Source organism: Lonepinella koalarum, assembly GCF_004565475.1.
Lineage (GTDB): Bacteria > Pseudomonadota > Gammaproteobacteria > Enterobacterales > Pasteurellaceae > Lonepinella > Lonepinella koalarum.
Genome location: NZ_SRHX01000003.1, coordinates 230686 through 315704 on the forward strand (window position 1 = coordinate 230686; position 85019 = coordinate 315704).

The following is an 85019-nucleotide window of genomic DNA, read 5'->3' on the forward strand; positions in this document are numbered from 1 at the left end:
ACGTTGAAATTCTAATTTGGCTAACTGCTGTTCTAATTCATCAAGTTCTGCAACAGCTTCATTAAAGGTTTGTTCATCTTCGCCCTCAATGGCTAATTCTAACAATCCGTCCACGTCTTCCAAACCTTGATCGAGTTTTTTAATGGTATTGACCACTAATTCAAGGGCAGAGCGTTCTTTGCCTAAGGCTTGGGCTTTTTCAGGTTGATGCCAGACTTCAGGTTGTTCTAATTCGGCGTTGACTTCTTCTAATCGTTCGACTTTGGCTTCAAAGTCAAAGATACCCCCGAAGTACATTGGTACGTTCAGAAAGTGCGGTAATTTTATTTTTTACTGGGTTAATTTCAAACATAACATGATTTCTTAAATTCTGTGAGCCGTGAATTATAGTCTATTTACCAGCAGTTGTGTAGTGTTTGGCAAAATCGATTATCAGTTAAATAGTTAAATTCAACGGAAAATTGTGGTAAACTGATCGCATTTATTTGGAATGATGATTATGGAAAATAAAATGTACAAAATTTTCACCGCAGTTTTTCTCTCGTTCTTAGCTTTTCATGCCATAGCGGATGATAAAGCCATTATTGCCAAATTAACTAAGATGGGGTTGCAGCAAGTTGAAGTTAACGATTCACCGATTCAGGGATTAAAAACAGTCAATACGGAAGAAGGGATTTTATATGCCAGTGATGATGCGAAATATATTTTGCACGGTAAATTATATGAATTAACCGATAAAGGGCCTGTTGATGTATCGGCAAAATCCTTAATGGCAAGGTTAGAGAGTTATAAAAATGATATGATCATTTATCCGGCTAAACATGAAAAGCACGTGGTGACTGTGTTTATGGATATTAGTTGTTATTATTGCCATAAATTACACGAGCAAATGAAAGAATATAATGCGCAAGGTATTACGGTGCGTTATTTAGCCTTTCCACGTCGCGGGGTAGCAAGCAATGATCAAACCGCTCAACAGATGGAAGCGATTTTTACTGCTCAAGATCCTATGCAAGCCTTAAATGATGCAGAACAAGGTAATCTACCAAAACAATTAAAAACGCCAAATGTTGTCGTTAAACATTATAAGTTGGGTATTGCTTTCGGAGTACAAGGTACACCAGCTATTGTGACTGAAAATGGCGAAGTGATTGGTGGTTATTTGGAACCGAAAGCCTTACTTGCTGAATTAACTAATAACTAACAATTAGGGGCAGATTAGATAATGTGCCCTATGATGATTAATTAATAATAACAATAATTCCTGTGCATAAAATCATTCAACGAAGATCCGTACCGGCAGGTTCACCTGTTTGTGATAACCCTTTATTAGATCGTTTATATCGTTCTCGTCATATTCAAAATTCACAACAATTAGACCGCACTTTGTCGTCCATGTTATCACCGTATTTATTATCAGGTATGCAAACTGCGGTGCAATTATTGGCAGATTCTCGAGAGAAAAAAATTGTGATTGTCGGGGATTTTGATGCAGATGGTGCAACCAGTACAGCTTTAGCAGTAATGGCATTACGTCAGTTAGGCTTTACCGATGTGAATTATTTGATCCCAAACCGTTTTGAACAGGGTTATGGATTAAGTGTCGCAGTGGCAGAAACCGCATTGGCACAAGGTGTTGATGTTCTGATGACGGTGGATAATGGGGTGTCGTCTTTAGATGGTGTGGATTATTTAAAGCAACATGATGTGAGCGTCATTATTACCGATCACCATTTGCCAGCAGAACAGTTGCCGAACGCAGATGCTATGGTAAATCCGAATTTAGCTGGCTGTGATTTTCCATCAAAATCTTTAGCCGGCGTCGGTGTGACTTTTTATGTCATGTTGGCATTGCGCGCTAAGTTGCGTGAAATGGGCGTATTTGATAGTCAAACTCAACCAAATTTTACCGATTTATTGGATTTGGTCGCTTTGGGAACCATTGCGGATGTGGTGCCGTTAGATCAAAATAATCGAATTTTGGCTTATCAAGGATTATTACGTATTCGTGCCGAGCATTGTTGTTGTGGTATTCGAGCCTTAGTGGAAGTGGCGAATAAAAATATTCATCAATTAACTGCCAGTGATTTAGGCTTTTCCATTGCACCAAGGTTAAACGCAGCTGGGAGATTGGATAATATGTCCATCGGGGTTGAATTGTTATTAACTGACAGCATGGCGCAGGCTCGAGCTTTAGCCTTAGAATTAGATGAATTAAATCAAACACGTAAAGAAATTGAACAGGGTATGAAATTGGAGGCATTAGAAATTTGTCGAAAATTAACCGCAGTTAATCGCGAACAGCAATTACCTTTAGGTGTCGCCTTGTATCAAGCGGATTGGCACCAAGGTGTGTTGGGAATTGTGGCATCTCGCATTAAAGATCAATTTCATCGCCCTACTGTCGCTTTTGCGCAAGATGGTGATAAGGTATTAAAAGGATCAGCTCGTTCGGTGGAAGGGTTGCATATGCGAGATTTATTGGCACGTGTACACCAACGTCATCCAGAAATGATTTTAAAATTCGGTGGTCATGCGATGGCGGCAGGATTAAGTATTCGAGCAGATATGTTTGAACAATTTCAACACAGTTTTAATGATGTAGTCACGGAATCACTAGGGGATGATGAATTGCAAGGCACTCTATGGACAGATGGCGAATTGGCATCGTCCTTATTAACTGTTCAAACCGCCGAAACATTAAAACAGTCAGGACCTTGGGGACAGGCCTTTCCTGAGCCTGTTTTTGACGGTGAATTTAAAATCTTGCAGCAACGTGTAGTCGGAGAACGTCATTTGAAAATGTTGCTAGAACCGAAACAGGGCGGACAACTGATTGATGCCATTGCTTTTAATATTGATACTCGCTATTATCCTGATATGTCTATTAAACAAGCAAGATTGGTGTATAAATTAGATATTAATGAATTTCGTGGTCATCGGAATATTCAATTATTAGTGGATTATATTGAGCCAGTCATGTTAGTGTAAGCTATGAAATATTTATCGATATTATTTTTGTTATTATGTAGTAGTATGGCTTGGGCGGATAATAATGCGCTACAAAAAAACACAGCAGAATTAGCCAGTACGGAAAATGAAAAAACGTTTCAAGATGGGAGGGATTATTTTTCCTATACTACACCGATCAATATGCAGTTAGAAAAAGGGCGAGTGCAGATTCAATCTTTTTTTGATTACGATTGCCGGACTTGTGTTAATGTGCAAGATATTTTGGTGTTATATCAAGAATTAAATTCAGATCGCGTAAGCTATGAAGAATATCCGATTGCTACTGCAAATGCGCATTATTCAGCCCAAGTGTTTTATAGTTTACATCAGATGAAACGTGATGATGTTTCTGATTTATTGTTATTTGAAACAACAGAAGTGTCACGTTATATTGAGTTAGCTAAATTAGAAAATTTGTCAGTCTGGTTGCAACAACATCAAGTGGATGAAAAACGATTTAATAACATTTTTTATGCAAATTCAACCATAAAATTGGTGAATTCAGCCATTGCAAGAACGGAAAAATATGGCGTATTTACCTATCCTTTTGTGGTAATAAATGGTAAATATGTATTAACCATTAGCACGCTGTATAATGATGATTATACTTTCGCGGTGTTAGATTATTTAGTCAATAAAGTAATTCTGGAACAACAAGATAAATGAAAATTGGTATTGTCGGTGCAATGGCACAGGAAGTGGACATTCTGTTAGGGTTAATGACCGAAAAAACAGAAATTAAAGTGGCAAGTGCGGTGATTTTTGACGGAAAAATTGCAGGTAAATCGGTGGTGTTAGTGCAATCGGGGATCGGTAAAGTTGCTGCGGCTATTGCTACAACCGCATTATTACAATTGGCCAAACCAGATGTGGTCATTAATACTGGATCCGCTGGTGGGGTGGCACAAGGTTTGAAAGTAGGAGATATTGTGATTTCCACTGAAACCGCTTATCACGATGTGGATGTGACGGTATTTGGTTATGCCAAAGGGCAATTACCGGCTTGTCCTGCTGTTTTTCTTTCAGATCAAAAATTAACTGCACTGGCGGGAAAAATAGCACAACAACAGGGGTATCGCGTTAAACAGGGTTTAATTTGTTCTGGTGATAGTTTTATTGCGGGGGGGGAATCGTTACAACGCATTAAAGCCGATTTCCCACAAGTTACGGCAGTAGAAATGGAAGCCACGGCGATTGCTCAAGTTTGTCATAGTTTTGCTGTACCGTTTGTTGTCGTGCGAGCCATTTCTGATGCTGGTGACGGGCAAGCGAATATGTCTTTCGAAGAATTTCTACCTTTAGCTGCCAACATGTCATCACAAATGGTATTGGCAATGATACAACAACTTTAAAGCAAATAATGTTTGAATATGAAAGGATTAATTATTGCTTATACTGAGAAATTTATGCATTCTCTGCTAAATACCCTGCCTGAATCATTAATTATCTCAAATAGATATTATTATTTGCCGTCTTTTGGCAATATTCTCTATTTGGAACATTTGTCAGAACAAGATATGGATTGTATTTATATTTCTGATGAAGTAAATGATCAATTAAAGGATATTTCTACTATTGTAGAAGCCTTAGCCAGTTGGTTTTATGTATTAAAGGAAAATGGCTATTTGGTGATTAGTAAAACATCTAATTTGACAGCACAACATATCCAACAGTTTCTGTCTGATTTCGCGGAGTTGAGTGAGTTTGACGAGCAGAATGTTCCCTATTATATGGTTAAAAAACGAATTGCTTTACCCACGAAAGACGTGCTGCATGAAACGGCAATAAAGTTGTGCGAACAAGGTGATATTGACCGTGCGGAAATGGTGCTATTTAAATTATATATGTTGTATCCTCGTTTTCCTTTTTGTTATCTTCTACAAGCCAATATTTGGTTGCAAACAAAAGGGGGTGATTATGCTAATGTGTTGTGGCAACGGGCGCTTAGACATACGCATTGTTCGCAAAACTTAATTTTTTATGCTCTTCATTTATTACGTATTAATAACTATCATTTAGGCTTTCAGCAGCGTAAAGACTGTCTGTTTAAGCAAGATTATTTTCCATCTCGTAGCCCGATTATTCCTAATATGTTAGATAAACGGTTGTGTGGGGCGGTAGAGAAATTGAAACAAAAGACTTTACTCGTATGGTCTGAATTTGGTTTGGGCGATGAAATCATGTTTGGACAACTAGCTTATTATTTAAAACATCATTGCCATGTAGCAAAATTAATTTTTATGGTGCAAAAGCCCATTAAAACATTATTTGAAACGCATCCTGATATTGATCTGGTGTTAGATGCATCATTAATGAATGAGACGTCATTCCCTGATTATGATTATTGGGTTTATCCCCATGATCTGTTAGCTCACGTTTCTGAGCCGTTTAATTTATTACCCAAACGCTATCCTTATTTTTTTGCAAAACACGAGAACAAAGCGAAATTTTCCGCATTAATGCAAAGTGATAAAATAAAAATAGGGTTTGTTTTTCGAGGTAATCCTAGCCATGAGAATGATAAAGCACGCTCAGTGCATAATGTTGCTTTGATTGAACCATTGTTACAATTTTCTGAACAAATTCAATGGTATTGTATTCAGAAAGAAATTAATCAACAGGAAAGGACTTTATTTGACAAATACTCAATTCCTTATTTAGGGCAATATTTTGATTGTATGGCAGATACGGCAGGGGCAGTGGCTCAACTAGATTATTTGGTGAGCGTGGATACTTCGGTGATTCATTTAGCCGGTTCCTTAGGGATTAAGGGTTTTGTATTAGTGCCTTTTTATACTGACTGGCGTTGGGGTTATCAAGGTGATGAAAATCTATGGTATCCTACGATTAAAGTGTTGCGTCAACGTTTTGATTTTAATTGGACGCCGGTATTTGAACGCTTAAAGGTAGAATTGCATGAAATTATCGCGAATAGATATAATGAGGAAATAGTATGAGCAAAAAATATTCATTAACCACAACCTTAGTGCATGCAGGGCGAAATAAACGCGTCACCCAAGGGGCGGTAAATCCTGTGATTCAGCGTGCATCTTCGTTGCTTTTTGACAATTTAGCAGAGAAAAGACAAGCGACCATTAATCGCGCTAAACAAGCATTATTTTATGGTCGCCGTGGTACATTAACGCATTTTGCGTTACAAGATTTAATGTGTGAAATGGAGGGAGGGGCAGGTTGTTATCTTTATCCTTGTGGTGCAGCAGCAATTACTAATAGTATTTTAGCTTTTGTTAAGGCCGGTGAGCATATTTTGATGTCGGGAGCAGCTTATGAACCGAGTCAAGATTTTTGTCATCGAATTCTGAAAAAAATGGGGGTTGAAACGACATTTTATGATCCGATGTGCGGTGCAAAAATTGCAGATTTGATGCAACCTAATACGCGTGTGGTTTTCCTTGAAACGCCGAGTTCGTTGACCATGGAAGTGCCGGATGTACCAGCCATTGTACAAGCGGTGAGAGCCGTGAATCCTGATGTAGTGATTATGGCAGATAATACATGGGGTGGAGGTATTTTATTTAAAGCACTTGATTATGGCGTGGATATTTCTATTCAGGCGGGGACTAAATATTTAGTCGGGCATTCTGATGTAATGATAGGTACTGCTGTTGCAAATGCGCGTTGTTGGGATCAATTGCGTGAGCATTCCTATTTAATGGGGCAAATGGTAGATGCAGACAGTGCTTATACAACAGCACGGGGAATTCGATCGTTAGCTGTTCGTTTTAAACAACATGAAGAAAGTAGTATTCAAATCGCTAAATGGTTAGCGCAACAACCGGAAGTGAAAGCAGTTTATCACCCAGCGTTGCCAAGTTGTTTAGGGCATGAGTTTTTTAAACGTGACTTTACCGGTTCAGCTGGCTTATTTTCTTTTGAGTTAAAACAAAAATTAAATGCACAACAACTTTCCGCTTTTATGGATCATTTTGAATTATTTACTATGGCATATTCTTGGGGTGGTTTTGAGAGTTTAATTTTATATAACCAACCGGAAGATATTGCCAAAATTCGTCCAAATATTGACCGCACTTTAAGCGGGACATTAATTCGCGTGCATATTGGTTTTGAAGCGGTAGATGAGCTTATTTTAGACTTAAGGGCTGGGCTAGATCGATTACAATCGGAACAAAGTTAATAATCTGTTAATGAGTGATGGTTATTTAGCCGATTTGCTAATTATTTTCAGTTTTTTGTCAATTTTAACGTGATTCAATTTCATTAATCGCTTAGAATAAACGTATTTACTTACTATCAAGGCTTATGCAAAAATAGTGTAAGATTTCATTTAAATCAAAAATCAAAAAAAGAGGAAACATTATGTACTCAAAAGACGTTGAAATTACCGCGCCAAGTGGTTTACATACGCGCCCTGCGGCACAATTCGTAAAAGAAGCGAAAGGGTTTAGTTCGGATATTACCGTGACTTCTGCTGGTAAAAGTGCAAGTGCAAAAAGCTTATTTAAATTACAAACTTTAGGATTAACCCAAGGTACGGTAATTACAATTTCTGCAGAAGGTGAAGATGAGCAAGCCGCAGTAGATCATTTAGTGGCATTAATACCTACTTTAGAATAATTTTTTGTTTAGCCATAAGCGTTATTTTTACGTAGATTGATGTTTGCGATAAAAATAGCATTGTGGCTATTATTTTATTGTCATTTCATTTCAGTCAGAAGGTAAATTATGATTTCAGGAATTCCAGCATCTCCGGGTATCGTTTTTGGTAACGCTTTGGTGCTTAAAGAAGAAAAAATTGTCCTTGATATGCACAAAATCACAGATCAGCAAATTGATAGTGAAATTGCTCGTTTTTATCAAGGACGTGACGCCGCCGTTGAGCAGCTTAGTTCTATTCGTGATCGTGCATTTAAATCATTAGGCGAAGATAAGGCAGCGATCTTTGAAGGTCATCTGATGATTTTAGAAGATGAGGAACTGGAAGAAGAAATCATAGATTATTTGCGTTCAAATAAAGTCAATGCGGCTGTTGCGACCAGTAAAATTATCGATCAGCAAGTCACTATGTTGTCTGAAATTGATGATGAATATTTGAAAGAACGTGCTGGAGATATTCGTGATATTGGTAATCGTTTGATTAAAAATATTCTCGGTATGAAGATTGTAGACTTAGGTGATATTAATGAAGAAGTGATTTTAGTCGCTTATGATTTAACCCCGTCTGAAACCGCACAATTGAATTTAGATAAAGTATTAGGTTTTATTACCGATATTGGCGGGCGTACTTCACATACCTCAATTATGGCTCGTTCGTTGGAATTGCCAGCAATTGTGGGGACAAATAATGTAACTGAATTAGTCAATACCGGTGATTTTTTAGTATTAGATGCGGTGAATAACCAAGTCTTAGTTAACCCAACTCAAGCTGAAATAGATGCGTTAAAATCAGCACAAGAAAAATTAGCAGCTGAAAAAGCAGAGTTAGCTAAATTAAAAGATTTACCTGCTATGACATTAGACGGTCATCGTGTTGATGTGGTAGCAAATATTGGGACAATTCGTGATTGTGAAGGTGCCGATCGTAACGGTGCGGAAGGCGTTGGTTTGTATCGTACCGAATTCTTATTTATGGATCGTGATCAATTACCAAGTGAAGAAGAACAATTTATTGCTTATAAAGAAGTTGTTGAAGCAATGAATGGTCGTCTTGTGGTATTACGTACTATGGATATTGGTGGTGACAAAGAATTGCCATATATGAATTTACCAAAAGAAATGAATCCATTCTTAGGCTGGCGTGCGATTCGTATCGCCATGGAGCGTCGTGAAATTTTACATGCTCAATTACGTGCAGTGTTAAGAGCGTCTGCTTTTGGTAAATTGGCAATGATGTTCCCGATGATTATTTCTGTGGAAGAAATTCGCGAATTAAAATCCGTGATTGAAGCCTTAAAACAAGAATTACGTAATGAAGGAAAAGCCTTTGATGAAAATATTCAAGTGGGTGTAATGGTAGAAACACCATCAGCTGCAGTGAATGCGAAATTCTTAGCTAAAGAAGTAGATTTCTTTAGTATCGGTACCAATGACTTAACCCAATATACCTTAGCGGTTGATCGTGGTAACGAAATGATTTCTCACATGTATAATCCAATGGCACCGTCAGTACTCAGTTTAATTAAACAAGTTATTGATGCCTCCCATGCAGAAGGAAAATGGACCGGTATGTGTGGTGAATTAGCCGGTGATGAACGTGCGACAATCTTGTTGTTAGGTATGGGATTAGATGAATTCAGTATGAGCGCAATTTCAGTACCAGCTATTAAGAAAATTATTCGTAACGTGAATTATCAGGATGCAAAAGCATTGGCAGAGCAAGCGTTACAACAACCAACTGCGGTGGAAATTGAGAAATTAGTTGATGATTTCTTAAAGGAAAACGCATTTAATTAGATACAAAGCAAAGATTTTGGGTTAAAATACGCAAAATCTTTGTTCATATTGCAGGAGAGTAAAAATGGGATTTTTTGATAAATTATTTGGTGCGAAAGAAAGTAAAGCGGTTGAAGTCGAAATCTATGCTCCACTTTCAGGTGAAATTGTGAATATCGAAGATGTGCCAGATGTCGTTTTCTCTGAGAAAATTGTTGGTGACGGAATCGCGATTCGTCCAAATAGTAATAAGATTGTCGCCCCTGTAGATGGTGTGGTTGGTAAAATTTTTGAGACTAATCATGCCTTTTCCATGGAGTCAAAAGAAGGCATTGAATTATTCGTTCACTTCGGTATTGATACTGTAGAATTGAAAGGGGAAGGATTTACCCGCGTCGCGAAAGAAGGTCAAGAAGTTAAACGTGGTGATACCGTGATTGAATTTGATCTCGAATTATTAGAGCAAAAAGCAAAATCAGTATTAACTCCAGTAGTGATTTCAAATATGGATGAAATCAGTAATATTAGTAAAAAAGTAGGTGATGTGGTTGCTGGTGAATCCGTTATTTTAGTATTGAAAAAATAATCCTATATGATTGAATTAAAGCCCATTTTATGGGCTTTTTATTATCACTATCCTTATCTTATCTCTTGATTTATTCATTATATTGCGTATAAAACAGGCATTTGTGTTATAAAAATGTAACATAGATCACAAAATTGCAACTTTCTACTATTTTTATTTTTAGATTTTTATAAAATACGCAGCCTATTTGCCAAATGTTTTAGAGAGGTTTATATGGCATTGTTTTTAAGTATTTTTCCCATTGTGCTATTAATTTATTTAATGGTTAAACGTAACCCAGTCCCTTCTTATATTGCTCTTCCAATGGTTGCAATATTGGTTTATTTAATTAAAGTTTTCTATTTTGATGCTGATTTGGTATTAGTGAATGCTAGTGTGGTATCGGGCTATATCTCAACACTATCCCCAATTACCGTTATTTTTGGTGCGATTCTCTTTCATAGAACACTTGAAAATTCAGGGGCATTGAATACGTTACGTCAATGGCTATCCAATATTAACCCAAATCCTGTTGCACAGTTAATGATTATCGCTTGGGCGTTTGCCTTTATGCTTGAAGGAGCAAGTGGTTTTGGTACACCTCCTGCTATTGCCGCACCAATCTTAATTGGATTAGGTTTTAAACCGTTCCGTGTGGCCTGTTTAGCTTTAGCAATGAACTCCGTGCCAGTTTCTTTCGGCGCGGTGGGAGTTCCAACTTGGTTTGGTTTTTCACCATTAGGTTTGTCGGTTCAACAAACTCTTGAGGTTAGTGGTATGACAGCCTTAATTCATTCGGTTGCCGCCTTTATTATTCCTGTGATTGCCTTGCTTTTTGTTGTGGAATGGAAGGAGGTTAAACGTAATATTCTTTTTGTATATATCAGTATTATTGCTTGTGTAGTGCCTTATTTCCTACTTGCTCAAATCAATTATGAGTTCCCTTCATTAGCCGGTGGTGCGATAGGTTTGTTAATTTCTATTGTGGTGGCAAATTTTGGCATTGGTTTAGCCAAAGTGGAAAATGCTGAAACAAATATTCTGATTACTACAGGGCAAATATTCAAAGCCTTATCTCCAACCTTATTATTAATAGCTGTGTTAGTGGTAACAAGATTACCGCAACTGCCATTTAATGCAATGATTCAAGATAAAACCGAATGGTTAAGTTTTTCTTTAGGGTATTTAGGTGATTTCACTATCACCAAAGGATTGGTGCTTTCATTAAATCATATTTTTGCAACCACTATTTCGGATAACTACCGTTTACTTTACGTACCAGCGTTGATTCCATTTGGTATTGTGTCGTTGTTGACGTTCTTTATTTATCGTTTAACCGTAAAAGAAGTGCACGAAATTGCGATGCGTACTATTAAACAGGGAATTAGACCGTTCTGGGCGATGTTTGGCTCTCTTGTTATGGTAAAATTGATGACAATGGGCGGCGATAGTTCTATGGTAAAAATTATTGGTACGAGTTTTGCCAGTGTTGCTGGTGAATCTTGGACTTATTTCTCCGCTTATTTAGGGGCTATTGGGTCATTCTTCTCGGGTTCTAATACCGTTTCTAACTTGACCTTTGGTGGTGTTCAATTCTCCACAGCGGAATTGGTTGGCTTAAATACGTCCTTAATTTTAGCCTTGCAATCTGTTGGTGGTGCAATGGGTAATATGATTTGCGTAAATAACATTATTGCGGTCAGTACTATTGTGAATTTACAAAATCAAGAAGGTGAAATCTTGAAGAAAACGACTATTCCCATGTTAATTTATGGTGTAATTGCCGCAATTGCTGCGACTTTTATTGTGCCACTATTCTATTCAATTTAATTAAATGATAATTTAAAAAGAGGTAAAATATGATTATTTCATCTGCAAATGACTATCGTGAAGCAGCCAGACGCAAAGTTCCCCCATTTATGTTCCATTATGCAGACGGTGGTTCTTATGCGGAACGTACTTTACAACGTAACGTCACTGATTTAGCAGATATTGCATTAAGACAGCGTGTATTAAAAGATATGTCACAATTAGACACGGAAATTGAGCTATTCGGTGAAAAGTTATCTATGCCAGTGGCATTGGCACCTGTTGGTGCATTAGGTATGAACGCTCGTCGTGGTGAAGTGCAGGCTGCTCAAGCAGCGGATAATAAAGGGATTCCGTTTACCTTATCGACAGTATCTATTTGCCCGATTGAAGAAGTCGCCCCAGCGATTAAACGTCCGATGTGGTTTCAACTTTATGTATTGAAAGATCGTGGTTTTATGAAAAATGCTCTAGAACGTGCTAAAGCTGCGGGCTGTTCTACTTTAGTCTTTACCGTGGATATGCCAACCCCGGGGGCGAGATACCGTGATATGCATTCTGGGATGAGCGGTCCGTATAAAGAAATTCGCCGTGTATTACAAGGAATTACACACCCATTCTGGGCATGGGATGTGGGGATCAAGGGCAAACCACATACATTAGGTAATGTTTCTACTTATATGGGGAAACCGATCAATTTAGATGATTATATCGGTTGGTTAACGCAAAATTTTGACCCCTCTATTTCTTGGCAAGATTTAGAGTGGATCCGTGATTTCTGGGATGGTCCAATGGTGATTAAAGGTATTCTAGACCCAGAAGATGCTAAAGATGCCGTACGTTTCGGCGCAGACGGTATCGTTGTATCTAATCATGGTGGTCGTCAACTTGATGGTGTACTTTCTAGCGCAAGAGCATTGCCACCGATTGCGGATGCGGTAAAAGGCGAAATTAAGATTTTAGCAGATTCAGGTATTCGTAATGGTTTAGATGTGGTGCGAATGCTTGCTTTAGGTGCTGATGCGACTATGCTAGGTCGCTCTTTTGTGTATGCTTTAGGTGCGGCTGGTCGTGCAGGCGTAGAAAATATGTTAGATATTTTCAAAAAAGAAATGAAAGTTGCCATGACGTTAACTAGCAATCAACGTATTAGTGATATTACTTCTGATGCTTTGGTGGATTATCAGAAGTTACTGACAGAAGTAGCTAAATAATATTAAGTCACCGCCTTTACGGGCGGTGATTTTTAGTTAATTGATTGGTGCTGTTTTTTACTAAATAAAGTCATCAACGGTAACACAATAATACAGCAAATTGTCCCGATAAAAATACCAACACTTAAATCAGCTAAAATAGAAAAAGGACTGTCAAGTTGCAAATTTTCAATAAAATGATGCAAGATAGGCAAATAATGCACAAAAATGCCGCCCCCGACCATAAACATCGCAATCACCCCAATTACCGATAAAGATTTCATAAACCAAGGCATAAAAAATAGCAAAAACTTACCGATTGGCTGTGTCATAGGGTTTTCTTTTTTGATTAACCATAAACCAACATCGTCTAATTTCACAATTAGACCCACTAATCCATACACAAAAAAGGTGATGCCAATCCCAATGGCTAGTAAGGTTAAGATTTTAGGTAATAATTCTGCATCTTGAATTGAACCCAACGCAATAATGATAATTTCTGCGGAGAGAATAAAGTCGGTTTTAATAGCACCTGTTATTTTCTCTTTTTCGCTACTTGTTGTTTCATTTAAAGTGCGGTCTAAATTCTTTTGATTTTTAGGTAAGAATTTATGGATCAATTTTTCCATTCCTTCAAAACACAAATAGGCACCACCAATCATTAATAATATATTGATAAATGATGGCAGATAAATGGCAAGTAATAACGCAAGGGGAATCAGAATCGCTTTATTCCACAAAGATCCTTTTGCCACCGCCCACACTATTGGTAATTCTCGACTGGCAGCGACATCTTTGCCGCTAACTTGTGTGGCATTTAGGGTCAAATCATCACTAATTACGCCAACAGTTTTCTTAGCAGCAACTTTGGTCATTAACGCTACATCATCTAATACCGATGCAATATCATCGAGTAACGTAAATAAGGAACTAAATGCCATTTTTTCTCCTATTTACTTCCAATTTTCTTTTTTAGCTTTTTGTAATTTAGCATAAGCAGCAAGCAATTTTTGATGTGCTGTAAATTTTTGTAAATGCTCATCATCTGCTAATAAATCATAGAACGGATTACCACCATTTACCGCTTTCCACGCAAAATCCACCGCACTTTTACCGTACATTTTCTCAAACACTTCCCGATACTGTTCAGGTTCACGATCTTCATCAAGGAATAACTCTATACTACTGATTAAGCAACGATAGTAGTTGGCACGTTCTGGTGTGAACACGGAGCTGTTCATATTGTATGCCCAATTCGCCCAGTCTAATGCCAATTCCAAATCACCTAAAGCAAGATAAAGCATTGATTTTAATTCACCCACACGCAAGGTCGTCCAACCTGATTTGGGTGGTGGCACAATGCCGATAAATTCACGCACACGAGTAGCGTCATCAATGCCTTGATCGTCTAATTCGTCCAATAATTCTTGATAAGTATCCGCATCGTGGTGGAAGTGCGGTAAATCTAACAGGATTTCACGCCAGTCCATAGCCATATTATTATTAGCGTATATTAAATCGTCCACAGGGTAGATATCCGACATTGACGGCACGATAATACGGCAAGCATACACATCTAAATGATTGTAATCCATAATATAAACTTCTTTGCCGTCCGCATTAAAGATAGACATTAGATTATGATATTCTTGTTCCGTGTTGCCCGAAAAATCCCAATGCACAAACGGATAATCCGCTTGTTGTTTAAATAAATCCCAAGAAATTAAACCGCTCGAATCAATAAAGTGGGTTTCTAAATTGGCATGTTCTGCTACATCATCATTATTAAAAGACGGGGGAGTAAACACGTCTAAATCTTTTAAGCTACGCCCTTGCAACAATTCCGTCACCGTCCGCTCAAATGCCACTTGGAAATTTGGGTGAGCCCCAAAGGAAGCAAAACAAGTACCATTGTTAGGATTAAGCAGAATCACACAAATGACAGGGTATTTTCCCCCTAATGAAGCATCGTAGGCTAAAATCGGAAAACCTTCCTGTTCTAATTTTTCAATAGAGGCTTGAATAGTCGGATATTGAGCAGTCACTTCCGTTGGGATTTTCGGTAAACTAATGGCTTCTGCAATAATGCGATTTTTTACATAACGTTCGAAGACTTCCGATAAGCCTTGTACACGAGCTTCATTCTTAGTGTTACCTGCCGACATACCGTTGGATACATACAGATTAGCAATAATGCTTTGCGGAATATACACGGTTTGTTGATCCGATTGACGAATATAAGGCATCGCTACGATACCACGATCATAATTACCTGATTGCAGATCCACTAATAATTCAGGGGTTAATTCTCCCTCAGGATCGTAATAACCGAGCAAATAATCATCTAAAATGCCTTCTGGCAACAAATCCTCATCATCAATTTCAAACCATTTTTCAGTTGGGTAGTGAACGAACTCGCCGTTGGCAATATCTTGTCCTAAATAATAATCCGCAAAGAAATAGTTAGTGGAAAGACGTTCAAAATATTCGCCTAACGCTGATGCCAATGCGGCTTTTTTACTCGCACCTTTGCCGTTAGAAAAACATTGTGGACAATCACGATCCCGAATATGCACAGACCACACATTCGGCACAGGATTAAGCCAAGAGGCTTCTTTAATATTGAAACCAAGTGCGGTTAATTTTTGTTGAAATTTTGCGATACTGTCTTCAAGGGCAGCATCTTTGCCCGGGATAAAGGTTTGTTCTGTCATTAAATTTTCCTATATAAATTAGTTTTTCAAAATACCTAGTACTGGCGTACTAGGCTAAGCATGGTCACGCTATTCCGTAGCTTAAAGAAAAATATAAATTTTTCACCGCACTTTTATATTGCTAGGCTAAAATGATCCTCCGTCTTTACCACCTAAATTTCTTCCGTTTGAACCACCTAAATCTCCCCCGTCTTTGCCGCCTGAAAATTCATAAATTTTTAGGAAAATGGCGTCTGTCTGAGCGTAGCGAGTTCAGCCATTTTTCGTTAAAAAAATTTATGGATTTTCAGGAAACAAGGCAAAATCGGGGTGTGCTTTCTTTTTGCTTACTTTTGCTTTGCACGAGCAAAGAAAAAGTAAGTCGCCAACGGCGAAACCGATAAATCAAATCCTACATATCCCCAAATCAAACACCTTATTATGAAACTGATGTAGTGTACCACGATGTCCAATACTTAACACAATCATATTCGGTAGTTTTTCACGAATTTTGCGGTACAGAATATATTCGGTCGGTTCATCAAGGGCGGAGGTGGTTTCATCTAAAAACACAATATTCGGTTTGGTTAAGAAAATACGAATAAACGCTACCCGTTGTAATTCGCCCGGTGAAAGTATAGCTTGCCAGTCATTTTCCTGATCCAATGCGTGAATGTAATTGCTTAGACGGCATTTTTCCATATATAGCTCTAAATCAGTATGGTGAGGATCAATATTGGGATAACAAATTGCTTGGCGTAATGTACCTTGTGGCATATAGGGACGCTGTGGTAAAAACAGGACATTGGCATTGCAAGGACGTTCGCAATAACCAAAGGTTTCAAAGGGATAGATCCCAGCAATGGCTTTCAATAAGGTGGTTTTGCCCGCTCCAGATGGTCCTTGAATTAACAATGCATCGCCTGCATTAAGCGCTAAATTTACTTGTTGTAACAACACTTCACCGTGCTGATCTTTTAACCCAAAGTCTTTTAATCTAATGCCTAAACCACATTCTATTGGTTGAATAATTTGTTGGTTATCAAGCTGATCTAGCCTAAGCATAAAATCATACAAACGGTTTAAACGTGCTTGATATAGGGTGAATTGTTCATAAAATAAACGGAAAAATGACAACGCACGCATTAAGCGGTTAAAGGCTTGCACGGTTTGGTGCATATCACCTAAGGTGGCAAGTCCGGCAAAGAAGCGAGGGGCTTGTAGCATTAAAGGTAAAATCATGGCAAATTGGGTGACACCTGTGTTAAAGCCATCTAAGCCTAACATCCGGCGGACAATCGCCCAGCGGTTTTCAATAATAGCATTAAATTTAGTTTTTAAATGGATATGTTCTTGCTTTTCGCCATCATAAAAGGCGATACTTTCTGCATTATCACGCACACGGATTAATGAATAACGATAATTCCCAGCATATTTTTCTTTGGTATAATTGAGTTTAATTAATGGATAACCGATCCAAACGGAAAGTGTTGTGGCAGTAATAATAAAAATATAGATAAAAAACACCGCACCTTTAGGAATTTCAATGCCAAATAGTGATAATAAGCCAGATAATCCCCACAAAATAATGGTAAATTCAATAATTGATACTAAGGCACCAATCATACCATCGAGCAAATCTACTGTTCCAGTGACAAATTCCTTAGCATCTTGTTCAATACGTTGATCGATATTATCGGGTAAGTCTTTTTCATATTTAATTCGATAGTAATTTTTATTTTGTAACCAACGTTCAAGCATTTGTTCATTCATTTTTTCTAGCCAACGAATTTCAAATACCTGACGGACCAAATAATTTAGAATAGAATGGATAATTTTAAAGCCCACTAGCATGGCATTCAGCAAGGCGAAAAACCAAAAGGCATCGGCTTTTTTGTCTTGTAATGAACTGTATAACCCGTTATAAAAGAAAGAGTTAAGTACGCTGATGCGTACTTCTAATAAAATAAATACCAGCAATAATAGTATTAAGCCAAGCGTTTTAATGAGATGGCTATTGTTGACGCAAGGTTGACTAATCAGCCAAAATTTCTCCCCAAAAGGGGTTTTGCGTAATAAAAGTGCGGTGCAAAATAGCCCTAAACTTAGCCAAAAAAGAGTAGTGAGAAGCCAAGTGAAACTGTCGTTAAGTTCTGTTTGCCAGTGCATAAGATTTTTTCAATATGATTAAGAAAAAGAGCGTAGGGACGAATCGATGTGTGATGTGTCTGCCCGAAAATCACGCTCCGTTTTTAACGGGCGGGTACATCGGTTTGTCGCTACGATTTTATTTGTTATACAACAAAAAGGGCAGTCTAACCGCCCCTTATAAATTAGTCAAAATTTAATTAAAACTCAATTTTGGCATTTAATAAGTATTCACGTCCATAACCTAAAGAAATAGGTGTAATGAATGTATCAATGTTACCCGCAGTAGATTGATAATACACTTTATCGGATAAGTTTTTACCGTTTAATTGTAATGATACCTTTTTGCTTGCTAGCTTGGTTTCATACGCTAAGAATGCATCATAAATAGTGGCATCTGGAATTTTATATGACGTGGTATAACTGGAGTCATAGGCATGCCAAGAACCCAAATAACGAGCGCCACCACCAATACGCCAGTCACCACCTAAGAAGTTACCTAAGTCATAACTTAAGAATAAAGCCCCTTGATGTTTTGGTACGCCAATAAGTTGTTTACCCACAGCACTTGGGAAGCTATCATTTTGACGATTTTCAACTTTAGTATAAGTATAAGTTAATGATGCACTTAATTTATCGGTAATATAGCCGTTAATATCCACTTCAATACCACGAGAACGTTGCTTACCTGCGATATAAAGATTATTGTTAGCGTCGGTTTCTGCTACATTTTTCTTATTAATATTGAATAAAGCGAGTGTTGCGTTGATATTTGAGCTTTCATATTTTGTACCAATTTCAATAGATTTACCTTGTTCTGCGGGTAAGTTAGGATCAACAGCGTTTGCAATCGCATATTGTGGTCGGAAAGATTCGGCGTAATTTGCATAAACTGCTAAATTTGGCGTGAACTTATATACCGAACCAAATTGATAAAGCATTTTGCCGTCGTGTTGATCGGTATTTGGCACTAAGGTAGCATTAAGCGCATGACGACCTGCCACTTGGTCAAAATATTCGTAACGTAAACCACCCGTAACAATTAAGCTATCCGTTAAATAAGCAGTATCTTGTACATAAACCCCAAGGGTTTTGATATTGTTGATTTGCCAGTTATTGGCGGCAACGGTTTCAGTTACGTCAGGATTCGTGTAAGTTGGATTATCAATATTAATGAAACTCCAACCACCATTATTAAACACAGGACCTGTTGTACGATAATTACGGCTGGCATCTGCCCCAATAATGAAACGGTTAGCAATTTCACCAATGCTAAATTCACCGACTAAGTTTAATGATCCAGAGTGGATACGTTGATCCGCTGCTTGTTTTTCTAAACGGCGTAATGCAGTTCTTGGTTGTAATATTCTTGTTGAGCTGTAATTTAATGTATCCGTCTCACTTGTATTTACTGCCACTACACGGGTTTGACGATAGTTATATTTATCACGAGCATAACCATAGGTTGCGTTTAATTTCCAATGGTCATTTAGTTTTTGCTCTAGTTTCACTTGAATATTATCGGTTTTACCGGTGGTTTGGTTATTGGGTTCATCCAAACGACGTTCAGCAGGAATATTAACAACAGAACCATTCACAATTTGAGTGCCACGATCAAAAGGTTGGGTATAGTCTAAATGTTCATAGGCTACTAATACTTTGGTGTTATCATTTTCATAAGATATTGATGGAGCATAGGTGGTAGATTTGATTTCACCGAAATTACGCCAGTAATCTTTTTCTTGTTTATCATAGATAAAGCGATAGGCAAAGCCATTGCCTAAACTACCAGTACTGTCAAATTGGGTTCCCCACATATTGTTGTTGCCAACTGTTCCGCCAATAATCGTTTTTTGTTCTTGTTGTGGCTTTTTGGTGACAACATTGATGACACCACCCGGATCTTGGATACCATATAATACAGAGGTAGGACCTTTTAATACTTCAACAGTTTCTGTGGTTGCACCGAAATTATGTGATGGTCCTGCTTGGGAACCGTTACGCATAATAGAATTATCACGGTTTCCACCAAAACCTCGTTTTTGTACCGCATCAAAGATACCCCCTAAAGTATTTGCTTGACTCACACCGCTTACGCTAGAAAGGGCATCAATCAGATCATTTGGTTTACGATCTTCAATTAATTTTGATGTGACAACGTTTACCGTGGTAGGTGTATCAATAATTGGCACATCAACTTTTGATACCGCTGAAGTCCCCATAGCGTGATAACCAATTTGTTTTAGTTCACCAGAAGTAACTTGAATTTCTTCTAGTTCTTCGTTCCCCCCCCTTTGCTGACCGGTTTCAGCAAAAGTACCAAAAGAAACACCAGCAAAAAGTGCGGTGTAAATTAAGCTAAACTTGAGTTTCATTAGATTACCCTTAATCAGAATTAAATATAAAAATAGTCTAAAAATTAGACTGCTCTAAAAGAAGCGCTGAGTATAAAGTAAACGATAATCTATTGCAATAAATTAATAATATTTATTCGTATTTGTGGGGCGGTTATTTATTATTTTTTATAAATATTTGCAATCCTGCTAACTTTATAGCATAATTCACACCCTAACTTGTTTAATTCAAGTTATCCAATGGAAACCTTTTCGGTCTTTCGCAATGGTGTCTGGTTTACTCGGTCAGGTTCGGAAGAAAGCAGCCAAAGTCAGAATTTCTGTGTGCCGAGAGGAGCTGGAAAGGTTTCCACCTTTTTTAACCGCCTATTTGATTTTTTCCAGCTTGGCTAATAATTGCTCATCAGGTTGCCCCTGTAATTTCCACATCCGATATAACAATAAAATCGCAGCCGACGTGAGGGCTACTACAAAACCAATCCAAAAGCCCAATGCACCTAAGTGTGGTACAATCCAATCCGTCATGGCTAAGCTATATCCAATAGGCATCCCCAACACCCAATAGCAAAAAATTGTAATGTATAAAATCGCTTTTGTGTCTTTATAACCGCGTAATACCCCCCCGGCGACTACCTGTAAGGTATCGGAAAATTGATAAAGAGATGCTACAATTAATAAGGAACTGGCAAGGGCAATAACACTGGCATCAGTCACAAATAATTGTGCAATTTGCTCACGCCAGAAGATAGTGACAAACGCAGTGATTACCGTGATATTTAATCCCACTACAAAGGCAAGATAAGACACTTTTTTGGCTTCCACAGGCGATTTTTCCCCTAAACGTTGTCCCACTAAAATGGTGGTCGCCATGCCTAAGGACATGGGGAACATAAACACAAAGGAACTGGTGTTTAACGCGATTTGATGGCTCGCTACCATGGCTGTGCCAAGTGGTGATAAAAACAATGATGCTAATGCAAATAACGCCACTTCTGCCCATAGGGCGACAGCAATTGGGAACCCTAGTTTGAGTAGTTTTTTGAGGGTTGCGACATCCGGTTTTTCTATTAATTTGCTAAACACATGAATATCACGTAAGTGATGAGATTGGCGACTATAACTTATCATCATCAAACACATAGCCCAGTTCACTATGGCGGTTGCGATCCCACATCCCACAGCGCCAAAAGCTGGTACGCCGAATTTACCATAAATAAAAATATAATTAAGCGGAATATTCAACAGCAAACCAATAAAGGTAATCACCATCGCCGGTTTTGTCTTGGCTACGCCATCATTTAAACAACGAAAATTAATCAGCAATAAATAAGCCGGCAGACCGAACAGCATAGCATGTAGATAACCTATCGTAATTGTCGCTAACCGTTCTTCCATTTGCATGGCATAAATAATCAGATCGCTGTGATAAATCAATAGTCCCAAGGGAATACAAACGAGCATAATAATCCATAATCCTTGACGTACTTGATGAGCAATCCGTGAACGTTGATTGGAACCGTTTAAATAGGAAATTGTCGGGGGAAGGGCTAACAATAAACCATGTCCGAACAATACCAAGGGAAACCAAATGGATGCGCCGACTGAAATTGCCGCCATATCCGCTGCACTAACGCGCCCCGCCATAATGGTATCCACTAATCCCATGGAATTTTGGGCGATTTGGGCGAGAAGAATTGGAATAGCGATTTGAATTAATTTTTTTGCCTGTTCGTGATATTGTTGCCAGTTATTAATTTTTTGCATAAAGAGACCGAATTTCCTTTATAATAGGAAAAATTTAATTTTTTCACCGCACTTTCGCGGTTAAGCGAGTTTATATGTTTACAGGTATTGTGCAAGGTATAGCACAAATTTATTCTATCATTGAAAAGACAGATTTTAGAACACATACTATTAAAATGCCACAGGAATTACTGGTAGATTTACAATTAGGCGCATCGGTTGCACATAATGGTGTTTGTTTGACCGTCACCAAGGTAGAAAATGATCTGGTCAGTTTTGATTTAATGACAGAAACGTTACGCATCACTAATTTAGGTGAGCTTAAAGTGGGGGATGGGGTCAATATAGAAAGAGCGATGAAATTCGGTTCAGAAGTAGGCGGACATTTATTGTCGGGACATGTTTATTGTACGGCAAAAATTATTGAGCGCAAACCGAGTGAAAATAATTTACAAATTTGGTTTGAATTGCCTAATTTCGACGTAATGAAATATATTCTGACCAAAGGTTTTATTGCGGTGGATGGTATCAGTTTGACCATCGGCGAAGTGAAACAAAATCAATTTTGCGTTAATTTAATTCCAGAAACCATGGAACGTACGATAATTGCTAAAAAAAATGTCGGGGATCGGGTGAATATTGAAATTGATCCGCAGACACAAGCGATTGTGGATACGGTGGAGCGTTACTTGGCTAAAAAATAGCTTGTTTTATTATATTTCTGTAAATATAATTTATTTACATCTTTTGAGTAAAGAGAAAATGATAGAAATTAAAGGGTTTGAATGGGATCGTAATAAAGCATAAATTAATGAATTAAAACATAATGTTAGCTTTAATGAAGCGATTACGGTATTTTATGATGATGATGCGTTATTAATTCCAGATCCTGAACATTCTTTTTTTGAAGAACGTTTTCTTCTATTGGGATTGAGTTTACATAACAATACATTGGTTGTTGTACATTGCGAACGAGATGAAAATATACGTATTATTTCAGCTCACCATGCGACAAAAAAAGAGAAAGAACAATATCAAAGGGGGTTTTAGATGTTACCAGAATACGATTTTAGCCAAGCAATTAAAAATCCTTATGCGAAACGCCTAAAAAGTAAAAAAGTAGTGACTATCCGTATTGATGACGATGCGATAGATTATTTTAAACAACTTTCAGCAGAGATGGATATGCCTTATCAAACATTGATTAATCTTTATTTGAAAGAATGTGCTGAAACACGAAAAAAGCCTAATATTCATTGGCAATGATGTTATGAAAAAATTTTTCTTATTTTTCACCGCACTTTTGGCATTTAACCAACAAGTACAAGCCCATCCTCATGCTTTTATCGGTATGAGAACCACGCCTTTAGTTGAACATGATAAGCTAAAGGGGTTTTCTGTGCAATGGTTGCTGGACGAAGCCAGTTCGGCGGAATTGCTGTATGATTTGCAGGTTGTCCACAATGATCCGACAGCCAAACAAAGCATTGTGGATGAAATGATTAAAAATACAGTATCAGAACATTATTTTAGCTATCTATATGATAAACAAGGTAATCGAGTAAAATATACCTCTCAGCCAGCAAATTATGATATTAAAGCGGTGGGTAACCATATTTTGTATCATTTTGATTTCTTTTTGTCCCAACCACAAACATTGGTGGATAATGAATTTGTCTTGATGATTTATGATCCAACCTATTATGTGTCAATGTATTATGATAATAAAAGTGCGGTAGATTTTAGCCAGCTTCCAGCAAATTGTCATGGTGATATGGTAGATCAAACTGTTGATGAAAAAACCAAACAATATGCTAAATCTTTAGATAAAACCCAACGAGAAGCAGATTTTTCACTGGGTAAGGAATTTGCTCAAAAAGTGATTTTACAATGTCAATAAGCACTAAAAAAATCAGCACTATTTTATTATTATGCCTGTTGGCAGCAGGCATTGGTTTTTTATTCCCTTATTTATTTAAGCAAGTGGTGCTGTGGCAGCGAGAATTTAATCAGTTATTATCTCATCATCTTCATCAAATTAAGCAAGCTCCGATTTATGCAGGCGCAAGCTTGATTTTAATCAGTTTTGGCTATGGTGTATTTCATGCATTAGGGCCGGGTCATGGTAAATTTATTATCACCAGTTATCTTTCACTTCATCAATCTAAAATTTTTGCCAGTATGCGGCTAGCCTTTTTGTCGTCCTTAATGCAAGGTGTCGTCGCAATTGTGGCAACCAGTATTGTGGTGGTGGTGTTAAATTTATCTTCCAGTTATTTTAAAGCCAGCCAACTTTGGTTAGAGCGTGGGGCGTATGGGTTGATTTTTCTGCTCGGCATACAATGGTTAATGCAAAGTAGCAAAAAAATTTGGCAAGCTCAACGCCGACCGAAAATTAAGCAAATTAAACCCATTACCGATGATATTAGAGTAAAAAGTGCGGTGCAAAATCCTCATCTTTTTTCCGATCATTTTGATGGTGAAAACTGTGCTTGTGGACATCAACATTTGCCGAATGAAGATCAACTTACTCAAGCAAATAGTTTAAAATCGCAATGGTTGATCATTTTAAGTATCGGTATGCGGCCTTGCACTGGTGCCATTTTTATTTTATTTTTGTCTTATATGCTCGATCTTTATGTATGGGGCATGCTAGCAACCATGGCAATGGCAATCGGCACGGGGCTTACTTTGTCAGGTTTTGCGTTAATGGTGCAATATGCCAGAAACACGGCAGTGCAAGTAGGAAAATGGTATTTTTCTGCAAAACTGAAAAGTCAATTTTCTCACTGGTTAAAACTGGCGTTTGGCTTGATATTAATGGGTTTTGCGCTGAGCTTGATTTATGCAACTACATTGCAAAGTGTTGGAGGCGCAGTGTTGTTTGGGCGTTGAAATTAAACATCAGTCTTTTCCTTAAATTCACACAAATCTTCAATTAAACAAGAACCACATCTCGGTTTTCTCGCAATACAAGTATAGCGACCGTGTAAAATCAGCCAGTGATGCACATCCACTTTAAATTCCTCCGGTACGACTTTGAGCAATTTTTCTTCGACTTTAACGACATCCTTGCCCGGGGCAAAACCTGTTCGATTAGCTACTCGAAAGATATGTGTATCCACCGCAATAGTAGGCTGTCCGAAAGCTGTATTGAGGACCACATTAGCCGTTTTTCGTCCTACGCCGGCTAAGGCTTCTAACGCTTCTCGATTGTCAGGTACTTGGGAATGGTGTTTATCAATCAGATCCTTGCAGGTTTTAATAATATTTTCTGCTTTACTGTTATAAAGTCCGATGGTTTTAATATATTCTTTTAAGCCATCCACCCCTAAAGCATAAATTTTTTCAGGTGTATTCGCTACCGAAAATAACTTATCGGTGGCTTTATTGACACCTTTATCAGTGGCTTGAGCTGATAATATAACGGCAATTAATAATTCAAAAGGTGAGCTAAAATTCAGTTCTGTGGTCGGATGCGGATTGTTATCCCGCAAGCGAGTTAAAATTTCAATACGTTTTTGTTGATTCATTTTTTCTGTTCGAGTTTATTTTTAAATGCCAAAATTAACCCTAATCCGATAAAAGCACCCGGTGGCAAAATAGCAAGTAACAGATTGTTTTGATGATGAAAAACTTCAATGCGCAACACTTTTGCCCAATCGCCCAGCAGTAAATGAATGCCGTCAAATAAGGTACCATTACCGAAAATTTCGCGTAATGCCCCTAATAAAAACAGACTTAATGTCATACCTAATCCCATAGCGAAACCATCAAAGGTGGAATGTAGCAGACTATTTTTGCTCGCAAAGGCTTCGGCTCGCCCAATCACAATACAGTTAGTCACAATCAGCGGAATAAAAATACCCAGTGATTGATAGAGGCTATAAGTATAGGCATTCATTAATAGTTGCACGACGGTAACAGTCGTAGCAATAATCATGACATAAATCGGAATGCGAATTTCGTGCGGGATTTGCTTGCGGAACAACGACACCATGCTGTTGGTACAGATTAACACTATCATAGTGGCAAATCCTAAACCTAAGGCATTAGTAGCAGAGTTAGACACCGCCAACAATGGACAAAGTCCAAGTAATTGCACGGTGCCAGGGTTATTTCGCCATAATCCTTGTACTAACAAATTGTACCAAAGGTTTTCTGTTTTTTGTTCTGTCATCATATTTATCACTATTGATTAAGAATTTCTAACGCTGAACGCTTGATCTGATTGACGACTGCTCTTGGTGTAATGGTCGCGCCAGCAAATTGATCAAACTTACCGCCATCTTTTTTTACCGCCCAGTCGTTTAGATTATCCGCACTGATTTTTTTATGGCTAAAGCTTAAAATCCAATCAGAAATACGAGTGTCAATTTTATCACCTAAGCCGGGTGTCTCGTGATGTTCTAGCACTCGCACACCTAAAATTTCGCCCTCTGGGGTCATGCCAAACAATAAACGAATATTACCTGAATAACCGTCTGGTGCGATGGTTTCAATGGCATAGGCAGAATGTTTGCCCTTTAAAAGTGCAGTACAAATTTTGTCAACTTGTTTGGTTTTTGGTTCAACACAATTGTGCATTAAATCATTGTCAAAATAGCTTTGCGGAATGACTTGTAATAATAATTCACGCTGTTGACTCACAATAACAGCGTTAATTTTATCTTTAGTTAACAAATACATTGCCCCTGAAATCGCTGTGCAAACTAAGGCGATAAAAGCAAGTAATAAGCCGTATTTACTGGTAATTTTTCCCATATTCATTATCGTCCTCCTTGGTGTCCGGCGACTCTCGGACGGCTGTAATGATCAATTAATGGCACACAAATATTCGATAACAAAATGGCAAAAGCTACGCCGTCGGGGTAGTTACCATAAAAACGAATTAGGCTTACTAACACACCCGCTAAGGCGCCAAAAATCAGTTTGCCTGTCGGTGTGATAGATGCGGTAACGGGATCGGTAGCAATAAAAAATGCACCGAACATGGTTGCACCGCTGACAAGTTGCCAAAGTGGGGGAGTAGCGACTGGAGAAAGTGCAAAATTTAAACACGCCATGGCAAAAAGCGCGCTTAAAAATGCCACAGGAATTTGCCAGTGGATAATTTTTCGCCATACTAAAAATAAACCACCGAGTAAAAAAGCGAGATTTAGTTGTGTCCAACCGATACCATATAATGATGAACTAAAAGGTAAAATAGATGAAAAAATCGGTGAATGACTTAATTCTGCAAAAGAAAAGAGCATACTTTTTGTCCCTGTTTTTACCGTATCTAAGGGAGTTGCAGAGGTCATACCGTCAATACTTGCTACTAATTGATGTAGGCTAAAGCCATCCGTGGTAATGCCTGAAAAAATTAAATGGATACTGTCCGCCAATGTAGGTGGTTCGTTTAACAACGAAATCGGTGGAAGCCATGCTGTCATTTGTACTGGGAATGAAATTAACAATACCACATAACCCACCATCGCGGGGTTAAATACATTTTGTCCTAAACCACCATAAACATGTTTACCAAAAATCACCGCGCAAAATATGCCCACCAATATTACCCAGTAGGGAGCATAAGGTGGAATGGCCATGGCTAAAATGGCAGCGGTTAATACTACACTAAAATCAGCAATATAAAACAGTTTTGGTTTTTTGCGTAAAAGGGTGACAATATATTCCAACAGCAAGGCAAAGCCTACTGCCAACGCTATTTGAATCAATACACCAAAACCAAAGAAATAAATCTGTACTGCCAAGGCAGGCAACATAGCAAAAATCACCCACAGCATAATACGAGCGGTGAGTTTCCCTGAATGAGTATGGGGTGAACTGGCAATTCTAAACATATTATTCCTTATTCTCTGCTTTCAGTTGAATTTGAGCGACTTTTTTAGCTTTCGCTCTAGCAATGGCAGCGGCAACGGCAGCCTTTTTCGGATCCGTTTCTGAGTTTTCCGTGTTAACAGTTTTTTCTGTTACAGGTTCAACCGTTGAATGTTGTTGAGCGGCTTTTTTAGCTTTCGCTCTGGCAATAGCAGCGGCAACAGCAGCTTTTTTCGGATCCGTTTCTGAGTTTTCCATGCTAACAGTTTTTTCTGTTACAGATTCAACCGTTGGATGTTGTTGAGCGGCTTTTTTAGCTTTCGCTCTAGCAATGGCAGCGGCAACGGCAGCCTTTTTCGGATCCGTTTCTGAGTTTTCCGTGTTAACAGTTTTTTCTGTTACAGGTTCAACCGTTGAATGTTGTTGAGTGGCTTTTTTAGCTTTCGCTCTGGCAATAGCAGCGGCAACAGCAGCTTTTTTCGGATCCGTTTCTAAGTTTTCCATGCTAACAGTTTTTTCTGTTACAGGTTCAACCGTTGGATGTTGTTGCGCAGTTTTTTTAGCTTTTGCCCGAGCCAGTGCAGCGGCAACCGCTGCTTTTTTATCATTATTAACGGCGGTATTTTCTGATGAATTTTGGATATTTTCCACCGCACTTTCTGTTTGCTTGAGTTCAGATTGTTCTTGCTGACGGGCTAAACGCTGAGCCTTGCGAGCTTTGCGCAATGCCATAATATCCGTATTATCTGGCAACACTTCGCCTCTCTTTTCATCTACAATGGTTTTTACTTCTGTCGTTGTAGTATTTTCTGCTTTCTTGGCTTTTAACCGTTCTAATGCCGCAGCAACAGGATCCACCCCTTTACTATTCGCCACTTCTTGACGACGGTTTTCAGCTGCTTTTTGGGCGCGTTCTTTGCGAGCTTGTTCTTCTTTTTCTAAACGCGCTTGGCGAGCTTCAAAGCGAATTTTGGCTTCTTCAGCTTTTTGGGCTTTTTCTTCCATTTCCCAAATTGCCGCTTTTTCTTGGCGGAAGTATTGGATCAACGGAATATGGCTTGGGCAAACGTAAGCACAAAGTCCACATTCTATGCAGTCCATTAATTGATATTGTAGTGATTTTTCGTGATCTTCGCTACGTGCAAACCAATAAAGTTGTTGCGGCATTAAATAATAAGGGCAAACATCTGAGCAGGCGGAGCAACGAATACAAGATTGTTCCGCCGGAGGTGGTGTATATTCAAAATGATCAGGTGCAAGCAAACAGTTGGCTAATTTGGTGACGGGGGCATTTAAATCGGGCAACGCTAACCCCATCATCGGACCACCTAAATACACGGGTAACCGTTCATCTGCTTGATAGCCAGCTTGTGCTAATACAAAGGAAATCGGCGTACCAAAACGTACCCATTGATTACCTTTATTTGGAATTTTATCACCAGTAAGTGTCACTACTCGTTCAATTAATGGTTCATCGTCGATTATTGCACGTTTAATTGCAAACGCTGTGCCAACATTTTGCATATACACGCCAATGCTAGAAGAACGCTTGCCACTCGGTACTTCTATTCCAGTCAGAATTTTGACTAAGGTATTCGAATCACCAGATGGATATTTAGTTGGAACAACGCGAAGATCAATATCATTTGCGCCATGCAAGGCAAATTTCAGGGCGGAAATAGCTTCTGGCTTGTTATCTTCCACCGCAATTACCACTTTTTCAGGGCGAAGAATATAACGCAAAATTCGTACACCTTCGATCATTTCGTCAGCGTAATCTCGCATTAAGCGATCATCACAAGTGATATAAGGTTCGCATTCCGCGCCGTTAATAATCAATAATTTCACCGCACTATTTGGGATAGAACGAGCCGAACTCACTTTTGCCGCTGTCGGGAACACTGCACCTCCTAAGCCTGCTACACCCGCCTGATAGATTTTTTGAATTAATTGTTCGGGGGTTTGGGTGAGAAAGTCGTCAATCGGTCGTTGTTCACGCCATTGATCCTTGCCATCCGCTTGAATGTGTACGGCTAATTCACTTAATCCTGATGGATGTGCCGCAATATAAGGGGCAATATCTGTTACAATACCTGATGTTGGGGCGTGAACGGGCAAGCAACGCAAGCCGTCCCCTTGGGTGAGGGGCTGTCCTTTTAGCACCGTATCGCCCACCTTGACTAACAAACTGCCCGCTGTACCCGAATGTTGTTTGACGGGTACATAGAATTTTTCCGTCAAAGGTGCGGTGGAGATTGGTGTAGAATTTGATTGGGATTTCATTTCTGGTGGATGAATACCCCCATGAAAATCCCATAATTTGCCAGATTGATAGCGAGATAATACGTCTGTCATGTTTATTCTCCCACTACCATTTTATTTTCATACTTAATTGGAATTACCATTTTCGGATCGATTTTCCAGTTCCAGCTTTCAATCGGCTTTTCCACTTTTTCCATGCTAATACAATCTGTTGGACAAGGTGCCACGCAAAGTTCACAACCAGTACAAAGATCGGGAATAATCGTATGCATGGCTTTATTGGTACCAATAATGGCATCTACTGGACAGGCTTGAATACATTTTGTACAACCAATACACATATCTTCGTGAATAAATGCTACTTTGACTTCCGGTTCTTCCATGCCGTCCATTGCTGGTACATCAACGCCCATTAATTCAGCAATTTTTACCACGGTTTGTTGACCACCGGGGACACATTTGGTGATCACATCACCATTGGCAATGGCTTCAGCATAAGGACGACAACCCGGATAACCACATTGTGCACACTGAGTTTGTGGCAATAGCGCATCAATTTTTTCCACAATGGGATCCGCTTCCACCTTGAGTTTTATGGAGGCGAAACCGAGTACCACGCCAAAAATTAAGGCGAGTACGCTAATGGCGATTAACACACAATATAAGGTTGTCATTGGTTAAGCTCTCACTAAGCCAGCAAAACCCATAAAAGCAAGGGACATCAGACCCGCGGTGATTAATGCAATGGATGCACCACGAAACGGCAGAGGCACATCTGCGGCGGCAAGACGTTCACGCAAAGCGGAAAATAATACTAACACTAAAGAAAATCCCAGTGATGCAGAAAAACCATACACCACTGACTGGGTTAAATTATGAGCGAGATTAATATTTAATAATGCTACGCCGAGTACGGCACAGTTAGTGGTAATCAATGGTAAAAAAATACCGAGTAAACGATAGAGTGTTGGACTGGTTTTATGAATCACCATTTCAGTAAATTGCACCACCACTGCAATCACTAAAATAAATACTAAAGTACGCAAAAACTGTGCGTTAAAGGGGGCTAAAATATAGGTATCGACTAAATAGGCACTCAAGGACGCCACGGTCATCACAAACATGGTTGCTAGCCCCATGCCGACAGCAGTATCCACTTTTTTGGATACCCCCATAAAAGGGCATAAGCCGAGAAATTTCACCAACACGAAATTGTTAATAAGTGCGGTGGAAATGATCAGTAAAATATATTCCATAAATAAGCTAACGTATTGTTATCAGTAAAATTCGTAAGTTAATCCTGTGTATTATCCTTGTTTTAGGCGGTGAGAACAATAAAAAATTAATTATTGTGGCAAAATCAGTATTATCCCGCACTTTCTACAGGGTTAAGTCTAGTAACGATGTTCCGTCTCTTTGAGATCATCATATAACCCTGGCAGAACAGTGCTATGCTTAGATTGCTTAGACCACCGGTACATCACGAAAGCACAGAGAAAATTTTCCATATACCCAGGGATAAAATCTATGTTAAAATACAGTAATTTTTTAGTATTAAAACAAGATTAACAGGTCAGAGATGAAACCCAGTATTATCAGCAAATTAGACAGCCTAAATGAACGCTATGAAGAATTAGAAGCCTTATTAGGTGATGCCAGCGTGATCAGCGATCAAGATAAATTCCGAGCTTATTCTAAGGAATACGCTCAATTAGAAGATGTGGTGAAAGCCTTTTCTCGTTGGAAACAGCTCCATTCTAATATGCAAGAAGCCGAACTTCTACTGGATGATCCCGATATGAGAGAAATGGCGGAAATGGAAATTGAGGAATGCCGAGAAGAAGTAGAAAGGGTAGAGCAACAGTTGCAAGTTTTACTTTTACCGAAAGATCCGAATGATGAATATAATGCTTATTTAGAGATCCGTGCGGGTACTGGCGGTGATGAAGCGGGCATTTTTGCTGGTGATTTATTCCGTATGTATAGCCGTTATGCTGAAAGCAAGCGTTGGCGAATGGAAACCTTGAGTGCCAACGAAAGTGAGCAAGGGGGCTACAAAGAAATTATCGTCAAAATCTCTGGCGATGGTGTGTATGGTCAGTTGAAATTTGAATCAGGGGGGCATCGTGTACAACGTGTGCCAAAAACTGAAAGTCAGGGGCGGATTCATACCTCTGCTTGTACCGTAGCGGTGATGCCAGAATTGCCTGAAAGCGAATTGCCAGAAATTAATCCAACAGATTTACGGATTGATACTTATCGTTCATCAGGGGCAGGTGGTCAGCACGTCAACACTACCGATTCAGCGGTACGAATTACTCATATTCCAACGGGTATTGTGGTAGAATGTCAAGATGAACGTTCACAACATAAAAACAAAGCGAAAGCCTTGTCAGTGTTAGCATCTCGTATTGTACAAGCAGAGCAGGAACGTCAAGCTGCAGAACAAGCAGATACTCGCCGTAATTTACTCGGATCAGGTGATCGTTCTGATAAAATTCGTACTTACAACTATCCACAAGGTCGAGTAACCGATCACCGTATTAATTTAACTGTATATCGTCTTGATGAAGTCATGAATGGCAAAATTGATGAACTGATTCAACCGATTATTACCGAATATCAAGCGGATCAGTTGGCGGCATTATCGGAACAGGCGTAATGAATATCGCACAATGGATCGTTTATGCCAAACAATACTTAACCGAAAATTTAACCAACGATCCTTATTTAAACGCCAAAACGGATAGTTATTTATTATTACAATTTGTCACTGGTTACTCGAAATTGCAATTAATGGCGTTTAACGATCGGGAATTGAGTAAAGAAAATTGCGAAAAATTAACCGCACTTTTAGAACGTCGTGCCAAGGGTGAGCCAATGGCTTATATTCTTGGTGAAACTGAATTCTGGTCATTGAATTTAAAAGTATCACCTGATACCTTAATTCCACGCCCTGATACTGAAATGTTGGTGGAACACGCATTAAATGTTGCTAAAGAAAAAATACAACAAAAAGGCAAAGTATCAATTTTAGATTTAGGCACCGGAACAGGAGCGATTGCGTTAGCTATAGCAGATGAGTTAAAAAAGTGCGGTACAAAATATCGCATTTTAGGCGTGGATCTGGTGGCCGGTGCTGTGGCATTAGCTCGACAAAATGCAGAGCAAAATGATTTGCTTGATGTAGAATTTCAACAAAGCTCGTGGTTTCAAAATATTACCGAACACTTTGATATTATTGTCAGTAATCCGCCTTACATTGATCCGCAAGATCCGCATTTACAGCAAGGTGATGTACGTTTTGAACCTTTATCTGCATTGATAGCAGAAGATCAAGGTTATGCAGATTTACAAAAAATTATTGCAAAAGCACCGCAGTTTTTACAACCACAAGGTTGGCTTTTGTTAGAACATGGTTGGCAACAGGGTAAAAAAGTACGGTCGTTTTTGACGGAAAATTTATGGCACTCGGTACAAACTGTCAAGGATTATGGTGGTAATGAACGAGTTACGTTAGCAAGGTTAAAATGAAAATAGATTTACTTAAACAATCGCTTTACTTAGAAATGGAAAGTTTCTATTTAATTACCACGGAAGATGACGGAGAAGATTTACGTACGATTCGTTCTTTGATGGGCGGATTAGTGCGAAAAGCTCGTAAGGTTATTCCGGCGGATGATGATGTGAGAGTTAAAATCCATAAATTGCTACAATTAATGTATGGTGATTGGGGTTTTGAGTGCGATCCACAACATTATTTTCAAACGGAAAATCTGTATTTAAGCTATGTGTTACGTTCGCACCGTGGAATGCCAGTCAGCCTAGGTTGTATTCTGTTGTATTTAGCGGATAAATTAGCGTTACCGTTGTATCCTGTGATGTTTCCGACCCAACTCATTTTGCGTGCTGATGTGGATAATGAAGTGGCATTTATTGATCCTTGGGACGGTAAATATTTAAATCAGCAGGATTTGCAAAAACTCTACGAGGGCACATTTGGCTTTGGGGCGACGATGTCGCAAGAAGACTTAGCCGTTGCTAAACCACATGAGTTGAGAGAACGCTTTGCTCAACTGGCAAAAAGCTGTTTAATTCGGGAAGAACATAATGATGCGGCATTAAAGTATATTGAAAGCCGTTTGTTAAATTATAAATATGAGGATTATCCTTATAAAGCATTTGAACCTTACGAACGGCGAGATCGTGGTTTGGTGTTAGCCCAAATGGGGGCATATCATGCAGCTGTGGAAGATTTGCAGTATTTTGTAGAAAAATGCCCCGATGATCCAACGGCATTCATGCTGATGGCTCAATTGCCAGAAATTAAGAAAGAATTGCATAACGACTTGTTACATTAAAAGGAAACAGTATGACAGACAAAATCATAAACATTGGCGATATTCAAGTCGCGAACCACTTGCCCTTTGTATTATTTGGCGGTATGAACGTACTAGAAAGCCGTGATATGGCAATGCAAGTGTGCGAGAAATATGTAGAAGTAACACAAAAATTAGGCGTACCTTATGTATTTAAAGCCTCTTTTGATAAAGCTAATCGATCGTCCATTCATTCTTACCGTGGACCAGGAATGGACCAAGGGTTAAAAATATTCCAAGAATTAAAAGATCAATTTGGCGTAAAAATCATTACCGATGTGCATGAGATTTACCAATGTCAACCTGTTGCTGACGTAGTAGATGTGATTCAATTACCTGCATTTTTGGCTCGTCAAACTGATCTTGTGGCAGCCATGGCTCGTACGGGATCGGTGATTAATGTGAAAAAACCACAATTTTTAAGTCCCGGACAAATGGGAAATATTGTAGAAAAAATCGAAGAATGTGGTAATGACAAAGTGATCTTATGTGATCGTGGGACTAACTTTGGTTACGATAATTTAGTGGTGGATATGCTAGGTTTTGGTGTGATGAAAAAAGCATCAAAGGGTAGTCCTGTGATTTTTGATGTGACCCATTCATTACAATGTCGTGATCCTTTCGGTGCTGCATCAGGTGGTCGCCGTGAACAAGTGACCGAACTCGCTCGTTCAGGTTTAGCCATTGGCATCGCGGGCTTATTCCTAGAAGCCCACCCAAATCCTAATCAAGCCAAATGTGATGGTCCTTCAGCTTTACCATTATCTGTTTTAGAGGGCTTTGTTAGTCAAATGAAAGCGATTGATGATTTGGTGAAATCCTTTCCGGTGTTGGATACATCAAAATAAAGCTTGAAATATCATTTTATGTTTAGCCTAGCACATAAGTGCAGATCTCGTTGATTTTAGGCAAAAAAACGCCACTCTTTGTGGGGGGGGAGTGGCGTAAAATGATGGAGTGATTATCTATTATTGTTTGAATGGTGCTAATGATAGCTATTCTCAAATATATTGTCAAGGGTTAAATAAGAATAATTATCAAAAAATCCAATTTTTTTATTTATTTTACCCATGGAACGGCGTGAGTGAGTGAAAGTGCGGTGGGAATTTGTTGTGAAATTTCAAATTCTCCGGCATAAGCATAGGCTTCAACTCCTTGTTTTTGTGCATCTTTTAGTAAACGATCGTATTCAGGATCGATATAGTCGGCAATTTTAAAACAATCAAAACCATTGTGTAAGCCGGTAAATAAGACAACAGCACGGTGTCCATGTTTTTTCATCGTGAGTAGTTCTCGTAAGTGTTTTTGACCGCGAGTAGTGATGGCGTCAGGGAACATGCCGATATTATTTTTTACTAAAGTAATTGATTTTACTTCTACATAGCAATCGGGTAGCCCGTCGCCCTTAAGGAGAAAATCAATGCGACTATTTTCTTCGCCATATTTTACTTCAGGCAAAATTTGATCATATTCGCTTAATTCTTTAATTTGTTTATTTTGTAAAGCTTCAAATGCAAGCTGATTGGAGCGGTGTGTATTAACACACACCAATTGACCGTTGGTTAATTGCGTGATTTCCCATGAATGAGGATATTTGCGAGTGGTACTACCTGAATCAGAATACCATACAATATCCCCGGGCGAACCACAACCCGTCATTGCACCGGTGTTGGCACAATGAATAGTGATAATTTCACCGTTAGGTAATTCAATGTCAGTTAAAAAGCGTTTATAGCGTCTAATCAGTTTGGCGGATCGTAATAAAGGGAGTTGCATGTTTCTTTCCTTAAATTATTTGTGCTGTACATTCTAACGATTTCTGTTATTCTCACAAGCGTTAAATTTTAGGGGGAATATTTTTTATATGCTGTGTGCTATTTATAAAAGTAAGAAAAAAGACGGGATGTATCTTTATGTGGAAAAGCGCGATCAATTTAATGCCGTGCCGGATAGTTTACGTCAGATTTTTGGCACGCCGATTTTTGTCATGTTATTTAACTTAAAAGGCAACAAGCCCTTGGCGCATGCAAATAATCAAAAAGTGATGCAGTACATTCAACAACAAGGGTTTTATTTACAAATGCCACCTTTGCAAGAGAATCTGTTAGAGCAATATAAAAATTATCATTTATAGTGAATTTTTTATTATATTTTTTGTCATAAGCACACAGGTTTTTATTAGGACAGGTTGTATAGTGGTTCAGCACGTTAAGTTAGCTCGGGAAAGACGCAGAAGAAAATCACGTATTAAAGCGGTGATTTTCTTTTTTGGTTTACTTTGTATCATAACGGGTGGAATTTTAACCTTAAAAAATACAGCTGAGAATGAGTCATTAGCAACAGTCGATCCATCAATTGAAAATCAATATCAAGCGTTAACGCTTACAGAAAAAAACAATGATCCGAACTCGCATTTAGATGCAACATCTTATGATGATGAATTATTACCGGAAGATGATGAGGTAGATCAAGTGGATCTTAGCGATAAATTACCCGAAGAGGCTCAAAGTATTATCGATGAGTTGTTGGATGCTATAGGTCAAGCCAAGCGTATAACTGATCAATTTTCTTATACTGTCGTGCGTGGTGATAAATTAAGCGATGTACTAGAAATGTCAGGTTTAGAAGATGAAACCAGCAAAAAGTTAATTGCGAGCTATCCCGAATTAAAAAATCTTAAAGCCGGCCAACAGTTCTATTGGATTTTAAATAATGAAAATGAGCTGGAGTATTTAAACTGGTTAGTTTCTGAAAAAGAAGAACGGATTTATGAATTGAACGATACCGGCAAATTTGCTCGCCAAATTCTAGAGAAGAAAAGTATTTGGCAAAGAGATGTATTGAAAGGCAAAATTGAAGGTTCATTGTATACGAGTTTACGTAATTTAGGCTTGAATAATCGCCAAATTAATCAATTAAGCACCGCACTTCAATGGCAAGTGAATGTGGCAAGGTTGTCTAAAGGGGATAATTTTGCAGTGTTGGTGACACGTGAATATTTAGATAATAAATTAACCGGACAAGGTAATGTTGACGCTATCCATATTATGACCGGTGGAAAAAGTTATTATGCCATTCAGGCGGATAACGGTCGTTATTATAATCGTCAAGGGGAAACGATTGGTAAAGGGTTCGCTCGTATTCCATTACAGCGTCAAGCTCGGATTTCATCGCCGTTTAACCCATCACGTCGTCATCCAGTAACAGGACGAGTTCGTCCCCATAAAGGGGTAGATTTTGCCGTGCCAGTGGGCACGCCGGTTATTTTGCCAGCAGATGGAATTATAGAAAAAGTAGCTTATCAAGCGGGTGGTGCAGGACGCTATATTGTCGTTCGTCATAGTCGTGAATATCAAACGATTTATATGCATTTGAGTAAATCCTTAGTGAAAGCAGGACAGTCGGTAAAACGTGGTGAACGTATCGCTTTAACAGGTAATACTGGTATTTCTACGGGAGCCCATTTACATTATGAATTCCATATTAATGGTCGAGCAGTAAACCCGATGACAGTTAAATTACCGGGTACTAATTCAGGTATGGCGGATAAAGAACGTAAAAATTTCTTAGTGAAAGCAAAATCAGCTGAAAGGCTTCTTAAATTTTAATATTTATAGCGAAGTGCGGTACAAGTTTTAAAAGAATTTGTACCGTACTTTTATTTTGAAAAACATGTTTTCTATGCTATTCTTTAAGCATAATGATTCTCATTTGTTTGTGTTCTAGTTAGGATATAATTTGATTAAACGCCGTTACTTATTTTTGTTGGTTATTTTGCTTTCTGTGTTGTCCCTGTTTATCGGTGTTAGCACGGTAAATTTGACGGGTTTATTTGCCCTTGACGGTGAACAATGGGAAATTTTTGCCATTAGTCGTGTACCACGTTTGGTCAGCATTTTGATTGCGGGATCTGCGTTGAGTATTTGTGGTTTAGTTATGCAACAATTGAGTCGTAACCGTTTTGTTTCACCCACCACCGCAGGTACAATGGATAGTGCCAGATTAGGTATTTTAATTGCTATTTTACTTTTCCCATCCGCATCAATGTTAGTGAAAACAGGCATTGCTATTGCTGTTTCTTTTTTGGGAACATTGCTATTTATGAGCATTCTGTCTCGTCTCAAATTTAAAGACAGTATTTTTGTCCCTTTAGTGGGAATTATGTTTGGTAATATTATCAGCTCTATTACGGCATTTATTGCTTATAAAGAAGATCTGTTACAAAACCTTGCTGGCTGGCTGCAAGGGGATTTTTCATTGGTCATGGCTGGGCGTTATGAGATGCTGTATTTTAGCTTACCAGCGTTAATTATTGCTTATTTATTTGCCAATCGGTTTTCCATTGTCGGAATGGGCGAAGAATTTGCAACTAATCTTGGGTTGAATTATCAGCAGGTCCTGTATTTAGGGCTCGCTATTGTCGCGACAGTGTCTTCAATTATTATTGTTTCTGTCGGTGTCATTCCATTTTTAGGTTTGATCGTGCCAAATTTAGTTACCCTTTATTTAGGTGATAATTTGAAAAAGATTCTGTCACATACTGCGTTACTAGGAGCGGTATTTGTACTGTTTTGTGATATTTTAGGTCGCCTTGTGATTTTCCCTTACGAAATTTCTATCAATGCTGTTGTGGGTGTGTTTGGTAGCGCGATATTTCTGATTTTATTATTTAAACGTTATCAACAGGGTTAAAAGATGAAATCAATGCATCATCGAAAATTAATATTACTATGTAGTTTAACCCTTTTAGCTATATGTGCTTACCTTGGCTATAATTTGCCTAGTCGTTGGGAATATGCATTACATCATCGAGCATTGAGTGTGTTGGCTATTATGGCAACAGGAGCAGCGATTGCAGTCGCGACGATGATTTTCCAAGTGGTGGTGAATAACCGTATTTTAACACCAAGTGTATTGGGATTGGATTCGCTTTATTTGTTAATTCAAACATTAATTATCTTTTTATTCGGTTCAACTACGTTGTTATCGGTTGATCCTATTCTGTTATTTTTAGGTTCAACAGCCATCATGGTGATATTTGCTTTATTGCTTTATCATTTTTTATTTAAACAAGAACAACAAAATTTATTCTTTTTATTGTTGGTGGGGATTGTCTGCGGGACGTTTTTCCAAAGTTTAACCACTTTTATGGAAGTATTAATTGATCCCAACGAATTTCAAATTGCACAGGATATTGGTTTTGCCAGTTTTAACCGAATGAATTTAGATATTTTATGGTTAGCCATGGTCATTTTATTGGTCACCATTGTCGTGAGTATGCGGTATTGGCGTTATTTTGATGTATTGGCATTAGGACGTGAACAGGCAATTAATCTTGGTGTTTCATATCAAAAAATTATTCGACATTTACTGATTATTGTAGCTATTTTAACCTCAGTTTCTACCGCATTGGTGGGACCATTAACCTTTTTAGGGTTGTTAGTGATGAATGTCACTTTTGAATTTATGCCTACGTTTAAACATAAAATTCTAATTCCAACCGCTGTTTTAATGGCGATTATCACCTTGGTTATCGGGCAAGTATTGGTGTCTCAAGTATTTACCTTTAATACCACATTGAGTATTATTATCAACTTTGTCGGTGGGGTGTATTTTATTTATTTACTGTTGCGAACACAGAAAAAATGGTAGCAAGTTATGACAATTGAAATTCACAATATCAGTAAAAGCTATGGCAATAAAAAAGTAGTGGATAGTGTTTCGGTCAGCATTCCACAAGGAAAAATTACCTCATTTATTGGACCAAATGGTGCTGGCAAAAGTACCGTATTGGCGATCATGAGTCGTTTACTTTCGCCAGAACAAGGGGAGGTACGATTAAATAATATACCATTAAGTCAGCAAAAAAGTTGTGAAATTGCCAAACAGCTTTCTATTTTAAAGCAATCAAATCATATTAATTTACGTTTAACCGTGGAAGAATTAGTCGCATTTGGGCGTTTCCCTTATAGTAAAGGAAATTTAACTAAAAACGACCGCACTTTTATTGATAATGCCATTGGTTATATGAACTTGGATGCGTTCCGTCATCAATATATTGATCAACTCAGTGGTGGACAACGTCAACGTGCTTATATTGCCATGACGTTGGCACAGGATACGGATTATATTTTGCTGGATGAACCGTTGAATAATCTGGATATGAAACATTCGGTACAAATTATGCAGGTGTTACGTAAATTAGCCAGTGAACTGCAGAAAACCATTGTGATCGTTATTCATGATATTAATTTTGCATCCTGTTATTCTGATTATATTATTGCGATGAAAAATGGACGATTAGTGCAACAAGGTTCAGTTGATGAGATAATGCAAACACCAGTACTAGAGCAAATTTATGATATGTCGATTAATATTGAGCATATTCAACAGCAGAAAATTGCGGTTTATTTTAGATAAAATTTATATATTAACAGCACATAAAAGGAGACTTTATGAAAAATATATTTAAAAAACTTGCGTTAGGCTTACTTGTTGCTACTAGCGTAGTAAATTTTGCCAATGCCAAAGATATTGAGGTAGAAAATGCGGCAGGTAAGCAAATTGTGCCACAAAATCCACAAAAAGTAGTGGTACTAGATTTTGCTGCCCTTGATGTGATTCGTGAATTGGATGAAAAATCCACTATCGTTGGTACTGTAAAGGGTAAAATCCCTGCTTATTTAAATGAATTTCATGATGCTAAATATGCAGATATGGGAACATCGCCAGATCCTGCTTTTGAGAAAATTAATGAATTAAATCCGGATTTAATTATTGCATCACCACGTCAGAAAAGACTTATTGAGCGTTTAAAAGGTATTGCCCCAGTATTTATGCTAGAAAACGATTTTGCTCATTTTTACCCATCATTTCAAGCTAATATTTTAGCTATTGGTAAAATCTTTAATAAAGAAGAGCAAGCTAAACAAAAATTAGATGCATTAGACAAACGTATGTCTGCATTGGCAGAGAAAACTAAAGGTAAAACAGCATTAGTCGCCTTAGTGAATGAAAGTCGGATTAGTGCTTTTGGTGATCAATCTCGTTATGCGATGGTGTATCAAAATTTTGGTTTTACCCCGATTGATAGAGCGCTATCAGCGTCAATTCATGGTAACAGTGTAGGCTTTGAATATGTTGTAGAGAAAAATCCAGATTACCTATTAATCATTGATCGTACTGCGGCAGTGACAGATAAAGTTAATAACGCTCAACAGGTCTTAAATAATGCAATTATTAATAAAACACAAGCGGCACAAAATAATCATATTGTGTATTTAAATGCTGCTAACTGGTATTTAGCTTTTGGTGGCTTAGCGTCTATGGATGCTATGGTGACTGAAATAGAAAATGCAGTTAAATAATTGAAATTTATGAGAGAGCCTATGCAAAATCAATTTTATAAATTGTTTAGGCTAGATTGTATAAAAATGAATCAGATTAGGGGTGCTTTGTTTATTAATTGACCTGCTTGGTGAAAAATATTTGATTTTTGTATTTTTTCATTGGATAATAAGCACACTTTTGAAGTATTTCCTTAATCAACATTAAGGTAAATGAATGTATCAAAAGGATAGTAGGGCAGATTTGTTAACCCTAAAATAGGTATATTCGAAACCATAATATTATGGTGGAGATAATAAACAGTACATCTTTTTGTACTCGGAATTCAGCTGAGTCCAGCTGATATTTTTTGAAATTAGATGACTAAAATAAGAGGATCATCACAATGAAAAAAACAGTTATCGCATTAGCTATCGCTGGTTTAGCAGCAGCATCAGTTGCTCAAGCTGCTCCACAACAAAATACTTTCTATGCCGGTGCTAAAGCAGGTTGGGCGTCATTCCATGACGGTTATACTCAATACGAAGACGAAACTCAAGCATTCGGTACTAAGACAAATTCTGTAACTTACGGTGTATTTGGTGGTTACCAAATTCTTAACCAAGACAACTTAGGTTTAGCCGTTGAAATAGGTTACGATGATTTTGGTCGTGCAAAACTCCGTACTGATGGTGAAACTACAGCAAAACATACTAACCATGGTGCACATTTTAGCTTAAAACCAAGTGTTGACTTAGGTGTTCTTACTCCAGCATTATCTGGTTTAGATTTCTATGGTAAAGTAGGTGCTGCATTAATTCGTTCAGACTACAAAACATATGGGCAAGGTCAAACATTTAATAATGCGACTCGTGCACACAGCTTAAGAACTTCATTACTTTTAGGTGCGGGTGTTGAGTATGCAATTACACCTGAATTAGCAGCACGTATTGAATACACTTGGTTAAATAAAGTGGGTAAATTAGAAAATGTTGACGGTTCTCGTTATGATTATACACCAGAAATTCACTCTGTAACGGCTGGTTTATCTTATCGTTTCGGTCAAGGTGCAGCTCCAGTAGTAGCGCCTGAAGTGGTTAACAAAACTTTCACTTTAAATAGTGATGTGACTTTCGCATTCGCTAAAGCTACATTAAAACCTGAAGCAGCGGCAACTTTAGACGGCATCTATGGTGAAATTGCTCAAGTAGCAAATCCAGCAGTACAAGTAAATGGTTACGCTGACCGTATTGGTAAAGATTCTTACAACTTACCACTTTCACAACGTCGTGCTGAAACAGTAGCTAACTACTTAGTTTCTAAAGGTGTTGATGCTGGTTCCGTTACTGCAACTGGTTTCGGTTCAGCTAACCCTGTAACAGGCAACACTTGCGATGCAGTTAAAGGTCGTAAAGCATTAATCGCTTGTTTAGCACCAGATCGTCGTGTTGACGTTCAAGTTCAAGGTAACAAACAAGTTACTATGTAATTTAGATTTATCTAATTACGAGATATAATAAATAAAGACTAAAAGACCTAAACTAAGTTTAGGTCTTTTTTATATATTTTTATATAAATAAGGAATAATTATGAAAAAATGGTTGCTAATTATCCTAATTGCGGTAATTGCAGGTTTCACTTTGATGTCAAGTTATAATGGCTTAGTGAAAGCAGAAGAAGAAATTGATTCAGTTTGGGCAAATGTTGAATCACAATACCAACGTCGTGCTGATATGATCCCAAATCTGGTAAATACCGTAAAAGGTCAAGCTAATTTTGAAAAAGAAACGTTAACTAGCGTCATTGAAGCCCGGGCTAGAGCCACACAAGTGAAAATTGATCCAAGTAATATGACAGAAGAAAATCTTGCGCAATTCCAACAAAATCAAGATTCTGTAGGTTCTGCATTATCTCGTTTACTTGTTTCGGTAGAAAAATATCCAGAACTAAAAGCTCATGAAGGGTTTATGAATTTGCAAGCTCAGTTAGAAGGTACTGAAAATCGCATTAACAAAGCTCGTAATGACTTTAATGCTGCTGCAAAAGTTTATAATCAAAAAGTACGCCAATTTCCAACTAAGTTTGCTGCAATGATTTTTGGTTTTAAAGATAAACCGTATTTCAAATCAACTGCGGGTGCGGAAAATGCACCAACGGTTAATTTTAATTAATATTAAAGTAAGGGCGAGCCAATGTGTTCGCCTGATATGATTTCATTTTATAACAGATTAATCATTATGCCCCTATTTTCCCGAATTCCATTTGATAAGAAACAAATTGAAAATGCAATCGCTGAGTTAGAAAAACAGACATCGGCAGAATTACGAGTATATATTGAACGTCATTTGCCTAAAAATACCGAAAATTTAGACCGCGCTTTAACCATATTTAATCAACTGGAAATGCACAAAACGGTAGCACGTAATGCCGTACTTATTTATATTGCACATAAAGATCAACAATGTTTTATCCTCGGCGATCAAGGGATTCACCAATTTGTTGGTGATGAATTTTGGCACAAACAATGTCAGTCTATGATTAGTTATTTTAAAGAAAAGCAATATACAATTGGCATTGTATCGGTAATTGAGCAAATAGGTGAAGAATTATCTATCCATTTTCCAATTCAACCGGATGATGCGAATGAGTTACCAAATGAGGTGATAATTAATGACTAGCTTATTAAAAAATATGGTATTTTTTATCATTTTTTTCACCAGTTTTTTAGTCAAAGCAACGGATTTGCCAGATGCACCGAATCCATTTCGCTATGTGAATGATTACACCAATACCTTGTCGGAACAGGAAAAGCAGTATTTTGAAAATAAACTTTACCAATATGGTAAAGAAACGAGCTCTCAAATTGCTTTGGTCATTATTCCTACCACCGGTGATGAAGAAATTGCACAATACACGGCACAATTAGGCGATAAATGGGGAATAGGTCGCAAACAATTAAATAACGGTGTTTTGTTGTTAGTGGCTAAAGATGATCGAAAAATTTTTATTGCCACAGGACAAGGCTTGCAAGGTGTTTTACCAGATGCTTTTTTATCCCAAGTGATTCGCCAAGGGATTTTACCTTATTTTAGACAAGGTCAGTATGCACAAGGACTCAATAACGGTTTAGAGCATATTATTGCTGCCAGTAAAGGTGAATATGCAGCTCAAGTAGAGGAAGAAGATCTAATGGATCAAATCGCACCTTTTATCATGGTAGTAATATTTGTCCTATTTGTGTTATTTGGCGAAATAAGTTGGCGCAGAAAACCATATATTAGTCCAACCACCAATCATAATTTACAAAATGCAGCGATTATTGCAGCATCTGTTTTAAATAGTCGTCGCCGTGGTGGTCGTGGTGGCGGGGGTTTTGGTTCAGGAGGTGGCTTTGGAGGTGGCGGTTTTGATGGCGGTGGAGCTGGGGGAAGTTGGTAATCTTTGTATAGTTGATAAAATTAATCAGCTTTTACACAAAGTTAAAAACTTATGCTAAAATACCCAATATTTTTTCAATACGGAATTTATTATTAAGGAAACCTTATGGAAACGTTAGACAAAATCAAAAAGCAAATTGCAGAAAACCCAATTTTAATTTACATGAAAGGCTCTCCCAAATTACCATCTTGTGGCTTTTCAGCTCGAGCAGTAGAAGCATTAATTAATTGCCAAGTGCCTTTTGGTTATGTAGATATTTTACAGCATGCGGATGTGCGAGCAGAGTTACCAAAATATGCGAATTGGCCAACTTTCCCTCAGCTATGGGTTGAGGGTGAATTGATTGGTGGTTGCGATATCGTGTTGGAAATGTATCAAACGGGCGAGTTACAAACTTTGTTAAAAGATGTAGCTGAACGCCACCCTGAATAAGAGTTAATGAGCCTGTAGAAAATTTGAATTTCTGTTAGATTTATTATAAAGTTATATATTGTGGCATAGTAAACAAAATAGCTGATTGTAATTATTAACTATAATTACAATCAGCTATTTTTTTAATGTCCTTTACACCTCAATTCAAGAACGTACTACTAAAAAAGTAGTTATTAACGTATCAAAACGGATAACAAAGAATGGCAATGAATGAAAGTAAAAATTGATATTTTAATAAAATCAATTAGTTAGTTTGTCAAAACGAAATAAAAAAACGCTGTGCGAAAGACAGCGTTTTATAAAATGGTGCGACTAGCTGGACTCGAACCAGTGACCCCCACCATGTCAAGGTGGTGCTCTAACCAACTGAGCTATAGTCGCATTTTATGAAACAAAGTGATGTTTTAAAGTGCGGTTATCATATAGAAAGTTTTGTGGAAAAACAAGCGATTTTCTCACCGCACTTTTTAATTGGTTAATCTTTCAACGCTTGGATTTTTTGGATCACGTTGCTGGTGGAGCAGCCGTTTTCAAAGTTTAGCACTTGCACATCGCCGCCGTTCGCCCAGACTTCTTTTGCCCCTGCGATGTCTTCAGGTTTATAATCGCCGCCTTTGACTAATAAATCGGGCAAAATTTCAGCGATTAAACGTTGTGGCGTTTCTTCATCAAAGGCGACTAACCAATCCACAGATGATAATCCGGCAAGTACCGCCATACGACTGTTAAGATCGTTAATTGGGCGTGTTTCACCTTTTAGGCGTTTGACTGAATTATCGGTGTTAACCGCCACGATTAAACGATCACCGAGTTTTCTGGCGTTTTCTAAATAAGAAACGTGTCCGGGGTGTAGGATATCAAAGCAACCATTAGTCATGACGATTTTTTCGCCCCGATCTTTGGCTAATTGCACCGCAGTTTTGAGTTCGCTTTCGCTCATAATGCCAAAGCCTGCAGATGTGCGTCCGTGAATGGCATTTTCTAATTCTACTGTAGAAACTGTAGATGTTCCGAGTTTTCCAACCACAATACCAGCGGAAATATTGGCTAAATAACAAGATTCTTCAAAAGAACGTCCATCTGCTAGTGCAGTAGCAAGAACACTGATTACGGTGTCACCAGCACCCGTAACATCAAACACTTCTTTAGCTACTGTTGGTAGATGATACGCCGGTTGAGCAGGACGTAATAATGTCATACCTTTTTCAGAGCGAGTGACTAAAAGTGCGGTTAAATTAATATCGGAAATCAGTTTTAACCCTTTTTCTATAATCTCTTCTTCGCTATCACATTTACCCACAACTGCTTCAAATTCCGACATATTGGGGGTTAATAAAGTGGCGCCACGATAGCGTTCAAAATCGGTACCTTTGGGATCGATTAATACAGGAACATTGCATTGGCGTGCGATTTGAATCATTTTTTGTACCTGAGCTAGGGTACCTTTACCATAGTCTGAAAGAATCAAAGCACCGACATTTTTCACCGTACTTGCTAATTTTGCTAATAAGTCGTCTGTTGGAGCTTGATGAAAGTCTTCTTCAAAATCAAGGCGTAATAGTTGTTGATGACGGGAAAGAATGCGTAATTTGGTAATGGTTGGATGGGTATCTAATTTAACAAAATTACAATTGATTTTTTGTTGTTCTAATAAATGGGTTAAAGCAGAGCCTGTTTCATCATTGCCAATCAAGCCCAATAATTCAACGGGGACATTCAGAGAGGCAATATTCATGGCGACGTTAGCTGCACCGCCAGCTCGTTCTTCATTTTCTTGTACACGAACAACCGGAACAGGTGCTTCAGGTGATATACGATTAGTGGCTCCAAACCAATAACGGTCTAGCATGACGTCACCCAGCACTAATACTTTAGCATTTGGGAATTGTGCAGAAAATTGATTCATAAAAGATGTCCTAATATTATAGAATAAAATATTTTGCTGATTTTACCACAGCACAAAAGACTTTGGCTTAAAATTTCGATGAAATTCAGTTAAACTATAGGAAGTTTATTTATTCGGATTACATTATGTCTCAAAATCATCTCCCTCAATTTCAAAAAGCCTTTCTTCACCCTAAACATTGGGGATTTTGGTTGGGATTGGGTATTTATTGGTTAATTTTATGCTTGCCATATCCTATTTTAGTGAAAATGGGGCGTGGATTAGGTTGGTTGTTTGGGCGTTTAGGTGTGGGAAAACGCCGTGCAGCCATCGCTCGGCGAAATTTAGAATTGGCGTTTCCTGAACGCCCTGAACAGTGGCGAGAAAAGGTGTTACAAGCCAATATGCAAAACGTGGGAATGGCATTGCTAGAAACAGGCATGGCATGGTTTTGGTCAGATAAACGCATTAAAAAATGGTCAAAAATAGAAGGGCTTGAACATCTAAAAGACAATGCCAAAGACGGGATTATTTTAGTAGGTGTGCATTTTTTAACCTTAGAATTAGGGGCAAGAATTATTGGGTTATATCACCCTGGGGTGGGGGTTTATCGCCCAAATGACAAGCCGTTAATGGATTGGCTACAAACTTGGGGGCGTTTGCGATCCAATAAACATATGTTAAATCGCAAAGATTTGCGTGGCATGCTCAAAGCCTTACGCCAAGGAGAAACAATTTGGTATGCTCCCGATCATGATTATGGGAGAAAAAGTGCGGTGTTTATTCCGTTTTTTGCTGTGCAAGATGCCGCAACTACCACGGGATCTTATTATTTACTCAAAGCATCGCCAAAGAGTAAAGTCATTCCATTTGCTCCGTTACGCAATAAGGATAATTCAGGTTATACGATAATTATTTCTTCCCCAGTGGACTTTACTGATGTGACCACGGAAAGGGATGTTGCGATTCGGATGAATAGCATTGTGGAAACGGAGATTCTTAAAGGCGTTGATCAGTATATGTGGTTGCATCGCCGATTTAAAACCGAACAAGATGGTGATGACGGCAAAAAATATCGTTAATTAACGATGAATTTTGCCTGAAATTATGGTAAAACTAGCCGATTATTATTTTTTTATATAGACAAAAAGGAAAGAAAATTTATGTCAAATTTACAATCAATCATTGAAAATGCGTTTGAAAAACGTGCGGAGATTACACCAAAAACCGTTGATGTAGAGACTCGTTCTGCTATTGAACAAGTTATTGACGGATTAGATAAGGGAATTTATCGTGTTGCGGAAAAAATTAACGGTGAATGGGTGACACATCAGTGGTTAAAAAAGGCGGTGTTACTTTCATTTCGGATTAATGATAACAGCGTGATCGATGGTGCTGAAACCAAATATTACGACAAAGTGGCATTAAAATTTGCGGATTATACGGAAGATCGTTTTGCTCAAGAAGGTTTTCGTGTGGTACCGTCTGCAACTGTGCGTAAAGGGGCCTATATTGCTAAAAATTGTGTGTTAATGCCATCTTATGTGAATATTGGTGCTTATGTGGGCGAAGGGACTATGGTGGATACTTGGGCGACCGTGGGTTCTTGTGCTCAAATTGGTAAAAATGTACATCTTTCCGGTGGTGTAGGGATTGGAGGTGTATTAGAGCCGTTGCAAGCGAATCCAACTATTATTGGGGATAACTGTTTTATCGGCGCAAGATCCGAAGTCGTGGAAGGTGTGATCGTAGAAGATGGTTGTGTGATTTCTATGGGCGTATTTATTGGTCAATCAACGCGTATTTATGATCGTGAAACTGGTGAAATTCACTACGGTCGTGTACCGGCTGGTTCTGTGGTCGTGTCTGGTAGTTTACCGTCAAAATGCGGTAAATATAGTCTTTATTGTGCGGTGATCGTGAAAAAAGTTGATGCAAAAACCTTAGGTAAAGTTGGCATTAACGAATTACTGCGTGCTATTGAAGAATAATTTTATTGATAAAAATTGATTAATTAAAAGAGTTAAGGGAACTTTGGTCTAATTTTTTAGTCAGAAATTGGAGCGTTTGATTTCATTCTATGAAATTAATTGTAAGGTTATTGTAAAAATTTTTGCATTTTACAATAAAATTGTTCAAAATAAGCAACTATCGGCAAGGTCGATATTGATTAAACATAAACTTATTTAGGGAAACTACAATGAAAAAATCATTATTAGCAACATTAGTATTAGGTTCAGTATTCGCATTAGCAGCTTGCGATCAAGCATCAAAAGATCAAATGTCTGCTAAAGTAGAAGAAGCGAAAACTAGCGTTGTTGAAGCTAAAGATGCAACTGTTGAAGCAGCTAAAGATGTTAAAGACGCAGTAGTAGAAAAAGCAACTGAGGCTAAAGATAAAATGGTCGAAATGAAAGATGCAGCAGCTGATAAAATGTCAGAAATAAAAGATTCTGCGTCAGATAAAACGTCTGAGGTGAACGAAGCTGCATCAGATAAAGCGGCTGAAATAAAAGAATCAGCTACAGAGATGAAAGATACAGCAGCTGATAAAGTGGCTGAGGTGAATGAATCTGCATCAGATAAAGCAGCTGAAATAAAAGAATCAGCTACAGAGATGAAAGATACAGCAGCTGATAACATGGCTGAAATGAACGAAGAGGCAAAAGAAAAAGCAGCAGCTGCAGCGGATGCCGTTTCTGATAAAGCCGAAGATGTTAAAGAAGCAGTAGAAAAATAATTTATAATCAACTAATTTAAAAGGAAGCCGAAAGGTTTCCTTTTTCATTATCAATTAATCAATTATGTGCTAGAATCAGCATTAATATATATTTATTAATAAGGAAAAAAAATGCAAATATTAGAAGGTGTATTAGCTGCGCCAAATACCAAAATTGCTGTGGTAGTTGCTCGTTTTAATCATTTTATTAATGATAGTTTAGTGGACGGTGCTATTGATGCATTGAAACGTATTGGTCAAGTGAAAGATGAAAATATTACCTTGGTTAAAGTGCCGGGGGCTTATGAATTACCTTTAGCGGTTCGCCGTTTAGCAAATAGTAAAAAATATGATGGTATCGTAGCATTAGGTACAGTGATTCGTGGTGGCACGGCACATTTTGAATATGTAGCAGGTGAGGCAAGTAGTGGTATTGGTCAAGTGTCGCTTGATGCGGATATTCCCGTGGCATTTGGGGTGTTAACCACCGAAAATATTGATCAAGCAATTGAACGTGCGGGTACTAAAGCAGGTAATAAAGGTGCAGAAGCAGCTTTAGTAGTGCTGGAGATGATCAACTTATTAAACCAAATTAGTTAAGGCATTGTCATGACTGAACAAGTTAAAAAGCCATCCGCCCGTCGCCGTGCCAGAGAATGTGCGGTACAAGCCTTATATTCTTGGGCGATTTCGCGTAATGAGGCAGCGGAAGTTGAATTAGCTTTTGTGACAGAACAAGATCTAAAAGGTGTGGATGTAGCGTATTTCCGTAAATTGTTTCGCCAAACGGTGGATAACTTGGATGCGGTAGATAGTACACTGACTCCCTTTTTAGACCGCACTTCGGAAGAGCTCACCCCGATTGAAAAAGCGATTTTGCGTTTAGCCACTTATGAGTTGAAATATGAACTTGATGTCCCTTATAAAGTGGTGATTAATGAAGCTATTGAAGTAGCAAAAACCTTTGGCGCGGATGATAGTCATAAATATGTCAATGGGGTATTAGATAAAGTCTCACCGTCTTTAGGACGCAGATAATATAAGAAAGTGGGTTTTACCCACTCTTTTATTAGATAAAATAATGGCAAAAACAGAATTTGATCTCATAGATACTTTTTTCACTCAACAACAAGTCCAACGCGCGGATGTTAATTTAAACATTGGTGATGATTGTGCCTTAACGTCTGTTTTATCAGGAAAATTCCTAGCGACTACCACTGATACGATGGTGGAAAATTCCCATTTTTATCCGAATATTGATCCCCGAGATTTGGGCTATAAAGCTATTGCAACAAATTTAAGCGATCTCGCTGCCATGGGAGCAGAACCTGCATGGGTTTCTTTGGCATTGACCTTGCCGAAATCAGATGAGAATTGGTTACACGCCTTTAGTCAAGGCATGTTTGAATTACTTAATGAACATCATGTTGCCTTAATCGGTGGTGATACTACCAGTGGTACCGTACCGTCGATTACCATTACCGCTCAAGGATTTGTTGAAAAAAATACCGCACTTCGACGCGATCAAGCAAAAGTCGGGGATTGGATTTATGTTTCCGGTACGTTGGGTGATGGTTTAGCGGGATTTTATTTAATCTCCGACTTGTATCAAGGTAAAAAAAGCGCGGTGAATTTTGATGAAGAATGGTTAATTCAACGTAATTTTCGCCCAACTCCGAGAATATCGCTCGGTATCACTTTAGCTAAATATCAATTATCGCATTGTGCTCTGGATCTTTCTGATGGATTAGTAGGCGATCTTGGTCATATTTTACAGCGTAGTGGGGTAAGTGCGGTGTTAAATTTGCAAGATTTACCTTGTTCAGCTGCGCTAGTAAATTTATATGGGCGACAACAGGCAGAACAGTTTGCTTTGCAAGGTGGGGAAGATTATGAACTTTGTTTTACTGTTCCAAATCACAAAAAGGCATTATTGGATCAATATTTAGCCCCATTAAAGGTGCCTTATACCTGTATTGGTCGTATTGTAGAAAAAAATCCACAGCAAAATATTATTTATCAACGACAAGGAAAAATGGTAGATTTACAGATCTCTAGTTTTGAACATTTTAAATAACCATGACAGATGTAACACAATGCCCATTACAACACTTACGCTTAACCAATCCAACGCATTTGCTTGCGGTTGGCTTTGGTTCTGGTTTAATTCATCCTGCACCCGGTACATGGGGGAGTTTGGCTGGATTATTTATTGGCATTTTCTTCATGCAAATCGTGCCATTAAAAGTATTTATGATTTTCACCGCAGTTTGCTTTCTGATAGGCTGTTATTTATGCCAAAAAACCGCCAATGATATGGGCGTACATGATCATGGTTCCATTGTTTGGGATGAATTTGTCGGCATTTGGATTGTGCAAATCGGCATGGTCGGATTTCTACTAGAACATTTGATTTTAGGCAATGTGGTGGCATTCGGGTTATTTCGTCTATTTGATATTTGGAAGCCTTTTCCAATTAGATATTTTGATAGAAAATTAGAAAATGGTTTTGGCATCATGATTGATGACGTGCTAGCATCATTGTATGCGGTATTAGTTTATTTTATTTTTTCTATTGGAGTGTCATTATGCTAAATTTAATCATTATTCACTTTTTCGGTTTATTAAGTCCCGGTCCCGATTTTTTTTACGTGAGTCGAATGGCGGTCAGTAATTCCAGACGGAATACGATTTGTGGTATTTTGGGTATTACCATGGGTGTGGCTATTTGGGCGGCCGCGGCTATATTAGGTCTGGCTATTTTATTTAAAACCATGCCAGTTTTGCATGGTGTCATCATGTTACTCGGCGGTGGATATTTAGGCTATCTTGGTTTAAAAATGGTAAAAAACCGTAGCAATGCCGTGTTTACAGAACTTACTGAACAAGAACTCAACCAAAAAACGAGCATTAAAGCAGAAATTATCAAAGGGTTGTTAGTAAATCTCTCTAATGCTAAAGCGGTGATTTTTTTTGCTAGTGTGATGTCTTTGGTATTTGTGAATATTACTGAAACTTGGCAAATGATGGTTGCCTTTTTAATCATTTTATTTGAAACGTTCAGTTATTTTTATGTAGTATCCCTACTTTTCTCCCGTCCTTTTGCCAGACGCTTTTATAGCCAATACAGCCGTTATATTGATAATGTTTCTGGCGTGATCTTTTTAGCCTTTGGTAGCTATTTGGTATATAGTGGATTACAAGAGATCGCTATTTAATTCTAATAAAATTATTATCTTAATCAAAGTATCAAAACAAAATAATCATTCAATCTTGGCTCAAGGCGAATTTAATGTTCGCCTTTATTTGAGTAAATCTTTCAAGCTAGCTTTCATAACGGACATTTTATTTTGATACAGTGCTTTACTTTCCCGTTCATCAATCATATAAGTAATAGTTTGTGATAAGGTCATACCGAGCTTACGAGAATATTTGGATAAACGTTGCCAGACAGCATATTCCAAATCAATGGATTTTTTTTTGGTATGTTGTTTTTCCGCATTGAAAAAACGTTTACGTCTGGCTCGAATAGCTTGATCGAGTTTAATCACCAGCGCTTCAGACAAATGAGCAGTAATCCAAGCATTAATTTGCTCAGGCTGATTTTTACAGGCAATCAAGGCTTTTACTTTATCTTCCACTAAACTTTTTTCTTGATAACGCGTAATATTTTCTCCTTCTCTATGTTTTTTGCTGAGATAAAGCCATTTCCATTGCGTTTCTTGATTTTCAAGCTTTTGATATTTCATAATATTTATTTAATTAGTGACGTGGTAACTGAAATAATATACCTGTATTCATTTTTTTTCTAGTAGATTTTTTGAATTTTAAGGAAATGTGAGATAATACGCTATTATTCTATTTTAGCAGAGAAAATAACGTGGATTTATCCGAACAAAAATTAGATTGGACAGCTTTACAACCACATTTAGCTCAATTACCGGTAGAAACTCAAAAGGTGAGTTTTTTAGATTTACAATGGCGAGCTTGCTCGGCTATAGCGCAATTTTTGAAAAATTCGCACCGCAGTTTGTTGGTGTTAAAAGCAGACGATCAAAGCGAATATGCAAGTGAGGTGGAAAATTGGGTGAAATTACAACAAGCACCTTTACAGGTATCGGGCGTACAATATGTGGTGGAGCAAGGGGATAGTTTTTCCTTTGCGCAAATTCATATTGAGCCAGCGCAATCAGTGCAGGATAACTTTGCAGCGAAAAAAACAGTAGCGACTGCTCTTTATTTTGATCAATCAAGTTTGTTTGGATCTATTCGCATACATCCGATGTCCCATGATATTCAGTTGAATGCGGGCTTAGTACATCAACTCAATAATGGGGTATTAATTTTAAGCGTTAACCAACTATTAACGCATTTTGATTGTTGGGAACGCTTAAAACATGTTCTGGTGACAAAGCAATTTGACTGGTATTCGGCACATCCGTTTAAAGCCTTGCCGTGCGAAATTCCGAGTTATCCATTAAATGTAAAGGTACTTTTATTAGGCAATAGAGAAGAATTAGCCACCTTGAATGAACTCGTACCAGATCTTTATCATCTGGCAGATTATAGCGAAATTGAAAGTTATATTGCTGTCGGAAAAGAGCCGCAACAACAAGCATGGCAACAGTATGTGCAATCTTTTGCATGGCAACATCAATTTCCACATTTGACCCAAGATGGTTTAGATAAATTATATCAATGGTTGGTACGAGAAAGTGAAAGCCGAGTTTTAATTAATAGTTCGCCGTTAATTTTAACGCAGATTTTAAGTGGAGTAAGCCTGTTAAGCAACAATAAAGACGAGATAAGTGCGGTAGATGTTGAGCAATACTTTCAACAAAAATTGGTTCAGCAGGGCTTTTTACGTGAGCAGGCGTATGCAGATATTTTTTATCATCAAGTGTATATTGAAACTGATCATGAAGCCGTTGGACAAATTAATGGCTTGTCTGTAGTGGAATTTACAGGGATGCCAATGTCTTTTGGTGAGCCGTCTCGGATTAGTTGTATCGTACAATTTGGCGATGGCGAGATTGTGGATATTGAAAGAAAAAGCGAACTAGCTGGCAATGTGCATGGTAAAGGTATGATGATTGCACAAAATTGCCTTGCAAATATTTTAGATCTGCCATCTCAATTACCTTTTTCAGCCTCTTTAGTGTTTGAGCAATCTTATGGTGAAATTGATGGCGACAGTGCTTCTTTAGCGGCATTTTTAGTGTTAGCAAGTGCGTTGTCTGATTTACCGGTTCCACAATCTATTGCAGTGACGGGATCTATCGATCAATTTGGTTTAGTCCATTCCATAGGTGGTGTGAATGATAAAATTGAAGGTTTTTTTGCTATTTGTCAGAGCAGAGGATTAACCGGAAAGCAGGGTGTGATTATTCCGCAATCTTGTTTATATCAGCTTTCTTTGACGGATGATGTGGTCACTGCGGTGAAAAATAATCAATTTTTTATTTGGACGGTAAATGATGTGTTTGAAGCTTGTGAAATTTTATTTGATCGTCCTTTAGTGGTTGATGAACAAACTGACAAAGCAGAAAAAGTGACTATTGCGCAGTTAATTGCTAAACGTATTGAGCAGTATGCAGAACAGCATCATTCCATACCATTTTGGTTAAAATGGTTTGCTAAAAAATAACTGCTCGGAACTGTTTAGCGAACAGGTGTTAGCTATATCTTTTTAAATTAAACTCTGTTAATATAGTGTTAATTCAGTAAGTTCACTGAAAAATATCCTATGATTTACTTTTAAAGAGAAAAAAATGACTAACACCTGTACACCAAAAACAATCCCAGAAAGAAAAAATTCTTATAATTATGAAGACTTATTAGCCTCTGGACGTGGTGAATTATTTGGCGAAAAAGGTCCGCAACTTCCAGCCCCAACTATGCTGATGATGGATCGAGTGATTGAAATGAACGAAACTGGCGGTTTGTTTGGCAAAGGCTATGTGGAAGCCGAATTGGATATTAAGCCAGATTTATTTTTCTTTGGTTGCCATTTTATCGGCGATCCAGTGATGCCCGGCTGTTTAGGTTTAGATGCGATGTGGCAATTAGTCGGTTTTTATCTTGGTTGGATCGGTGGTGAAGGCAAAGGTCGTGCTTTAGGCGTTGGCGAAGTGAAATTTACCGGTCAAGTGTTACCGACTAATAAAAAAGTGACCTATAAAATTCATTTCAAACGTGTGATTAATCGTAAATTAATTATGGGCGTGGCTGACGGTGAAGTGTTGGTTGACGGTCGAGTGATTTATACGGCAACAGATTTAAAAGTCGGATTATTTCAGGATACATCAACTTTCTAATTGTGATATTGGTTTTGATAAGCTCAAGGGTTATTACCTTGAGCTTTTTATTGGTCCACTCCGAATGACGTACGAGATAAGAGTAATAACAAAACATAATCTAAGTTTTTTTTACTACACTCGTATTAACTGCAAAATTTGTTCCCAATCTTTCCATACTTGCACTACATTATGTTCTAGACCTCTTTGTAAATGATATTTCCATGTCGAAAACAGCATTGTAGCAAAGATTTCCGCCTGAAAATCCCAATCCTTGGATTTTCCATAGTGTTGTTGTGCGAGCGTGATAAAAGTTTTTTTACTCATTTGCTGCATATCTGCATACAGATGATGACGTGGTGTTTTTATTTTCCACAATGCAAGTATCAATTCTCGTTTTGCGAAAACTTTATCATGCAAGGTTTGTAAGTCTTGCAATGGATTGCTCATTTGCTCACGCTTATTAAGAAATTCTGAGTAAAATGTTTTAAACTCGGCAATCATTTTTCCAGCCAAACCACTTTTGCCTGCATAGTATTTGTAAAAGGTATTATTGCTTATCAAAGCCGTTTCGGTAATTTCTTGTACAGTAATTTTTTCATATTCTTTTTGTCCTAATAGTTCAATAAAAGCTGTTTGGATGGCTTTATGCGTTTTTTGTATGCGTAGATCAATTGTAGTAGAACTAGAAGATGGTTGTTTTTGGTTCATTGTCGTCCCATGTTTCTAAAAAAATCTAATGATTCTATCAAAATAAATAAGTATTTTATTATTATTCATATAAATATTTATATAAATTGAACTAAATCAACAGTATTCATCACGATAGTAATTTTTTATAATCTATACTGTCAATATCATTTGACTCAATTATTTTAATTTTAGGAGTTTTTATGCAAGACATTAACCGTATTGTCCCAATGTATGACGGGGCAGAGAAAAAACCTTATTATAAATACCTACTTATGCCGATTGAACAACCTCCTCAAGGTGCAGAATTTTTTAAAAATCTGGTAAAAAAAGAGAGTGGTTTAGAATTTGCAGATCGACAAAAAATGCAAACCGAAGGATTAGATACCATCTCGGATGGTGTATATATTCAAAATGATGGTGGGATTTTAATTGCCGCGAATGTCCCTGCACCAGATCTTACACCTGAAACATTGAATTGGTGGTTTGCATGGCATTTCTTAGACCCGCTACGTTACGCAATTTGGGATCCTAATGATCATTTTGATACTATTATTAGTGAAAAAGAAAGACAAAGATTATTAGATCAGACAATTCCATACCGTGAACGCCCTTGGGGTATGAATAATTCGGTAAAAGAATCAATGAACGGTGAGGAACCAATGGATTTAAATATCTACTTTAAACGTCCTAGTGATATTGGCTTTTCTGACCAAGTCAATGATAGTACTTGTACCGCATTTTTCTGTGGTTCTGCAATGCAAGATTTCGGTACTTTCAAAGCACCTTTGACAATTGCCTTAGTATTGGTCCGAGATGAAAAAAATGCTAGCTATGTCATTAAAGAAAGATTTTGGTTGGGTTATGGGATAAATGACGAAGGTATTGGTTACACACAGTTTCCTACAGAATGGTTAGAACCATTTGCCGAGAAATTCCAATCTTTAGCATTACATTGTCATAAAGAATATAGACATTTGAATAAAATTTTACCATCTGTCTATAAAGAAAATAAAGATAATTGGTAAGGTTAAGATATAGTTAAGAATTGCCACTTTTACAAAGTGGCAGTTTGTGTTTTTTATAAAGTTGCCTTTTTCATTGCGTTAACAAACTCAGTCAATTCTGTTAAACATTGTGCGTGGTTATCTAAATTTTTCTCAATAATTTTCACGATTGCCGAACCTGAAATAGCTCCTGCTACCCCCATATTTAACGCATCTTTAACTTGTTGTGGTTGAGCAATACCGAAGCCTTGTAAAATTGGTGGAGCGTGGTGAGCTTTTAAACATTCGACTAAATTATCCAAATTTTTCGCATGGCTTTGGTTTTCTGCACTGGTCACCCCGGCACGAGAAACTAAATATGTATAACCTTGAGATTTTTCTGCTACTCCTTGAATGGTTTTTTCATCAGCGTTTGGCGGACAAATAAATACAGGTTGAATATCCTGCTTTTTAGCTGCTTGAATATAGGGTTCAGATGCCAATAATGGGACATCAGCCACGAGAACGGCATCTACCCCTACTTGTTTACAACGTTGATAGAAGCCATCTAAGGTTTGAGCATAAATCAAGTTTGCACAAAGCAATAAGCTGATCGGAATATCGGGATATTTTAACCGCACTTTTTCGATAAGTTGAAAACTTTCTTTCGTGCTACAACCTGCTTTTAAAGCTCGATTGTTAGCCGCTTGAATCACGGGTCCATCTAATAATGGATCAGAAAAGGGAAAGCCTAGTTCTAGAGCATCAGCGCCATTATCTACCAGTGTACAAATAATTTCAAAAGAACGCTCAAAACTTGGATCGCCTAAGGTGACGAATGGTACAAATCCACCTTGATTTTTGATGTTTAAACGATCAAATAAAGTTGCAAAACGATTCATTACAGGATTCCTCTTTCTGTGAAAATTTTATCTACAGTAAAAATATCTTTATCACCACGACCAGATAAATTGACAACTAACAACTGCTCTTTATCAGGATTTTGTTTGGCCATTTTTAAGGCGTGAGCTAAAGCATGAGAACTTTCTAGGGCCGGAATAATACCTTCGTGTTGAGCCAGTTCCTTGAATGCATTTAAAGCTTCATCATCAGTAATGCTCGGATATTCTGCTCGTCCTATAGCGTTTAAATAGGCGTGTTGAGGTCCGACAGAAGGAAAATCAAGTCCAGCAGAAATGCTGTAGGACTCTTCAATTTGTCCATCTGCGGTTTGCATAATCGGCGATTTCATACCAAAATAAATACCAGCTTTGCCTTGTCCTAATGGGGCACCGTGTTCACCTGTAGCAATACCTTTGCCAGCAGGTTCAATACCAATTAAACGTACATTTTTTTCTTCAATAAAATCTGCAAACATACCGATAGCGTTTGATCCTCCGCCCACAGCAGCAATCAATGCATCAGGTAACTTTCCTTCTTTTTCTAAAATTTGGTGTTTAGTTTCTTCACCGATCATTTTTTGAAACTCACGTACAATGGTCGGGAATGGATGAGGTCCAGCTGCCGTACCGATTAAATAATGCGTAGTTTCATAATTTGCTGCCCAGTCACGCATTGCTTCACAGCACGCATCTTTAAGAGAACAAGATCCTTTTTGCACAGGCACAACTTCTGCACCCATTAAACGCATACGGAATACATTCGGTGATTGACGTTCCACATCTTTTGCTCCCATATAAACTAAACAAGGCATGCCGAGCATTGCACAAGCCAAAGCTGTTGCTACACCGTGTTGACCAGCCCCGGTTTCTGCAATAATACGAGTTTTCCCCATTCGTTTTGCCAGCAAAATTTGCCCTAATACTTGGTTAGTTTTGTGCGCCCCGCCGTGCAAAAGATCTTCACGTTTAAGATAAATTTTGGTTTTTGTTCCTTTGGTGATATTACGGCAGAGGGTGAGAGCGGTTGGGCGACCTGCATAATTTTTCAATAAGTCTTGAAATTCTGCTTGGAAAGATGGATCATCTTTGGCGTCTATAAAGGCTTTTTCCAACTGTTTTAACACAGGCACAAGAATTTCAGGAACATACATTCCGCCAAATTCCCCAAAATAGGGATCGAGTAGAGTATCTGTCATTATATTTCCTTACATATTTTTTGAAATGGAATGTTTTTATACTATTACACTAGTACAATAATGTAAAGAGAGAAAATAAAATATTTTTAACAATATGGTTTTTCTCCCGACAGATATTTATTAATAAAGCGTCGCTAGAATAATTTGTTCAGGATCGATCTTCGCCCAAACCTGTTGTCCGACCACAAGTTCTTGCTGGTGTGGCGTGGTAGCACAAAATTCCAATTGGTCATTCACAGATAATAAAACTTCTTTCGTATCACCCTTGTCTAAAATAGAGGTGACCTGAACAGGGAAAATATTCTTTTCATCAGCTTTGTGTTGGTTTGCATTGGTATGAATTTTTACCCATGGCGCTTTGATCATTAACATGACTTCTTTGCCCCAACTTAGCTGTAAACGTACCGCACTTTTTTGCGTAATCCATGCATAAATCGGTTGTGAAAGAGAGGGTAATTCAATTTCAACCATGGCATTAAGCTGATGAACAAGACATTCCGTTACCTTACCAAAAAGCTGATTTCTGGCACTACTTTGTAAAGAAAAACGAGCAGTAGCGGTTAATAAACTATTCAGCGGAATATTTTTATCCTGCAAAATATGAAATGCTTTTTCTTGGGTTTGTTCAAGTAAATCATAGAGTTGTAATAATCGTTCACCATAAATAGTTAATGCTGTGCCGCCACCATTTTTTCCTCCAACATTACGTTCAAGGATCGGTTTAGGGCTGATTTCATCCATTGCGGCAAGATGATCCCACGCACTTTTATAACTCACTTTGGCGTTTTTAGCTGCTTGGTTAATTGAACCGCACTTTTGGATTTCTTTTAATAAACGGACACGTTTAGGATCAACAAACAGTTGTTGTTGTAATTTGATGGTGAGTAAGATTTCAGTATTCATATTTATCTTGATCTCTATTAGTTAAACCATTTGGGGTATTTTAAAGGAAACGGTTTGATTCTTGTAGCTTTTCTTTTGTAATCCGTTATATAATTCATGCGATACCGTTAAACATTTAAGGAGAAAATAATGAAATTAACGATGAAAAAACTCGCATTAGTGGTGGGTGTAGGTTTAATAATGAGCCAAGGTGCGATGGCAAAAGTTACTGTTTTTGCTGCAGCATCAATGACTAACGCATTGCAACAAGTTGCTGATGAATATAAAAAAGTCAAACCAAATGAAGAAGTGGTTTTCTCTTTTGCGTCATCTTCTGTACTTGCAAAACAAATTGAGCAAGGTGCTCCAGCTGATATTTTTGTCTCAGCCGATTTGAAATGGATGGATTATTTATCTGAAAAAGATGCCATTATTAAAGATAGCCGTGCGATTTTAGTCGGTAATAGCCTTGTTATGATTGCTCCGAAAGACAGCAAAATTGATAATGTGGATTTAACCAATGATCAATGGCAAAAATCTTTAGATGGCTCTTTCTTAGCTGTGGGTGATCCTGAACATGTTCCAGCGGGTATCTATGCAAAAACAGCTTTAACTCACTTAGGTCAATGGACGGCAGTTGAGTCAAAATTAGCGCGTGCCAATAACGTGCGTGCAGCTTTAGCTTTAGTTGAACAAGCTGAGAGCCCATTAGGTGTGGTTTATGGTACAGATGCAGCTGCTAGTCAAAAAGTAAAAGTGGTTGCGACTTTCCCGGCAGATAGTCATCCACCGGTGGAATATCCAGTCGCATTAATTAAAGACCATGGTAGTGTCGATGCCAAAGCATTTTTAGATTATTTAAAATCTGATGATGCTAAAAAAGTGTTAGTCAGCTATGGTTTTACGGCAAAATAATTAAAAAATAAGCAATTATGCTTAATTCGTGTGACCTACGTCACAAAATTGAATATTGCTATTTGCCATAGAGAAATAAATCATATATTCTTACCGCACTTAAAATAAGTGCTATGATAAATAGCCAGACATATTTTGCTTTCCGAGTAGTGCCTTGAAATATAGGCACTTTTTTTATCTTATATGTAAATATGACGTATTTTTGTTTAAGGTTTTTTATTATCTCCAAGTTGATACAGGTGTAATTTATACGCATAACTCCCCCAAAGCGAATACGCCAAGGCTTGTTTTTTCATTTGATCATTTCCATCAACTGCAGTTAATGTTTTGCTTTGTTCAGAATAAACATAACTTTCCGCTGGTTTACCCTGTTGCAAAATTACTGTTTGTAATTGATTATCAATTTTTCGCATATAACCAAAAGTTTTATCATATTGCATTAAAGCACGGTTTGGATCTTCAGGTTTGGTAAGATCGTAGCCTAACATCGGATAATTACCGTTTACCCCAATTAATGATAACAATGTGGTTGGCATATCAATTTGACTGACTAAACGTGGATCGCGTTTTGGCTCAATGTTTTTGCCCAAGATCAAAGCTGGAATATGGAAATGTTGTACAGGTACTAGGGAGGCACCACCTACACGGGAATCATGATCAGCAATAATTAAGAAAATGGTATCATTCCAATATTCGGCTTTTTTAGCTAAATCAAAGAAATAACCGGTTGCAAAATCGGCATACTTGGCAGCATTATTTCGGGTCTCTTGAGGTTGTTCGTACAACTCAATTTTGCCAGCCGGAAATTCAAATGGATCATGATTGCTAGACGTAAATACTAAACTAAAAAATGGTTTACCTTGCTGATGTAGTTGCGTAAAAGTATCGTGGGCTTTGGTAAATAAATCTTCATCACTTACCCCCCAAGTGGCGGTGAAATGTGGATTAGGGTAATCTTTCTCATCAATAATTTGCTGGAAACCGTTGCCATAGAAAAAGCTCGCCATATTATCAAAATGTTTTTCTCCACCATAAATAAAAGACGTGTGATAACCTTGTTTACTTAATAATTCAGCGACAGTGAAAAAGTCTTGTTGACTACCGGGGAGCTTGACCACAGAACGAGCTGGTGTTGGAGTAAAACCGGCGGTTACGGCTTCAATACCACGTACCGAACGTGTACCAGTAGCATACATATTTTCAAATAACCAACCTTGTTTAGCCAGTTCATCAATTTTGGGTGAAAGTGGTTTTCCTCCTAACGTACCAATGAATTGAGCGCCCAAACTTTCTTCTAAAATAATGACTAAATTTTTTAGTTTACCTTGATATGTGGCTTGATTTTGAGTTAAGGTCGGTAATCCTGTTGAAATATAATCTGTAGTGGGGCGATTACGTACGGCTTTTAAGATATTAATCACTTCCTCTAATGACATTTTCCCGTAGATTTCTGCTGCATTTCCTTCATCTTTCATTTGTTGAATTGCAAAGAGTAGAGAATAGCCAGAGCTTAATACTAAGGAATTCACCAATGGATCAGGTGAAAATGCAACCATTGCAGGATTAATGCCACGATGTTCTAAACTGGATCTTGCTCCTAAAAACGTCATTGTACCAAGTAAAAGAAAAACTAATGGACGAGTAATTAAGTTATTATGCCATTTGGGATAAGCGATATTCTTAAACACTTTATTTGCCAATTTCCAGCATAAAAAAGCACAAAGTGCGGTTAAAATCGGAGCAGAAATTAAGGCGGCTAAGTGTCCATTCCATAACATGGTAAATATTTCTTTTGGATTCACTAAGTATTCTACAAACAGACGATTTGGACGCAAATCATAGGTGTTGATAAAGGCTGGTGTAGCAAATTCCATAAATAGCAAGAATGTGCTTTCAATCACTAAACCGGTTTTTATCACATTTTGTACACATTGTCCGAGTTTATTTTTACCCGTAAATAAAATGCTTAAAATAATCAATGGGGTAAATAACCAACAAAGAGCAGAAATATCAATTCGAATACCATTTAAAAAAAGTTGAATCCAATTATTAAATTCACCAATACGTTCACTTTGCCATACACTTAATGCAAAGCGGCTAAGGGAAAGTAGAACTAAATTAACGATAAAAAAAATAAACAGCGGATAGGTTGGACCGGCTAGACGTTTGAACATAAGATGTCCCTAAATAAAAATAATAATTATAATCAATCCTTGATTATGCCCAAAAAAAGAGTGCAGTTTTAGACCGCACTCTAATGTAAATTAAGATAAGATATTATCTAATTCCTCACTCACTTCTTTCACTTTCTTCGTACCATCTAAGCGGAAATATTTAGTCTCGCCAGATTTGGCTTCTGCTTGATAATAATTGACTAATGGTTTAGTGGTGTTGTGATAGACGTTTAAACGATCTAATACGGTTGCTGGTTTATCGTCTGCACGAATAATTAAATCCTCGCCAGTCACATCATCTTTACCTTCCACTTTTGGTGGGTTGTAAACGACATGATAAGTACGACCAGATGCTGGGTGTACACGACGACCGCTCATACGCTCAACAATCACTTCATCAGGTACATCAAATTCTAAAACATAATCAATACTAATTCCCACTGCTTTTAATGCATCTGCCTGTGGAATAGTACGAGGAAAACCGTCTAACAAGAAACCATTTTCACAATCTGTTTGAGCGACACGATTTTTTACCAGTGCAATAATTAAGTCATCTGGTACTAATTGTCCCGCATCCATTAAGGTTTTGGCTTGTTTACCTAAATCTGTACCTGCTTTAATGGCAGCACGCAACATATCACCGGTAGAAATTTGCGGAATGCCAAATTTATTCATAATAAATTGTGCCTGTGTTCCCTTGCCCGCCCCCGGCGCACCTAATAAAATAATTTTCATTATATTCTCCAATAATAAATAGTGAAATTTTAAGACGATATACCTTACATTTGTCTTTTAACAAGTGCAAGTATTATAGGGGAAATTTTCATATTCTCTTAGTTAATATTAATATATTATAATAATTTGGTTATCTTTTATTCTTATTTATAGGGATTATGCATGATGCATCCTTTATTTTCCGATTCTGATTTAGCAACTATAGCTGAATTCGAGCATTTTCAACAAAAAATTACTCAATTAGCCCAAGCTATGGCAGTGGATTTAACAAAATATCAGATCGATCACTTAGCAATACGGGTAAATAGTGAAGATAATGCGAGAAAATGGTTGGCGTTATTCATGAAGTTAGGTACAATTTTAAGTGACAATATTGTGAATGATAGGATCATTTATTTAATTCAACTAAATGAACCATTAATGTTTTCGGGGCAGCCCGTGGATATCGTTGAATTACCGTTTCCTAAAAATAAGCGCTACCCGTTGGAATCATGGGAACATATTGAGATTGTCATACCATTTAATGAAGATGAAAATGTTTCGCAATGGTTATACCGTGTTGAGAAAAAATTTTTATGGAACCAGTTAACGACTCTAAATGTCAAAGTGAGTGTGCCTAAAGTTGATGGTGAACGATTACCAAATCCATCGATCGCCGTGAGTTTTGCTGATAAAAGCGATAATTTCGTCTGTATTAAGGTTCACCCTTATAACATTAAAACTATTATTGAGGTTTAGTGAATGAAAAAAATTACCTTAGCATTAGCTGTATTGACTACGGTAGGATTATCTGCTTGCGCAGGCAGATTTGATGATAATTCTTATAAGGGAACCGTCTTATCAAGTCAATATGCAGGCAACAATTCAAAATTAACAGTAATAAAAGATAATTGTGAAAGTTATAACTCTCAAGGGGCAGTTGAAACTGTCACAGAGATAAGACAATATGATTCCGATATTGTTACAGGTTCTTGTGTCCGTGTATATGAGGATAGCATAGATAATATTTCTCGCTCTGAATCTCGTTCTTGGATATCAAGAGTTGGTATAGTTCTATAATAAAATGAAAGGTTAATTGAAATGAAAAAAATCACATTAGCATTAGCAATTTTTACCGCTATTGGCGTGACTGGTTGTGCTAATACAGATATTTATAGTGGTGACGTGTATTCAGGCAATCAATCAAAAGAAGCACGTTCAATTACTTATGGTACTATTGTTTCTGCTCGTTCTGTGAAAATTCAAGCAGATAATCAAGGTGTGATTGGTACCGTTGGTGGTGGCGTTCTCGGTGGTGTTGCAGGTTCTTCTGTTGGTGGTGGTTCAGGTCAAGTGTTAGCAAGTGCTGTTGGTGCAATTGCTGGAGCGGTGATTGGTAGCAAAGTAGAAGAAAAAGCAAGCCAAGTTGATTCTTTAGAATTAACTATTAAGAAAGATGACGGTAACGAAATTGTTGTCGTTCAGAAATATGATGAGAAATTAACGAAAGCTGGAACAAGAGTTCGCATTGTTGGCGGTTCGAGTTTAAATGTCTCAGCGCTGTAATAAAAAATTCATTTGAATAAGAAAAACCCTTTGATTGATATGATATTCAAAGGGTTTTTCATTTATGCCAAACTTGCTACCATTACAGCCTTAATTGTATGCATACGATTTTCTGCTTGATCGAAAACAATGCTTGCTGGGGATTCAAATACGTCTTCTGTGACTTCAATGCCATTGGCAAGTGAGGGGTATTGTTCTGCAATTTTTTTACCGATCTTGGTTTCACAATTATGGAATGCAGGTAGGCAATGCATAAATTTAGCTTTTGGGTTACCTGTGCGTTGCATAAGTTCAGAGTTAACCTGATAATCCATTAATAAATTAATCCGTTCGCCCCAACTTTCTACAGGTTCGCCCATCGACACCCAAATATCAGTATGCACAAAATCTACATTTTTGACTGCAAGATCAATATTTTCCGTGACGGTGATTCTTGCCCCGGATTGTTTTGCAAACTCTTGACATATTGCAACAAGACGCTCTTCTGGTAGTAAGGCTTTCGGTGCACAAATTCGTACATCCATTCCGAGTTTTGCCCCAATTAATAATAGAGAATTACCCATGTTATTACGTGCATCGCCGATATAAACATAACTAATTTGGCTAAGCGGTTTTTCGCTGTGTTCAATCATTGTTAAGGCATCTGCTAACATTTGGGTTGGATGAAATTCATCGGTTAAGCCGTTGAAAATCGGCACTCCCGCATATTCCGCCAGTTCGTTGACAATGGATTGACTAAAACCACGATACTCAATCGCATCATACATACGACCTAACACCCGAGCAGTATCTTTCATACTTTCTTTGTGTCCAATTTGCGAGGAAGTTGGATCAATATAGGTTACGTTTGCGCCTTGATCATGAGCCGCTACTTCAAAGGCACAGCGAGTTCGAGTCGATGTTTTTTCAAAAATAAGTGCAATATTTTTACCTGTTAGTTGGGGTTGTTCAATACCGATATATTTAGCACGTTTTAAATCTTGCGCAAGGGTTAATAAGAATTTGATTTCATCAGTGGTGTGATTCATTAGACTGAGTAAATGACGATTTTTTAGATTGAAAGGCATAAGGTTTCCTGTTGTTACGTGATATTTTATAAGATAATTTTACCCGGATTATGAGCTTATTCAAGTAAAAACGGAAAGTAAATTGACAAAGTACTTAACCCTTTTATAATACAAGAAAAATAGTCAATAAATTCGAGTTATCAATGAAGAATATAATTATTACGGTTGATGGTCCAAGCGGTGCAGGTAAAGGCACTCTTTGTTATGCTTTGGCAGAAAAATTAGGCTTTGGGTTATTAGACAGTGGAGCGATTTATCGAGTTACCGCATTAGCAGCCTTAAAAAGTGCCGTAGCATTAGAAGATGAATTGGCGTTGGCAAATTTAGCTCGACATTTGAGAGTACAGTTTTTACCTGAAAATGGTGAAGTGAGTATTGTATTAAATGGTGAAAATGTCAGTGATCAGATTAGAACCCAAGAAGTGGCAGATGCTGCATCTAAAGTCGCGATTTTTCCGCAAGTTCGCACCGCACTTTTACAGTTACAACAAGATTTTGTTAAATTAGATCAAGGCTTGATCGCCGATGGACGTGATATGGGAACAGTGGTGTTTCCCGATGCGCAAGTGAAACTATTTTTAGATGCCAGTGCAGAAGAAAGAGCAAAAAGACGATTTAAACAGTTGCAAAATAAAGGAATTAATGGTAACTTTGCACAGATTTTAGCCGAGATTCAAGATCGCGACTTTCGCGATAGAAATCGAGCGGTTGCGCCACTGAAACCTGCGGATGATGCGTTGTTGTTAGACAGCACGGAATTATCCATTGATGAAGTGATTCAGCAAGCCTTAGATTATATTGCTCTGAAAGTCAAAAGCTAATTTCAAATATATTTTTCGGTTTATTCAAGGACGGATAGACTATTGATTTCCAACCCCACTTATTATGGATTAAAAAGTGGATGTTATTAACTTATTAAAGAAGATTAATTATGTCAGAATCTTTCGCTCAACTATTTGAAGAATCATTAAATAACCTTGAAACGCGTTTAGGCTCTATCGTTAGCGCTACTGTTGTTGCTATTGAAAAAGGCTTTGTTTACGTGGATGCAGGTTTAAAATCTGAAGCGCGTATTCCAGCTGAAGAGTTCACTAACGCTCAAGGTGAAGTTGAGGTTAACATTGGCGACGTAGTAAACGTTGCATTAGATGCAGTTGAAGACGGTTACGGTGAAACTAAACTTTCTCGTGAGAAAGCAGTACGTCACGAATCTTGGATCGAATTAGAAAAAGCATTCGAAGCGCAAGCCAGCGTGATCGGTTTAGTGAATGGTAAAGTGAAAGGCGGTTTCACGGTTGAATTAAACGGTGTGCGTGCGTTCTTACCAGGTTCATTAGTTGATACTCGTCCAACTCGTGATGCAGACCATTTACTCGGTAAAGAAGTAGAATTCAAAGTTATCAAATTAGACCAAAAACGTAACAACGTAGTGGTTTCACGTCGTGCGGTTATCGAATCTGAAAGCAATCAAGATCGTGATGAAGTGTTAGCGAACTTGGCTGAAGGTGCTGAAGTTAAAGGTGTGGTTAAAAACTTAACTGAGTACGGTGCATTCGTTGACTTAGGCGGTGTGGATGGTTTATTACACATCACAGATATGGCTTGGAAACGTGTTAAACACCCAGGCGAAATCGTCAATGTTGGTGATGAAATCACGGTTAAAGTATTGAAATTCGACAAAGATCGCACCCGTGTGTCTTTAGGCTTAAAACAATTAGGTCAAGATCCTTGGGTGGCGATTGCGGAAAATCACCCAGTAAACAGCAAATTAACCGGTAAAGTGACTAACTTAACCGACTACGGCTGTTTCGTGGAAATTTTAGACGGCGTGGAAGGTTTAGTTCACGTTTCAGAAATGGATTGGACTAACAAAAACATTCACCCATCTAAAGTGGTGAGCCTTGGTGATGTGGTTGAAGTGATGGTATTAGAAATTGACGAAGAACGTCGTCGTATTTCTTTAGGTTTAAAACAATGCAAACCAAACCCATGGTTACAATTTGCTGAAACTCACAATAAAGGCGACAAAGTTGAAGGTAAAATCAAATCAATCACTGATTTCGGTATCTTCATCGGTCTTGAAGGTGGTATCGATGGTTTAGTTCACTTATCTGACATTTCTTGGAATGTACAAGGTGAAGAAGCCGTTCGTCAATACAAAAAAGGTGACGAAGTAGCGGCCGTTGTATTGCAAGTGGATTCAGCCAAAGAGCGTATCTCTTTAGGTATCAAACAACTTGAATCTGATCCATTCAACAACTTCTTAGCTGATACTAAGAAAGGAGCAGTCGTTTCTGCAACAGTGGTTGAAGCTGATGGTAAAGGTGCAAAAGTGGAACTTGCGGGTGGTGTTGAAGGTTATATCCGTGCAGCAGATTTAACGAGTGATGTCGCAGCTGGTGACGTGGTTGAAGCCAAATATACAGGCGTTGATCGTAAATCTCGTATCGTTCACTTATCTGTCAAAGCAAAAGATCAAGCAGAAGAAGCAGCGGCAATGGCAAGTGTAAATAGCAAACAAGAAGAAGTTGCTATTCCTAATGCAATGGCAGCAGCATTTGCTCAAGCGAAAGGCGAATAATTTTATCGCTGAATAAAATTAAGCTGGCGTGTTTCGGCACGTCAGTTATAATAAAAATGTGAAATATTTTCACCATAATTGTAGTAAGACAACTTAATTATTAATTTTTTACAACGAGTAATTAGGTTGTTTTATTATCACAAAAACAAGGAATATCTTATGACAACTAAATCAGAACTTATTGATGCATTAATTGAAAAGCATCCGTCTCTTGCAGTAAAAACTGTTGAAAATTCAGTAAAAGAGATTTTAGAACAGCTTTCTCAAACCCTTGAAAATGGTGATCGTATTGAAGTGCGTGGCTTTGGTAGTTTTTCCTTGCATTGCCGTCAGCCAAGAGTAGGGCGTAATCCGAAAACGGGTGAAAGTGTTAAATTACAGGCAAAATGTGTACCACACTTTAAAGTGGGTAAAGAATTAAAAGAACGCGTCGATCAGTAATTGGATTTATCGGCAATAAATATTAAGAACGACACTATTTAAGTGTCGTTTTTTGTCATTATTTTTGGCATAATAAAATATAACAAGCTTTTAAAACAAAAAGATTTTGATATAAAGGGGAAAGAAGTATTATGTTTAAGTATCTTTTAGGATTAGTTATTGCCATTGCAGTGATCTTAGTTGCTATTACGGTGGGAGCAAACAATGATCAAGTCATTACCTTTAACTATATTGTGGCAGAAAGTGATTTTAAACTTTCCACCCTCGTGGCGATATTATTTGGTCTCGGTTTAATTTTAGGGTGGTTAATCACAGGGATTTTTTATCTTCGGATTAAAATTAAAAATATGACATTAGCTCGTCAAATTAAACGTCAAACCCAACAAATAAATGAATTGACTTCAAGTCTGAATAAGGCTGCATAATAATGATTGAATTACTCTTTCTGCTTTTGCCTATTGCCGCAGCTTATGGTTGGTATATGGGACACCGTAGTGCAAAAAAAGATCAGGAAGAGGTAAGCAATAAATTTTCTCGTGATTATGTCACAGGAATGAATTTTCTGTTATCTAATCAAACTGAAAAAGCGGTAGATCTGTTTTTAGAAATGTTACAAAAGCAAGAAACAGAAAATGAGATTGAACATCGTTCACAATTTGAAGCAGAATTAACCTTAGGCAATTTATTCCGTTCTCGTGGTGAAGTAGATCGTGCGTTACGTATCCATCAGGCATTAGATCGTAGTCCAAATTATTCTTTTGAACAGAAATTATTAGCAAAACAGCAACTGGCAAAAGATTTTATGTCGGTGGGATTTTTTGATAGGGCAGAAAATTTGTATATTGTGTTAGTAGATGAACCTGAATTTGCCGAAGGGGCATTGCAACAACTCGCCGTGATTTATCAAAAAACCAAAGAGTGGAAAAAAGCCATCAATGTAACAGAAAAATTAGCTAAGATTGCTCCTAAAACTGATAATATTGAATTGGCTCAATATTACTGTGAGTATGCAAATTTATTACCTACGGAGAATAAAGAAAATCGAAAAGACTTACTTGAGCAAGCTTTAAAAGTGTCGCCTAATTGCGTACGAGCATCAATGATGTTGGGGGAATGGTATATTCAGCAAAAAGATTTTAAAAGTGCGGTGAAAATTTTAGAAAATGTAGTTAATCAAAATGCGGATTATGTGGGAGAAATATTACCCCAGTTAAAAGACTGTTATCAGCAGTTAGGATTACTGAATAGTTTTGAATTATTTTTAGTACGCGCTAGCCAATTGACAGGTAATGTTAGTGTCGATTTGGCTTTGGTCGATATAATTGAACAAAAACATAGTCGTGCAATAGCACAAAGTAAAGTGTATCAAAAAATCGGAACTAACCCGAATATGTTTTTGTTTCACCGTTTTATTCAATATCAAATTGATGATGCTGAAAATGGGCGTGGCAAAGATAGCCTTGTGTTATTGCATAAAATGGTTGGTGAGCATATTAAACAAGGTTTTGATTATCGTTGTACCAACTGTGGTTATCAAACCCATAAATTAATCTGGTGTTGCCCTTCTTGTCGTCAATGGGAAAAAGTCAAGCCGATTCGTGGCATTGAATTTCCGAATTAATAAAGTATTCAACTAAGTGTATAAGGAAATAAATATGGATAGCAAAATTATTGTGGCATTAGATTATGAAAATGAATTTGATGCATTAAATTTAGTGGATCAAATTGATCCGTCCCTTTGTCGCCTAAAATTAGGTAAAGAAATGTTTACCAGTTTAGGGACAAATTTTCTCAAACAATTGCATCAACGTAAATTTGATGTGTTTTTAGACTTAAAATATCATGATATTCCGAATACGGTGGCGAGAGCGGTACGTTCTGCAGCAGACTTAGGCGTTTGGATGGTGGATTTGCATGCCAGTGGTGGTTTGCGCATGATGGAAGAAGCTAAAAATATCCTCCAACCTTATGGCAAAGATGCGCCGTTGTTAATTGGTGTGACGGTATTGACCAGTATGGAAGACTTGGATTTATTACAAATCGGTATTAATGCCTCACCGTTAGAGCAAGTGATTCGTTTAGCGCATTTAACCCAGCGTGCTGGTTTAGATGGCGTGGTCTGTTCACCGCAAGAAGTGGAAATTTTACGCAAAAACTGCGGCGAGAAATTTAAATTGGTAACGCCGGGGATTCGCCCCGTGGGTAGTGAATTTGGCGATCAACGCCGTGTCATGACACCCGCTGCGGCTGTAGGCGCTGGCTCTGATTATTTGGTTATTGGTCGTCCAATTACGCAAGCAGATAATCCCGCAGAAGTATTGCGCACCATTAATGCATCATTAGCGAATTTGTAATGAACGATTTAGTTTATTCTACGGAAACGGGTCGCATTAAGGCGGATAAGCCTAATGTTGAACGTCCCAAAGGTGATGGCGTAGTGCGTATTCAACGTCAAACGAGCGGACGCAAAGGGGCGGGTGTTTGTGTGATTAGTGGCTTGGAACTGTCTGATGATGAATTGAAAAAACTCGCCGCAGATCTTAAAAAACGTTGTGGTTGTGGCGGTTCAGTGAAGCACGGGAATATTGAAATTCAAGGTGAGAAACGAGACTTACTCAAACAGCTATTAGAGCAGAAAGGCTTTGTGGTCAAGTTTGCTGGTGGGTAAGTTAAAAAGATTGGAAAATTAACCGCACTTTCTTGCATGAGATAGTGCGGTTTTGTCATATTAATGGGAATATCCCAAGAACATTGCACTAAGCAAACATAATACGCCGACGACAAAAAACACTGGATTTGGATTGTTGACTTTTCTCCCAAAGAATTTTGCCGCACAAAAGACGTAACCGACAAAGCAGATGAGCTTTGTCATTTTCCACCAAGAAAAACCAAAGCTAAAGAAGAAAAATAATGCAGTTGCCAGTAAAACAGTATCCGAAATGTGCGGTAAAATTTTTAATAGTTTTACCGCACGCCAGTCTTTCTGTGAAAGTTGCATAGATCCACGAATAACGAATAAGAATAAACTTAAATATGCACAAACAACGTGCATAGTCACAATAGTTGATAACATTTTTCACTCCAAATAAAAAAGCATCATTATAGATAAAGCATAAAAAACGGTCAAATGTTAATTAGATCACCGCTGATATTTAATAATTTATAGTCTGAGATAAGAAAAAAACATTAAGTACGCTATTTTTTACTGAATCTTATCTGATTTACTGCTATATTAAGACATTCACTGTTGGTTAACAGAATTTTATTCTTTTTATAGGGTGCTTTATATGGATAAAAAATTGGCAAAACCTTTTGATGCGATTGATATTAAGATTCTTGATGAATTGCAACGCAATGGTAAAATTTCAAATATTGATTTATCTAAGAAAGTCGGGCTTTCTCCGACACCTTGTTTAGAACGTGTAAAACGTTTAGAAAAACAAGGGGTTATTATGGGCTATAGGGCGTTATTAAACCCAGAATTATTAGAAGCGCCCCTGCTCGTCATTGTTGAAATTACGTTGGTTCGTGGCAAACCAGATGTATTTGAAGAATTTAATGATGCAGTTCAGCTGTTAGATGACATTCAAGAATGTTATTTAGTTTCTGGTGATTTCGACTATTTGCTTAAAACGCGCGTGGCAGATATGTCAGCTTATCGTAAATTACTCGGTACCACATTATTACGTCTTCCGGGGGTAAATGACACGCGCACTTTTGTGGTGATGGAAGAAGTGAAACAAACAAATTTCTTACAATTAAAATAGCATGATTAGAAAAATAACAGATGGTTTTTCACCAAAACATTATTTGGTGGAAGTTTTATTTGGATTAACTGCCTTTTTCGGTTTTTATTTGATTATTGCTTGGTCAAGCTATAGTCCTTTTGATAATTCGTGGTCGGTCGCCAGTTATCAACAGGCAGTGATCAATAAAGCTGGATATTTTGGTGCTTGGGTGATCGATCTTTTTTTTGTGTTATTCGGTTATGTTGGGCATTTATTACCTTTCTTATTGTGTATTGCACCGATTTATTTTATTCGGACTAAACGGGTAGATAGCCTGACGTGGACTCGTTTTTTCTTAAGAATATTCGGTTTTGTGTTGTTAATGTTGGGGTTAACCGCATTATCAGCGATGTTACTCACTAATACTAACGACTATTTATCCGGTGGCGTGTTAGGCGGGATGTTAACCAAATATACTGTGCCGTTATTGGGGCAATTCGGTCTATTATTATTGGGGGTTGGTTTTAGTATTCTTGGTTTTGTGTTTTGTTCAGGGGCATCTTTAATTCGCTTATTAGTGCATTTTTATAATTGGTTAACGGTAAAAAATGATGAACCGATAGAAGAAAATATTAAACAAACGACAGAACAAAGCGTTTTGGAAGATGAAATTGAACCAGAAATTCAAGTTCAGCAATCAATTGAATCAGAACAAAGTGATAAGTATGATCCAATTTATATTTCTGGCTTAAGTAAAACGCAAACGGCTCATCACTATCAGCAACCAGCGTCAACAGAATTTGAAAATATAATAGAAAATGAACCTTTTAAACCAATTGAGTTTGAAGAACCCATTTTGCCGGGTGTGAAAATTACTCAACCTGATGACGTTGGGTTAGAAAATATCAAGATAGCAGTACCACCACAACAAAATCCGCAAGAGATGCCAGATTTCTTGACTGGAAATCAGTTAAATGTGCGTTTGCCAACGGAAGAAAATACATCACCGATTATTCCTGACGTAAAATTAACCCCAGCTCACCCGTTAACCCCGGTAGAAAATGAAGGCTTAGATACGCTTTCAGCAGAATTAGCGAAGCAGTTTGCGCAACAAGAAGCTGAGAAAGAACGGCAGCGTTTGGCACAGGTTCAACAAATAGATGTACATTTAGCGGATAACATAGATGTTGCACCAGAATTTGAAGAAGAACCACTACAAAATGGCTTGCGTACCATTCCGATTAATAAATTAGTAGAATTGTACGGTGATAATAAAATCAAAGAAAAACCAACGACTGAATTGCCGGTATTAGATTTGTTAGATAAACGCGTAGTACAAAGTCAAAATATTTCGGAACAACAAATTCGAGAAACATCAAGACGAATTGAGCAACAACTACAAAATTTTAAAATTAAAGCCACTGTTAAGGGGGTGTTAATCGGTCCAGTGGTTACACGTTATGAGTTAGAATTATTACCGGGTGTAAAAGCATCTTCGGTGAGTCGGATAGATACGGATTTAGCCCGAGCGTTAACGTTTAGGGCGATTCGTGTGACGGAAAGTATTCCGGGTAAGCCTTATATTGGCATTGAAACCCCCAATAAAGAACGCCAAATTGTGCCGTTACGTGATGTGTTAGATAGTGATGAGTTCCGTAATAGTAAAGCTTTATTGCCGATGGCGTTAGGCAAAGATATTAGTGGTACACCGATTGTGATTGATTTAGCCAAAACACCACATTTGTTAGTGGCTGGTTCCACTGGATCAGGTAAATCGGTTGGGATTAATACCATGATTTTAAGTTTGTTATTCAGAGTAAAACCTGAAGAAGTCAAATTTATTATGATCGATCCGAAAGTGGTAGAATTGTCGATTTATAACGATATTCCACATTTGCTGACAGAAGTGGTTACGGATATGAAAAAAGCAGCTAACGCGTTGCGTTGGTGTGTGGATGAAATGGAACGTCGCTATTTGTTATTATCGCAATTACGTGTGCGTAATATTGAGGGGTTTAATGAACGTCTTGATAAATTGCGAGAAGAAGGGATTGGGGTACCTGATCCTTTATGGAAACAAGGTGATACCCTAGATAGTATGCCGCCATTATTAGAACGAATGAATTATATTGTTGTCATAGTGGATGAGTTTGCTGATTTAATGATGCAAGTGGGTAAACAGATTGAAGAACTGATTGCTCGTTTAACCCAAAAGGCTCGTGCCGTTGGTATTCACGTCATTTTAGCCACGCAACGTCCATCGGTTGATGTGATTACCGGGTTGATTAAATCCAATATTCCAAGCCGCATAGCCTTTACTGTAGTACAACGTAATGACTCTCGTACTATTTTGGATCAGAATGGAGCGGAAGCGTTATTAGGTATGGGGGATATGCTTTATCTCGGTAACGGTACTACCGATCTAGTGCGAATTCATGGGGCTTATATGTCTGATGATGAAGTTTCAAGAGTGGCGGATGATTGGCGCGCAAGGGGAAAACCAAATTATATTTCATCTATTTTGGAAAGTGCCGATGATAATGGTGATGATGATAATGGGTTTTCTTCGGACAGTGAAGATTTAGATCCTTTATTTGATAAAGCCGTTGAGATTGTAGTGAATACCGGCATGACATCTACGTCCTTTATTCAACGCCGATTAAAAATTGGTTTTAACCGTGCAGCAAATTTAATGGATCAGTTAGAAGAACAAGGGATTGTGTCGGAAATGCGTAATGGTAAACGTGAATTATTGACACGTACGCCTGATTATTAGAAAAGGAAAGTAGAATAATGAAAAAAATATCACAAAAAATCACCGCACTTTTAACCTTAACATTGGCTACACCTTTTGCTTTTGCAGATGCTGCCAGTGAATTACAATCACGTTTGCAAAAAGTACAAATGTTCACCGCAGATTTTAATCAAAATGTCAGTTCAGCCAATGGTCAACAAGTGCAACAGGGCACTGGAAAATTGCAAATTAAACGCCCGAATTTGTTCCGTATGGATACCAAAGCACCACAAGAAAGCCAAATTATTTCTGACGGTAAAACCTTGTGGTTTTATGATCCTTTTGTGGAACAAGTGACCGCAAATTGGGTAACAGAAGCGGTAAATAATACTCCTTTTGTATTGTTAACCAGCAATGATAACAGTCATTGGCAGCAATATAGCGTGGTGCAAAATATTGATACGTTTGTGTTAAAACCGAAAGCGAAAAATAGTAATATTAAGCAATTTGATGTGCGAATTGATGCGAATGGCGTGTTAAAAGGCTTTAGTACCATTGAGAAAGATGGTCAATCAAACCTTTATATGTTGCGTAATATTCGTAATGATAATATGGCCGATACGGTGTTCCAGTTCAGTGTACCGAAAGGGGCTGAATTTGATGATCAGCGCAACAATAAAAAGAAAAAATAATATTTTGATAGCAACAACCGACATCATCATGTAGGGGCGTATTGCATACGCCCTTTATTGCCATATAAAGGATGGGTTATGTCTAATTTATCTCTTGATTTCTCCAATACCGATTTCCGTCCCCTTGCTGCTCGTATGCGACCACGTACCTTAGATGAATATTGTGGTCAGCAGCATTTAATTGGGCAGGGTAAACCGTTGCGTAAAGCCATTGAAGCGGGACATGCGCATTCCATGATTTTATGGGGACCGCCGGGGACGGGAAAAACTACCTTAGCGGAAATTATCGCTCATCGTATTCATGCCGAAGTAGAACGCCTTTCCGCTGTGACCAGTGGTGTGAAAGATATTCGAGAAGCTATTGAGCGAGCAAAACAGAATCAACTCAATGATCGCCGTACCATTTTATTTGTCGATGAAGTGCATCGTTTTAATAAAAGTCAGCAAGATGCTTTTCTGCCGCATATTGAAAATGGCACCATTATTTTTATCGGAGCAACCACTGAAAATCCCTCTTTTGAATTGAATAGTGCGTTGCTATCTCGAGCCAGAGTGTATATTTTAAAATCCTTAGATAAGCAAAATATTCAGCAGGTATTACAACAAGCCATTGATGATCCTGAACGAGGATTCGGTAAACTACGGTTAAAAATCGAAGATAATTTATTAGCATTGTTGGCGGAATACGTAAACGGTGATGCGCGTTTAGCGTTAAATTGTTTGGAATTAATGGTAGATATGGCTGATGAAGATCAGAAAAATGGTAAGATTTTACACCGCACTTTATTAACTGACGTACTCGGTGAGCGGCAAGCTCGTTTTGATAAACAGGGTGATCGTTTTTATGATTTGATTTCTGCTTTGCATAAATCAGTACGAGGTTCTGCGCCTGATGCAGCGTTATATTGGTATGCTCGGATTATTACGGCAGGTGGCGATCCCTTATATGTAGCTCGCCGCTTATTAGCTATTGCGTCAGAGGATGTAGGCAATGCGGATCCAAGAGCTATGCAAGTGGCATTGGCTGCATGGGATTGTTTTACCAGAGTAGGTGCGGCAGAAGGGGAACGTGCTATTGCACAAGCCATTGTGTATCTTGCGGTTGCGCCGAAAAGCAATGCAGTATATCAAGCATTTAATCAAGCCAAACAATTGGCAAAACAAGCTCCTGATTATGATGTTCCTATTCATTTACGCAATGCCCCAACGAATTTGATGAAAGAAATGGGGTTAGGCGCAGAATACCGTTATGCCCATGATGAACCCAATGCTTATGCGGCAGGTGAAAATTATTTTCCAGAAGCATTAAAAGAAACACAATTTTATTTCCCAACTAACCGTGGTATGGAAGTTAAGATAAAAGAAAAATTAGATTGGTTACGCGAACAGGACAATAAAAGCGATGAAGTGCGCTGGAAATAATGGAAATCTGGTCTGATTCGTTATAGAATGAAAGTTATTTTTATGGAATTAATGTATAAGGAATAAAAAATGATCGATCCGAATTTATTACGTAACAACCTAGAAGAAACGGCACAATTATTAAAATTAAAACGTAATTTTGAGTTAGATGTTGCTCAACTTACTAAATTAGAAGAGCAGCGTAAAACCTTGCAAGTGAAAACAGAAACGTTACAAGCAGAACGTAATAGTAGATCGAAAGCCATTGGTGCTGCCAAAGCGCGCGGCGAAAATATTGAATCCTTACTACAAGATGTGGATAGTATGGGTATTGAATTAGTGCAAGCGAAAGCATTGTTAGACGATGTGTTAGCAGAATTAAATGAAATTGCCTTAACTATTCCAAATTTACCCGCAGATGAAGTACCATTGGGTAAAGATGATAGCGAAAATAAAGAAATCTCTCGTTGGGGGACACCGCGTCAATTTGACTTTGAAATTAAAGATCATGTTACCTTAGGTGAACAGCTTAATGGAGGTTTAGATTTTGCGGCGGGCGTAAAATTAAGTGGGGCGAGATTTGCGGTAATGAAAGGACAAATTGCTAAAATGCACCGCGCTTTAACCCAATTTATGCTGGATTTACACACCGAACAACACGGCTATACGGAGGCTTATGTGCCTTATTTAGTCAACCATGATACCTTATATGGCACCGGGCAATTACCAAAATTTGGTGAAGATTTATTCCATACCAAACCGTTGGATGGTGAAGTGCCTTATGCGTTAATTCCCACCGCAGAAGTACCAGTCACAAACTTAGTGCGTGATGAAATTCTTGACGCCGAACAATTACCGTTAAAAATGACCGCACATACGCCTTGTTTCCGTTCCGAAGCGGGATCTTATGGACGAGATACTCGTGGCTTAATTCGTATGCACCAGTTTGACAAAGTAGAATTAGTCCAAATTGTGGAGCCTGAAACATCTATGCAAGCTTTGGAAGAATTAACCGGACATGCGGAAAAAGTATTGCAATTATTGAATTTACCATATCGTAAAGTATTGCTTTGTACCGGGGATATGGGATTCGGTTCGTGCAAAACCTACGATTTGGAAGTTTGGGTACCTGCTCAAAATACCTACCGTGAAATTTCATCTTGTTCTAATATGTGGGATTTCCAAGCACGTCGTATGCAAGCTCGTTGCCGTGCGAGAAGTGATAAAAAAACGCGCTTAGTACATACCTTAAATGGTTCTGGTTTAGCGGTAGGGCGTACACTAGTAGCAGTATTAGAAAATTACCAAAATGCCGATGGCTCCATTACCGTGCCAGAAGTATTGCGTCCTTATATGGGCGGATTAGAAGTGATTGGAAAATAATTTTTCGATGATTGTGTAGGGGCGTATTGTATACGCCCTGATACACGAACGAGATTTTGGGGCGTATGCAATATGCCCCTACGATATTTAAATAGACAACAAGAGAATAAAAAATGTCATCACAATTTGTTTTCACTATGCACCGTGTCGGTAAGGTTGTTCCGCCGAAACGTCATATTTTGAAAAATATTTCCTTGAGTTTTTTCCCGGGGGCGAAAATCGGGGTTCTCGGTTTAAACGGTGCGGGTAAATCCACTTTATTACGTATTATGGCGGGTGTAGATAAAGAATTTGAAGGGGAAGCACGTCCACAACCGGGCATTAAAATTGGCTATTTACCACAAGAACCCAAACTTGATCCGCAACAAACTGTGCGTGAAGCCATTGAAGAAGCCGTGAGTGAAGTTAAAACAGCGTTAACTCGTTTAGATGAAGTTTACGCATTATATGCCGATCCTGATGCAGATTTTGATAAATTAGCCACTGAACAAGCCAATCTTGAAGCCATTATTCAAGCGCATGATGGACATAATTTAGATAACCAGTTAGAGCGTGCTGCTGATGCTTTACGTTTACCAGAATGGGACGCTAAGATTGAACATCTTTCAGGGGGCGAACGCCGTCGTGTGGCATTGTGTCGTTTATTGCTCGAAAAACCAGATATGTTGTTATTAGACGAACCAACTAACCACTTAGATGCTGAATCCGTAGCCTGGTTAGAGCGTTTCTTACATGATTACGAGGGAACGGTAGTAGCAATTACCCATGACCGTTATTTCTTAGACAATGTCGCTGGCTGGATCTTAGAACTTGACCGTGGTGAGGGAATTCCATGGGAGGGGAATTATTCTTCTTGGTTAGCACAAAAAGAAAAACGTTTAGCGCAAGAGCAAGCCACGGAATCCGCACGTCAAAAATCTATTGAAAAAGAATTAGAATGGGTGCGCCAAAATCCAAAAGGTCGGCAAGCTAAGAGTAAAGCTCGTATGGCTCGTTTTGAAGAACTTAATTCAGGTGAATATCAAAAACGTAATGAAACCAATGAGCTCTTTATTCCACCCGGTCCACGTTTAGGGGATAAAGTGATTGAAGTGCAACATTTGACCAAATCCTATGGTGATCGTACCTTAATTGATGATTTATCATTTAGTATTCCAAAAGGTGCGATTGTGGGGATTATCGGGGCAAATGGGGCAGGGAAATCTACTTTATTCCGTATGCTGTCAGGCAAAGAACAACCTGATAGTGGTTCCATTACCCTAGGGGAAACCGTGATCTTAGCGTCTGTGGATCAATTCCGTGATGCCATGGACGACAAAAAAACCGTGTGGGAAGAAGTGTCTAACGGACAGGATATTTTAACTATCGGTAACTTTGAAATCCCAAGCCGTGCTTATGTCGGACGGTTTAACTTTAAAGGCGTGGATCAACAAAAACGGGTAGGCGAATTATCAGGTGGTGAACGTGGTCGTTTGCATTTAGCTAAACTTCTGCAATGTGGTGGTAACGTGTTGTTATTAGATGAACCAACTAACGATCTTGATGTTGAAACCTTGCGAGCGTTAGAAAATGCGATTTTAGAATTTCCCGGTTGTGCCATGGTGATTTCCCATGACCGTTGGTTCTTAGACCGTATTGCTACCCATATTTTGGATTACGGCGATGAAGGTAAAGTGACGTTCTATGAGGGTAATTTTACTGATTACGAAGAATGGAAAAGGAAAACTTTAGGCGAAGCGGCGACACAACCGCATCGAATTAAGTATAAACGCATGACGAAGTAGTTAAAATTTATTAGAAAAATACCGCACTTTGATTTAAAGTTAATCAAGTGCGGTATTTTTTTATAAAAATATGAAATATTTTGTAAGGATTTTGTTTTGACTACGACTAACTTACTATAAAAGACATACTTTCATGATGAAATTAATAAGGAGAGAGAATGAAATACCATAACTTAGCGTTATTATTTATTTCAACAATGGCATTTAGTCAAATGAGTGTCGCAGATACAATGAGTAAACCTGTTACGGAGGTGAAAAATATGGAAAAACAAGTACAACAACAAAGTCAAGAACAAGATATTCGAGAAATTTATCTCGCTGGTGGCTGTTTCTGGGGCATTGAAGCTTATATGGAAAGAATATATGGCGTAAAAGATGCCACATCGGGGTATGCCAATGGTAAAACCGAACAAACTAACTATCGTCTTATCGGCAGTACCGATCATGCGGAGACTGTCCATGTGACTTATGATGCGAATAAGGTTTCATTGGATAAATTATTGCAATACTATTTCCAAGTGATTGATCCAACCAGTGTCAATAAACAAGGTAATGATCGTGGTCGTCAATATCGTACGGGGATTTATTATCAAAATGAACAAGATAAGCAAATTATTTTAAATGTAATTCAAACACAACAAGCAAAATATAAAGATAAAATTCAAGTGGAAGTAGAACCATTGAAACATTATGTATTGGCGGAAGAGTATCATCAGGATTATTTAAAGAAAAATCCTAACGGTTATTGCCATATTGATTTAGAGCAAGCCAATCATATTATTATTGATCCAAAAGATTATCCAAAACCAAGTGATGCGGAATTAAAAGCGAAATTAACCCCGTTACAGTATTCCGTTACACAAGGTAAAAACACGGAACGTTCCTTTAGTAATGAATATTGGGATAATTTTGAAGCAGGGATTTATGTGGATATCACTACTGGTGAGCCTCTATTTTCTTCTGCGGATAAATTTGAATCTGGTTGTGGTTGGCCTAGCTTTACCAAACCAATCGACAAGGATGTCGTGACTTATGCAGATGACCGAAGCTTTAATATGCTGAGAACCGAAGTGATCAGTCGTAGTGGTAAAGCACATTTGGGACATGTGTTTGATGATGGTCCAAAAGATAAAGGGGGATTACGCTATTGTATTAACAGCGCGGCGATTAAATTTATTCCATTGAATAAAATGGAGGAAGAACATTACGGTTATTTAATTAAATTAGTCAACGGAAAATAAGATGTTTGATCAAAATTTATTAATTAGTAGTGTTTTTCTGGCAGGTTTACTTTCTTTTTTATCGCCTTGTATTTTTCCCATCGTACCGATTTATTTTGGTATCTTGAGTAAAGGTGGTAGAAAGATCTTAAATACCTTTTTGTTTGTGTTAGGTTTATCTGTCACCTTTGTTGGATTGGGTTTTGGGTTCGGTTTTTTAGGTGATGTGTTATTCAACGATAAAACAAGAATTATCGCTGGGATTATTGTGGTGATTCTTGGCATACATCAGCTCGGTATTGTTAAAATTAAATTTTTAGAACAAACCAAATTGGTGGAAATTAAAACCAGTGGTAAAAGTTCATCTATTGAAGCTTTTGTTTTAGGATTAACCTTTAGCCTTGGTTGGACACCTTGTATCGGACCCGTGTTGGCCTCTATCTTAGCGTTATCCAGTAATGATGGTTCAGCATTATATGGTGCAGCAATGATGTTTGTTTATGTGCTAGGTTTAGCTACACCGTTTATGGTATTTTCTTTTTTCTCTGACACTTTATTGAAAAAGGCAAAATCTATGAATAAACATTTAAACAAATTCAAAATGGTAGGGGGAGTATTAATCATCTTAATGGGGATACTATTAATTACCAATAACTTACATATCTTTATGTAATATAAGGAAAATTTAAACCATGAAAAAATTATTTGCGTTAGTATTTATGTTATTTAGTGTTAATTCATTTGCAGCAGGAGAAACGACATTGAAAGATATTCAATTTAAAGATCTGAACAACAATACGGTGACACTTGAGCAATATCAGGGCAAAAAATTGTATGTCAAAATGTGGGCATCTTGGTGCCCGATTTGCCTAGCAGGGTTGGCTGAAATTGACGAGCTAAGTGCGGAGCAAAATAAAGATTTTAATGTGATTACCATTGTATCCCCTGGTCAAAAAGGCGAGAAATCCAGCGACAAATTTATCGAATGGTACAAAGGATTAGAATATAAAAATATCGTGGTGTTACTTGATGAAAAAGGGGAGGCACTTAAACGCACTAAAGTTAGAGGATATCCGTCAAGTTTAATTGTGGATCAAGAATTAAACTTACAGAAAGTGATTCCGGGACATTTAGGAACAGCACAAATTAAACAAGCATTTAATTAGCCATATTACCAAGGACGGTCAAGGGTTAACGATTATCGTTAGCCCTTTTTATTATTACCTAAAAGTCATATTCTATGAAAGTAGATTTTTTATAATAACCGTAGTAAAGTGTAGCCAATAATTTACTTATTTCGTGATATTTTGGAAAAATAATGTTAAAATTTAGTGAAATATCACTATGCTTTATCTGATCGTGCCGTAAAACACTGCCCTTTAGGGCGGTGATATAAGGCACAAACGGCGAAGCCGTTTTCAACCTAACTTAATCGGGCGTTTGTTGTTGCTCGATATATTGGCGAATAATTGATA

The 85019-nt window shown here is 37.9% G+C and carries 86 protein-coding genes, 1 tRNA gene and 1 other RNA gene (1 of these 88 running past the window's edge); 63 read left to right on the forward strand and 25 right to left on the reverse strand.

The features are described from left to right. Window positions 1-352, reverse strand: a protein-coding gene (prfB, locus tag E0709_RS05715; RefSeq protein ID WP_132300686.1) for a peptide chain release factor 2 whose coding sequence is annotated in 2 segments (ribosomal slippage) — window positions 1-276 and window positions 278-352 — 1098 coding nt in all (it extends 747 nt beyond the left edge of the window). Because the reading frame shifts where the segments join, the coding sequence is not laid out codon by codon here. Window positions 353-511: 159 nt separating this feature from the next. Between prfB and dsbC the strand changes: the two genes are divergently transcribed. The 11 genes from dsbC (at window position 512) to lldD (ending at window position 13011) form a co-directional block, all read left to right on the forward strand. Further along, window positions 512-1204: a bifunctional protein-disulfide isomerase/oxidoreductase DsbC gene (dsbC, locus tag E0709_RS05720; RefSeq protein ID WP_132300684.1), complete on the forward strand. Its 693-nt coding sequence runs from the start codon at window positions 512-514 to the stop codon at window positions 1202-1204. Between the two features lie 62 nt (window positions 1205-1266). Further along, complete coding sequence (gene recJ, locus E0709_RS05725; protein WP_132300682.1) at window positions 1267-2991, forward strand: single-stranded-DNA-specific exonuclease RecJ; 1725 nt, start codon at window positions 1267-1269, stop codon at window positions 2989-2991. A 3-nt stretch (window positions 2992-2994) separates the two neighbouring features. Then, the gene (locus E0709_RS05730; RefSeq protein ID WP_228777384.1) at window positions 2995-3678 is read left to right on the forward strand and encodes a thiol:disulfide interchange protein DsbA/DsbL; all 684 of its coding nucleotides are present in this window, start codon (window positions 2995-2997) and stop codon (window positions 3676-3678) included. Continuing rightward, the gene (locus tag E0709_RS05735; protein WP_132300680.1) at window positions 3675-4364 is read left to right on the forward strand and encodes a 5'-methylthioadenosine/adenosylhomocysteine nucleosidase; all 690 of its coding nucleotides are present in this window, start codon (window positions 3675-3677) and stop codon (window positions 4362-4364) included. Before E0709_RS05730 ends, E0709_RS05735 begins: the two co-directional genes overlap by 4 nt. Before the next feature lie 54 nt (window positions 4365-4418). After that, on the forward strand, window positions 4419-5969 hold the full coding sequence (locus tag E0709_RS05740) for a glycosyltransferase family protein (protein ID WP_132300678.1): 1551 nt from the start codon (window positions 4419-4421) through the stop codon (window positions 5967-5969). Continuing rightward, window positions 5966-7168: a cystathionine beta-lyase gene (gene metC, locus E0709_RS05745; protein ID WP_132300676.1), complete on the forward strand. Its 1203-nt coding sequence runs from the start codon at window positions 5966-5968 to the stop codon at window positions 7166-7168. Before E0709_RS05740 ends, metC begins: the two co-directional genes overlap by 4 nt. Window positions 7169-7350: 182 nt before the next feature. Then, the gene (ptsH, locus tag E0709_RS05750; protein ID WP_132300674.1) at window positions 7351-7608 is read left to right on the forward strand and encodes a phosphocarrier protein Hpr; all 258 of its coding nucleotides are present in this window, start codon (window positions 7351-7353) and stop codon (window positions 7606-7608) included. A 108-nt stretch (window positions 7609-7716) separates the two neighbouring features. Continuing rightward, window positions 7717-9444, forward strand: a complete 1728-nt coding sequence (gene ptsI, locus E0709_RS05755; RefSeq protein WP_132300672.1) for a phosphoenolpyruvate-protein phosphotransferase PtsI — start codon at window positions 7717-7719, stop codon at window positions 9442-9444. Between the two features lie 64 nt (window positions 9445-9508). Beyond that, window positions 9509-10009, forward strand: a complete 501-nt coding sequence (gene crr / locus E0709_RS05760) for a PTS glucose transporter subunit IIA (RefSeq protein WP_132300670.1) — start codon at window positions 9509-9511, stop codon at window positions 10007-10009. Between the two features lie 213 nt (window positions 10010-10222). Beyond that, the gene (locus E0709_RS05765) at window positions 10223-11818 is read left to right on the forward strand and encodes an L-lactate permease (protein ID WP_132300668.1); all 1596 of its coding nucleotides are present in this window, start codon (window positions 10223-10225) and stop codon (window positions 11816-11818) included. A 29-nt stretch (window positions 11819-11847) separates the two neighbouring features. Further along, window positions 11848-13011 carry an FMN-dependent L-lactate dehydrogenase LldD gene (gene lldD, locus E0709_RS05770; RefSeq protein ID WP_132300666.1) on the forward strand — a complete coding sequence of 388 codons (1164 nt, stop codon included), beginning with the start codon at window positions 11848-11850 and terminating at the stop codon, window positions 13009-13011. A gap of 32 nt (window positions 13012-13043) precedes the next feature. Here the strand turns inward: lldD and E0709_RS05775 are convergent, their stop codons facing one another. The 4 genes from E0709_RS05775 to E0709_RS05790 form a co-directional block, all read right to left on the reverse strand. Beyond that, window positions 13044-13931 (reverse strand): DUF808 domain-containing protein, encoded by an 888-nt coding sequence (locus E0709_RS05775; RefSeq protein ID WP_132300664.1) that lies wholly within the window; start codon window positions 13929-13931, stop codon window positions 13044-13046. A 12-nt stretch (window positions 13932-13943) separates the two neighbouring features. Then, window positions 13944-15704 carry a 30S ribosomal protein S12 methylthiotransferase accessory factor YcaO gene (gene ycaO, locus E0709_RS05780; RefSeq protein ID WP_132300662.1) on the reverse strand — a complete coding sequence of 587 codons (1761 nt, stop codon included), beginning with the start codon at window positions 15702-15704 and terminating at the stop codon, window positions 13944-13946. A 384-nt stretch (window positions 15705-16088) separates the two neighbouring features. Beyond that, window positions 16089-17852 (reverse strand): ABC transporter ATP-binding protein/permease, encoded by a 1764-nt coding sequence (locus E0709_RS05785; RefSeq protein WP_132300660.1) that lies wholly within the window; start codon window positions 17850-17852, stop codon window positions 16089-16091. A gap of 179 nt (window positions 17853-18031) precedes the next feature. Continuing rightward, on the reverse strand, window positions 18032-20206 hold the full coding sequence (locus E0709_RS05790) for a TonB-dependent siderophore receptor (RefSeq protein WP_132300658.1): 2175 nt from the start codon (window positions 20204-20206) through the stop codon (window positions 18032-18034). 228 nt (window positions 20207-20434) lie between these two features. On the opposite strand from E0709_RS05790, the gene ffs reads away from it, so the two are divergent. Further along, an RNA gene (ffs, locus tag E0709_RS05795) (signal recognition particle sRNA small type) lies at window positions 20435-20532 on the forward strand. Window positions 20533-20551: 19 nt separating this feature from the next. Here ffs and E0709_RS05800 read toward each other — a convergent pair. After that, entirely contained in the window at window positions 20552-21949 is a 1398-nt protein-coding gene (locus tag E0709_RS05800; protein WP_132300656.1) for an MATE family efflux transporter, read from the reverse strand. A gap of 74 nt (window positions 21950-22023) precedes the next feature. Here E0709_RS05800 and E0709_RS05805 point away from each other — a divergent pair, with 74 nt between their 5' ends. The 5 genes from E0709_RS05805 to zevB all read left to right on the forward strand — a co-directional run bounded on the left by E0709_RS05805 (window position 22024) and on the right by zevB (window position 24823). Then, complete coding sequence (locus tag E0709_RS05805; RefSeq protein ID WP_132300654.1) at window positions 22024-22632, forward strand: riboflavin synthase subunit alpha; 609 nt, start codon at window positions 22024-22026, stop codon at window positions 22630-22632. A gap of 103 nt (window positions 22633-22735) precedes the next feature. Beyond that, on the forward strand, window positions 22736-22978 hold the full coding sequence (locus tag E0709_RS05810; protein ID WP_279387414.1) for a BrnT family toxin: 243 nt from the start codon (window positions 22736-22738) through the stop codon (window positions 22976-22978). After that, window positions 22979-23194 carry a BrnA antitoxin family protein gene (locus E0709_RS05815; protein ID WP_132300652.1) on the forward strand — a complete coding sequence of 72 codons (216 nt, stop codon included), beginning with the start codon at window positions 22979-22981 and terminating at the stop codon, window positions 23192-23194. It begins immediately after the preceding gene. Between the two features lie 4 nt (window positions 23195-23198). Further along, window positions 23199-23828, forward strand: a complete 630-nt coding sequence (locus tag E0709_RS05820) for a DUF1007 family protein (protein WP_132300650.1) — start codon at window positions 23199-23201, stop codon at window positions 23826-23828. Beyond that, a complete protein-coding gene (zevB, locus tag E0709_RS05825; RefSeq protein ID WP_132300648.1) occupies window positions 23819-24823 on the forward strand; it encodes a zinc transporter permease subunit ZevB in 1005 nt (334 codons plus the stop codon). The genes E0709_RS05820 and zevB overlap by 10 nt, the downstream gene beginning before the upstream one ends. A gap of 2 nt (window positions 24824-24825) precedes the next feature. Here the strand turns inward: zevB and nth are convergent, their stop codons facing one another. Genes nth through rsxA form a run of 7 tightly spaced genes read right to left on the reverse strand, consistent with a single transcriptional unit; the run spans window position 24826 to window position 31269 of the window. Beyond that, a complete protein-coding gene (gene nth / locus E0709_RS05830; RefSeq protein WP_132300646.1) occupies window positions 24826-25461 on the reverse strand; it encodes an endonuclease III in 636 nt (211 codons plus the stop codon). After that, window positions 25458-26108: an electron transport complex subunit E gene (locus tag E0709_RS05835; RefSeq protein ID WP_132301086.1), complete on the reverse strand. Its 651-nt coding sequence runs from the start codon at window positions 26106-26108 to the stop codon at window positions 25458-25460. The genes nth and E0709_RS05835 overlap by 4 nt, the downstream gene beginning before the upstream one ends. An 11-nt stretch (window positions 26109-26119) precedes the next feature. After that, window positions 26120-26698, reverse strand: a complete 579-nt coding sequence (rsxG, locus tag E0709_RS05840; RefSeq protein ID WP_132300644.1) for an electron transport complex subunit RsxG — start codon at window positions 26696-26698, stop codon at window positions 26120-26122. Continuing rightward, entirely contained in the window at window positions 26698-27774 is a 1077-nt protein-coding gene (rsxD, locus tag E0709_RS05845) for an electron transport complex subunit RsxD (RefSeq protein ID WP_132300642.1), read from the reverse strand. The genes rsxG and rsxD overlap by 1 nt, the downstream gene beginning before the upstream one ends. Window position 27775: 1 nt before the next feature. Beyond that, the gene (rsxC, locus tag E0709_RS05850) at window positions 27776-30106 is read right to left on the reverse strand and encodes an electron transport complex subunit RsxC (protein ID WP_132300640.1); all 2331 of its coding nucleotides are present in this window, start codon (window positions 30104-30106) and stop codon (window positions 27776-27778) included. 2 nt (window positions 30107-30108) lie between these two features. Next, complete coding sequence (gene rsxB, locus E0709_RS05855) at window positions 30109-30687, reverse strand: electron transport complex subunit RsxB (protein ID WP_132300638.1); 579 nt, start codon at window positions 30685-30687, stop codon at window positions 30109-30111. Window positions 30688-30690: 3 nt separating this feature from the next. Next, entirely contained in the window at window positions 30691-31269 is a 579-nt protein-coding gene (rsxA, locus tag E0709_RS05860; RefSeq protein WP_132300636.1) for an electron transport complex subunit RsxA, read from the reverse strand. A 323-nt stretch (window positions 31270-31592) separates the two neighbouring features. Between rsxA and prfA the strand changes: the two genes are divergently transcribed. Genes prfA through kdsA form a run of 4 tightly spaced genes read left to right on the forward strand, consistent with a single transcriptional unit; the run spans window position 31593 to window position 35240 of the window. Then, window positions 31593-32675 (forward strand): peptide chain release factor 1, encoded by a 1083-nt coding sequence (prfA, locus tag E0709_RS05865; protein WP_132300634.1) that lies wholly within the window; start codon window positions 31593-31595, stop codon window positions 32673-32675. Further along, entirely contained in the window at window positions 32675-33547 is an 873-nt protein-coding gene (prmC, locus tag E0709_RS05870; protein ID WP_132300632.1) for a peptide chain release factor N(5)-glutamine methyltransferase, read from the forward strand. Before prfA ends, prmC begins: the two co-directional genes overlap by 1 nt. Continuing rightward, a complete protein-coding gene (locus E0709_RS05875) occupies window positions 33544-34374 on the forward strand; it encodes a SirB1 family protein (RefSeq protein ID WP_132300630.1) in 831 nt (276 codons plus the stop codon). The genes prmC and E0709_RS05875 overlap by 4 nt, the downstream gene beginning before the upstream one ends. Before the next feature lie 11 nt (window positions 34375-34385). Continuing rightward, entirely contained in the window at window positions 34386-35240 is an 855-nt protein-coding gene (gene kdsA, locus E0709_RS05880) for a 3-deoxy-8-phosphooctulonate synthase (protein ID WP_132300628.1), read from the forward strand. Between the two features lie 211 nt (window positions 35241-35451). On the opposite strand, the gene sfsA is transcribed toward kdsA, so the two are convergent. Further along, window positions 35452-36168 (reverse strand): DNA/RNA nuclease SfsA, encoded by a 717-nt coding sequence (sfsA, locus tag E0709_RS05885; RefSeq protein WP_132300626.1) that lies wholly within the window; start codon window positions 36166-36168, stop codon window positions 35452-35454. An 88-nt stretch (window positions 36169-36256) separates the two neighbouring features. On the opposite strand from sfsA, the gene E0709_RS05890 reads away from it, so the two are divergent. The 11 genes from E0709_RS05890 (at window position 36257) to grxD (ending at window position 45588) form a co-directional block, all read left to right on the forward strand. After that, a complete protein-coding gene (locus E0709_RS05890; protein WP_132300624.1) occupies window positions 36257-36526 on the forward strand; it encodes a YcgL domain-containing protein in 270 nt (89 codons plus the stop codon). Between the two features lie 61 nt (window positions 36527-36587). Continuing rightward, window positions 36588-38000, forward strand: coding sequence for a murein DD-endopeptidase MepM (gene mepM / locus E0709_RS05895; RefSeq protein WP_132300622.1), 1413 nt, complete (start codon window positions 36588-36590; stop codon window positions 37998-38000). A gap of 130 nt (window positions 38001-38130) precedes the next feature. Continuing rightward, on the forward strand, window positions 38131-39084 hold the full coding sequence (locus E0709_RS05900; RefSeq protein ID WP_279387413.1) for an ABC transporter permease: 954 nt from the start codon (window positions 38131-38133) through the stop codon (window positions 39082-39084). Between the two features lie 3 nt (window positions 39085-39087). Continuing rightward, window positions 39088-40044 (forward strand): iron chelate uptake ABC transporter family permease subunit, encoded by a 957-nt coding sequence (locus E0709_RS05905; protein ID WP_132300620.1) that lies wholly within the window; start codon window positions 39088-39090, stop codon window positions 40042-40044. 6 nt (window positions 40045-40050) lie between these two features. Then, window positions 40051-40812: an iron ABC transporter ATP-binding protein gene (locus E0709_RS05910; RefSeq protein ID WP_132300618.1), complete on the forward strand. Its 762-nt coding sequence runs from the start codon at window positions 40051-40053 to the stop codon at window positions 40810-40812. 35 nt (window positions 40813-40847) lie between these two features. Beyond that, window positions 40848-41759: a siderophore ABC transporter substrate-binding protein gene (locus E0709_RS05915; RefSeq protein ID WP_132300616.1), complete on the forward strand. Its 912-nt coding sequence runs from the start codon at window positions 40848-40850 to the stop codon at window positions 41757-41759. A gap of 365 nt (window positions 41760-42124) precedes the next feature. Then, a complete protein-coding gene (gene ompA, locus E0709_RS05920) occupies window positions 42125-43207 on the forward strand; it encodes a porin OmpA (RefSeq protein ID WP_132300614.1) in 1083 nt (360 codons plus the stop codon). Between the two features lie 100 nt (window positions 43208-43307). Next, window positions 43308-43889, forward strand: a complete 582-nt coding sequence (locus tag E0709_RS05925) for a LemA family protein (RefSeq protein ID WP_132300612.1) — start codon at window positions 43308-43310, stop codon at window positions 43887-43889. 66 nt (window positions 43890-43955) lie between these two features. Further along, the gene (locus tag E0709_RS05930; RefSeq protein ID WP_132300610.1) at window positions 43956-44396 is read left to right on the forward strand and encodes a TPM domain-containing protein; all 441 of its coding nucleotides are present in this window, start codon (window positions 43956-43958) and stop codon (window positions 44394-44396) included. Then, a complete protein-coding gene (locus E0709_RS05935; protein ID WP_132300608.1) occupies window positions 44389-45156 on the forward strand; it encodes a TPM domain-containing protein in 768 nt (255 codons plus the stop codon). Before E0709_RS05930 ends, E0709_RS05935 begins: the two co-directional genes overlap by 8 nt. A 105-nt stretch (window positions 45157-45261) precedes the next feature. Then, a complete protein-coding gene (gene grxD / locus E0709_RS05940) occupies window positions 45262-45588 on the forward strand; it encodes a Grx4 family monothiol glutaredoxin (RefSeq protein WP_132300606.1) in 327 nt (108 codons plus the stop codon). 304 nt (window positions 45589-45892) lie between these two features. Here the strand turns inward: grxD and E0709_RS05945 are convergent. Then, window positions 45893-45969 (reverse strand) — tRNA-Val (locus E0709_RS05945). Window positions 45970-46063: 94 nt separating this feature from the next. After that, entirely contained in the window at window positions 46064-47494 is a 1431-nt protein-coding gene (gene hldE, locus E0709_RS05950) for a bifunctional D-glycero-beta-D-manno-heptose-7-phosphate kinase/D-glycero-beta-D-manno-heptose 1-phosphate adenylyltransferase HldE (RefSeq protein ID WP_132300604.1), read from the reverse strand. A 125-nt stretch (window positions 47495-47619) separates the two neighbouring features. Here hldE and E0709_RS05955 point away from each other — a divergent pair, with 125 nt between their 5' ends. The 8 genes from E0709_RS05955 (at window position 47620) to E0709_RS05990 (ending at window position 53410) form a co-directional block, all read left to right on the forward strand. Beyond that, window positions 47620-48555, forward strand: a complete 936-nt coding sequence (locus E0709_RS05955) for a Kdo(2)-lipid IV(A) acyltransferase (RefSeq protein ID WP_132300602.1) — start codon at window positions 47620-47622, stop codon at window positions 48553-48555. A gap of 81 nt (window positions 48556-48636) precedes the next feature. Then, complete coding sequence (gene dapD, locus E0709_RS05960) at window positions 48637-49464, forward strand: 2,3,4,5-tetrahydropyridine-2,6-dicarboxylate N-succinyltransferase (protein ID WP_132300600.1); 828 nt, start codon at window positions 48637-48639, stop codon at window positions 49462-49464. Window positions 49465-49673: 209 nt separating this feature from the next. Further along, window positions 49674-50213, forward strand: coding sequence for a histone H1 family protein (locus tag E0709_RS05965; RefSeq protein ID WP_132300598.1), 540 nt, complete (start codon window positions 49674-49676; stop codon window positions 50211-50213). A gap of 111 nt (window positions 50214-50324) precedes the next feature. Beyond that, window positions 50325-50792, forward strand: coding sequence for a 6,7-dimethyl-8-ribityllumazine synthase (gene ribH / locus E0709_RS05970; RefSeq protein ID WP_132300596.1), 468 nt, complete (start codon window positions 50325-50327; stop codon window positions 50790-50792). A gap of 9 nt (window positions 50793-50801) precedes the next feature. Beyond that, window positions 50802-51230, forward strand: coding sequence for a transcription antitermination factor NusB (nusB, locus tag E0709_RS05975; protein WP_132300594.1), 429 nt, complete (start codon window positions 50802-50804; stop codon window positions 51228-51230). Window positions 51231-51273: 43 nt separating this feature from the next. Further along, the gene (gene thiL, locus E0709_RS05980) at window positions 51274-52269 is read left to right on the forward strand and encodes a thiamine-phosphate kinase (RefSeq protein ID WP_132300592.1); all 996 of its coding nucleotides are present in this window, start codon (window positions 51274-51276) and stop codon (window positions 52267-52269) included. A 2-nt stretch (window positions 52270-52271) separates the two neighbouring features. Next, entirely contained in the window at window positions 52272-52787 is a 516-nt protein-coding gene (locus E0709_RS05985) for a phosphatidylglycerophosphatase A family protein (RefSeq protein WP_132300590.1), read from the forward strand. Then, window positions 52781-53410, forward strand: a complete 630-nt coding sequence (locus E0709_RS05990) for a homoserine/threonine efflux transporter (RefSeq protein WP_132300588.1) — start codon at window positions 52781-52783, stop codon at window positions 53408-53410. The genes E0709_RS05985 and E0709_RS05990 overlap by 7 nt, the downstream gene beginning before the upstream one ends. A gap of 84 nt (window positions 53411-53494) precedes the next feature. Here the strand turns inward: E0709_RS05990 and matP are convergent, their stop codons facing one another. Continuing rightward, window positions 53495-53941 (reverse strand): macrodomain Ter protein MatP, encoded by a 447-nt coding sequence (gene matP / locus E0709_RS05995; RefSeq protein ID WP_132300586.1) that lies wholly within the window; start codon window positions 53939-53941, stop codon window positions 53495-53497. Window positions 53942-54072: 131 nt separating this feature from the next. Here matP and E0709_RS06000 point away from each other — a divergent pair, with 131 nt between their 5' ends. Beyond that, window positions 54073-55839 carry an AAA family ATPase gene (locus E0709_RS06000; protein ID WP_132300584.1) on the forward strand — a complete coding sequence of 589 codons (1767 nt, stop codon included), beginning with the start codon at window positions 54073-54075 and terminating at the stop codon, window positions 55837-55839. A 124-nt stretch (window positions 55840-55963) separates the two neighbouring features. After that, window positions 55964-56509: a bifunctional 3-hydroxydecanoyl-ACP dehydratase/trans-2-decenoyl-ACP isomerase gene (fabA, locus tag E0709_RS06005; RefSeq protein WP_132300582.1), complete on the forward strand. Its 546-nt coding sequence runs from the start codon at window positions 55964-55966 to the stop codon at window positions 56507-56509. 114 nt (window positions 56510-56623) lie between these two features. Here the strand turns inward: fabA and E0709_RS06010 are convergent, their stop codons facing one another. Then, a complete protein-coding gene (locus E0709_RS06010) occupies window positions 56624-57199 on the reverse strand; it encodes a TetR/AcrR family transcriptional regulator (RefSeq protein WP_132300580.1) in 576 nt (191 codons plus the stop codon). 182 nt (window positions 57200-57381) lie between these two features. On the opposite strand from E0709_RS06010, the gene E0709_RS06015 reads away from it, so the two are divergent. Beyond that, entirely contained in the window at window positions 57382-58206 is an 825-nt protein-coding gene (locus E0709_RS06015) for a DAPG hydrolase family protein (protein ID WP_132300578.1), read from the forward strand. A 53-nt stretch (window positions 58207-58259) separates the two neighbouring features. Here the strand turns inward: E0709_RS06015 and trpA are convergent, their stop codons facing one another. The 3 genes from trpA to E0709_RS06030 form a co-directional block, all read right to left on the reverse strand. Continuing rightward, window positions 58260-59066: a tryptophan synthase subunit alpha gene (gene trpA, locus E0709_RS06020; protein ID WP_132300576.1), complete on the reverse strand. Its 807-nt coding sequence runs from the start codon at window positions 59064-59066 to the stop codon at window positions 58260-58262. Continuing rightward, window positions 59066-60262, reverse strand: a complete 1197-nt coding sequence (gene trpB, locus E0709_RS06025; protein ID WP_132300574.1) for a tryptophan synthase subunit beta — start codon at window positions 60260-60262, stop codon at window positions 59066-59068. The genes trpA and trpB overlap by 1 nt, the downstream gene beginning before the upstream one ends. A gap of 120 nt (window positions 60263-60382) precedes the next feature. After that, window positions 60383-61165: a TOBE domain-containing protein gene (locus tag E0709_RS06030; RefSeq protein WP_132300572.1), complete on the reverse strand. Its 783-nt coding sequence runs from the start codon at window positions 61163-61165 to the stop codon at window positions 60383-60385. A 126-nt stretch (window positions 61166-61291) separates the two neighbouring features. Here E0709_RS06030 and modA point away from each other — a divergent pair, with 126 nt between their 5' ends. Then, complete coding sequence (gene modA / locus E0709_RS06035) at window positions 61292-62059, forward strand: molybdate ABC transporter substrate-binding protein (RefSeq protein WP_391540692.1); 768 nt, start codon at window positions 61292-61294, stop codon at window positions 62057-62059. A gap of 206 nt (window positions 62060-62265) precedes the next feature. Here modA and E0709_RS06040 read toward each other — a convergent pair whose 3' ends face one another. Beyond that, window positions 62266-64233, reverse strand: coding sequence for an LTA synthase family protein (locus E0709_RS06040; RefSeq protein WP_132300570.1), 1968 nt, complete (start codon window positions 64231-64233; stop codon window positions 62266-62268). 90 nt (window positions 64234-64323) lie between these two features. Continuing rightward, complete coding sequence (gene adk / locus E0709_RS06045; protein WP_132300568.1) at window positions 64324-64968, reverse strand: adenylate kinase; 645 nt, start codon at window positions 64966-64968, stop codon at window positions 64324-64326. A 162-nt stretch (window positions 64969-65130) separates the two neighbouring features. Here adk and E0709_RS06050 point away from each other — a divergent pair, with 162 nt between their 5' ends. Genes E0709_RS06050 through E0709_RS06060 form a run of 3 tightly spaced genes read left to right on the forward strand, consistent with a single transcriptional unit; the run spans window position 65131 to window position 66513 of the window. Further along, window positions 65131-65706 carry a VOC family protein gene (locus E0709_RS06050; protein ID WP_228777383.1) on the forward strand — a complete coding sequence of 192 codons (576 nt, stop codon included), beginning with the start codon at window positions 65131-65133 and terminating at the stop codon, window positions 65704-65706. 3 nt (window positions 65707-65709) lie between these two features. Next, window positions 65710-66027, forward strand: a complete 318-nt coding sequence (locus E0709_RS06055; RefSeq protein ID WP_132300566.1) for a hypothetical protein — start codon at window positions 65710-65712, stop codon at window positions 66025-66027. Window positions 66028-66048: 21 nt separating this feature from the next. Next, window positions 66049-66513: an outer membrane lipoprotein gene (locus E0709_RS06060; protein ID WP_132300564.1), complete on the forward strand. Its 465-nt coding sequence runs from the start codon at window positions 66049-66051 to the stop codon at window positions 66511-66513. Between the two features lie 62 nt (window positions 66514-66575). Here the strand turns inward: E0709_RS06060 and E0709_RS06065 are convergent, their stop codons facing one another. Further along, on the reverse strand, window positions 66576-67580 hold the full coding sequence (locus E0709_RS06065; RefSeq protein ID WP_132300562.1) for an ornithine carbamoyltransferase: 1005 nt from the start codon (window positions 67578-67580) through the stop codon (window positions 66576-66578). A gap of 143 nt (window positions 67581-67723) precedes the next feature. Between E0709_RS06065 and cmk the strand changes: the two genes are divergently transcribed. The 7 genes from cmk to yciH all read left to right on the forward strand — a co-directional run bounded on the left by cmk (window position 67724) and on the right by yciH (window position 73270). Further along, entirely contained in the window at window positions 67724-68401 is a 678-nt protein-coding gene (cmk, locus tag E0709_RS06070; RefSeq protein ID WP_132300560.1) for a (d)CMP kinase, read from the forward strand. A gap of 110 nt (window positions 68402-68511) precedes the next feature. After that, window positions 68512-70161: a 30S ribosomal protein S1 gene (gene rpsA / locus E0709_RS06075; protein WP_132300558.1), complete on the forward strand. Its 1650-nt coding sequence runs from the start codon at window positions 68512-68514 to the stop codon at window positions 70159-70161. Between the two features lie 159 nt (window positions 70162-70320). Further along, the gene (locus E0709_RS06080) at window positions 70321-70602 is read left to right on the forward strand and encodes an integration host factor subunit beta (RefSeq protein WP_132300556.1); all 282 of its coding nucleotides are present in this window, start codon (window positions 70321-70323) and stop codon (window positions 70600-70602) included. A gap of 131 nt (window positions 70603-70733) precedes the next feature. Beyond that, window positions 70734-71027 (forward strand): LapA family protein, encoded by a 294-nt coding sequence (locus E0709_RS06085; RefSeq protein WP_132300554.1) that lies wholly within the window; start codon window positions 70734-70736, stop codon window positions 71025-71027. Between the two features lie 2 nt (window positions 71028-71029). Next, the gene (gene lapB / locus E0709_RS06090; protein ID WP_132300552.1) at window positions 71030-72223 is read left to right on the forward strand and encodes a lipopolysaccharide assembly protein LapB; all 1194 of its coding nucleotides are present in this window, start codon (window positions 71030-71032) and stop codon (window positions 72221-72223) included. Window positions 72224-72257: 34 nt separating this feature from the next. Then, complete coding sequence (gene pyrF, locus E0709_RS06095) at window positions 72258-72956, forward strand: orotidine-5'-phosphate decarboxylase (RefSeq protein WP_132300550.1); 699 nt, start codon at window positions 72258-72260, stop codon at window positions 72954-72956. Continuing rightward, entirely contained in the window at window positions 72956-73270 is a 315-nt protein-coding gene (gene yciH / locus E0709_RS06100; protein ID WP_132300548.1) for a stress response translation initiation inhibitor YciH, read from the forward strand. Before pyrF ends, yciH begins: the two co-directional genes overlap by 1 nt. A 60-nt stretch (window positions 73271-73330) precedes the next feature. Here yciH and E0709_RS06105 read toward each other — a convergent pair whose 3' ends face one another. Next, a complete protein-coding gene (locus E0709_RS06105; RefSeq protein ID WP_132300546.1) occupies window positions 73331-73675 on the reverse strand; it encodes a SirB2 family protein in 345 nt (114 codons plus the stop codon). A 214-nt stretch (window positions 73676-73889) separates the two neighbouring features. Between E0709_RS06105 and lrp the strand changes: the two genes are divergently transcribed. The 9 genes from lrp to E0709_RS06150 all read left to right on the forward strand — a co-directional run bounded on the left by lrp (window position 73890) and on the right by E0709_RS06150 (window position 84710). Next, on the forward strand, window positions 73890-74369 hold the full coding sequence (gene lrp, locus E0709_RS06110; RefSeq protein WP_132300544.1) for a leucine-responsive transcriptional regulator Lrp: 480 nt from the start codon (window positions 73890-73892) through the stop codon (window positions 74367-74369). A 1-nt stretch (window position 74370) separates the two neighbouring features. Next, window positions 74371-77106, forward strand: coding sequence for a DNA translocase FtsK (locus E0709_RS06115; protein ID WP_132300541.1), 2736 nt, complete (start codon window positions 74371-74373; stop codon window positions 77104-77106). A 17-nt stretch (window positions 77107-77123) separates the two neighbouring features. Next, window positions 77124-77756, forward strand: a complete 633-nt coding sequence (lolA, locus tag E0709_RS06120) for an outer membrane lipoprotein periplasmic chaperone LolA (RefSeq protein ID WP_132300539.1) — start codon at window positions 77124-77126, stop codon at window positions 77754-77756. Between the two features lie 78 nt (window positions 77757-77834). Further along, entirely contained in the window at window positions 77835-79178 is a 1344-nt protein-coding gene (locus E0709_RS06125) for a replication-associated recombination protein A (protein ID WP_132300537.1), read from the forward strand. 69 nt (window positions 79179-79247) lie between these two features. After that, entirely contained in the window at window positions 79248-80540 is a 1293-nt protein-coding gene (serS, locus tag E0709_RS06130) for a serine--tRNA ligase (protein WP_132300535.1), read from the forward strand. Between the two features lie 113 nt (window positions 80541-80653). After that, a complete protein-coding gene (ettA, locus tag E0709_RS06135) occupies window positions 80654-82324 on the forward strand; it encodes an energy-dependent translational throttle protein EttA (RefSeq protein ID WP_132300533.1) in 1671 nt (556 codons plus the stop codon). Between the two features lie 230 nt (window positions 82325-82554). Next, a complete protein-coding gene (gene msrB / locus E0709_RS06140; protein WP_391540693.1) occupies window positions 82555-83565 on the forward strand; it encodes a peptide-methionine (R)-S-oxide reductase MsrB in 1011 nt (336 codons plus the stop codon). Between the two features lies 1 nt (window position 83566). After that, the gene (locus tag E0709_RS06145; protein WP_132300531.1) at window positions 83567-84217 is read left to right on the forward strand and encodes a cytochrome c biogenesis CcdA family protein; all 651 of its coding nucleotides are present in this window, start codon (window positions 83567-83569) and stop codon (window positions 84215-84217) included. Between the two features lie 19 nt (window positions 84218-84236). Then, window positions 84237-84710, forward strand: coding sequence for a redoxin family protein (locus E0709_RS06150; protein WP_132300529.1), 474 nt, complete (start codon window positions 84237-84239; stop codon window positions 84708-84710). Window positions 84711-85019: the final 309 nt, after the last annotated feature.

Excerpts from the sequence above, each read along its gene's own strand:
- dsbC (WP_132300684.1), top strand. The coding sequence starts at position 512 with ATGTACAAAATTTTCACCGCAGTTTTTCTCTCGTTCTTAGCTTTTCAT.
- E0709_RS05730 (WP_228777384.1), top strand. The coding sequence starts at position 2,995 with ATGAAATATTTATCGATATTATTTTTGTTATTATGTAGTAGTATGGCT.
- E0709_RS05735 (WP_132300680.1), top strand. The coding sequence starts at position 3,675 with ATGAAAATTGGTATTGTCGGTGCAATGGCACAGGAAGTGGACATTCTG.
- E0709_RS05740 (WP_132300678.1), top strand. The coding sequence starts at position 4,419 with ATGCATTCTCTGCTAAATACCCTGCCTGAATCATTAATTATCTCAAAT.
- metC (WP_132300676.1), top strand. The coding sequence starts at position 5,966 with ATGAGCAAAAAATATTCATTAACCACAACCTTAGTGCATGCAGGGCGA.
- ptsH (WP_132300674.1), top strand. The coding sequence starts at position 7,351 with ATGTACTCAAAAGACGTTGAAATTACCGCGCCAAGTGGTTTACATACG.
- ptsI (WP_132300672.1), top strand. The coding sequence starts at position 7,717 with ATGATTTCAGGAATTCCAGCATCTCCGGGTATCGTTTTTGGTAACGCT.
- crr (WP_132300670.1), top strand. The coding sequence starts at position 9,509 with ATGGGATTTTTTGATAAATTATTTGGTGCGAAAGAAAGTAAAGCGGTT.
- E0709_RS05765 (WP_132300668.1), top strand. The coding sequence starts at position 10,223 with ATGGCATTGTTTTTAAGTATTTTTCCCATTGTGCTATTAATTTATTTA.
- lldD (WP_132300666.1), top strand. The coding sequence starts at position 11,848 with ATGATTATTTCATCTGCAAATGACTATCGTGAAGCAGCCAGACGCAAA.
- E0709_RS05775 (WP_132300664.1), bottom strand. The coding sequence starts at position 13,931 with ATGGCATTTAGTTCCTTATTTACGTTACTCGATGATATTGCATCGGTA.
- ycaO (WP_132300662.1), bottom strand. The coding sequence starts at position 15,704 with ATGACAGAACAAACCTTTATCCCGGGCAAAGATGCTGCCCTTGAAGAC.
- E0709_RS05785 (WP_132300660.1), bottom strand. The coding sequence starts at position 17,852 with ATGCACTGGCAAACAGAACTTAACGACAGTTTCACTTGGCTTCTCACT.
- E0709_RS05790 (WP_132300658.1), bottom strand. The coding sequence starts at position 20,206 with ATGAAACTCAAGTTTAGCTTAATTTACACCGCACTTTTTGCTGGTGTT.
- E0709_RS05800 (WP_132300656.1), bottom strand. The coding sequence starts at position 21,949 with ATGCAAAAAATTAATAACTGGCAACAATATCACGAACAGGCAAAAAAA.
- E0709_RS05805 (WP_132300654.1), top strand. The coding sequence starts at position 22,024 with ATGTTTACAGGTATTGTGCAAGGTATAGCACAAATTTATTCTATCATT.
- E0709_RS05815 (WP_132300652.1), top strand. The coding sequence starts at position 22,979 with ATGTTACCAGAATACGATTTTAGCCAAGCAATTAAAAATCCTTATGCG.
- E0709_RS05820 (WP_132300650.1), top strand. The coding sequence starts at position 23,199 with ATGAAAAAATTTTTCTTATTTTTCACCGCACTTTTGGCATTTAACCAA.
- zevB (WP_132300648.1), top strand. The coding sequence starts at position 23,819 with ATGTCAATAAGCACTAAAAAAATCAGCACTATTTTATTATTATGCCTG.
- nth (WP_132300646.1), bottom strand. The coding sequence starts at position 25,461 with ATGAATCAACAAAAACGTATTGAAATTTTAACTCGCTTGCGGGATAAC.
- E0709_RS05835 (WP_132301086.1), bottom strand. The coding sequence starts at position 26,108 with ATGACAGAACAAAAAACAGAAAACCTTTGGTACAATTTGTTAGTACAA.
- rsxG (WP_132300644.1), bottom strand. The coding sequence starts at position 26,698 with ATGAATATGGGAAAAATTACCAGTAAATACGGCTTATTACTTGCTTTT.
- rsxD (WP_132300642.1), bottom strand. The coding sequence starts at position 27,774 with ATGTTTAGAATTGCCAGTTCACCCCATACTCATTCAGGGAAACTCACC.
- rsxC (WP_132300640.1), bottom strand. The coding sequence starts at position 30,106 with ATGACAGACGTATTATCTCGCTATCAATCTGGCAAATTATGGGATTTT.
- rsxB (WP_132300638.1), bottom strand. The coding sequence starts at position 30,687 with ATGACAACCTTATATTGTGTGTTAATCGCCATTAGCGTACTCGCCTTA.
- rsxA (WP_132300636.1), bottom strand. The coding sequence starts at position 31,269 with ATGGAATATATTTTACTGATCATTTCCACCGCACTTATTAACAATTTC.
- prfA (WP_132300634.1), top strand. The coding sequence starts at position 31,593 with ATGAAACCCAGTATTATCAGCAAATTAGACAGCCTAAATGAACGCTAT.
- prmC (WP_132300632.1), top strand. The coding sequence starts at position 32,675 with ATGAATATCGCACAATGGATCGTTTATGCCAAACAATACTTAACCGAA.
- E0709_RS05875 (WP_132300630.1), top strand. The coding sequence starts at position 33,544 with ATGAAAATAGATTTACTTAAACAATCGCTTTACTTAGAAATGGAAAGT.
- kdsA (WP_132300628.1), top strand. The coding sequence starts at position 34,386 with ATGACAGACAAAATCATAAACATTGGCGATATTCAAGTCGCGAACCAC.
- sfsA (WP_132300626.1), bottom strand. The coding sequence starts at position 36,168 with ATGCAACTCCCTTTATTACGATCCGCCAAACTGATTAGACGCTATAAA.
- E0709_RS05890 (WP_132300624.1), top strand. The coding sequence starts at position 36,257 with ATGCTGTGTGCTATTTATAAAAGTAAGAAAAAAGACGGGATGTATCTT.
- E0709_RS05905 (WP_132300620.1), top strand. The coding sequence starts at position 39,088 with ATGAAATCAATGCATCATCGAAAATTAATATTACTATGTAGTTTAACC.
- E0709_RS05910 (WP_132300618.1), top strand. The coding sequence starts at position 40,051 with ATGACAATTGAAATTCACAATATCAGTAAAAGCTATGGCAATAAAAAA.
- E0709_RS05915 (WP_132300616.1), top strand. The coding sequence starts at position 40,848 with ATGAAAAATATATTTAAAAAACTTGCGTTAGGCTTACTTGTTGCTACT.
- ompA (WP_132300614.1), top strand. The coding sequence starts at position 42,125 with ATGAAAAAAACAGTTATCGCATTAGCTATCGCTGGTTTAGCAGCAGCA.
- E0709_RS05925 (WP_132300612.1), top strand. The coding sequence starts at position 43,308 with ATGAAAAAATGGTTGCTAATTATCCTAATTGCGGTAATTGCAGGTTTC.
- E0709_RS05930 (WP_132300610.1), top strand. The coding sequence starts at position 43,956 with ATGCCCCTATTTTCCCGAATTCCATTTGATAAGAAACAAATTGAAAAT.
- E0709_RS05935 (WP_132300608.1), top strand. The coding sequence starts at position 44,389 with ATGACTAGCTTATTAAAAAATATGGTATTTTTTATCATTTTTTTCACC.
- grxD (WP_132300606.1), top strand. The coding sequence starts at position 45,262 with ATGGAAACGTTAGACAAAATCAAAAAGCAAATTGCAGAAAACCCAATT.
- hldE (WP_132300604.1), bottom strand. The coding sequence starts at position 47,494 with ATGAATCAATTTTCTGCACAATTCCCAAATGCTAAAGTATTAGTGCTG.
- E0709_RS05955 (WP_132300602.1), top strand. The coding sequence starts at position 47,620 with ATGTCTCAAAATCATCTCCCTCAATTTCAAAAAGCCTTTCTTCACCCT.
- dapD (WP_132300600.1), top strand. The coding sequence starts at position 48,637 with ATGTCAAATTTACAATCAATCATTGAAAATGCGTTTGAAAAACGTGCG.
- E0709_RS05965 (WP_132300598.1), top strand. The coding sequence starts at position 49,674 with ATGAAAAAATCATTATTAGCAACATTAGTATTAGGTTCAGTATTCGCA.
- ribH (WP_132300596.1), top strand. The coding sequence starts at position 50,325 with ATGCAAATATTAGAAGGTGTATTAGCTGCGCCAAATACCAAAATTGCT.
- nusB (WP_132300594.1), top strand. The coding sequence starts at position 50,802 with ATGACTGAACAAGTTAAAAAGCCATCCGCCCGTCGCCGTGCCAGAGAA.
- thiL (WP_132300592.1), top strand. The coding sequence starts at position 51,274 with ATGGCAAAAACAGAATTTGATCTCATAGATACTTTTTTCACTCAACAA.
- E0709_RS05985 (WP_132300590.1), top strand. The coding sequence starts at position 52,272 with ATGACAGATGTAACACAATGCCCATTACAACACTTACGCTTAACCAAT.
- E0709_RS05990 (WP_132300588.1), top strand. The coding sequence starts at position 52,781 with ATGCTAAATTTAATCATTATTCACTTTTTCGGTTTATTAAGTCCCGGT.
- matP (WP_132300586.1), bottom strand. The coding sequence starts at position 53,941 with ATGAAATATCAAAAGCTTGAAAATCAAGAAACGCAATGGAAATGGCTT.
- fabA (WP_132300582.1), top strand. The coding sequence starts at position 55,964 with ATGACTAACACCTGTACACCAAAAACAATCCCAGAAAGAAAAAATTCT.
- E0709_RS06010 (WP_132300580.1), bottom strand. The coding sequence starts at position 57,199 with ATGAACCAAAAACAACCATCTTCTAGTTCTACTACAATTGATCTACGC.
- E0709_RS06015 (WP_132300578.1), top strand. The coding sequence starts at position 57,382 with ATGCAAGACATTAACCGTATTGTCCCAATGTATGACGGGGCAGAGAAA.
- trpA (WP_132300576.1), bottom strand. The coding sequence starts at position 59,066 with ATGAATCGTTTTGCAACTTTATTTGATCGTTTAAACATCAAAAATCAA.
- trpB (WP_132300574.1), bottom strand. The coding sequence starts at position 60,262 with ATGACAGATACTCTACTCGATCCCTATTTTGGGGAATTTGGCGGAATG.
- E0709_RS06030 (WP_132300572.1), bottom strand. The coding sequence starts at position 61,165 with ATGAATACTGAAATCTTACTCACCATCAAATTACAACAACAACTGTTT.
- E0709_RS06040 (WP_132300570.1), bottom strand. The coding sequence starts at position 64,233 with ATGTTCAAACGTCTAGCCGGTCCAACCTATCCGCTGTTTATTTTTTTT.
- adk (WP_132300568.1), bottom strand. The coding sequence starts at position 64,968 with ATGAAAATTATTTTATTAGGTGCGCCGGGGGCGGGCAAGGGAACACAG.
- E0709_RS06050 (WP_228777383.1), top strand. The coding sequence starts at position 65,131 with ATGATGCATCCTTTATTTTCCGATTCTGATTTAGCAACTATAGCTGAA.
- E0709_RS06055 (WP_132300566.1), top strand. The coding sequence starts at position 65,710 with ATGAAAAAAATTACCTTAGCATTAGCTGTATTGACTACGGTAGGATTA.
- E0709_RS06060 (WP_132300564.1), top strand. The coding sequence starts at position 66,049 with ATGAAAAAAATCACATTAGCATTAGCAATTTTTACCGCTATTGGCGTG.
- E0709_RS06065 (WP_132300562.1), bottom strand. The coding sequence starts at position 67,580 with ATGCCTTTCAATCTAAAAAATCGTCATTTACTCAGTCTAATGAATCAC.
- cmk (WP_132300560.1), top strand. The coding sequence starts at position 67,724 with ATGAAGAATATAATTATTACGGTTGATGGTCCAAGCGGTGCAGGTAAA.
- rpsA (WP_132300558.1), top strand. The coding sequence starts at position 68,512 with ATGTCAGAATCTTTCGCTCAACTATTTGAAGAATCATTAAATAACCTT.
- E0709_RS06080 (WP_132300556.1), top strand. The coding sequence starts at position 70,321 with ATGACAACTAAATCAGAACTTATTGATGCATTAATTGAAAAGCATCCG.
- E0709_RS06085 (WP_132300554.1), top strand. The coding sequence starts at position 70,734 with ATGTTTAAGTATCTTTTAGGATTAGTTATTGCCATTGCAGTGATCTTA.
- lapB (WP_132300552.1), top strand. The coding sequence starts at position 71,030 with ATGATTGAATTACTCTTTCTGCTTTTGCCTATTGCCGCAGCTTATGGT.
- pyrF (WP_132300550.1), top strand. The coding sequence starts at position 72,258 with ATGGATAGCAAAATTATTGTGGCATTAGATTATGAAAATGAATTTGAT.
- yciH (WP_132300548.1), top strand. The coding sequence starts at position 72,956 with ATGAACGATTTAGTTTATTCTACGGAAACGGGTCGCATTAAGGCGGAT.
- E0709_RS06105 (WP_132300546.1), bottom strand. The coding sequence starts at position 73,675 with ATGTTATCAACTATTGTGACTATGCACGTTGTTTGTGCATATTTAAGT.
- lrp (WP_132300544.1), top strand. The coding sequence starts at position 73,890 with ATGGATAAAAAATTGGCAAAACCTTTTGATGCGATTGATATTAAGATT.
- E0709_RS06115 (WP_132300541.1), top strand. The coding sequence starts at position 74,371 with ATGATTAGAAAAATAACAGATGGTTTTTCACCAAAACATTATTTGGTG.
- lolA (WP_132300539.1), top strand. The coding sequence starts at position 77,124 with ATGAAAAAAATATCACAAAAAATCACCGCACTTTTAACCTTAACATTG.
- E0709_RS06125 (WP_132300537.1), top strand. The coding sequence starts at position 77,835 with ATGTCTAATTTATCTCTTGATTTCTCCAATACCGATTTCCGTCCCCTT.
- serS (WP_132300535.1), top strand. The coding sequence starts at position 79,248 with ATGATCGATCCGAATTTATTACGTAACAACCTAGAAGAAACGGCACAA.
- ettA (WP_132300533.1), top strand. The coding sequence starts at position 80,654 with ATGTCATCACAATTTGTTTTCACTATGCACCGTGTCGGTAAGGTTGTT.
- msrB (WP_391540693.1), top strand. The coding sequence starts at position 82,555 with ATGAGTAAACCTGTTACGGAGGTGAAAAATATGGAAAAACAAGTACAA.
- E0709_RS06145 (WP_132300531.1), top strand. The coding sequence starts at position 83,567 with ATGTTTGATCAAAATTTATTAATTAGTAGTGTTTTTCTGGCAGGTTTA.
- E0709_RS06150 (WP_132300529.1), top strand. The coding sequence starts at position 84,237 with ATGAAAAAATTATTTGCGTTAGTATTTATGTTATTTAGTGTTAATTCA.